The sequence below is a fragment of the Actinomycetospora sp. 2LY8.5 genome (assembly GCF_057180585.1).
In genome coordinates this window covers 1-109,602 of the sequence record NZ_JBXUHE010000010.1, presented here as the reverse complement: position 1 = coordinate 109,602, position 109,602 = coordinate 1, and the positions used below count along the sequence as shown (strand labels likewise).

Below are 109,602 nucleotides of genomic sequence, written 5' to 3'. Positions count from 1 at the left end.
ACAACGACTTCCTCGCGCTGCTCGACGTGCCCGGCCGCCCCGGACGCGCGCTGCTCGTCGCCAACCACGAGTACTCGACCGAGCCGTTCATGATCCCGGGCTACGACCCGGACGCACCGACGCCCGAGCAGGTCGCGATCGGCATGGCGGCGCACGGGATGTCGGTCGTCGCCGTCGACCGCGACCCCGCGTCGGGGCGGCTGACCCCGGTGATGGACCCGGTCAACCGGCGGATCACCGCGAGCACCCCGATGACGCTCACCGGCCCGGCCGCCGGCGACGCGCTCGTGCGCACCACCGCCGACCCCGAGGGCCGCACCGTCCTGGGCACGCTGAACAACTGCGCGGGCGGCGTCACGCCCTGGCGCACGGTGCTCACCGGCGAGGAGAACGTCGACCAGTACTTCGCGAACGGCGAGACGGTGAACGACCCCGTCGTCCGAGCACAGCTCGCCCGCTACGGCATGGACGGCGGCGCCACCGAGCGGAGGTGGGAGGGCGTCGACGGGCGCTTCGACCTGGCCCGCGAGCCGAACGAGGCCCACCGCTTCGGCTGGGTCGTCGAGGTCGACCCCTTCGACCCGGCCTCCACCCCGCGCAAGCGCACCGCGCTCGGCCGGTTCAAGCACGAGGGCGCCAACGTGCACGTCGGCCCGACGGGCACGGTCGCGGCGTACATGGGTGACGACGAGCGGTTCGAGTACCTCTACAAGTTCGTCTCGTCACGCACCCACCGGGCGGGCGACACCCCGATCGATCGCGAGTCGAACGCTCGGCTGCTCGACGAGGGCACGCTGTTCGTCGCCCGCTTCGCCCCCGACGCGCCCGGCGGTGACCCCGGTGAACCCGGTGGCCCCGACGGCAGCGGCGAGTGGCTGCCGCTCGTGGAGTCGCTCGCCGACGGCACCGGGCGCTCGTTCGTCCCGTCGATGACCGCGGCGCAGGTGCTCGTCCACACCCGACTGGCCGCGGACACGGTCGGCGCGACCCCGATGGACCGGCCCGAGGACGTCGAGCCCCACCCGCGCACAGGCCGCGTGTACGCCGCGCTGACCAACAACGACGAGCGCGGGACGCCGGGCAAGCCGGGGGTCGACGGCGTCAACCCCCGGCCCGAGAACACCAACGGCCAGGTCCTCGAGCTCGCCGAGAGCGGCGACGACCCCGGCGCCCGGACCTTCGCCTGGTCGCTGCTGCTGGTGTGCGGCGACCCGGCCGCCGCCGACACCTACTTCGGCGGCTTCCCGAAGGACCAGGTCTCGCCGATCTCCTGCCCCGACAACGTCGCGTTCGACGCCGTCGGCAACCTGTGGATCTCGACCGACGGGAACGCGCTGGGCTCCAACGACGGGCTGTTCGCGGTGCCGCTGGAGGGCCCGCAGCGTGGCCGCGTGCAGCAGTTCCTGACGGTGCCGCGCGGGGCGGAGACGTGCGGGCCGGTGGTCGAGGACCGGCTGGCGCTGGTGGCGGTGCAGCACCCGGGCGAGTCGGACGACGGGAGCCTCGCCAACCCGATCTCGCACTGGCCCGACGGCGGGACGAGCATCGCCCGCCCCGCCGTCGTGTCGGTGTGGCGCGCCGACGGGGGCGCGCTCGTGCTGCCGGAGAGGCGCTGAAGGCTATGTGAGCACTTTCCCGGGCCATAGGCCCGGAAAGTGCTCACATGCACGTCGACAGCTTGACGATCATCTTCCCGGTGTTCTCGCCGCGGAGCATGCCGCGGAAGGCCTCGACGGCGTTGTCGATGCCCTCCGCGGTCGTCTCCGAGAACTTGACCTCGCCCTCGGCCACCCAGGGCGTGACCTCCTCGAGGAACGCGCCCATGCGGTCCCACGAGTCGGTGACGAGGAAGCCCTGGATCGACAGGCGCTTCTTGACGATCTGGAAGAGGTTCGACGGTCCGGGCGTCGGGTCGTCCGCCGTGTCGTTGTAGTGCGCGATCGCCCCGCAGGCGGCGACGCGGGCGTGGTCGTTGGCGCAGGCGATCGCGGCCTCGAGGTGGTCGGCGCCGACGTTGTCGAAATAGCAGTCCACGCCATCGGGCAGTGCCGCGCGCAGCTGGTCGACCACGGGCCCGTCCTTGTAGTTGAAGGCCGCGTCGTAGCCGAGCTCGTCGGTCAGCCAGCGGACCTTGTCGGCGCTGCCCGCGCTGCCGACGACGCGCGAGGCGCCCTTGAGCTTCGCGAGCTGCCCGACGAGGCTGCCGACCGCGCCGGCGGCACCGGAGACGAACACGGCGTCGCCCGCGCGGAACGCGGCCTTGTCGAGCAGGCCGACCCAGGCGGTGAGCCCGGGCATGCCGAGCACGCCGAGGTAGGCCGACGGGTCGACGCCCTCGGGTGCGGCGACCTTCTGGACCTGCTCGGCCGGCACCACGCCGTGGGTGCGCCAGGCGAGGTTGGCCACGACGAGGTCGCCGGCGGACAGGTCGTTGCTGGTGCTCGCGACGACCTCGCCGACCGCTCGCCCGTCCATGGGCTCGTCGAGCTGGAAGGGCGGGACGTAGCTCGGCACGTCGTTCATGCGCCCGCGCATGTAGGGGTCGACGGAGAAGTACCGGTTCGCGACGAGCACCTCGCCCTCGCCGGGGTCGGGGAGGTCGCGGTCGACCAGGGCGAAGTCGTCGGGGACGGGCATGCCCCGCGGGCGGCGGGCGAGGTGGACCTCACGGGCGACGGTGCTCATGTCCTTCGCGTGCCCGCGTGCGGGCGTGGTCATGCCGTGACGTGGGTAGCCCACCGTCCTGAGTGGGGCCGACTCATGGCCTGCGTCACGACTTGAGCCGCTCCCGCTCAGGAATGAATGATCCTCCTCCGTTGCTGACCAGGTCAGTGCCGGCACGACCAGCCGGCTCGAACTCTCGCTAGACCCACTGAGGAGCTACATGACCAGCGCCTTCGGGCCCGGTGGTCCCGGGTCCGGCCCGTTCGACGACTTCCTCGCCAGCTTCCTGGGCGGAGCGTCCCCGCGAGGCGTCCAGCGCATCGACATCACCCAGCTCATGACCGAGCCGGCTCGCCAGCTCGTCGGTGCCGCGGCCCAGCAGGCCGCCGAGCGGGGCAACAGCGACCTCGACGCGTGGCACCTGCTGCTCGTCGTCACGCAGGTGCCGCCGCTGCGCCAGCTCCTGGCCGGCGCGGGCGCCGACGTCGACGCGCTGCAACGGACCGCCGACGAGCAGCTGCCCCGGGGCGAGGCCCGCACCGAGCCGCCGTCCCTGACCCCGACGGCCAAGCGCACGCTGCTCGACGCGCACCAGATCTCCCGAGCCCTCGGCTCGAGCTACATCGGCCCCGAGCACATCGTGCTCGCGCTGGCCGCCAACAACGACAGCCCCGTCGGCCGCGCGCTCGGCCAGCAGGGCGTCAGCCCGCAGTCGCTGCAGCGCTCCGCGGCCTCCGGTGGGCAGAGTGCCCCCGGCGGCGGTCAGGGTGGCTCCGGCGGCGACAGCGACACCCCCACGGTCGACCAGTTCGGCGTCGACCTGACCGCGAAGGCCCAGGGCGGCGAGCTCGACCCGGTCGTCGGACGTGAGGACGAGGTCGACCAGACCATCGAGGTCCTCTCGCGTCGCACCAAGAACAACCCGGTCCTGATCGGCGAGGCGGGCGTCGGCAAGACCGCGGTGGTCGAGGGCATCGCCCAGCGCATCGTGTCCGGCGACGTCCCCGAGCAGCTCGAGGGCAAGCGCATCGTCCAGCTCGACCTGTCGGGCATGGTCGCGGGCACCCGCTACCGCGGTGACTTCGAGGATCGGATGACCAAGCTGGTCGCCGAGGTCCGCGAGCACTCCGACGAGCTGATCGTCTTCATCGACGAGCTGCACACCATGGTCGGCGCGGGCGGGTCGTCCGAGGGCGGCATGGACGCCGGCAACATCCTCAAGCCGGCCCTGGCCCGCGGCGAGCTGCACATCGTCGGCGCGACCACGCTCGACGAGTACCGCCAGTCGATCGAGAAGGACGCCGCCCTCGAGCGGCGCTTCCAGCCGGTGATGGTGCCGGAGCCCTCGATCGCCGACACGGTCGCGATCCTGCACGGACTGCGCGACCGTTACGAAGCGCACCACCAGGTGCGGTTCACCGACGAGGCGCTCACGGCGGCCGCCGAGCTGTCCGAGCGCTACGTCACCGACCGGTTCCTGCCCGACAAGGCCATCGACCTCGTCGACCAGGCCGGCGCGCGCAAGCGGCTGCAGGCCAAGGGCCCGCACACCGACTCGCGCGAGCTGGAGCGCAAGCTCGAGTCGCTGACCCGCGACAAGGACCAGGCCGTCGCCGACGAGGACTACGAGCGGGCCGGCGCCCTGCGTGACGAGATCGCGCAGACGCAGGCCCGGCTCGAGCAGGCCCGATCCGACCGGCGGTCGGGGCAGTCGGGCGTCCTCGAGGTGACCGTCGACGACATCGCCGAGATCGTCGCCCGCTCGACCGGCATCCCGGTCAGCCAGCTCACCGAGACCGAGCGGGACCGCCTGCTCAAGCTCGAGGAGCAGCTGCACGAGCGGGTCGTCGGCCAGGACGACGCGGTCACCGCGATCGCCGAGGCCGTCCGCCGCTCGCGGGCCGGCCTGGACGACCCGAACCGGCCGATCGGCAGCTTCCTGTTCCTCGGCCCGACCGGCGTCGGCAAGACCGAGCTGGCCAAGGCCCTCGCGGCGACGATGTTCGGCGACGAGGACCGCATGGTCCGCGTCGACATGAGCGAGTACTCCGAGCGGCACACCGTCTCGCGGCTCATCGGGTCGCCCCCCGGCTACGTCGGGTACGGCGAGGCCGGTCAGCTCACCGAGGAGATCCGCCGCCGTCCGTACTCGGTCGTCCTGCTCGACGAGATGGAGAAGGCCCACCCCGACGTCTTCAACACGCTGCTGCAGGTGCTGGACGACGGGCGGCTCACCGACTCGCAGGGCCGCACGGTCGACTTCCGGAACACGGTGCTGATCATGACCAGTAACGTGGGCTCGGAGCTGATCACCACGAACACCCAGGCGCTCGGCTTCGCCGGGGCCTCGACCGACCCGGACAAGTCCCTGCAGGAGCGGCTGATGCCCAAGCTGCGGGAGTCGTTCCGGCCCGAGTTCCTCAACCGGATCGACGAGGTGATCGTCTTCAAGCGGCTCGACGAGGAGCAGCTGCGGCGGATCACCGACCTGATCCTCGACGAGACGCGTGAGCGCCTCGATGCGCAGGACATCGGGTTCGCGATCACCGAGGCGGCCGTCGACCGCCTGGCCGCGCTGGGCTTCCAACCCGAGTTCGGGGCCCGACCGCTGCGCCGGACCATCCAGCGCCAGGTCGGCAACCGGCTGTCGTCGATGCTGCTCGCCGACGAGCTGCACGGCGGCCAGACCGTCACGGTCGACGTGACGGACGGCGAGCTGACGTTCGGGGTCGCGTCGACCCCGACGGAGGCCCCGGTCGCCGCCGGCTGACCCGGGCTCGCCTGAACTGACCGAAGGGCCCCGTCGATCGATCTACTCGATCGACGGGGCCCTTCGCTCGTTTCCGGGTACCTCGCGGGCGACACCGTCCGCGAAGGAGGACCCCGTGAGCGCGTCCGTCGGCGACCGCATCCGCATGCACTCCAACACCACCGACGTCCCCGATCGCACCGGGACCGTCGTGGCGATCCTCGGCGAGGACGGGCCGCCCTACCGCGTCCGGTTCGACTCCGGCGAGGAGACGATCGTGTCGCCGGGCCCCGACGCCACGATCGAGGCCGGGTCGGTCGGCGACAAGTTCGGCCTGGCCGCCGAGCAGGCGGGCGACAAGGCCGCGGAGGTCGCCGAGGCCGCCCGCGACAAAGCCGAGGAGGCCGCGGGCAGCGCGGCCCGCGTCGTCTCCGAGCTCGCCGACGACGTGGCGAAACGCTTCGAGCGCTGAACCGCGCGCCCACGCAACGACCGGCGACCGCTCCCTGGCGGGAAGGGGCGCCGGTCGCTGCCCTGTCGGCGTGTCGCTCGGCGAGCGTGTGGCGATCCTGGCTTCAGATGCCAGCGATGCCGCATCGCTCGCACGCCGGTCAGGAGCCGGAGTGGCTGGTGCTCGAGGACGAGGTGCCGGAGCCCGTCCCCGAACCCGAGCCCGACCGGGCCTGCGAGGTCGTCGGGGTCTGGGTCTGGGTCTGGGTCTCGGTCTCCGGCGCTTCCGATCTCGACGGGCCTCGGACGATCCGGACCTCCCTACGATTCGTGGGTGCGGCTCCTACCCTGCAGGAGCGATCACCCGTCTGCCACTCTCGCCTCCCGACGATTAGTCACATAGAGTAGTCGCACTGACGGAGACCGACCCGCGGAGGACGACGACCGTGACCGAGCCCTGGGGACAGCCGCCACCACCCGGCCCGCCGCCCGGTCCTCCTCCGCCGCCTCCGCCACCTCCGCCGCCGGGCCCCCCGGTCGTCGAGCAGCACGTCCACCATCATCACCACGAGGAGGAGGACGGGTTCTTCGAGGAGCTCCTCGACCGCGACGACCACCACCGCCACCGCAGCAGCAGCCACCGCCCCCGCCACGGAGGAGGCGGCGGTGACGTCCTGCACCAGCGGATCCGGACGCGTTACGGGCGCACGATGGACGTCGGCGACGTCCTCGCGTGGCTCGACTACCGCGTCAACGAGCTCCACGCCGCCGTGCTGGAGGGCGAGCGTCACCCGTCGCGGGTCCCCGGCTCGCCGGTCCGGATGTCGGGGCTCGACGCGCTGCTCAACACCGACGCGACCGCGTTCCGCACGCTCACCGAGCTCGGCGCGCGCCTGGACCGGATCGAGGAGAAGCTCGACCGGCTCCTGGAGAGGGACGCGACTCCGTAGCGCTCAGCCCTCGATGGCTCTGTCGCTGTCCCCGCCCTCGATCTCGGGGGGCCTGCGATGGACCGACACCCCGCCCATCAGCGCGAGGCCCGTCACGCGCAGGCGGGGGCCGTCGGCGCGCTGAGGCGCCCCGGACCCGTCCTCGAACGCGCCCATGAAGCCGAAGCCGTCCTCGACCACCGTGGTGTCCGGGTCGACGGTCACGTCGATCCCGCCCATGATCGCGACGGCCTGGATCGTCACCTCGACGCCCGCGGCGATGCCACGCAGATCGATGGTCACCCCGCCCATGATCGCGATCGCACCGATCACGAGACCGGCCCCGTCGAGGCGCGCGTCGCGGAAGTACAGTTCCGCGCCGCCCCAGAAGGCGATCACGCGGTGGGTGTGCCCGGGCGTCCAGTCGCCGCGCTTCGTCACCCCGGACAGCACGGCCACCGACGTCGTCGACGACGGGCGGTCGAGCGGGCCCGGTGGCCGGCGCACCGGGGCGGCCGGGGCGGCCGGGGGCGACGTGCCGTTCTCCGCCGGCTGCAGGTCGGCGGTGACGGGCACGAGGTCGCGGCGGTACACGGCCGCGTAGACGTCGCGCAGCCGCTCGTCGCCCTCGACGATCGTGAGGCGCCCGTCGGAGACGGCCTGGCGCACGACCTCGGCCACCTGCTCGCGCTCGGCGTCGGAGGCCCGCATCGGAGGCGGCGCCGGGTTCACTGCCGGGCTGCGGTCGGGGTCCGGTTGCTCCTGCCCGGGCTCGCTCATGGCCGGGAGGATAGGCCGACCCCCGGATCGGCGGGAGCGCGATCACCGGACGCCGGACCGGCCGGCAGGTCGACGGTGAACCGGGTCGCCCCCGGCACACTGGCGATCGAGAGCCGCCCGCCGTGCTCGGCGACGACCGCAGAGACGATCGACAGGCCCAGGCCCGTGCTGCCGGTCGTGCGGGCGCGCCCGGTGTCGCCGCGGGCGAAGCGCTCGGCGACGTGCGGCAGCAGGTCGGGCGGAATGCCGGGACCGTCGTCGGCGACGTCGAGCCGCACGACCGATCCGTCGTCCGCCGCGCGCAGCCCGACGGTCACGAGCGTGCCGGGCGGGGTGTGCGTGCGGGCGTTGGCGAGCAGGTTGGCGACGACCTGGTGCAACCGCTCCGGATCGCCCACGACCTCGAGCGCCGGTGGATCCTCCTCGTCGCCCCCGCCCGGCAGGTCCAGCGACCAGCGGTGCCCGGGCTCGGCGACGTGCGCGTCGGTGACGGCGTCGATCACGAGCCGGGTCAGGTCGACGGGCTCGCGGGCCAGTGGGCGCCCGGCGTCGAGGCGGGCGAGGAGCAGCAGGTCCTCCACCAGCGCGGTCATGCGCTGCGTCTGCGACCCCATGCGCTCGAGCAGCCCGGCGACCTCGGGCGGCAGGTCGTCGGTGCGCCGCGCGGCCAGCTCGTTGTAGCCGCGGATCGCGGCGAGCGGGGTGCGCAGCTCGTGGCTCGCGTCGGCGACGAACCGCCGCAGTCGGGTCTCGCTGTCCTGCCGGGCGGCCAGCGCGGCACCGACGTGCCCGAGCATCCGGTTGAGTGCGGCCCCGACCTGGCCGACCTCGGAGCGCGGGTCGGCGTCGGCGTCGGGCACCCGCTCGGCCAGCTCGACCTCGCCCGAGGACAGCGGCAGCTCCGAGACCCGGCGCGCGGTCGCCGACACGCGGTGCAGCGGGCGCAGCGTCAGGCGGGTGGTGAACGCGGCGGCGGCCCCGGCCAGCACGACGCCGATCCCGAAGATGATCGCCTCGCGGAGCACCAGCTCGCCGACGGTGTTCTCGAGGGCGTTCGTGGACAGGCCGACCACGGTCACCGTGCCGCCGTCGCCCTGCGCGGCCGCGAAGCGGAAGCTGCCCAGGCCGTCGAGGTGCAGCGTGTGGGGCGGCTGCCCCGGCGAGGTCGCGATCGCCGGCGCGGCCTGGTCGAAGGGCACCGGGGTGCTCGCCCCCGGGCGCCCGAGCAGCACCGCGCTGACGATGCGGCCGTCGTCGACGGTCACCTCGAGGGTGTTCGCGGGGCGGTCGGGGCCGCCGCCGACGAAGCCGCCGCCGGCGTCGGGGGGCGGCGGGCGGCGGTCGGGGTCGCCCTGCGGCGGGTTGCTGCGGAAGCGCGCGATCTCGGTGACCTGGCCGTCGAGCTGGCGGTAGAGGTAGCCGCGCAGCGAGAGCGCCGCCCCCGCCCCGACGACGAGGAACACCACCGTCAGGAGCAGGACCGTCGACACGACGAGCCGGTTCTGCAGCGACGGCACCCACGACCTCGCGGTGATCACTCCGCCGCCGGTTTGAGCACGTAGCCGGCCCCACGCACGGTGTGGATCATCGGCGCGCGGCCCGCGTCGATCTTCTTGCGCAAGTAGGAGATGTAGAGCTCGACGATGTTCGACTGCCCGCCGAAGTCGTAGTTCCAGACGCGGTCGAGGATCTGGGCCTTCGACAGCACGCGCCGCGGGTTGCGCAGGAGGAAGCGCAGCAGCTCGAACTCGGTCGCGGTCAGCTCGACCGGCTCGCCACCGCGGGTGACCTCGTGGCTGTCCTCGTCGAGGGTCAGGTCGCCCACGGCCAGTGTCGCGTCCCCGCGCACCGCCGTCGCCACCGCCGCGCGCCGCAGCAGACCGCGCAGACGTGCGACGACCTCCTCGAGACTGAACGGCTTGGTCACGTAGTCGTCGCCACCGGCGGTGATGCCCGCGACCCGGTCCTCGACCGCGTCGCGGGCGGTGAGGAACAGGACCGGGACCTCGGGGCTGTCGGCGCGCAGCCGACGCAGCACCTCGAAGCCGTCGATGTCGGGCAGCATCACGTCGAGCACGACCACGTCGGGACGGAAGTCGCGTCCCTGCTTCACCGCGCCCAGGCCGTCACCCGCGCTGCGCACGTCCCAGCCCTCGTAGCGCAGCGCCATCGAGAGCAGCTCGGCGAGCGTCGGCTCGTCGTCGACGACGAGCGCGCGCACCGGTGTGCCGTCGGGTCGGCGCAGGTCGGCGCGTGTCGCGGCGTTCATCGGTCGAGCTCCCCCATCGGCGTGCTCCCCCTGATGCTCCGTCTCCCGGCCTCCATGGCGCTCAGCCTCGCAGCCGACCGTCGGCCCCGGCTGGGTGGTTGCTGTGTGCGAGCTGTGCGCGCGACCCCGACCCGTCGGCAGCGTCCCCACCGCCCCGTGGTGGGGTCACACGACAGAAATCCGCGGTAGCTTGCCTACCATTTCGGCTACGCGCGGGGAGGCAGCCCCAGCGCGGCGCTCAGGTCGGCGACGGTGTGGTCGCGGTGCGCGTCCATGAGACCGACCACTGCCTCGGTGTCCCCACGGCGCAGCGCGCTGATCATCTTGCGGTGTTCGCGCACCACCCGGGCGCGGCCGCCGGAGTCGTAGAGGTGCACCGTCCGGTAGGGCTCGCTGCGCCGCCAGAGCCGGTCGATCTCGTCGACGACGAGGTCGAGACCCGAGAGCCGGAACAGGGCGAAGTGGAAGGCCTGGTTGGCCGCGACGATGCCGGCGACGTCGACCCTGTCGACCTGCTCGGCGATCGCCTCGTTGAGGGTCGTGAGCTCGCGTAGCTGAGCGGCGGTGAGCCGCGGGAGGGCGCGTACCAGCGATGCGGCATCGCTGGCACTGGACGCCAGGATCGCCACACGCTCGGATCCGCGACACGCCGTCGCCGTGGACGTGCTGAGAACGGAGAAGTGATGGGCAGCATCGGGCTCGAGATCACCGACGGCGTCGCCGTGCTGACCGTCGACGCGCCGGACGTCCGCAACGCGCTGACCCCCGCGATGGGCCGCGAGCTGGCCGACGCGTGCGACACCGTCGACGCCGACCGCTCCGTCGGCGCGGCCGTCGTCCGCGGCGCGGGCGGTACGTTCTGCTCGGGCGCCGACCGGCGGACCTGGAACCCCGGCGCCGACCAGGCCGAGGACGGCGCGTTCCGCGACACCGGCGCGGTCTACGGGGCGTTCCGGCGTGTCGGCACCCTCGCCGTCCCGACGATCGCGGCGGTCCGGGGCGCGGCGGTCGGCGCGGGCATCAACCTCATGCTCGCCACCGACCTGCGGGTCGTCGCCCGCGACGCGCGTCTGCTCGCCGGATTCCTCAAGATCGGCCTGCATCCCGGCGGCGGCTTCTTCACGATCGCCGCGCGCACCGCCGGGCGCGAGGCGACCGCGGCCATGGGCCTGTTCGGCGAGGAGATCGACGGCACCCGGGCCGCGGCGCTCGGCCTGGCGTGGCGCGCCGTCGCGGACGAGGACGTCGAGGACACCGCGGTGGCCGTCGCGGCCGTGCCGGCGCAGGATCCCGACCTGGCTCGCGAGGCCGCGCGCTCGTTCCGCATCGAGACCGGGCCGCCGGGCCTGCCCTGGGACGTCGCGGTGGAGTTCGAGCGCGCCACGCAGATGTGGAGCCAGCGCCGGAGGGGAACCCGGTGATCTTCGACCCGACCCCGCTCTCCGCCGACGAGGAGAAGCTGCGCACCGAGGTGCGGACGTTCCTCGCCGAGGCCCTCCCGGCGGACTTCCGGCCCGGTCTGGGGCTCGGCGGCCGCCACGACCCGGAGTTCACGCGCACGCTCGCCCGGCGCGGCTGGGTCGGCATGTCGATCCCCGCCGAGTACGGCGGCGCGGGCGCGAGCACGGTGCGTCGGTTCGTCGTGATCGAGGAGCTCCTGGCCGCGGGTGCCCCGATCGCCGCGCACTGGATCGCCGAGCGCCAGTCCGCGCCCGCCTTCCTGCGCTTCGGCACCGAGGAGCAGCGGCGGTGGTTCCTCCCGCGGATCGCGGCCGGCGAGTGCTGGTTCTCGCTCGGGATGAGCGAGCCCGACGCCGGCTCGGACCTCGCGTCGGTCTGCACCGCGGCGACCCCCGTCGAGGGCGGGTGGCGGGTCTCGGGCACCAAGATGTGGACCACCAACGCCCACCTCAACCACTTCGCCGCGATGCTGTGCCGCACCACGCCGCGGGCCGAGGCCGGCGACCGTCACGCCGGGCTCTCGCAGCTCATCGTCGACCTGTCCGACGAGAACGTGCACGTCTCCCCGATCCCGCTCATCGACGGCGAGGAGCACGTGAACGAGGTCGTGCTCGACGGCGTGTTCGTCCCCGACGAGCGCGTGCTCGGCGAGATCGGGCAGGGCTGGGCGCAGGTCACCGCCGAGCTCGCGCACGAGCGCTCGGGCCCCGACCGCTACCTCTCGATCCTCGGCCTCTACCGGGCATTCCTCGACGGGCACGGGCGCGCCCCCGACGACGTCCGCGCCGCCGCGATCGGGCGGATCGGCGCGCAGCTCTGGACGATCCGCCAGCTGTCCCTCGCCGTCGCGCGCTCGCTGGACCAGGGCGGGGTGCCGGCCGTGGAGGCGTCCCTGGTCAAGGACATCGGCACGACGTTCGAGCAACAGGTCGTCGAGACGCTCCGCGACGCGGCGGGCGGCGAGATCGACCCGGGAGGCCCGACGATGTTCCAGAAGCTCCTCGCGGAGAGCATGCTCAACGCCCCGACCTGGACGCTGCGCGGCGGCACCACCGAGGTGCTGCGCGGGATCGCGGCCAAGGCGCTGACGCGGAGTGCACGATGAGCGCCGCGTCGGATCTGAGCGAGGTCCGCGACGCCGTCGCCGATCTGCTCGCCGACCGCGTCACCCCCGCGGTCCTCGAGGCCGCCGAGCGCGACGGCTGGGCCGCCGGGGTGTGGGAGCCCCTGCACGCGGGCGGGTTCACGACGGTCGGTGTCCCCGAGGCCGCCAGGGGTGCCGGCGGCTCGGTCGCCGAGGCGTGTGCGGTGCTCGAGGCCGCCGGCGCCGGCAGTGCGCCCGTCCCCGTCGCCGAGACCGGACTGCTCGCCGGCCGCCTGCTCGCGTCGGCGAGCCTCGAGCTGCCCGACGGCCCGCTGAGCACCGCCGCGAGCACCGTCGCACTGCGCCGCGGCACGCTCGTCGGGCGGCTGGAGCGGGTCGCCTGGGCGTCGGCCACGTCCCGCCTCGTCGTCCTCGCCGACGACCCGACCCACGGCGCCGCCGGCGGCACTGCTGTCGCCGTCGTCGATCCCGCGGCCTGCACGATCACGCCGGGCCACAACCTCGCCGGCGAGCCGCGGGAGACGGTCGTCCTCGAGGGGGTGGTCCCCGAGGCGTTGGGTCCGGCCCCGGCCGACGCCCGCGAGACGCTCGCCCGGCGCGGGGCCCTCGCCCGTGCCGCGCAGATCGCGGGCGCCGCGCGTCGGGTCCTCGAGGTGACCGTCGCCTACACCGGCGAGCGCGTGCAGTTCGGGCGCCCGGTGTCGCGGTTCCCGGCCGTCGCCGACCACCTCGTCCGCATCGCCGAGCAGGCCGAGATGGCGGCGATGGCGTCGCGCTCGGCGGCCGTCGGCGCGGGCCCGGACGGCGAGCCGGCCGAGCTCGACGTCGCCGCCGCGGCCGCGGTCGCATCGGAGGCGGCCGGCCTCGTCGCGGCCGCCGCGCACCAGGCCTGCGGCGCGATGGGCGTGACCCGCGAGTTCGCGCTCGGCGTGCTGACCCGGCGGCTCTGGTCGTGGCGCGACGAGTGGGGCGGCGAGCGGGCGTGGTCGACGCGCCTGGGCCACACTCTCGCGGCGGGCGGCCCGGAGGAGCTGTGGCCGACGCTGTCGCGAGGGCGGCGGCCCGCAGCGGAGCGGAGCTGACGCCGCTGACGAGGAGGAGCTGACGGTGCGCACGGAGAACGGACTCGTCGTCGAGGTCGCCGATCGGGTCGCCACGGTGACCCTGGACCGGCCCGAGCGGCTCAACGCCCTGTCGACCGGGCTCCAGCGCGACATCGTCGCCGCGTTCGACGGTTTCGTCGACGACCCGGACGTCTGGGTCGTCGTGCTCACCGGCGCCGGCGAGAAGGCGTTCTGCGCCGGCGTGGACCTGCGCGAGATCCGCGAGAACGACGGCGCGAGCGACAAGGGTCTGCGTCCCATGGGCGGGGCGTCCCGCAACGTCTTCGAGACCGTGCTCGAGTGCACGAAGCCGACGATCGCCGCGATCAACGGCTGGGCCCTCGGCGGTGGCTTCGAGCTCGCGCTGGCCTGCGACGTGCGCCTGGCCGCCGACCACGCCCGCGTCGGCCTCCCCGAGGCCAAGCGGGGCATGGGCGCGAACTTCGGCGCCCACCTCGTCGCCCGCATGCTCCCGCCCGGTATCGCCTACGAACTGCTCTACACGGGCGACGACCTCCCCGCCGCGGATGCCGCCCGCTGGGGCCTGGTCAACCGGGTGGTGCCCGCCGTCGAGCTCGCGAGCGATGCGGCATCGCTGGCATCGCGGATCGCCGCCAACGCCCCGCTGACCGTGCGCCGGTACAAGGCCGCGCTGGGCAAGGGGAGCTCGCTGCCGCTGTCGGCGGCGCTGCGCCTCGACGTCGGCCCGGATCCCTACACGAGCGAGGACCGCGTCGAGGGCGTCGCGGCGTTCGTCGAGAAGCGCGACCCGGTCTGGCGAGCCCGCTGACCCCTGTGACGCGTGCGACGGACACGTCAGCGTCCCCGACCCGCGCGCCCGCCCGAGCCTGCTCGACCGCCTCGTCCCGGTCGGTATCGGCCTGCTCATCCCCGGCGCGCTGAAGGAGGTCCAGGGGCTCAGCGGGATCGTCGCGACCTCGGGTCTCGACGGGACGCTCGCGCGGATGACCGCGCCCGTCGACATCCCCTCGCACGGCACGCAACGCGCCGGGTTCCTCGGCCGCGACGACGTCGGGACGCCGATGGCGCGCACCGACGTGGCGGCGTTCCTCGTGGGCCAGCTCACCGACGAGCGCTTCGTCGGTGCCGCGCCGGCAATCAGCAACTGACCGCCACCCAGCCCCGCGTTCCGAGCGGAGGGCACCTCCGGTCGCATAGACGAGCGAGGGGCGCCCCTCGCCGGAATACGGCCCCGTCCGAACCGCGAACGCTCCGATCACCGCGGCGTGCTCAGCGCGCTCAGACCTCCGCGCCCGTGTAGAACGCGACCGTGCGGTCGGCGCGGGCCTCGGCGTCGCCGCGGTCCTCCAGGCCGGACGCGACGCTCGCCTCCGCCCACGCCCGCCCGGCCGCGGCCATGAACACCCGTCCCTCGTCGGACGCCGACCACTCCTCGGCCCGGTCGGGCGTGATCCCGGAGCCGGTGAGGTGCGCCGCGAGCCCCAGCAGGCCCAGGTCCCACCCGATGCCGGCGGCGCCGGGGCCGTAGGTGCGCCAGTGGTCGTCGTCGACGTGTGCGATGTGGGTGAGCGTGAACCGGGCGCCGTCGGCACCGTCCGGGTCGACGCGCACCTCGATCCAGCTCACCCCGCCGCCGAACTCCCAGGTCGCGTCGAACCCGCGAGGCGGGTCGCAGGCGGTGACGGTGCCGCCGGCGTTGCCCTCGAGCTGGTAGCGCCCGCCGAGACGCAGCTCGCCGGTGATCGGCAGGAACCAGCGGGCGATCCGGTCGGGCTCGGTGCACGCGGACCAGAGGTCGGCGACGTCGGTGGGGAACGCGCGGCTCACGGTGACGACCGCCGCCTCCCCGGCCTCGAGGGTGCGGGAGCCGACGGTGCGGCGCGCGGCGGTGATCGCGTGCTGGATGTCCACGAATATCAGTATTCAATGATATAAGTCGGAACTCAAGAATGCTTCCAGGATGCGGTCGGACGCCAGGGCCGGGGTGAGCTCGCCGGCCTCGACCTCGCGCTCCAGCTCGGCGCGCAGGTCCTTGACCTTCGGATGGTCCTTCAACCGGCCCAGCAGGCGGTCGCGCACCATCTGCCAGGTCCAGTCGACCTGCTGGCGGGCGCGCTTCTCGGCCAGCCCGCCCTCGGACTCGAGGTGCCCCTGGTGGCGCACGAGCGCCGACCACACGTCGTCGAGCCCGGTCTTCTCGGCGGCGCTGCAGGTCAGCACCGGCACCTTCCAGGTCTCCCGCTCCCCCCGCAGCATCGCGAGCGCCTGCTCCAGCTCCCGGGCCGCGCGCTTGGCCTCGCGCGCGTGCGGCCCGTCCGCCTTGTTCACCGCGATCACGTCGGCGATCTCGAGAATGCCGCGCTTGATGCCCTGCAGGGAGTCGCCGGTGCGCGCCAGCGTCAGGAAGAGGAACGAGTCGACCATCTGCGCGACGGTCGTCTCGGACTGCCCGACACCGACGGTCTCGACGATGACGACGTCGTAGCCCGCCGCCTCCATCACGACCATCGTCTCGCGGGTGGCCTTGGCGACCCCGCCGAGCGTCCCAGCCGTCGGCGAGGGCCGGATGAACGCGCCGTCGTCGGTGGCGAGCTCGTTCATGCGGGTCTTGTCGCCCAGGATGGAACCGCCCGATCGCGTGGACGAAGGGTCCACGGCGAGCACGGCCACCGTCGAGCCGGCGGCGGTCAGCGTCGACCCGAGCGCGCCGATGAAGGTCGACTTCCCGACCCCGGGCACCCCCGAGATCCCGATCCGCCGCGCCCCGCCCGCGTGCGGGAGCAGTTCGACGAGCAGCTCCTGGGCGGCCTCGCGGTGGTCGGGACGCGTGGACTCGACGAGCGTGATCGCGCGCCCGATCCAGAGCCGCGAGCCCGACCGGACGCCCTCGACGTACTTCGGCAGGTCGATGTCGCTCATCGCCGCGCTCCTCTCACCGCGTCAGGAATCGGCACGCAGCACCGCCACGGAGTAGGCCTCGAGGCGTCGATCGGCCGTCACCAGCGTCAACCCCTCGTGCCGCGCCTGCGCCACCAGCATCCGGTCGAACGGGTCCCGGTGCAGGAGAGGTAGCTCCCGGATGGCCCGCGCGTGCTCCGGCCGGACGGGGAGGAGGTCGAATCCTCGTTCGGCCGCAGCATCGCCGAGATCCTCGCCGAGGACGAGCTTGCCCGTCGCTTCCTTGACCGCGGCCTCCCACAGCGACACGGCGGAGACGACGACGGTGTTCGCCGGGTCGACGATGCGGACTCTCGCGGCAGGGGCCAGCTCATCGGAGTCGCCGACGGACCAGATGAGGGCGTGGGTGTCGAGCAGGAGCCTCACCGCTCGAGCCCGGCGGGGTCGTCCGCGCCGTAGAACAGATCGGCGATCTCCTCGTCGCCGTCGGACCAGTGACCGGTGTAGTAGATCGTGCCTTCGTATCCACCGAGTCTGCGTGGCTCAGACTCCGCCCCCCTCTGCGACGGCACCAGCCGCGCGACCGGCCGCCCGTTGCGGGCGATGACGATCTCCTCGCCCGCCTCGACGCGTTCGAGCAGCCTCGAGAGCTGCGTCTTCGCCTCGTAGACGTTCACCTGATCGGCCACGACGACAGCGTACCTGGTCAGACCTGGTCAAGTCAGGACGGCGCGTGTCCCCGGCGCTCGGTCAGCGTCCCGAGCAGTTGGGTCGCGGCCTCGGCGATCACGGTGCCGGGCCCGAAGATCGCGGCGGCGCCGTTGTCGAGGAGCTCCTGGTGGTCGCCGGGCGGGATGACGCCGCCGGCGACGATGAGGATCTCCTCCGCGCCGGCCTCCTTCAGCTCGTCGCGCAGCGCCGGGACCAGCGACAGGTGCCCGGCCGCCAGCGACGAGACGCCGACGACGTGCACGTCGGCCTCGACGGCCTGGCGCGCGACCTCGCCGGGCGTCTGGAACAGCGGGCCCACGTCGACGTCGAAGCCCAGGTCGGCGAACGCGGTCGCGATGACCTTCTGCCCGCGGTCGTGCCCGTCCTGGCCCATCTTCGCGACGAGGATGCGGGGCCGGCGGCCCTCGGCCTCCTCGAACCTCTGAGCCGCCTGACGCGCGGTCTCCACGGCCGAGTTCTCACCCACCTCGTCACGGTAGACCCCGGAGATCGTCCGGACGTCCGAGCGGTGCCGACCGTAGACCTCCTCGAGCGCGTCGGAGATCTCCCCGACGCTGGCCTTGACCCGCGCGGCGTCGATGGCGAGCTTGAGCAGGTTGCCGTCGAGGCCCCCCATCCCGGTGTCGCTGTCACGGGTTCCCTCGTCGGCGGCGCGCGCGGCGTTCGTCAGCTGCTGCAGCGCCGAGCGGACGGCCTCGTCGTCGCGGTCGGACCGCAGCTCGCGGAGCCGCTCGACCTGCTGGCGCAGGACGTCCTTGTTGTCGACCTTGAGGACGTCGACCTCCTCGCCGGAGGTCAGCGGGTACTTGTTGACGCCGATCAGCGGCTGGCGCCCGGAGTCGATACGCGCCTGGGTGCGCGCGGCGGCCTCCTCGATGCGCATCTTCGGCAGGCCCTCGTCGATCGCCTGGGCCATGCCGCCGGCGGACTCGACCTCACCGATGTGCGCCCAGGCGCGTCCGGCGAGCTCGCGGGTCAGCCGCTCGACGTAGGCCGAGCCGCCCCAGGGGTCGACCGTGCGCGTCGTGCCCGACTCCTGCTGCAGCAGCAGCTGGGTGTTGCGCGCGATGCGGGCGGAGAAGTCGGTGGGCAGCGCCAGCGCCTCGTCGAGCGCGTTGGTGTGCAGCGACTGGGTGTGGCCCTGGGTCGCGGCCATCGCCTCGACGCAGGTGCGCACGACGTTGTTGTAGACGTCCTGGGCGGTCAGCGACCAGCCGGACGTCTGGCTGTGCGTGCGCAGCGACAGCGACTTCGGGTTCGTCGCGCCGAACGCGTGGACGAGCTTGGCCCACAGCAGCCGCGCGGCCCGCAGCTTGGCGATCTCCATGAAGTAGTTCATGCCGATGCCCCAGAAGAACGAGAGGCGCGGCGCGAACGTGTCCACGTCGAGGCCGGCGTTGCTGCCGGCCCGCAGGTACTCCACCCCGTCGGCCAGCGTGTAGGCCAGCTCCAGGTCGGCCGACGCGCCGGCCTCCTGGATGTGGTAGCCGGAGATGGAGATCGAGTTGAACTTCGGCATCGTCGCCGACGTGTAGCTGAAGATGTCCGAGATGATCTGCATCGACGGCTTCGGCGGGTAGATGTAGGTGTTGCGGACCATGAACTCCTTGAGGATGTCGTTCTGGATGGTCCCGGCCAGCTGCTCCGGCGACACCCCCTGCTCCTCGGCGGCGGCGACGTAGAGCGCCATCACCGGCAGCACGGCCCCGTTCATGGTCATCGACACCGACATGCGGTCCAGCGGGATGCCGTCGAAGAGCTGGCGCATGTCGAGGATCGAGTCGATCGACACCCCGGCCATGCCGACGTCACCGGACACCCGGGGGTTGTCGGAGTCGTAGCCGCGGTGGGTGGGCAGGTCGAACGCGACCGACAGGCCCTTCTGCCCGGCGGCGAGGTTGCGCCGGTAGAACGCGTTCGACTCCGCCGCGGTCGAGAACCCGGCGTACTGGCGCACGGTCCAGGGCTGGGTGACGTACATCGTCGGGTACGGCCCGCGCAGGTACGGCGTGACGCCCGGGTACGTGTGCAGGAAGTCGAGGCCCTCGAGGTCGGCGTCGGTGTAGAGCGGCTTGACCCCGATGCCCTCGGGGGTCTCCCAGACGAGGTCCTCGGCGCCCTTGCCGGTGGCCTCCTCGAGCACGGACTCCCAGTCGCGCGAGGGGGACCCGGGCGTGCCGAGCTCGACGTCGCCGAAGTTCGGGATGCTCATCGGACCTCCAGAGCCTCGAGGGTGTCGCGGAGGACGGCGGCGGCGTCTCCTCCGGCGTGGAGCGTGGAGTCGACGCCCTCGACGTCCTTCTTCCCCGCCAGCAGGATGCGCGTCGCCCCGGCCTCGCGCAGGGCGGCCGCGACGTCCGCGGCGTGCTGGTCGTAGACCTTGTCCGACGAGGCGATCACGGCCACCGCGGTGCCGGCCTCCCGGAACGCGGACGCGATCTCCTGCAGGTCGGTGCCGCCGGGACCGTCGGTGGTGGCGATCCCGCCGGCGCCCAGCAGGTTGGTGGTGAACGACGCGCGGGCGGTGTACTCGGCGAGCTTGCCGACCGTCGCGAGGAAGACGGTGGGACGATCGCCGGCGGCGTCGGCGCGGTCGCGCAGCTCCTCGAAGAGCTGCGCGTAGCGGCGCCGGGGCAGTCCGCCGTCGTGCTCTGTGATCGGCTGCGGGGGGCGCTGCGGGAGCTCCTCGGCCAGGTTGGGGAACTCGCTGACGCCGGTGATCGGGTCCTGGCGCCGGGCGATGCGCGTGGCGCGCTGCTCCCAGGTCGCGTCGAGGCGGGCGAGCAAGGTGCCGTCGTCCAGGACGGCCTCGATGCCGCCGTCGCGCTCGATGCGCGTGAACTCCTCCCACCCGGCGTGGGCCAGCGCGTCGGTCAGCGACTCGACGTACCAGGAGCCGCCCGCCGGGTCGATGACGTGCGCGAGGTGCGACTCCTCGAGCAGGAGCGCCTGCGTGTTGCGGGCGAGCCGCCGGGCGGCCTCGTCGGGGCGGCCCAGCTCGCTGTCGAAGGGCAGCACGGTGACCGCGCCGGCCCCGCCGAGCCCGGCGCCGACGGCCGCGACGGTGGTGCGCAGCATGTTCACCCACGGGTCGCGGCGGGTGACCATCGCCGGCGAGGTGACGGCGTGCTGCTCCATGGCCCGCGCGCTCTCGGAGGCCTCGCTGACCTGGCCGATGCGATCCCAGCAGCGGCGCGCCGCGCGGAGCTTGGCGAGCGTGGCGAACTGGTCGGCGGTGGCGGCGAAGCGGAACTCGATGCGGGCGAACGCCTCGTCGGTGCTCAGGCCGGCATCGGTGAGGATCCGCAGCGCATGCACCCCGGCGGCCAGGGCGGCGCCGAGCTCCTGGGCGTCGCTGCCGCCCGCGCGGTGATAGGGCAGCGCGTCGGCGACGACGGTGCGCAGCTCGGGGTGGCTTCGGGCGGCGGTCCTGGCGTGCTCGAGGAGGGCGTCGGCGTACTGCTGCTCCAGCGCCGGTCCGCCCTGCGTGCGGTCGAGCAGCGGGTCGTAGCCCAGCGAGCCGCCGATCTGGCCCGCGCCCGCCTGCTCGGCGAGGCGCAGCAGGGCGTCGGCGGCGCCCGGGGTGTCGCGCCCGGCCTCGAGCGCAATCGGCGCGAGGTCGACGAACACGCCCTCGAGCAGCGTCGACAGCGCCTCGACGGGCGGGCCGCCGGCGTCGCCGAGCACGAGCCAGAGCGAGGAGACGCCGTTCTCCAGCTCGGCCATGAGGACGTCGTGGGCCTCGGCGAGGTCGCCGTCGACCGCGAACGCGTGGCGCTGACGGACCTGCCAGCCCTCCGCGACCTGCCCCTCCGGACGCGCGCCGCGCACGAACGGCGGCAGCCCCGGCACCCCGGTGTCGACGCCCGGCGCGTCCTCGGCGGCGTAGAGCCCGGCGATCGTGATGTCGTCGTCGGTGACCGTCGCGAGCGCCGCCTCGGCCTCCTCCGGCGAGACCTCACGGCCCGACTTCGCCAGCACCCCGGCGACCAGCTCGCGCCACTGCTCGCGCGTCGCGGCGGCGAACTCCCCGGCCAGCGTGAGCTCCTCCGGGGCCTCGTCGTCCAGCTGAGCAGAAGGATCCGGCTCCACTGCGCTCCGTGTCCCGCCCGATGTCATGCGCGGATCGTAGAACGGTCAGAACTCGCTGTTTCTCCACCGTGCGGCAGGCCACCGGTGCCAGGGAGCGGAATCGTTCGAGACGGCACCGTGCGAACCCGATCGGTGTGGTCGGCGAAGCATGCGAAGGTCACCACGCCCGACCGCCCCTCGCCCCAGAAGAACGAACCGGACGTGCTGTGCACGGTGACGCCCCAGCCCATCGTCGAGAGGCGCCGCTGCAGGTCGGCGACGGTGTGCGGGACCTCGACCAGCCGGTGCCGCGTCCCGTCGGCGACCCGTCGTTGCACGGTCACGGAGGCGCGGCCCTCGACGAGCTCCTCCGGCGTGCGGTGCGCGTCGTCGACGAACAGGACCCGACCGCCCGGCGCCAGGGCGGCGTCGTCGTCCACGTCAGGCCCCTCGCCCTCGCATGTGCACGCGCTCGCCCTGGCGTCCGAACAGCGCGAGGACCTCGACCGGCCCCTCGCCCGTGCTGCCCAGCCAGTGCCGGCGGCGGGTCTCGATCTCGGTGGCCTCGCCGGTGCGAAGCACGAGGTCGTCGTCGCCGTTGATCACTCGCAGGTGGCCGGCGAGCACGTAGACCCATTCCCAGCCCTGGTGCGTCGGGAGCTCGGCGGGCGGGGTGTCCCGGGCCGGCGAGAACACGAACTTGTAGGCCGCGGGCTGGCCGGGGCTGCGGGACAGCCGGTACACGACGGTGTCCTCGCTGCGCGAGACCGGCTCGTCGCGGGCCGGCCCGGCCTCCCGGACCCCGATCAGCTCGTCGATCCCGGTGCCGTAGACCGTGGCGAGCGGGAGCAGCAGCTCGAGGGTGGCGCGCCGACCCCCGTTCTCGAGCCGCGAGAGCGTGCTCGCGGAGATCCCGGTGCGCTCGGAGAGCTCGGCGAGACCCAGCCCCTCGCGGCGGCGCCGGGTCGCGAGACGGGCACCCAGCTCGTCCAGCACGTCTCCGGCCATGTTGCCATTCTGGCAAGAATTCTCGTCGAGCGAGCGCCGCCGGCGCAGGCTGGTCCCGTGATCGACGAACCTCTCGACGCCCTGGTCCTCGGGGGCGGCGCGGCCGGGCTGTCCGGCGCGCTGACCCTCGCCCGCTCCCGCCGCTCGGTACTCGTGCTCGACGCCGGCGAGCCCCGCAACGCCCCGGCCGACGGGGTGCACGCCTTCCTCACCCGCGACGGCCTGCCGCCCGGCGAGCTCGTGCGCCTCGGGCGCGCCGAGGTCTCCTCCTACGGTGGCGAGATCCGCTCGGGCACCGCCGTGGCCGCCCGCCGCGTCGACGAGCTCTTCGCCGTCGACACCGCCGACGGCGACACGCTGCACGCGCGCCGGCTGCTCCTCGCCACCGGTCTGGTCGACGAGCTGCCCGACATCCCCGGTGTCCGCGAGCTCTGGGGCCACGACGTGCTGCACTGCCCGTACTGCCACGGCTGGGAGGTCCGTGACGAGGCGGTCGCCGTGCTCGGCACCGGGCCGAACGCTCTCCACCAGGTGAAGCTGTTCTCCCAGCTCACCGACGACCTCGTCTACCTGCGCCACCACGCGCCCGCGCTCACCGCGGAGGAGGCCGAGCAGCTCGCGGCGCTGGGCGTCGCCGTGATCGACGAGGAGGTGACGGGGCTCGAGATCTCCGACGGTCGGCTGGTCGGCGCACGTCTGGCCGACGGCCGGATGGTCGCTCGCCGGGCGCTCGTCGTCGGACCGCGCTTCGTCGCGCGCAGCGGGGTGCTCTCCGACCTCGGTGTCGAGGTCCTCGACCATCCCGTCGGGGGCCGCCACGTCGCCACCGTCGACGCCACCGGCCGCACGGCCGTGCCCGGGGTGTGGGTCGCGGGCAACGTCGGCAACCTGTCCGCCCAGGTCGTGGCGGCGGCCGCCGAGGGCACTCTCGCCGGGGCGCGCATCAACGCCGACCTCGTCGAGGAGGACATCGCACGGGCCGTCGCCGGCTACCGGGAAGGAGCCGCATGAGCACGCACGACCAGTTCAGCGCCGCGTTCTGGGACGAGCGCTACGGCAGCTCCGAGAGGATCTGGAGTGGCGAGCCGAACGCCGTCCTGGTGCAGGAGGTCGCCGACGTCGCACCCGGCACCGCGCTCGACATCGGCAGCGGCGAGGGCGGCGACGCCGTCTGGCTCGCCGCCCGCGGCTGGACGGTCACGGCGATCGACGTGTCGACGGTCGGGCTGGAGAGGGTCGCGGCGCGGGCCGCGGAGCAGGGCGTGGCCGACCGGGTGACGACGACGCTCGTCGACCTCCTCGCCGACCCGGTCGCCGGCACCCACGACCTCGTCACCGCGCACTTCATGCAGCTGTGGACCGACGTCCGCCCGCGGATCTTCTCGGGGCTCGCCGGCGCCGTCGCGCCGAGCGGGCGGCTGCTGCTCGTCGGGCACGACCCGGAAGGCATGCCCGAGGAGTTCGCGCATCACCACCCGCCGGAGTTCTTCGCCACCGCCGAGCAGCTGGTTTCCGAGCTCGGTGACGCGCTGACCGGCTGGACGATCGAGGTCGCCGAGCGCCGCGCGCGCACCGGCGTCCAGCCCGACGGGCGCCCCGGGTTCCTCTACGACGCGGTGCTCCGGGCTCGCCGTCCTCCGGTATGTGAGCACTTTCCGGGCCTATAGGCCCGGAAAGTGCTCACATACCTACAGGCGGGCCTTCTGGACCTTGCCCATCGCGTTGCGGGGCAGGGCGTCGACGACGCGGACCTCGCGGGGGCGCTTGTGGGCCGCGAGGCGGTCGGCGACGAAGGCGATGACCTCCTCGGGGTCGACCGGGTCGCCGGTGACGACGACGTGGGCGACGATCCGCTGGCCCAGGTCGTCGTCGGGCTCGCCGACCACCGCCGCCTCGCTGATGCCGACGTGCTCGAGGAGCGCGGTCTCGATCTCGCCGGCGCCGACGCGGTAGCCGCCGGTCTTGATCAGGTCGACCGAGTGCCGACCGACGATCCGGTGGTAGCCGCCCGCGTCGATCACGGCGGCGTCGCCGGTGCGGAACCAGCCGTCCGCGGTCCAGGTCTCGGCGGTCGCCTCGGGCCGGCCGAGGTAGCCGTCGAAGAGGCCTGGCCCTCGGAGCTGCAGCTCGCCGATCGACTCGCCGTCGTGCGGGAGCAGCACGCCCTCGTTCCCCTCATCGGTGGAGACCAGGCGCGTCGACACCCCGGCGACGGGCTCGCCGACCCATCCCGGCCGGCGCTCGCCGTCCGCCCGGACCGACAGGGTGATCATGGTTTCGCTCATCCCGTAACGCTCGACGGGCGCCTGGCCGGTCAGCTCGCGCAGGCGCTCGAACACGGGCACGGGCAGCGGCGCGCTGCCGGAGACGAGCAGGCGCGCCGAACGCAGCGCTGCGGCGGACTCCGGGTCGTTCGCGATGCGCGACCAGATCGTCGGGACCCCGAACAGCAGGCCGGCGCCGTGGTCGCGAACGGCGGCGGCGTAGAGCTCCGGCGTGGGCCGCCCGACGTGCACGAGGCGCGACCCGATCCGCAGCGCGCCGAACACGCCGAGCCCGAGCCCGTGCACGTGGAACAGGGGCAGGCCGTGGGCGAGCGTGTCGTGCCCGGTCCACTCCCAGGCGTCGGCGAGACCGTCGAGGCCGGCGGCCATCGCCGCCCGGGAGAGCAGCACGCCCTTGGGCGCGCCGGTGGTGCCGGAGGTGTAGAGGATCAACGCCGGACCGTCGTTCGGAGCCTCGCGGGCGAGGTCGCCGCTGCGCCGGTTGATGTCGACCTGGCGCACCGGCAGCGTGACCTCCGGCGGCCGACGTCCGATCCAGAGCGAGGCGCCCGAGTCCGTGAGTACGTGGCCGCGCTCGCCCGGTCCGGTGTCGGGCGGGACCGGCACGACGGGCACGCCGGCGAGCAGGGCACCGACCGTCGCCACGACGGTCTGCGCCGTCGGCTCGGCGAGCACCGCGACGGGGCCCTCGTCGGGCCGGTCGACGATCTGGTCGGCGACGACGGCGGCGGCACCGAGCAGCTCGGGTCCCGACATCATGACGTCGCCGACCCGGATCGCCTCGGGGTCGTCGAGGCCCCCGTCGAGCAGCGCAGCGAGCAGCGTCGTCATGGCGCCCATCATGGGCACCGCCGTCCGGGCCCGCGCGACTACCCCTGCGCCAGCAGCCCGTCGACGATGACCCGCAGCTTCCACGCGTCGCGCTCGTCGCCGCCACCGGAGGTCAACAGGGGGCGCAGGGCGGTGATGGTCGGGAAGGCGGCCGGATCGAGCTCGGCGTAGACGGCGTCGATGCGCCCGGCGAAGTCCGCACCCATCGCCTCCTCGGTGGCCTGCGCGGGATCGGCGATCTCGCGCTGGGCGCGGTGCCACGCCGCCTGCTCGAGGGCCGAGGAGGCGATGTACTGCACGACGAGGTCGATCGCCCAGGCGCAGGCGGCGTCGTCGACCCCGCCCTCGCGCAGCAACCGGAGCATCTCCTCGGTAATGCGCAGGAAGTGCGGCCCGAACGGGACCGCCGCGATCGCCGCCATCGCGATGTCGCCGTGCGCGGACAGCGCGCGCGAGGTCCGGGTGACGAGCCGCTCGAGGCGGGCCCGCCAGTCGCCCTCGGTGGGCAGCTCGACCTCGGCGAGCGCCAGGTCGTGTGCGGCCGCCATGAGCTCGCGCCGGTCGGCGACGTAGACGTAGAGCGACGCCGGCCCGGTCTCCAGCGCGGCGGCCACCCGCCGCATGCTCGCCGCCTCGAACCCGACCTCGTCCACGGCGGCGAGCGCCGCGGCCACGACGGCCTCGCGGCTCAGCGCGGCCTTGGCGGGACGGGTACGGGAGCTCGCCGGCATGGCCCGATCGTAGTTGACGAACGCCGTTCGCCGCGTACGGTGTTCGCTACGAACATTGTTCGTGAACGGAGGTGCCCCGCATGATCCTCGTGACCGGAGCCCGCGGCCGGGTCGGCCGCGCCGTCCTCGACGGCCTGCTCGCCGCCGGCGTCCCGACTGGTGAGCTGCGCGCATCGGGTCGCGACCCGTCCCTGCTCGACCTGCCCGCCGGCGTCACCGGCGTGACCCTCGACCTCGGTGACCCCGGCGCCCTCGCCGCGGCCCTCGACGGCGTCGACCAGGTCTTCCTGTACGCCCAGGCCGGACCGGAGGCCGCCGACGTCGCGCGCACCGCCGGGGTGGGGCACGTCGTGCTGCTGTCCTCGCTCTCCTCCCTGGAGGCCGATCCGCAGGACCGGATCGGCGCGATGCACCGCGCGGCCGAGGCGCCCTGGGCCGACGCCGGCGTCGAGGTCACGTTCCTGCGGCCCGGCGCGTTCGCGGCCAACACGCTCGACTGGGCCGACGGCGTGCGCGCCGGGCTCGTCGAGCTCCCGCGACCCGACAGCCACGTCACCCCGATCCACGAGGACGACATCGCCGACGTCGCGGTCAGCGCGCTGACCGGCGGCAGCGCCCGCGGCACCGCGCGACCACTCAGCGGCCCGGCGTCACTGTCGTTCCGCGAGCAGGTCGCGGTCCTCGCCGCCGAGGTGGGGCGCGAGGTCGGGGTGCGGGCGCTGTCCGACCAGGAGTACCGGGACCGGATGCGCCGGGCGCCGTCCTGGGTCGCCGACTCGTTGCTGCACCTGTGGTCGGCGTCCGACGGCGTGCCCCAGCCGGTCCACGACGTCGAGCCGCTGCTCGGCCGGCCCGGCCGCACCTTCGCGCGGTGGGCGCACGAGCACCGGGCCGCCTTCCTCTGAGCTACCCGTCCCGGCGCCGCATCCGCCAGACCGTGACGGCGACGCCGAGGACGAGGTAGGCCAGCGCCCGCAGGCTGCTCGCGGCGAGACCGTCGAGCGGGAGCGGGTCGCGCAGCGCGTCGGCGCCCGCGCCCCAGCCCGAGGTCAGCAGCAGGGGCTGAAGCCACTCGAGCGACGGGATCGCCGCCAGCACCCCGAAGACGATCAGACCGCCGAGCACGGCCGCGAGCACCACGAGCGGGTGCTCGGTGAACGACGAGATCGCGAGGGCGATCGCGGCGACGGCGAGGAGCTGGACGACGGTCCAGGCCGCGACGAGCGCGACCCGCCCGAGTGCCTCGCCGAGACCGAGCGTCGTCCCGGACAGGGTGATCAGGGTGCCGCTCGGGCCACCGACGACGACCATCCCGGTGATCACGCCGACGACGGCGATGATCGCGACGGCCAGGACCGCGACCGCGAGCACGCCGACGGCCTTCATGACCACCAGCCGGCCCCGACCGACGGGCGCCAGCAGGAGCCCTCGCAGCGTGCCGTGGGCGGCCTCGCCGGCCAGGGCGTCGGCGGCGGCGGTGGCCACCGTGAGCGGCAGGAGCAGCGCGAGCGCGAGCCCCAGGGCCGCGATCGGCAGCACCAGACCGTTGCCGGCCACCGCCGCCACCAGGCCCGGCCCGTCGCCGTCTCCCCCGCCTGGCCCACCGGTGAGCGCGATGCCCACCCCGAGCGCGATCGGGATCAGCCCCAGCAGCACGAGCAGCACGAGCGTGCGCGGCCGGCGCAGGACCCAGCGGACCTCGGCGGTCGCGAGCCTGCTCAGCGGGGCCGTCGTGCGTGTGGCCACCGGGGTCGCGACGGACGTCACGCGTCCTCCTCGGTCAGGCGGGCGAAGAGCTCCTCGAGATGGGCGCGCCGGCGGTGGACCTCCCACACCGCGACCCCGGCCCCGACGAGCGCGGCCACGATCTCGGGCGCCTCGAGCGATCCCGGCGGCACCGCGACGCCGCCCTCCGCGCGGTAGGACGGGGCCCCCGCCTCCCGCAGCGCGAGGATCGCGTCGTCGACGTCCGGGGTGGCGACGACCAGGCCGCCGGCGTCCGCGTCGAGCAGCGCGCGCAGCTCGCCCGACACGAGCAGCGTCCCGGTCTGCAGCACCGCGACGTGGGTGCACACCGCCTCGACCTCGGCGAGCAGGTGTGACGACAGCAGCACCGTCGTGCCCGCGTCCCGCAGGTCGGCGACGACCCGGCGCACGTCGCGGGTACCGGCCGGGTCGAGCCCGTTGGTGGGCTCGTCGAGCACCACGAGCTTGCGCGGCACGAGCAGCGCCGCCGCGAGCCCGAGACGCTGCTTCATGCCCAGCGAGTAGCCGCGGTAGCGCCGGCGGGCCGCGTCGGCGAGCCCGACCCGCTCGAGCGCGGCGTCGACCGGCCCGCGCAGATCGCCGTCGAGGCGGGGCTCGCCGGCGGCGCAGCGCAGCAGGTTGTCGCGCCCGGTCAGGAACGGGTGGAAGCCGGGCCCTTCGACGAGCGCCCCGACGTCGGGCAGCGCCGCCGCGAGGTCGCCGCCGCCGTGCCCGAGGAGCTCCACCGTGCCGGCGGTCGGGCGCGTGAGCCCGAGCAGCATCCGGATCAGGGTGGTCTTGCCCGACCCGTTGGGCCCGAGCATCCCGAGCACGGCGCCGGCGGGGACGTCGAGGTCGACGTCGTCGATCGCCACCGTCGACCCGAACGTCTTGCGCAGCCCGCGGACCCTGGCGGCGAGCGCGTCGGTGGGTGACGCGGTCTCCTCTGCCGGCGGGGTGGAGGTGCTGGCCGCCGTCACCGGGTCAGGGCCTCGGTGAGCACCTGCTGCGGCACCGCGCCCGCGGCGATCCGGCCGTCGTCGGTGATGATCACGGTCGCGACCGCGGTGGTGATCACGCGCCCGCTGCCCCACGGGCCGTTGACCGGGGTACCGAGCGCCGTGAGATCGGGCGCGCCCTCGGGCCGCTGCCGATCCCCGCCCTCGCGGGCCGGGGCCTGCCCCACGATCACGGTGTCCCAGCCGTCGCCGACGGTCCGACGCTGACCCTCGGGGCGGTCCTGCCGTCCCTCCGGGCGCTCACGGTCCTGAGCGTCGCGCACGGTGGTGCCGGGCGGCGGGGTGAAGGTGAACAGGGACGGGTCCTGCGGGCCATAGGTGATCTCGGAGAAGCCGACCTGCAGCGCGGGCTCGCCCGATCCCTGGGCGAGCACGGTGAGCTGCAGCGGCAGGCGCGTCTCGGCGTCGACCGCGACCCGCACCTCGCGCAGCAGCGTGCGCTCGGTGGGCTGCGGGGTCAGGACCAGCTGGTACGCCGCCCGCCCCGCGACCTCCGCGGTGCCATCGACCGCGACGGTGCTCGTCTGGCGCAGGGTGGCGATGGCGTCGGTGGCCGCGGTGGTCGGGTCCTGCCGGCCCTGGCCTTCCGGCGGACCACGGTGATCACCGACCGGCGAGCGCGTCGCGGTGCGGTCCTGCGAGTCGTACGCCCAGCGCGTCGTGCCGTCGGACACCAGCGTCCGCTCGCCGTCGGGCGACGGGACCGCGACCCGGCCGCGGTCCTCGCCTCCGGACCACACGCGGATCGTCGAGGTGCCGTTGGCGAGCTGCGGCACGCCGGGGACGGCGGGCAGCCCGAGGGCGTTGTCGACCTCGACCTCCCCGGCGAACGGGCCGCGCTGCGCGGTCATCACCGAGGACACGAGTTCCTCCGGGCTCACCGGCGGCAGCGGCGGCGCCGCGGCCGCACCGGCCGGCGCGACCACGAGCCCGATGCCGACCGCGGCCACCAGCCCGGCTCCGAGCCCTGCCCCGATCCAGCTCCTGCGTCCCATGACCCCATGGTGGCGAGCGCTCGCTGAGACGCTCTCAGCGTCCGATGTCGGGGGAGGCCCTACCGTCGGTGTCGTGCCCAGGGTGCTGGTGGTCGACGACGAGCCCGGGGTGCGCGACGCCCTCACCCGGGGGCTCGGCGCCGAGGGCATGGACGTGCACGCGGTCGCCGACGGCGACGCCGGCCTGCGCGAGGCGGTGACCGGGGCCTACGACGCCGTCGTCCTCGACATCATGCTGCCGGGGCTCTCGGGCTACCGGGTGCTCGAGGCGCTGCGCGGCGAGGGCATCGCGACGCCGGTGCTGCTGCTCTCGGCCAAGGACGGCGAGGTCGACCAGGCCGACGGGCTCGACCTCGGCGCGGACGGCTACCTCGTCAAGCCGTTCTCGTTCGTCGTGCTCGTCGCCCAGCTGCGCGCGATGCTGCGCCGCTCGGGCCCTGCGACGGCCCGGGTGGAGCGCGGCGGCCTGCGTCTCGACCCGGTGACCCGGTCGACCACGTGGCGGGGCCGCGACGTCGAGCTCTCGGAGCGCGAGTTCGCCGTGCTCCACGCGCTGGCCGTCCACCCCGACGGCGTGCTCACCAAGGACGAGCTGCTGGCCGCGGTGTGGGGCGCCGGCGGGTCGGCGAGCCGCAACGTCGTCGAGGTGTACGTCGGCTACCTGCGCCGCAAGCTCGCCGCCGTGGGCGCCGGCGATCTCGTCCGGACCGAGCGTGGGCGCGGGTACCGGCTCGGCCCGTCGTGAGGGATCGGTGGGCGCGTCTCTCGGTGCCGACGCGGATCACCCTCGTCGTCGGCGTGTTCGCCGTCGTCGCGCTGCTGGCGCTGGGCCGGGTGGCCGGCGGGCTGCTGTTCTCGGCCGCCGAGACCAGCGGTGACGACGCGCTGCGGGAGCGCGCCGCCGCCGCGACCGGGGCGGTCGCCTCGGGCGCGGCGCCGCCGCCGGGGGTCCGGGTGGTGGACGTCGCGGGGGCGCCCGTGGACGGGCACGGGTCACGCCCGGTGGACGCCGACGCCGTCCGTGAGCTCGGCGCGGGCCGGCCGGTGACGGTGCACGGCGGACCGGACGGGCCCCAGCGCTGGGTCGCCGTGCCGGTGCCCGCGCCGGACGGGTCGCCGCGGCTGGTCCTCGCCTCCCGCGACCAGGTCGGCGTCGCGGAGCTGTTCGCCGACGGCGCCGGGGGGCTGGTGGGCACCGCCCTGCTCGGTGCCGTCGCCGTGGTCGCCGGGACGTGGTCGGTGACGCGGCTGGCGCTGCGCCCGGTCGGCCGGATGCGTGCCGCGGCCGCCGCGCTGCCCCCCGGCGAGCGTCTGCCCGTGCCGCCGTCGCGGGACGAGCTCGCCGCCCTCGCCGTCGAGATCAACGAGCTGCTGGCCCGCCGGGACGACGCCGTCGCGCGCCTCGAGCGCTTCACCAGCGAGGCCGCGCACGAGCTGCGCTCGCCGATCGCCGCCCTGCGCGCCCAGGCCGACGTCGCCGTCGCGCACCCGGAGCGGACACCGCCCGACGAGACGTGGCGGTCGGTGGCGCGGGAGGCCGAGCGGCTGTCGGGGCTGGTCGCGGACCTGCTGGCGCTCGCGCGCGCCGACGCGGGCGAGCGGATGCCCGCGCGGCCGGTCGACCTCGTCGACGCGGTGGGCGACGCCTTCGCCCGCCTGCCCGAGGAGCCGATGGTCGCGATGACGCTGTGGGCGCCGATGCCCGTGGCGGTCGCGGCGACGCCGGCCGAGGTGGCGATCGTGCTCGACAACGTCCTCGCCAACGCCCGTCGGCACGCCGCGACCGTCGTGCATGTGTCGGTGGTGCCGGCCGGGCGGTGGGTGCGGTTGCTCGTCGACGACGACGGCCCCGGGATCCCGGCCGACGAGCGCGCACGGGTCTTCGACCGCTTCACCCGCCTCCAACCCGACGCGGGCGAGGGCAGCGGGCTCGGGCTGGCGCTCGTGGGGCGCCTCGTCGCCGGACGTCACGGGACGACGCGGGCCACGACCTCGCCGGACGGCGGGACGCGCCTGGTGGTGCGCTGGCCGGCGGCATAGCGGTTCGGGGAAGGCGGTTGTCGGGGGTCGCGGGCACACTGGTCGGCGTCGCGCTTCCCCCGCGGCGCCGCCGATCCGGTCGTGCCTGCCCGAGGGAGCCCGCCATGTCCTCCGTCGACCACCGCCGCGCCCGCGCGCGCCTCGACGCCGAGACCATCGACCGTGCCGCCGCCGTGCTCCGGCGCCGCGTGGCCATCGCCCGCTACGCCGGCCTCGCCGGCGACTACGCCGGGTTCGAGGTGTGCGCGCTGCTCGAGGCCGTCGCGCACTCCTCGGCCGAGGACCCGCGCTCGTCGCGCATCCGTGACGCGGCGCTGCGGGTGGCGCGAGCAGTGCTCGCCGACGAGCCGGGCCCGTCCTGACGGGCGATGTGACGGGCGACGTGACGGGCGACATGATCGTGGGGGCTTTCCCGACCCTGTCGGCGTGCTGTGTCGGATTCGTCGGCGTGGCCGCCGCGCCGAACCACCTCGCCGGCCCAACCAGTTTCGTCCGCGCGGGCCTCGCGACGCTCCCGGTGCCCGTCGGTCACCACCGCGAGGGCGACGCCGGCCACGAGGGCCACCTCGCCGAGCAGGGCCACCGGGCCGGGCACGGAGCCGGCGAGCAGGGCGGCGAACAGGAAGCCCCAGGCGGTCTCGAGCGCCATGAGCTGGCTGACCAGCACGGGCGAGAGCCGGGCCGCGGCGGCGTGCCACGCCCGCACCGCCAGCCACGAGGACACCAGGCCGAGGAAGAGCACCACGAGCAGCGCCCGCACCGGCTCCGCGGGCACGCCCTGGGTCGCGAGCAGCCAGATCGCCGCGGGCAGGGCGAGCACGCCGGCGGCCAGGCCCTGCGCACCGGCCAGCACCGGGCCGAGGTCCGGACGCGCGGCGATCAGGCGGTGCGAGTCGATGCCGTACCAGCTCCAGGAGGCGACGGCGACCAGCGCGAGCACGGTCCCGACCACCGCGGACCACCCGCCGGGCCCGGGCACCGGGGTGAGGTGCACGAGCACCTGCCCGACGCCGACCAGCGCCAGCGCCGGCAGCAGCGCCCACACGCCCGCGACCCCCCGCCGGTTGGACAGCAACGCCATCACCACCGGGACGAGCCCGATGGTCGCGACGGCGATAGTCGGGCCGGCGAGGCGCACGGACAGCGCGACGAGGGCGTAGTAGAGCAGCGAGCCGGTGACGGCGTGGGCGATCACGCGGCCCCACGGGATGCCGGCGCGCAGCACCGCGCGCGCCTGGGGCAGCGACACCGCCCCGAACGCCACGAACCGGCCCATCGCCAGCAGCAGCGCGGGGGCGAGCGGCGCCAGCTCCGGCGCCACGAACACCGCTCCCCACCCCGCGCCGGCCAGGGTCATCGCAGCCAATGCGGTCCGTCTCGACATGCCTCCCGTCATGACTCCACGATGCGCCCGCGGGTGCGGGTGATGTCGGGCTATCTGTGGGTCGGTGTCCGTCTTCGGTGCACGATGTACCCATGACTGCGCCAGGACGTGCACGATCCGCCCAGCCGGCTCTCGACCGCGTCGACCGGCGGATCCTCGATCACCTCGCCGATCACGGAAGATCGAGCATCGCCGACCTCGCCGAGGCCGTGTCGATCTCGGCGTCGTCGGCGCAACGCCGTCTGCGGCGCCTCGAGAACGAGGAGGTCGTGCGCGGCTACCGGGCGGTGCTCGACCCGGAGGCGGTCGACCGCGCGCTCGTCGTGCACCTGGCGGTGACGCTCGTCGACCACACGGCCACCACCGTGGGGCGGTTCGAGCGGCACATCGTCGACCTCGCGGGCCTCGTGAGCTGCCACCACGTCACCGGCGACATCGACTACCTCATCCGGGTCGACGTGCAGGACGTCGAGGCACTCGACGTCCTGCTGCGCCGGACGCTCGCGCGCGTGCCGGGCGTCGCGCGGTTCACGACGATGGTGGCGACCTCGGCGCTCGTCGACCGGGTCACGCAGGTCTGAGCAGGACGTCAGCCCGCGGTCAGCCGGTCGACCTCGGCCAGCAGGTCCGAGACCTGCTTGACGACGCTGAACCCGTCGCGGGCGTAGCGCGCCGCCACCGGGCCCTTGGTGTGCTTCCAGTCCTGGGCGAGCGAGCGCTCGACGGCGGCGGCCAGCGAGTCGGCCAGCGCCTGTCGGTCGTCGGTCTCGGGCACGAGCACGCCGACCTCGTCGGTGACGAAGTCCCGCGGCCCCCCGGAGTCAGCGCCGATCACCGGCGTCCCGCACGCCATGCACTCGAGGAACACCAGGCCGAAGGGCTCGCGGTAGGACGGGAAGACGCCGACGTCGGCGCAGGCGAAGATCGTCGCGAGCTCGGGCTGCGGGCGCGGACCGAGGAAGTAGGTCCGCTCGAGGCCGAGCTCGGCGGCGAGCTCGTGCATCTTGACCTGCTCCTCGACGGGTCCCGAACCCGCGACGAGCGTCAGCACGCGCCGCCCGCCGCGCTCGTAGCTCGCGGCGGCGCGCAGCAGCGCGTCGAGGCGCTTCCAGTCGGCGAACTTGCCGACGAACGCCACGACGGCGTCGAACCCGCCCTCGGGCGCGACGGCCTGCGGCACGAAGCGCAGCGGAGCCGCCGCGCGGGACGCGGGCGACGGCTCCCGGCCGTTCCCGTCCGGCGGCTGCGTCGTGAACCCGGCGAGCACCCGCGCGCGGTCGGCGTAGATCTCCGGCGCGAGGTGGAAGGCCTGCTGGTTGTAGCCGTTGTGCGAGAGCACGATGCGCTCGCGCGGGAACTCCGGGAAGACCGAGGAGAAGGCGTCGACCTGTTCGGAGGAGATGGCGGCGACGACGTCGACGCCGCGCTCCGGGCCCGCCGACCAGTCGAAGATCTTCTCTTCCTGGATGAACGGCAGGAATCGCCACGGGAACTCGGCGGGGTTCTCGCCGCGCTGCTCCTGGACGTACATCTTGAGCTCGGTGCCGTGGGCGAAGTCGAGTAGCGGGATGCGCGGCCGGCCCGCGGCGACGCGCGCGCGGACGACGTCGCGCATCACCACCGCGTTCATGAAGGCGTGGTGGGCGATGAACAGCGAGAACTCGTCGCCCGTGGTGGCCTCGACGTCGTCGATGAACGCCGTGACCTCGGCGGTCAGGCGCGCCCGGTAGGCCGCCACCTCCTCGGGAGGCATGGCGTGCCACCGGTAGCTGCTGACCGGCGAGATCGACTCGCAGATCGGGATGTCGTGCTCGAGCGCGAACACCCGCACGTCGTCCTCGCCCGCGCGGGTGCGCTGGACCCGTGACGGATAGATCGAGTAGCAGCGCACACCGGGCAGCTCGTCGTAGGCGCGGTGATGCGCCTCGTGGAGGATCCCCGACCCGGGGGCGAACTCGCCGTCGCGCTGCCAGTTGTTGGTACCCAACTGGAAGATCAGCCGGTCGCCCATGTGGTCGTCTCCCCGCGTGAGTGATCGTCGCGGCGAGCCTAGGCCGCGCTACACATCGCCCAGCGCCAGGCCCCGGTAGTTCTCCGCCAGCGCACGACGAGCCGACTCCGAGGTCTCGATGTGGTGCAGGTGGGACAGGGCGAGCTGCTCGTCGAACGGGTCGCCGTCGGGGTTCACGTGCAGCATCGTCGTCATCGTCCAGGAGAAGTGCGACGCCCTCCAGACGCGGCGCAGCGCCGTGTCGGAGTAGGCGTCGACGAGGCGCTCGTCCTTGGTCGCGAACCAATCGCCCAACGCCTCGGCCAGCACCCGCACGTCGGCCACGGCGAGGTTGAGGCCCTTGGCGCCGGTCGGCGGCACGATGTGCGCCGCGTCGCCGGCGAGGAAGAGCCGCCCGTGGCGCATCGGCTCGGTGACCAGGCTGCGCATGGGCGTCACCGACTTGTCGGTGATCGGCCCGCGGGCCAGCGTGAACGACCTGTCGTCGAGCGCGAAGCGGGCGGCGAGCTCGTCCCAGATCGCCTCGTCATCCCACGACAGGGGGTCGGTGCCGTTCGGCACCTGGATGTAGGCGCGGGTCACCGACGGCGAGCGCATCGACGCCAGCGCGAATCCGGTGCGCCCGCGGGCGTAGATCAGCTCGTGCGACGACGGCGCGACGTCGGCGAGGATCCCCAGCCACGAGTACGGGTAGATCCGCTCGAAGCGGCGCACCAGGCGTTGGGGGACCGCGCGCCGCGACGGCCCGTAGGACCCGTCGGCGCCGACGACGACGTCGGCCTGCAGCACGTGCTCGGCGCCGTCGTGGCGGTAGCGCACGCTCGGCGAGTCCGTCTCCACGTCGTCCACCGAGAGCACCTCGGCGTCGAACAGCAGCGGCTCGCCCTGCTCCAGGCGCAGCGCGACGAGGTCCTTCGTGACCTCGGTCTGTGCCCAGATCATGACGTGGCGGCCGGTGAGCTCCTGCATGTCGACCCGGACGCCGCGCCCGGCGAAGCGCAGCTCGAAGCCGTCGTGCGGCATGCCGATCTCGTCCATCCGCGCGTCGGCGCCGACCTCGCGCAGGGCGTCGACGGTGCCGTGCTCGAGGATGCCCGCGCGCTGGCGGGTCTCGACGCGTTCGCGCGGCCGGGCCTCGAGCACGACCGCGTCGACCCCGCGCCGCCGCAGCAGGTGCGACAGCATCAGGCCGGCCGGACCGGCGCCGACGATCGCGACCTGGGTGCGTGCGGGCGCCGGGGTGCTCACGCCGGCGTCGCGGTCGTCGTGGCCGGCGGCTGGGCAGGGCCATGCGTGGACAGGTCGAGGAAGACCGTCTCGCCGGCGCCCTGCATGCGCACGTCGAAGCGGTAGCCGGGGCCGGTCGGGCCGCCGTCGGGCACCGCGACCAGCGTGGCGCGGCGCGCCTCGTCCAGGGACGCGAGCAGCGGGTCGGCGGCATTCGCGTCCGCGTGGTTCGGGAAGTAGACGCGGGTGAACAGGTGGTGCAGCAGCCCGCGCGCGAACACCGCGACCGCCAGGTGCGGCGCGTGCGGCGAGCCGGCCGGGGCGGCGGGGCGCAGCGTGCGCAGGTGGTAGTCGCCGGCGCGGTCGGTCGGGACGCGGGCGAACCCGGTGAAGCCGCGGCCGTCGCGGTGCAGGGACCCGGGCCGGGTGGGCAGGCGCCCGTCGGGGCCGGCCTGCCAGAACTCCAGCAGCGCGTCGGGCACCGGGGCGCCCGCGCCGTCGCGGACGGTGCCGTACAGGGTGATCGCGCCGGGCGTGCCGGCCGGGACGACGTCGCCGCCGCCGTCGAAGGGCAGGCCGAACGCGAAGAACGGCCCCACGGTCTGGGAGGGCGTGAGGTCGAGCATCAGACTCCGTCCGGGTCCTGGGGCGTCGCGTGCGCGCCGTCGAGCACGATGTCCCAGGTGTAGCCCAGGGCCCACTCGGGCCGGGTGACGTCGTGGTCGTACGCCGCGATCAGACGCTGCTGGGCCTTCTCGTCGGTCACCGACTGGAAGATCGGGTCGAGGCCGAAGAGCGGGTCGCCGGGGAAGTACATCTGCGTCACCAGACGCTGGGTGAACGCCGTGCCGAACAGCGAGAAGTGGATGTGCGCGGGGCGCCAGGCGTTGGTGTGGTTGCGCCACGGGTACGCGCCCGGCTTGATCGTCACGAAGCGGTAGCGGCCGTCGTCGTCGGTCAGCGCGCGTCCGCCGCCGGTGAAGTTCGGGTCGAGCGGCGCCGGGTGCTGGTCACCGTCGTGGCGGTAGCGCCCGGAGGCGTTGGCCTGCCAGATCTCGAGGAGCTGACGGCGGACCGGGCGGCCGTCGCCGTCGAGCACGCGACCGGTGACGATGATCCGCTCGCCGAGCGGCTCGCCGGTGTGGTGGCTCGTCAGGTCGGACTCAATCGGCGCGACGTCGCGGGCGCCGAACACCGGCGCCGCGAGCTCGGTCAGGCTCGGCGGCGAGACCACCAGCGGCTGGTGCGGAGCTCGCAGCGCGGTGCTGCGGTACGGCCCGTAGGCGCGGTCGGGGTGGCCGGCGGGGAGCGAGGGTGCGCCGGCAGCGGCGGCGATCTCGGCCGAGACCTCCTGCTGCGTCGCAGGCTCCTGTGGTGCGCTCACCCTGGTCAGGGTGCCCGCTCCGCCCGCCGTGCCAGAATCGAGCTTCCGGTCAGCAGAAGGAGCCACGGTGAGCCCAGCGCAGGGCGGCCAGAGCGGGCCGTCGGTCACCGAGCGCGTGCTCGGGATCCTGTCCGCGTTCGGTCCCGACTCCGAGGCGCTGACGCTCTCGGGCATCGCCCGCGCCGCCGGGCTGCCGCTCTCGACCGCGCACCGACTCGTCGGCGAGCTGGCCGCCTGGGGCGCGCTCGAGCGCGACGAGGACGGGCGCTACCGGATCGGCCTGCGGCTCTGGGAGGTCGGCGCGCTCGCCCCGCGCAGCCTGGGCCTGCGGGAACGCGCCATGCCCTACCTCGAGGACCTCTACGAGGCCACGAGGCAGAACGTGCAGCTCGCGGTCCGCGACGGCCACGAGGTCGTCTACGTCGAACGGCTCGCGCACCCGGAGGCCGTCCGGATCTTCAGCCGCGTCGGCGGCCGGATGCCGCTGCACGCCACCGGCGTCGGGCAGGTCCTGCTCGCCTTCTCCCCACCGGCGGTGCAGGAGGACGTGCTCGCCGGACCGCTCCCCGCGCTCACCCCGCGCACGATCACCGACGCCGCCGACCTGCGCCGCGCGCTCGCTGCCGTGCGCCGCGAGGGCGTGGCGGTCTGCGACGGGATGGTCGACCTGCTGTCGCTGTCGGTCGCCGCCCCGGTGCGAGGCGAGGACGAGCAGGTCGTCGCGTCGTTGTCGGTCGTCGTGCCGAGCGCGGGCGCCGAGCCGCGCTCGATCGTCCCGGCCGTGCGCGCGGCCGCCCGCGGCATCTCTCGGACCCTCGGCGCCCCGTCGGCCCGGCAGCGGCCGCTCAGCGTGGTCAGGCCGGTCGCCGACGGCGCATGACGACCTGCTTCGCGTGGGCCACGCCGTCGCGCCCCGTCGGGCGGCCTTCGCCCCGGGCAGCAGCGCGGTGACGGTGATGCCGTCCTCGCGCAGTTCCTCGCGGATCGACTCGGCGAAGGAGCACCCGAACGCCGTGGTGGGCCCGTGGACGGGCTCGGAGGGGGTCGTGGCCGACACCGCCCTGGGTGCCCACCAGGGTTTGACCGGACCTCGTGACCGGCGACACCTCGGGTCCACCACGACCCGGAGGTCACCCGTGCGCCCGTTCGACGACATCGACCGCCTCGCCACGTCGCCCGCCCTCGACAAGGTCGCCGCGCCCCTGCGCGACGCGGTCCACCAGGTCCTGCGCCGCCAGGACGTCAAGGACGCGTTGCACGGGGTGTGGATGGGCCATCCGCTGCACCCGATGCTCGCGCAGCTCTCGCTGGGCAGCTTCGTGTCCGCCGGGGTGCTCGACGTCCTGCCCCGGACCCGCCGCCCGGCGACCGCGCTGATCGCCCTCGGGCTCGTCTCGGCGGTGCCCACCGCGGCGGCGGGCTGGGCCGACTACGCCGACGGTCACGAGGAGCAGCAGCGCGTCGGCGTCGTCCACGCGGCGGCGAACGCCACGATGCTCGCCGGCTATGCCGCATCGCTGGCGGCGCGCGTCCGGGGCCGCGGCACGCGCGGCGCGCTGTGGGGCTGGGCGGCGCTCGCCGTCGGGTCCGCGGGCGCCGCGCTGGGCGGGCACATGGCGTATCACCAGGCGATGGGCGCCAACCACGCCCAGGGCTACCCGCACATCGGCCCCGGCGGCTGGACCGACGCCGGCACCGTCGCCGACCTGCCCGACGGCGCGCCGGCCCGGCGGATCGTCGGTGACGTCGGCGTGCTCGTCGTGCGCCGCGGCGAGCAGGTCCACGCCCTCGCCGACCGCTGCGCCCACGCCTCGGCGCCCCTGCACGAGGGCGAGGTCACGAACGGCGACGGCCCGCCGTGCGTGGTGTGCCCCTGGCACGGCAGCGTCTTCCGCCTCGACACCGGCTCGGTGGTGCACGGCCCGGCCACCGCGCCGCAGCCGACCTTCCGCACCCGGGTGCGTGACGGGCGTCTCGAGCTCGCCGTCACCGGCTACGAGGGCGTGCCGGCGAGCTGAGTCACGAGTGGGCGTACGCGCTCGTCGGGCACCCTCGACCGTTCCCGATCCGGAGGTGCCCGATGACCGCGCACGCCCTCGCCGACTTCCCCACCGAGGGGTTCGACCACTTCCGCCAGGCGTTCATCGACGCCGACGCGGCCCGCGAGTGCCGCAGCGCCCGCGTCTTCCACGGGGACGGCGACCGCGTCCTCGTCCTGCTCGCGTTCGACGACGCGGACGCCCGGGCCCGCTGCCGCGCCGAGATCGAGAAGGACATGGCCTCGGGCGGCGACATGGCCCCGCCGGTGATCACCGAACTGCGCGAGGACGACGATCTCGTCCCGGCGGCGCGCGCGTGAGGCGGCCTACCTGCGACGTCCGGGTGAGCGCCCGGCGACCGTCGGGCGAACCCGACCCGGCGGTCGTCCGACTGCCCGGGGCCTCGCGACTCGGCCTCCCGCACGCCGTGCCAGGGTGGAGCCGCACACTTTTCAACCTCCGATGGTCCAGCTCCGCTTCGCTTCGTGTCCGTCCCCATGGTCCAGCTCCGCTTCGCTTCGTGTCCGCCTCCGGCCGACGAGCCCGTCGCCGAGGACCGCCCGCCCCCTCGGGAGCATCCCCGCATGACGTCCGGTCCGGCTTCCCCGCCCGCCGAGCGGCCCGCCGAGCCGCCCGCCGACCCACCCTCCTCCAAGCAGGGGTACCTCTCCGATCACGAGCGCCACATCGCCCCGCACGTGATGGTCTACGTGTTCGCGTTCGTGCCGTTCATCGCCTTGATCGCGGCCGTCCCGCTCGCGTGGGGGTGGGGCCTGAGCTGGCTCGACGTGGGGCTGACCGCCGGCTTCTACGTGGTCACGATGCTGGGCGTCACCGTCGGGTTCCACCGCTACTTCACCCACGGCGCCTTCCGCGCCCGACGTGGCCTGCGGCTCGCGCTGGGGATCGCCGGCAGCATGGCCGTTCAGGGCCCGATCCGACACTGGGTGGCCGACCACCGCCGCCACCACCTGTTCGCCGACAAGGAGGGCGACCCGCACTCGCCGTGGGCGTTCGGCACCTCTCCGGCGGCGCTCGTGCGCGGCTTCTGGCACGCTCACATGGGCTGGATCTTCGAGCGCTCACTGACCAACCAGAAGCGCTTCACCCCCGACCTCCTCGCCGACCCGGACATGCGCTTCGTGCACCGCGCCTTCACGTGGCTGACGGTGTTCAGCCTCGCCGCGCCACCGATCATCGGGGGCCTCGTGACGTGGTCGTGGTGGGGCGCGGTCACGGCGTTCTTCTGGGCGAGCCTCGTACGCGTCGGCCTGACCCACCACGTCGCATGGTCCACGAACTCGATCTGCCACCTCGTCGGCGAGCGGCCGTGGGGCGCGCGTGACCGGTCGACCAACGTGTGGCTGCTCGCCATCCCCAGCATGGGCGAGTCGTGGCACAACCTGCACCACGCCGACCCGACCTCGGCGCGCCACGGCGTCGGCCGCGGCCAACTCGACATCTCCGCGCGCACGATCTGGCTCTTCGAGAAGCTCGGTTGGGTCTCCCACGTCAAGTGGCCCACGGACCGGCGCCTCGAGCGACTCGCCGCCCGCGCCGCTCAGTAGGCCCGGCGGTAGCGGGCGTCGAGCACGCAGTAGAGGCCGAACGCCGCGAGTCCGACCGAGATCGCGACGAGGGGCGTGACGCCCTGCCAGCGCCCGACCAGCTCGCGCAGCGCCTCGTCGAGGCCGCCGACGCGCTCGGGATCGGCGCGCAGGGCGCCGACGGCGAACAGGGCGCCCACCGCCCCGAACGCGAGGGCGCGCGCGACGTTGCCGACCGCACCGAGCACGACGCCGGCGCGGCGCGCCCAGGTCGGCAGGTCGTCGACGAGGTCGCCCATGAAGGTGCGCGCGACGCCGGTGTAGATCATCGTGCCCGCGATGACGATGATCGCGAGCGCGACCGCGCCCACGAGCAGGTTGCCGGCGGGCAGGTCGAGCAGGGAGGCGACGAGCCACTGGGGCCCGGCGCGGCCACTGGCGGCGTCGCCGAGGACGGTCCGCGCGGACACCACCGCGACCGCGAGCACCGCGATCGCCTTGGACGCCGCGCCCACCCGCTTGCGGACGCGCTCCCCGCCGGTCACCCACCGGAAGCCGGCGACGCTGGCGCTGACCTGCCAGACCGCGAACGCCACGAGACCGGCGACGAACACCACGAGCAGCACCACGCCGGCCGGCCCGACCGCGGCCACCGCGGAGACCGCGCCCTGCTGGTCGACCTCGGACGGGGCGTCCCCGAACGCCAGGCGCAGCCCGAGCGCGGCGACGAGCAGGTGCACCGCGCCGTAGGCGACCAACCCCACCCGCCCCAGGATCTCCATGAGACGGCTGGGCGCGTCGCCGCCGCCGTGGACGGTGCGGTCGGCGGCCTCGTGGACGGCGTGCTCGGCGGCCTCCTCGACCGCCTCCACGCCGCCCTGATCGGTGGTCATCGGCGAGGCATCACCCGCCGCGGCGGTCGGCGAAACCTCAGAAGTCGGGCCCGTAGTCGGTCGGCACGGCCTCGGCCATCGGCACCCGCTGCAGGTGCACCCGCCGGGCGAAGCGGATGACCGGCCGGACCAGCAGCTCGACGCTGCCGATGACGAAGAACCAGGTGCCCACGTAGGTCGTCTCCTCGGAGAAGAACAGGATGCTCCCGACGAGGAACCACAGACCGACGAGGATGTCGTTGACGATCGACAGCACCTCGTAGCGCCGCCGGATCACGAGCTCCTCGCGACCCAGCTTGTAGATCAGCGGCGGGGCGTGCCCGCTCGGGGTCTCCCCGCTGGTGCCGCCCGTCGGTGCGCTCATGGTGCGGAGCTTGCCCGCCACCCGTGGCGCGCGTCAGGTGCGGGCGCCGAGCGTGTGCACGTGCCGCTCGGCCGTGTCGGCGTCCTCGCGGGCGCGGTCGGCCTCGCGGCGGCGGGTGTCGCGCTCGCGGCCGGCGGTGTCGGCCCGGTCCCAGGCGGCGCGGCGGGCCTCCTCGGCGGCGTCGAGGCGGGCCCGCAGGTCGCTCACGGTGGCGTCGGCCTCCGCGGCCTCCTCCGTGGCGGCGTCGGCGGCCTCGGAGGCCTCGCGGGCCTGCTCGGCCAGGTCGTCGGCCCGCTCGCGGGCCTCCCGGGCGGCCCGCTCGGCCCGCTCGCGCTCCTCGCGCTCCCGGCGCTCCCGGTCGGCGCGCTCGCGTTCCTCCTGCTCCGCGCGCTCGCGGTCCTCCTGCTCGCGGGTCTGCTGGTCGTCGCGGATGTCGTCGGTCTCGTCGTCGTCCTCGTCCGGCTCGTCGGGGGGCGCGGGGCGGGCCGTCCGGCGGTCCGGGCGGAGGTGCGACGGGCGGGTGGGCCGGTCGCACCGGGCCGAGCGCGCGCCGGAGGCGGGGCCGCCCAGTGCCGCGCTGATCCCGCCGTCGCCGAGCCCGGGCCCCGCCTCCATGCCCCCGGCGAGCTGCCCGCCCGCCAGGGCACGGGCCGCAGCCGGGTCGGCCAGTGCGGCGCCGATGGTGCGCTCGAGCTCGCGGACCGCGGGATCGCCGAGGCGGACGGCCTCCTCGCGGGCGATGCGCCGACCCCGCTCGACCAGCGCGTTGATCAGGCCGTGGCGCTGGCGGGAGAGCTGGCGCAGCGCGTCGCCCTCGAGCCTCTCCTGCGCCTCGCGCAGCGACCCGCCGAGCTCCTCGAGCCCCTCGATCTCCTCGGGGTACTCGCGCGCCAGCCGGTTGGCGACCCACGCGGCCACCGACGGCTTGCGCAGCGCGCCGATCTCCTTGGCGAGCTCGCGGTCCCCGGCCTTGCGGACGTCCTTGACCATGGCGTCGCGGACCGGGATGAACTCCTCGCGCCCGATGCCGTAGAGCAGGTCGGCCGCGTCCTCGAGTGAGGTGGGGAGATCCTCCTGGGTCCCGGGCCCGCTGCTCATCTGTGCACCTCGCCGCTCTCGTTCACGCCGGCGGCGTGGGTGGGAACACCGTGCCCCATGGCGCCTTCTCCGCGCACGCTCGCTCGCCGGGCACGCCGTCAGGTCCTGCGCCCGGTGTGGTTCCTCGCCCGCGCCGGGCGGTCGAGCGGTCCCGAACGCGAGGCCGTCGTCCAGGCGGCGAAGGCCGCCGCCGCCGCGGGGGCGGCGTGGCTGCTCGCGCACTGGGTGCTGCAGGCGCCGCAGCCGTTCCTCGCGCCCTACGCGGCGGTGTTCCTCGTCGTGCAGGTGACGGTGTACCGGTCGGTGCGCGACGCCGGGCAGCAGCTCGCGGTGGTCACGACAGGCGTCCTGCTCGCGCTCGGGGTCACGCTGCTCACGGGCTCGGTGGTCGTCGGGCTGGTGCTCGTGGTGCTCGTGGGGTTGCTGCTCGGGCGGTTGCGGGTGTTCGGCGAGCACGGGCAGTGGGTGGCGGTGACCGCGCTGATCCTGGTCGGCCAGGCCGGACCGGCGGCGAGCTCGCCGGTCGAGGCGGTCGTGCGTCTCGCCGAGACCGCGGTGGGCGCCGCGGTGGGCGTCGTCGTCAACATGCTGGTGCTGCCGCCGGTCTACCAGCGCGACGCGGCCGCGGCGCTCACCGGCGTGACCGCCCGGCTCGCCGAGCTGCTGCGGGGCATGGCGTCGACGTTGCGGGAAGATCAGGAGGCGCGCTCGGACCTCGCCCACGACTGGCGTCACCGCGCCCGCGCGCTCGACGGGGAGGCGCGCCGCGCGCGGGACAGCGTCGCCTGGGCGCGCGAGAGCCTGCGGCTCAACCCGCTGCGCCGCCGCCTGCGGACCCCGTCGCCGACCGCGGTGCTGGTGCCCGCCGCCGACGCGGTGGTGGAGGTCGCCGCGCACGTGCACGACCTGTGCGAGGCGGTGGTCGACGCGGCGGAGGAGGCGGGGGACGGCGAGGACGCCGACATGGACCCGCTGTTCGTCGGGTCGTTCGCGGACCTGCTGGATCACCTGGCCGAGGCGCTCGAGGAGATCCGCGACGATCCGGGCGCGCTGTCGCCGCGCTCCGACCGGAACCCGCCGGGGTCGAGGGCGCTGGAACTGATGACCGCGGTGCACCGCGACGCCGCCCAGCGCCTCCCCGGCGCCTCGGGCCAGGTGCGCGCCGGCTGGAGCGTCGAGGGCGCCCTGCTCAACGCCGCCCAACGCGCCGTCGTCGACCTGACCGGACGCCGCCCGACCCGAGGCCCGGCGGCGGACTCCGAGGACTCGGGGTGATGGTGGCCGTGCGAGCGATGCGGCATCGCTGGCGTCTGACGCCAGGCTCGCCACATCGTCGCTCGCGCGACACGCCGAGGTAGGTGGGGTGTGGGGTGCTCCAGCGTGGCGGCCACGCCGACATGTCCATCACAGCACGCCGAGGACGGGAGTTTTCCCCCGACGACCCGGTGGTTCTCCCCATCCCCCCTCGTCTCGGCGCTCCGTAGCGTCCTGAGTCATCACGACCAGCAACCATGGGACCGCGAGGAGGTGCAGCTGTGCGTCGCTGGTGGACACGACGAGCGCGGGCGGAGGACTCCTCGACGGAGCCGCCCGAGGGGCCGCACCGACCGGAGGACGCCGACGATCCCGACCCGCAGCCCGCACAGGACCTGGGCGCGACGCCGCCCCGACGGCGTCCCCTCCCCGAGGCGAGGCTTCTCCGCGAGCAGCGCCCGCGGCGGTCCACACCGCGCAGCGGCCGGAGCGCGCCGCCCGACTAGATCGTGGGGGCTTTTCTGATCCTCTCGGCGTGCCGAGTCGGAGTCGTCGGCGTGGCCGCCACGCCGGAACAGCCCCGCACCGCGCCGGCTTCGGCGTGTCCCGATGGCGAGGATGTGGCTCTCCTGGTGTGAGACGCCAGCGATGCCGCATCGCTCGCACCGGCAGGGGCGTCAGGCGCGGCGGGTGACGACACGGGCGAGGCCGGGCGGATCCGCCATGGCGGCGGTGGCGGGGCCTTCGAGCACCGCGCCGTCGGGGGCGAAGCGCGAGCCGTGCAGCGGGCAGTCCCAGCTCTCCGCGGCGTCGTTCCACACCACGATCCCGCCCAGGTGCGGGCACACGGCGCCGAGCTCGTGCTCGACGCCGGCGACGCGGCAGCGCGCGATCTTCCCGCGCGAGGTGGTCTCCACACGCCCTTCACCCTCGGCGAGCGAAGCGCCGGAGGGCAGATGCGGCCGCGCCCAGCCCGTCGCCAGGTACCGCCCCACCTCGCCGTTCGCCTTCGCCAGGCCCGGCAGCGCCGAGGCGGTGGGGGCCCGGTCGGCGCGCAGGGCGTGCGACCAGGGGTTAGCCCGCCCGACGACGTGGTCGCGCAGGGCCAGCGCGGCCGCGGTGCCGCCCGTCATCCCCCACTTCGCGAACCCCGTCGCCACGAGGATCCGCGGCTGCCAGCGCATCGGGCCGACGAACGGCAGCCCGTCCTCGGGCAGGTAGTCCTGCGCCGACCACCGGTGCGTGATCTCGCGGACCCGGAAGCGCCGTGCGGTCCAGTCGGCGAGAGCGCGCTCGTGCGACGACGTCGGCGAGCTCGCCCCGACGCGGTGGCCGAAGCCGCCGGTGAGCAGGCGCCGGTCGCCCTCGATCACCGCGGTGCGCAGCGAGATCGTCGGGTCGTCGGCGGAGAGGTACATCGCGTCGGGCAGCTCCCCGTCGACGCGCACGGCCTGCGCGTACGAGCGGCTCGGCTCGACGCGCGCGAAGTACAGCCCGCGGTCGAGCACCGGCACCCCGGTGGCGAGCACGACCTGCTCGGCGCGCATCTCGCCGTGGTCGGTGCGCACACGCGGTGCGCCGAGCAGCGAGACGCTGCGCACGCGCGTGTTCTCGCAGACGAGCTGGCCGCCCTCGTGCAGCTCCTGGGCGAGGTCGGCGAGGTAGGGCATGGGGTCGAACTGCGCCTGGTCGGCCAGCGTCACGGCCTCCGACACCCCGAACGGCAGCCCGACGTCGGTCCCCAGCTCGGCGGGCAGCCCGGCGCGCCTCAGCACCGCCGCCTCCCGCCGCACGGCCTCCGCCCCCGCCGACGCGCGCCCCGCCGTCGAGAACGTCACCGAGCAGCGGCGCTCGAGGTCGCAGTCGGCGCGCCGGGCGCGGTCGAGCAGCCAGTCGAAGCCCGCGCGGTGGCCCCTGAGGTAGGCCTCGACGGTCTCGGGGCGGTGGAGCCGGTCGAGCGTCGCGGTCCGCGTGCCCTGCAACAGCGAGACCTTGGCGGTCGTGTTGCCGGTGGCGACGGACCCGATCCGGCGCGCCTCGATCACCGCGACGTGCAGCCCCTCGCGCGCCAGCAGGACCGCCGTCGTCAGCCCGGTGATCCCGGCGCCGACGACCGCGACGTCGACCCGACGGTCACCGCGCAGTGCCGGGTAGGTGTCGGGCTCCTCGGCGTGCTCGGGGTCGTGCCACGGCGAGAGCTCGTGGTCGGGCAGTGGTGGCGCCATGTCCGGGAGTTGTCCGGCCCATGGGGCAGGCAATCCCGTTGTGAGCACTTTCCGGGCCTACTGGGCCCGGAAAGTACTCACGTGCGGCCGGGGCGGGGCGAGCTCGTCGGCGATCTCATGGATCGGGCCCGGGCTGCCCGAGCAGGTGCTGGCCCAGCACCCCCAGGCGACGGTGGCCGTGACGGCCGCCAGCGCGATCCGCCAGGCGCCGTCACGCAGGCGTGCGCCGGCGTGGGACGCCCCGGCCACCACTCCTCGCCGGGGCACGCACCGGCATCGCGATCACCCGTCACGTCTACCCGTGCCGGGCGAAGATCAGACCGCGACCAGCTGCTCGGCACCGGTCTCGCGCTCGATCTGCTCACGCAGCGCCGCGAGCGTGCGCGACAGCAGCCGCGAGACGTGCATCTGCGAGATGCACAGCACCGCGGCGATCTCGGCCTGGGTCTTCTCGTGGACGAACCGCAGCGCGAGCATCGTGCGCTCGCGCTCGGGCAGGTCGCGGACCAGGTTGCCGACGAGCGCGCGGACCTCGACGCGGTCGAGCTCGGCGTCGAGGACGCCGAGGATGTCGACGAGCGCGGAGTCGTCGCCATCGCCGAGCGACTCGTCGAGCGACGCCGGCTGGTAGGAGCCGTGCGCGGCGACCGCCTCGGCCACCTCGTCACGGCTCATCCCCAGGTGCTCGGCGAGCTCGCCGGCTGTCGGGGCCCGCCCGAGCTTCTGCGACAGCGTCGCGGTCGCCGACCCGACAGCGACGTAGCGGTCCTTGACGCTGCGCGGCGTGCGGACCGACCAGGCCGAGTCGCGGAAGTGGCGCCGCACCTCGCCCATGATCGTCGGGACGGCGTAGGACAGGAAGTCGCGCTCGCGGCTCGGGTCGAACCGGTCGAGCGCGTGGAGCAGGCCCAGGGACGCGACCTGCTCGAGATCGTCGGTGGGCTCGCCGCGCCGGGCGAACCGGCGGGCGATGTTGCGTGCCACGGGCAGGAAGCCGTGGACGAGCTTCTCGCGCACCGTCTCGCGGCGCGGGTCGTCCTCGGACAGATCCGCGAACTCCTGGAGGAGCGGCACGTACTCGTCGTAATCGCTGCTGCGGCCGGCCATCGGTCACCCCCGAAAACGGGGCCCCGGGCACTAGACCGTCTCGGCGGACCAGGCAGGGGGCTCGTGATGTGTGAGCTGACCCGGCTGGTGTCTGAACCGGACGTCGTTCCTTCTCCGCCTGTGCCCCGTACGCCGGGATGTCACACCTCAGCGGTGGCGCAGTCCGTCCACGAGGTCGAGCAGCGCGGCGTCCACCACCTCGTGGTGGGTCTGGTTGACCGCGTGCCCGGCGTCCTCGACCAGCACGAGCCGCGCCCGCGGCCCGAGCGCGTCGGCGATGCGCTGCCCGTGGGTGGCCGGGGTGAGGCGGTCGCCGGTGGCCGCGACCACCGTCGTCGGCACCCGCGTCAGCACCGGCAGCGACTCGGACTCGTCGCACGCGAGCAGCGCCGAGGAGAACGCCGAGGTCACCGACAGCGGCAAGCTCTCGGTGACCGCCTGCAGACGGCGCACCTCCTCGTCGCTGGCGTCCGGCGTGAACGCCATGCGGCGCACCAGCCACCGCCCGACCGTCGAGTCGCGCCACGGCAGGCTGTCGGCGAACGGCGCGGCCCGCCGCGCGCCCTCGAGCACCACGGGCAGCACGCCGGCCCGCCGCGCGGCGGTGTGCAGGGCGCCCACGAGTCCCTCGGAGACGAGGTCGCCGGCCGAGGTGGCGACGAGGAACACGCCCGCGACACGGGTGCCGAACCACTCCGGGTGCTGGCGGGCCAGCGACAGGACGGTCATCCCGCCCATCGAGTGCCCGCCGAGCACGACACGCCCGCACGGGGACACGGCGTCGACGACGGTCGCGAGGTCCCGCCCCAGCTGGTCGATCGTGGCGTTGGCGGGGTCACCCCATCCGGAGCGCCCGTGGCCGCGCTGGTCCCAGCTCACGACCCGTGCGCGATGCGCGAGCGCCGCGATCTGGGGCGCCCACTCCTGCGAGTCCACGGTGAACCCGTGGCTGAGCACCACGACCGGGCCCTGGTGACCCCGGATCTCGACGTGCAGCGGCACGCCGTCGGTGGTGCGCACGCCGTGCACGGGACGCGGGCGCGCAGCGGCGCTCGACGCCGCGGAGGGCGACGCCGGGGGGTGAGGAGCGGGCGCGGGCTTCCGGCCTGACCGGGGGCCAGGCGCCGCGCCGACCCGCTCGGAGGGCAGGACGGCCATGGCTCCAGGATCGGCGAGGACGTCGCGGACTCCACCGCGAGCGGGAGTGATGTCGACCAAGGGCCGCCGGGGCCCGACGGGCGGTGTGACCCACCTGGCAGGTCACCCTCATGGACCAACCGGTCGGCCGCTCAGCGAGCCGACGAGTCTCCGTGCCGTGGCTCCACCGCCAGCGTGACGGCCGTCGGGTGCGCGGCGTCGTGGAGCACCTCGCGGGGCTGGCGCACGAGCGTCGTCGCCTCGCCGAGCGGTTCGCCGGTGCCGGGGTGGCGGGCGAACCGCGGGTGCGCACCGCCGCTGACCTGCAGGCGCAGCCGGTGCCCGGCGGCGAAGCGGTGCCCCGTGGGCCAGAGCTCGACGGTCGCCGTGCGGGTGCCGTCGGGCGCCGCGGCCGGCGCGCCGGGGGCCAGGCGGACGAGGCCGTCGGTGACGTTGACCGACCGGCCCCGGGGATCGACGTCACACACCCGGACGAACACGTCGAGGTGCTCGGTCGCCGCGCGCAGGTGCACGGTCGCCGACGCGGGCCCGAGGGCGACGACGTCCTCGGCGAGCACGTCCGAGGTGAACACCGCGACGTCGGGCCGGGCCTCGAGGTCGGCCTGGTCGCGGGGCCCCGACTTCCCGGTGAGGATCGGGCCGCCGACCGCGGGCGTGGGGTCGGCGGGGTCGTAGTCGACCTGGGTGCCGGGCCAGCGGACGGCGCCGACGGTGCGGTCGGGCGGCGGCTGCACCGACAGCGAGTGGTCGGCGCGCAGGTACCAGGTTCGGTCCGCGGCGTCGGGCGGCGGCCAGTCGGTGAGGTGCCGGGTGCCGCCGTCGCCGGACAGTGTGACCGTGACGGGCGCCTCCTCGGTGGTCGCCGCGGCCACGCCGCCGCTGCCGTGGGTGCCGTCGAAGGCGCGCTCGAACGCGGCGAGCGCCTCGCGCAGGCCCGCCGCCATGCCCGGCGCGGACGCGTGCACCCAGGGGCCGACGACCAGGCGCGGCCGGGCCCCGGCGGCGCGCAGCGCGGCGTGGTCGGCGAGCTGCCAGGGCAGGAAGATGTCCTGCCAGCCGCCGAGCATCGTCACCGCGACGTCGGCGCGGGCGACGTCGGCGACGCCGCGCGTGTAGTCGCGGCGCGCCCAGTAGGCCGAGCCGGGGGCGGTCTCGCGCAGCCAGTCCTGGTACCAGTCGACGTGGCCGCCGGTCGCATGGTGGTCGCCGCTGCGCAGGGGCAGGACGTCGAGGGCGTCGGTGAGGATCCGCCGACCGCGCAGCAGCCGCCCCACCCGATCGGCGGGCCCGGCGGCGAGCGTGCGCATCGTCGACGTCCACGACAGGGCGTTGTCCAGGGAGAACGCCCCGCCGGCGTAGGTCTGGTCGCGGAACGAGGACGCGGTCACCATCGTGCCCATCGCGCGCAGCGATCGGCCCGCGGCCGGGGCGAGCGCCCACTGGGTCAGGCCCAGGTAGCTGGGTCCGAGGGTGCCGAGACGGCTGTCGCACCAGGGCTGGTCGAGCACCCAGGCGACGGTGGCGGCGCCGTCCTCGGCCTCGTCGAACGGCGAGAGCTCGCCCTGCGAGTCGGCGGTGCCGCGCACCGACTGCACGACGACCTGCAGGCCGCGCTCCGCGACGAGGCGCCCGAACACGACGCCCACCCAGCCCGCGCGCCCGTAGGGGGTGCGCACGATGACGACCGGGCCGCGGTGCACGCCGGCGGGCCGGTAGAGGTCGTGGCGCAGCACGACGCCGTCGGGCATCGGGACCGCGACGTCGCGGTCGACCGCCACCCGGGGCGTGCGCGGCGCGGGCAGGCGCAGCGCCCGCCGCAGGATCCCGGTCGCGAGGCTCACGCCCGCAGTCTCGCCGATCAGGCCGCGGTCCCGTCCCGGGGCGACCAGTCGCCCCGGTCTCTCACGCGGTGTCGTGGCGACCGCGCCGGCGGTGGCGAGGGTGGTGCTGGAGCGCACCTGGCCCGTTCGGTGCAGCGCTGCGTGAAGACGGCATGATGCCGGGGGTGCGCGCCCACCCGGTCATCGACGTCCTCGCGGCCCGGCGCGCCGAGGGCACGCGCCCGAGCACCCGCACCGACCCCTACCGCGTCGCCCTCGCGGTCGAGGGCGGCGGCAGCCGGGCCACCTACTCCAGCGGCATGGTGCTCGCGCTCGAGGAGCTCGGGCTCGCCGAGTGCTTCGACGCCATCTACGGCTCCTCGGCGGGCGCGCTCGCGGGCAGCTGGCTGGCCGGTGCACAGGCCGCACACTGCTGCGCCGGCTGGTACCGCCCCGGGCTCATGGAGCGCGTCACCAGGCCCGGGCGCGGGCTGCGCGGCCAGCCGGTGGTCGACGTCGAGTACCTCATCAACACCGTCGGCGAGAAGGTCGTGCCGTTCGACTGGCAGGCCGTGCTCGACGCCGACATCCCCCTGCACCCCATCGCCACGGACGTCGAGACCGGCGAGGCGGTCGACCTCCACGACACCCTCGTCGACAAGGCGAGCCTGCAGCTCGCGCTGCGCGCCAGCGCGGCGGTGCCGGTGCTCGCCGGGCTGCCCATCGAGATCGACGGGCGCCGCTACGTCGACGCCGCCGTCGCCGAGCCGATCCCGTTCCGGACCGCCCTCGTCCAGGGCGCCACGCACGTGCTCGTGCTGCGCACGCGGCGTGCCGACCAGACCGCCATCGACGTGACGCGCCTGGAGCGCGCGCTGGTCTCGCGGCTGGGGGCGGTCAACGTGCCGGGGCTCGTGCACGTCATCGGCACCCGGCTCGAGAACCGCCGCGCCGACGACGCCCGCCTGGCCCACGCCACCGCGTCGCCGGGCGAGGAGCCGTACCTGTTCGAGGTCCGCCCGCCGACGGGAGCGGACACGATCAACCCGCTCGAGACCGACCCGGACGTGCTGCGCCGCGGCATCGAGACCGGGCAGGACGCCCTGCGCACGGCGCTCGACGATCAGGACGCGGTGCGCTCGAGCGCCTGACCGGGAGTGGTTCAGTCCTCGGCAGTCGTCACGCTCCGCAGCGGCAGGCCCGCGACGATCCGCGCCGCGTCGCCGCCGAGCACGCGCAGCGCCGACGGCGACGACCCGCCCTCCAGCGCCACGACGGCGTCGGGGACGAGCGCGTGCCGGACCACGACGGCGCCGTCGGCACCGACGCCCACACCGACCTCGAGCCGGGACTCGGACGCGGCGTGGCGCCCGGCGGCGTCGGCCACCGGGGCCGTGGAGCCGAGCAGCGCGGTCGGGATGCCCTGCTCCTCCGCGCCGGCGCAGACCTCGCGCACCACGGCGTCCGGGGCGTAGTCGTGGACCGCGACGAGCACGGCGGGCGGCAGCGCGGGGTCGGCCGGATCACGGTTCGAGGGGGCGCGGTCGAGGCGCCCGTGACAGCCGGGGCCGCCGGAGGCGTTCACCCCGGAGAGCCGGCTGGTCACGAGGCCGCCACCCGAGCCGGAGCCGGCCCGGCCGCGGTGCCCGCGTGAGCGTCCACCAGCCCGGCCGCGACGGCGTTGCGCGGGCCCTCGGTGCCGTGCACGTTGCCGATGCCGCACACGACCCCGTAGGGCGCGAGCGCGTCGGCGACCATGCCGGGGATCTCGAAGTCCAGCGCCGACCCGCCCAGCAGCACCACCGAGCCGAGCAGGCGCAGCGAACCCTGCGGCGCCACCTGGGCCAGCGCCCGCAGCGCGTTGACCACGAACACCCGCCGCTTGGCCTCGCGCCGGACCCGGCGGACCTCCTCCAGCGCGCCGCGCACGGGCACCGCGGCGAGCCCCTCGGGGGTGACGGTGACGACCTTCGCGAACACGTGCGGCGGCAGCGGCTCGGTGAAGAACTGCACCGTGCCGTCCTCGTGGCGCACGTGGAAGAAGCTCTCGACCTTCGCCAGCGGGTGGCGCTTGACCGACTCGGCGGCCTCGCGGTCCGCCAGGCCCAGCTCGGAGTCGATCAGCTTGGTGACCAGCTCGCCCGCACCCGCGACGTGCACCGCGGACACCGCGCCGTCGCGGTCGAGCAGCGCCGCGTCGGTGGAGCCGCCGCCCATGTCGATGATCGCGATCGGCACCGCGCTGCCCGGTGTCGTGAGGGCGCCGCGCACGGCGACCTCGCCCTCGACGCCACCGATGATCGTCTCGCATCCGACCTCGGTGGACAGCGCGTCGGCCACCGCCTGCATGCGGCTGCGGCTGGTGCGCACCATCGCCGCCAGCGCGACGGCGTTCTCCTTCGACACCTCGCCCGCGAGCCCGCCGCGCACGGTGGCCGGGACGAGGGTGTCGACCGCGAGCACGTCGCGGATGCGGATCTCCGAGGCCGGCTGCCCGGTCACGTCGGTCATCGTGTCCCGGACGGTCGCGAGCATCCCGCCGACGTGCGTGCCGGCCTCGCCGTGCACGTCGTTCAGCGGCGCGACCCGCCCGATCGCCTCCATGATCGCGTCGGCGCCCTGGTCGACCCCGACGTCGAGCGTGCGCCCGGACCCGGACAGCGTCAGAGTGCCCACCGGGATCCGCCGGTCGGTGACGTCGCCGGCGGGCGTGCGCACGACGACCGCGGACCGGTTGCCCGAGAGTGCCCGGGCCACCGGGGAGACCTGGCGGGTCTGCTCGGCGTCCAGGTCGAACGTCGACGCCAGCCCGTAGGAGTCCGAGAGCGTGCGGATGGTGCGCCCGGGCGGGGCCACCTCCACCGCCGCGAGCATGCCCAGCGGCACCCGGTCGACGGCCGACACCTCGTCGACCACCGGGATGCGCCGGGAGAGCCGGTTGACGACGAGCACGGCGTCGTCGCCGTGCATCACCGCCGCGACGACGTCGACGCCGCGCTGGAGGGCCCGGTCGAGCACGTGCGCGACGTCGTCGAAGTCCGCGCCGGCGCCGACCACCACGACGACCGGTGTCCCCGCCTCGACCTCGCCGGTCTCGGCGAGGGTCACGGTCATCCCGACGCCGAGGCCCTCGCCGCCCGGGGTGTCGGGGTTGTGCCCGATCATCGTGGACTCGGTGATGATCGTTTCGGTGATCGTCTCCATCGCGAGGCCGCTGATCACGGGCGTCGCCTCGTTGAGGAGCACGGTCGCGAGGGCGTCAGAGGGCCGCCCGGCGGCCTCGAGGGCACGCCGGACGGCCGTGACGGCCCCGGCGGTGTTCGCCGGGGTGCCCTTCACGCCCGTCGTCGAGGTGAGCGAGGACGCCAGGCGCACCACTCTCGATGGTCCGGCTCCGCGGCGCTCCGTGTCCGGTCCGGAGCCCTCGACCTCCGCGATGCACGCCTCGGTGGTGGAGTTGCCGATGTCGACACCGATGACGAGGGACACGCCGGGCCTTCCTCCTGCTCAGTAACGGCTGGTGACGAGCAGCGAGGGTCACCCTCGCTGCGTCCCACGCAACGGAGGTGACCCTCGCTCCCCAACCCAGGCCCTAGTCGACCTTGGTGATGACCGGCTCGACCTCGACCGCGGCGCGGTCCTTGTCGATGCAGTCGAACTCCTTGAGGTGCAGCAGCGCCGCCTTGGCCTGCCAGCGCGGGCGGGCCATCTGGTCGTTGCGCGTCGGCACCGGCTTGGGCGACTGCCCCTGGGCGTACTGCGCGGCGTTCGCCCCGATCATGCGGAACACCTCGGCGTCGAGCAACGGCGCCTGCGGGAAGAGCTCCAGGTTCGAGAGCCGGGCCAGGTCGCGCTGGTGGAGTACCGAGGTGCCCCGTGACAGCACGCCCACCGCGATCCCGGAGCCGGAGAGCTTGGCCCCGAAGTGCGCGATCGCCGCCAGGTCCGCGGTCCTGTAGACCTTGATGACGCGCGCCGAGCCGCCGCGCTCCTCGATGCCGGCGAGCAGCTGCCGGATCACCTCGGCGTGCGGCACGTCCACGATCGTCTTGGTGAACGGGTCGCCGAACGCCGGCGAGAGCGCGATGACGACCTCGTCGGGACGGGTGCCGCGCTCGGCGGGCCCGACCTCCTGGAGGGACAGGGTGCGGACCGATTCGACCGCAGCCGGATGCGATGTGGCGGTCATACGACCTCCTCCTCGGGGTTCTCGGCGGAGGTCACGTGGCGGAGCTTCTTGAGCTCTTCCCACCGCTCGCCGGTCAGGCGGTAACCGGTGCCGGGACCGGCGTAGTCGTTGGCGTCGTTGATCGCCGCCCGAGGGACGAAGTCGCCGTCGAGCACGGCGGCGGTCTGCAGCAGGTCGCCGGAGACGCGCTGGCGCAGGACCTTGAGGTAGTTCTCGGCGACGTCGCCGAAGCCGGCGTGCTCGAGGACCTTGACCAGGTCGATGCCCGTGATGCCGCGCTCCATGACGCTGCGGGCGCCCTCGAGGTCGGCGAGCACGTCGCGGTCGGGGTAGTCGTCGCTGGAGTTGGCGTAGGTCGCCGCCTCCACCTCCTCGTCGGTGATCGCCGGGAGGTCGAGCTCCGCGAAGAGGGCCTGCATGGCGCGGGCGGCCTTGTTGCGGACCTGCAGGATCACGTCCTCGCGCACGTGACGCAGGCCGCCGTCGACCTGCATGTCGCGCTGGATGACGTTCCAGTCGTCGTAGTCGTCGGTGTCGAGGTTCGACCCGGCGAACATGTTGTCCTTGTTCGGCACGGCCGAGTAGCCGGAGCAGACGAAGTCGGTGCCCGGCAGCATCTGTGGCAGCAGACGGCTGGTGCGGCGCATCGCGGAGTGCGAGAACGACTGGTCGTTGCCCGAGGCGCACTCGAGGTCCATCCAGCTGGCGACGAGGTTCTCCGCCGCCACCGCGCGGATGCCGCCGGGGACGGCCCCGGGGACGCCGATGCAGCTGATCGAGCCGTTCTGCAGGCCCTGCACCCCGGCGCCCTTGGCCATGAGGATGCAGCGGATCTCCAGGTACAGCATGGAGCGGCCCTCGGCGTTGCCCATCTGCACCTCGGAGCCGGTGCCCGAGGTGAAGCGCATCTTGATGCCGCGGGAGGCGTAGGCCGAGGCGAGGAAGGCCTTCGACCAGGGGGTGTCGTCGCCGTCGACGAACACCGACTCGGTGCCGTAGATCGAGATCGTCTCGGCGTAGGCGGTGATGCCGCGCATGCCGAGGTCGAGCTCGGTGGCCTCCTCCAGCGCGCACTGGGTGAGCGTGCCGCCGCGGCCCACCTGGCCGCCGACCTGCAGACCGATCGCCACCAGCGGCGCGTAGCGCACGACGCCGAGGGTGGTCTCGAGCTCGGCGAAGCCGCGCACGGCGCCCTCGGCGGCGTCGGCCGCGACCTGGATCGGGTTGTCCTTCGCGCTCGTCGAGTGGGCCTGGTTGGCCGGCGTGCGCCGCGAGCGGGTCTTCTGGATGCCCATCATGATCTCGACGACGTTCATCAGCTTGACGACGTCGAGGATCTTCGCCGGCGTGAGGCCGCGGCCCAGGGCGACGACCTCGGCGCGCGAGGTGCGCGGGTCGACCAGCGCCCGCGCGATCTCGATCGACGGGGTCGCGAGCGCAGCCTCACAGGTGTCGACGTCGATCGCGTGGTCGGCGATGAACGTGTCCATGAAGTCGAACTCGTCGCGGGTGCGGCCGTCGAGCTCGACGATCACGCCGTTCTCGACGCGCACGCTCGGCCGCGGGTCGAAGTCGGACTCCATCGCGACGAGGCCCTTCTCGGGCCACTCCTCGACGAAACCGTCCAGGTTCACCGGACGGGCCTCGAGGACCTCGGTGCGCCGGGACGCCTTGACCGTCGCGCCGGTGTCTCCGGCGCGGGGGGCTACCGCCGTCATGTCAGTCCTCCTGAGGGGCGAGCGGAGCGACGGGGGATTCTTCACGGGCGAGCGGAGCGACGGGGGATTCTTCACGGGCGAGCGGAGCGACGGGGGATTCTTCGTCGGCGAGCAGGTTGCGGGCCGCGTAGACCTGCGCGGCCTCGCGGACGAGGGCGGCGCACGTGGTCGCGGAGAAGGTGTTCTCCAGCCGGGAGGCGAGCTCCTCGAGCTGAGCCGCGGTCGAGGCGTTCGGGCGCAGCGCGTTGTACATCGACAGCACCTCGGCGTCGGGGATGGCGGTCATCTCCGAGGCGCGGGTGAAGTTCTCGGCGAGCTGGCGCCGGCCGGCCGCGGCGGCCAGCTGGCCCTGCAGCGCGAGGGTGTCCGGGCTGATGCGCAGGTCGTCGGCCGTGATGTCCCCGGCGACGACCGCCGACATCGTCAGGTCGTCGAGGGTCTTGCCGGTGGGCGTGCGCAGCAGGTCCGGCCGGGTGACCGAGAGCGGGTAGTCGGCGGCGGTGAGCTCGGTGCTCGTCACGGGGTCTTCTCCTTGGCCGAGGTGTCGGCGGACGGCACGACGACGTCGGCCGCGGTGGCGGGGTGGCGGGGGTCGGCGTTGGCGCCGGCCTCCGCGGACTCGGGCGTCGGGGCGGGCGCCGGCGAGTCGAGCTCGGCGGGCACCTCGAGGCGCTCGATGATCAGGACGTAGAGGCCGCCACCGATGAGGGCGCCGATGATCGGCGCGACGATGGGCAGCCACCAGTAGGGCGTGCCGTCGGCCGTGGCCCACGCGCCGTCGTAGCCGGTGAGCCACTGGGCCAGGCGCGGGCCGAAGTCGCGGGCGGGGTTGATCGCGTAGCCGGCGTTCGTGCCCCAGGCGAAACCGATGCCCAGCAGCAGGAAGCCGACCATGAGCGGCAGGAGCTGACCCGCCGCGCCCTGCAGGGTCGCGATCAGCGCGAACAGCACGAACACGAGCAGGGCGGTGCCGACGACCTGGTCGAAGAACGCCGTGCCGACGCCGTGGCTCGGCAGCGTCGAGAAGATCGTCTGCGAGTCGGCGGTCAGGCCCGGGTCGACCGCGACGATGCCCGAGTCGTAGACCCCGCGCGTGACCAGCGCGGCGAGGAACGCCCCGAGGGTCTGCGCGACGATGTAGGGCGGGACGCTGCGCCACGGCAGGTTGCGGTAGACGGCCATGGCGATCGTGACCGCCGGGTTGAGGTGGCCCGCGCCGAGGCGGCCGGCCACGTAGATACCCATGATCAGGCCGGCGACCCAGCCCCACGTCAGGGTCGCCCAGTCGCCGGCGTCGCCGCCGGACACGACCATCTGCGCCACCGAGGCGGTGCCGAAGATGATCAGGATGAAGGTGCCGGCGAACTCGCCGACGAGCTCTCGGGCCAGCGGTGAGACGGACTGCCCTGCGGGACGGGACACGACGGGGCTCCTGGCGGGATCGGCGGCGATGCCGGGACGAGGGGTGTCAGGCCTTGATGGCGGCGGCCGCGGCCTCGGCGACCTGCACGTCCTGCGCAGCGGAGCCGGCGCTGACGCCGACGGCGCCCACCAGCTCGCCGTCGCGGTACACGGGGACGCCCCCACCGAAGACGACCAGGCCGCCGGCGGTCTGCTCGAGGCCGTAGAGCTCGGCGCCCGGCTGGACCAGCTCCATGAGGGCCGCCGTCGGGGCCTCCATGAGGATCGAGGTGTGGGCCTTGCGCTGGGCGATGTCGATACTCGCCCGGATGGCACCGTCCTGGCGGGCGAAGACCACCAGGTGGCCGCCGGCGTCGAGGATCGCGACGTTCATCGGCTGGCCGATCTCGTCGGCCTCGGCGAGCCCGGCGTCGAGCATCCGGCGAGCGTCGGCGAGGGTCAGTCCGGGCATGCGGGAACCTCCGACCGGTTCGGGGAAAGCCTGGTCGCCCCGCACCCGGCCGATCCCCGGTGAGGACCGGTCGGGCGGGGCGGTCGGGCATCACAGCCCGGCGACGCAGGACGCTAGGTACCCCGAACGGGCGTGGCCACGGGGACTGTCCCCACCCTCGGTCATAGGGGATCTCCCCTACACCCACGAGCCGCCCCGCGAATGGCGCAGCGTCGTGTCAGCGACGTGGCGTCGCTGACACCCAGTGTCCGTAGCGCCACGCGCTCGCCGGGCCATGTGCTGGCGTTCGGGCTAGCGCCCCAACACCGAGACGCGGGTCGCGTCCAGGTGCACGCGCAGCCGGACGCGCGCCTGGTCCGCGTCGCCCACGCCGAGCGCGTCGACGATCGCCTCGTGCTGGGTGAGGATCGCCCGCGGGCGCGTCGGCCCCTTCTCGAGCGAGCCGAGGTTCATGCGCAGCTGTCGGTCGCGCAGCGAGGCGTAGAGCTCGAGAAGGATCGGGTTGTGCGCGCTCTCGACGAGCGTGATGTGGAAGCGGCGGTCGGCCTCGGCGAACGCCTGCTCGTCCTCGGCGGCGAGGGCGGCACGCTGGATGTCGAGCACCGCGTGCAGGGCGCCGCTCACGATCGCGCGGTCCTCCTCGGGCGCCGCGCACAGCTTCGTGAGGGCGTGCCCCTCGACCAGCTCCCGGGCCTCGAGGACGGCCTCCACCTCACTGGGGGACACCGCGACGACAAGTGCGCCGCGCTTGGGGAACAGTCGGAGCAGCCCCTCGGCCTCCAGCCGGAGGAACGCCTCGCGCACCGGCGTCCGGCTCATCGCGAGGGTGTCCGCGACCTGCCCCTCGGTGATCAGATCGCCACCCGGCAGCGAGCCGTCCAGGATGCGGGCCTTCGTGTCGCGGTACGCGCGTTCCTTCGCGGACAGGCCGCTGATCCCCGTCACCGCACCGCCCTTGCCGTCGAGTCCGCGCGACCCTACTCTCACCACATCGATGCATCTTGTATGCATCATGTGTTCGACGTCGAGGAGGGCGACACGTGACCGCAGTGGCCGCGCGGAACCCGCTCCCGGTAATGCCGGGTGCTGCCGCGCCACCGCGGTCCGTCCTGTCCCGCTCGGTGGAGACCGATCCCCTGCTGCGCCGCCTCGCCGACCACCTCGGCACCCTCACCGGCGGCACCGGGTGGGTGGTGCGCGTCGACCAGGCCGCCGGGTCCTGGGTGGTGGCCGCCGGTGACGGCACGGTGAACGACGACGTCGTCGCCCGGCTGCTCGCGTCCGGCGACCCGGTGCTCGACGGGTCGGTCCTCGCGGTGCCCGTGCGCCGCGGCCCTCGGATCGTCGGCGCGTGCGTCGCCACCGCGGGACGCGACGGCGGCTTCTCGGACGCCGACGTGCACCTCGCCGAGCTCTTCGCCGACTACGCCGCCCTGACCCTCGCCGACAGCGGCGTCCTCGCCGGCCGCACCCTCGAGCAGGCCGTGCGCCAGGAGCTCGACTGGGTCGAGGCCCACGCGCCCACGCGCGCGGACCTCGTCACCGTCGGCGCCGGGAGCATCCCCGGCGAGATCGCCGACGAGGTCTTCCGGATGACCCAGGAGGCACTGCTCAACGCCGCGGTCCACGCCGGCGCCGCGTGCGTACGGGTCGGCGTGGTGCACGGCCCCGGGACGCTGACGGTGCTCGTCGAGGACGACGGGCGCGGGTTCGACACCGCCGCGAACGCCCAGCGCCCGGGCGCCACGGCCGGCGCGCGCCTCGGGCTGCGCGCCATGGCCGCTCGCGCGCGGCGTCTCGACGGCGAACTCGAGATCGACAGCGCGCCCGGTCGGGGCACCCGACTGCGCATCACGCTGCCCTGCTCGTCCGCTCCCCCGCCCGTCCCCGGCCGCACGCGCACCGGCGTGCTCGTCGCCGCGGTCCGCCCGGTGGTGCGCGCGGGCGTCGTGCGCCTGCTGCAGCTCGGGGCGCCCGGGCTGGGGATGGTCTCGGAGGTCGACGGCGCCGACGACCTCGTCGGCACCTGCCGCCTGCTGGGTCCCGACGTGCTCGTCGTCGAGCACGAGCTGCTCGGCGACGACCTGCTCGTCATGCTCGACCGCCTCGCCGCCCTGCCCGATCCGCCCGCTGTCGTGCTCCTCGCGGGCGACTGCCCCGACGCGCGGCTGCGCACCGCGGTCGGCGCGGGCGTGAAGGGCTGCGTCGACCCCGACGGCGACGACACCCGGCTCGTCGCCGTCGTCAGCGCCGCCGGTCGCGGCGAGACCCTGCTCGCCGACGACCAGCTCGAGCACCTCGCCGCCCCGGCCCGCACCGCGGGGGCGTCGGCGATCACCCCGCGCGAGCGCGAGGTCCGCACGCTCGTCGCCCAGGGCTTCACCGACCGCCAGATCGCCCGTGCCCTCGAGATCTCGGCCAAGACCGTCGAGAAGCACGTCGGCTCGCTCCTGCGCAAGACCGGCACACGCAACCGGACGATGCTCGCGCAGCTGTAGCGCACCGATGCCGCAGCGAACGTGGCGTTCGCTGCTTCTCGGCGCGCGAAGTCCCCGGTCGTTAGCGGCTGGCGATCTGCGCCCGGGCGATGCCCGCGAGCGCCGCGATCCCCGACACCGGCCGAAACGACTCGGCGGCCGCGGTGAGGGCGGTGTACTCGTCCTCGGCGAGGGTGATCTCGGCGGCGGCGCAGTTGCTCTCGAGCTGGGCGACGCTGGACGCACCGGGGATGGCGACGACCACCGGGTGGTGGATCGTCCAGGCCAGCGCGATCTGCGAGGGCGTCGCGTCGTGCGCGTCGGCCACGGCGCGCAGGGTCTCGATCAGCGGGGTGATCCGGCGCAGGCTCTCCGGCAGGAACACCGGACGCAACGAACGGACCACGTTCTCCGGGCGGTGGTCGGCGTCGTACTTCCCGGAGAGCAGGCCCTGGGCGAGCGGGCTGTAGGCCAGGATCCCGCGGCCGGCCGTGCGGGCGTAGGGCAGCAGGTCGGCGTCGGGCTGGCGGGCGACGAGGCTGTACTCGACCTGGTTGGAGATCACCTGGGTGCCGAGCGCGGTCTCGGCGCCCTGCCAGCGGTCGAGGGAGTAGTTGCTGACGCCGACCTCGTCGACGACGCCGGCGGCCTGCAGCGTCCGCATCCCGGCCATGGTCGTGCCGTCGCCGATCACCGGGTTCGGCTGGTGCACCTGATACAGGTCGATCTTGCGACGCAGCCGCGCCGCGCTGGACGTCCCGCGCTGCACGACGACCTGGTCGACCGGCAGCACCGGGAAGATCTTGGTGGCGACGACGGTCGTCTGCGGGTCGGCGTCGGCGCGGTCGAGGGCCTCGCCGAGGATGCGCTCGCTGCGCCCGAAGCCGTAGGCCTCGGCGGTGTCGAACACCGTGACGCCCAGCTCGAGGGCGCGGGCGACGATCCGGGACGCCTCGCTGTCGGGACCCTGCGCGTAGTCGGCGCCGTAGCCCCACTCGCGGGACCCGAACTGCCAGGTGCCCAGCCCGATGGCGGACCACTTCTTGGCCGTGGGGAGGTCGAGGTAGCGCATGTCCTCGTTTCTACCCGCCGGCGAGGACCCGCTCGCGCACCCCGTCGACGGGGAGATCGAGCAGACACGCGGGTTCGGACGCGAGCGGGCACCGCGCGTCCCACCAGCAGACCTGCTCGGTGATCGCGGTGGGCTCTCGGTACGGGCACTCGGGCAGGCCCTGCAGGTTGGTGCCCTCCTCCAGGCCGTAGCGCGACGCGACGGTCGGGCCGAACAGCGCGACGGTGCGCGCGCCCACCGCGGCGGCCAGGCGCACCGGGCCGGTGTCGGGTCCGACGACGACGCCGCCGGCCTCGCCGACCGCCGCGAACCGGGCGGCGAGGCCGCGCAGATCGGTGGGCGGGAGCTCGACGGCGCCGTCGACCGGACCGATCGAGAGCACCGGGCCGGGGAGGCTCGCGGCGAGCGCCGCCCACCGGCGAGAGGGCCAGCGCTTGACCGCCATGCCGGCCTCGGGGACGAGGAGCGTCGGCGTGTCGCGCGAGCGAGCATGTGGCGATCCTGGCGTCACATGCCAGCGATGCCGCATCGCTCGAACCAGTGCGTCGCGGCCCCACCCGCGCTCGTCGTCCGAGAGCACCACGCGGGGCGGCCGGACGCGGTCGGCGATGACGCCCTCGGCGGCGAGGATGCGCTGGTAGCGCTCGCCCACCCGTTCGTCGGCAGGCGGGCGCCGCCACAGGTCCGCGACGGCGCGGGCGCCCCGGGCCCGGGCGTCGGCCTCCACGACGTCACCGATGCCGTCGAAGCGTGTCGTGGCGACCGTGAGGTCGGGCGTGAGGTCGGCGAGGGCCTGCTCGGCGGCGGCGCGCTCGTCGTGCTTCGCGGCCGTGCGCACGGCGGTGACCGCGGCGTCGCGGGCGAGCAGCGGCGCGCCGGGGGCGTGGGTGAGCACGGTGAGCTCGGCACCCGGGTGCGCGTCGGCGAGGGCGTGGACGCCGGGCAGCACCATGATCAGGTCCCCGAGCCCGCCGAGCAGGTCGATCACGAGGATGCGCACCGGAGCACCTCGTCGTAGGTCGCCACGTGCGACGCCGCGAGCGCGTCCCAGTCGTGGCCCCGGACCAGCGCGTGCCCGCCGGCCGCGACCCGCCCGCGCAGGTCGTCGTCGTCGAGCAGCCGCCGCAGCGCGACCTCGAGCACCTCGACGTCCCGCACCTCCGGGGCGACGACGACCGTCTCCCCGTCGACGAGATCCGGGTCCGCGGGGGCGTCGGAGCGGCGGGTGATCAGGGTCGGCAGCCCGTGGTCGAGCGCCGCGAGCAGGGCGCCGCTCTTCGGCGTCGCGCCGGCCGTGAAGGGGAACGCGGCGACGTCGGCGGCCTGCAGGGCGGCGGAGACCTCGCCGGCCGGGCGGTGCCCGGTGATCGTCACACGCTCGCCCGCCCCGGCCGCGACGACGTGTTCGGTCAGCTCCTCGCGGAACGCCCCCGCCTCGTCGGAGGGCAGCGCGAGCGACGTGAACCCGCCGAGCACCAGCAGGTGCAGCGCCGGGTGCTCGGCGGCCAGGCGCGCGAGGGCGTCGACGAGGTAGCGCAGCCCCTTCACCGGGTGCACGAAGCCGAAGAACACGACCAGCTCCGCGTCGGCGGGCACGCCGAGCCGGCGACGGGTGGTCGCGCGGTCGGGTGCGGCGGGGTCGACCTCGATGTTCGGCGGCAGCGGAGTGCGCCGGGCCTCGACGCCGCAGCGGTCCCGCAGCAACGCGGCGTGATCGGCGTTCGTGGTCAGCACCGCGGCACTGCGCGGGACGAGCCGCCCGGTCTCGCGGTCGGCGAGGCCGCCGTGTTCCAGGAACGACCACACCGCGTCCGGCATCCGCGGGGCCCACGACCACCACCCGTACTCGTGCACCGTGGTCACCAGCGGCATCCCGGCGAGGTCGCCGAGCAGCCCCGGTGCCCCGGAGAAGCCGAACGCCGACGGGGCGAACTGCACGTGGGCGACGTCGGCCCGGCTCGCCCGCAGGTAGCGCGCCGCGCGCAGCAGCCCGAGCGGGCCCGGATCGACGGGGACGTCGACGACGTCGACGCCCTGGCGGTCGAGCGCGTCGGCGAGGTGCACCGTGTAGTCGGCGACCCCGTCGTGGGCGGGGTCGGCGCGCCCGTGCACGAGCGCGACGCGGAGGCGTGTCACCGGGCACCGTTACCCGATCCGCTCCTCCGCGGAACAGTCCTCCGCCGGCACGTAGATCGAGCAGGCGTCGAACACCGCCTCGCGCACGGGGTCCTCGACGCAGTCGCGCGCCGGGCGCATCTCCGTGTCCCCGGCCTGCACGCGGGCGAAGGCGTCGGCGACGTCGCGCAGGTAGTGACCCTCGGCGACCCCGCGGCCGAAGTGCGCCATCAGGACGAGGCGGACCGGCAGCTCGGCCAGGCGCGCGGTGGAGGCCGCGAACGCCGCGAGGTCGGACTCCGGCGCCTGCGCGTAGATCGGGCCGGTGTTGATCGTGTCGCCGGCGACCAGCAGCCCGTCGCGCTCGTCGAGGAAGCAGACCGAGTCCGGGGTGTGGCCCGGGGTGTGCAGGACGCGCAGGGTGCGCCCGCCGAGGTCGACGACGTCGCCGTCGTGCAGCAGCGCCGGCTCCGGCGCCGGAGCGGGCGCCCAGGTCTCGTCGACGTCCGGCGGCAGCGGGCGCGGGTCGGAGTCGGCGGAGAGCAGGTGGAAGAACTCGTGGTCCAGCGCCCGGTACTGCTCGGCGGCGGCGAGCATCCGCCGGGTGTGGCGCAGGTAGCGCGCGCGTTCGGCGGGGTCGGCGCCCGCGCGGAGCTCCGCGACGCCGGCGGGGTGGATCGCGACGCGGTCGAACTCGGCGTCGCCGCCGACGTGGTCGAAGTGCGCGTGGGTGTGGAGGACGTCGACCGGCAGGTCGGTGAGCGCTTCCACGACCGGGCGGATCGGGGCGATACCGAGCCCCGTGTCGACGAGCACCGCACGGTCGCGCCCGGCGACCAGCCACGCGTTGACGTGGCTCGGCTCGGCGACCAGCCAGAGGTCCCGGGCGACGGGCCGCGCACGGAACCAGGAGGACCAGGACACGGGCGTGAGCCTGCCAGCGGCTGCGGGTACTCGCCGCCGTGCCGGAACCCGACCTGCGCCACCCCGCCGCCCACCGTCCCGGGCGCGGCGACCCCGACTGGTCCGCGATGCGTCGGATCCTCGTCGTGCGCCCCGACAACGTCGGCGACGTCCTCATGACCGGGCCGGTGTTCCGGGCCCTGCGCGCCGCAGCGCCCGCCGCCGCCCTCGACCTGCTCGCCTCCCCCGCCGGGGCGGCCGCCGCCGCGCTGCTCCCCGAGGTCGACGGCGTCGTCCCCGCGTCGGTGTCGTGGCAGCAGCTCGACCTGGTCCCGGGCGATGACCCCGACGCGCCCCTGGTCGCCGAGCTCGCCGGGCGCGGCTACGACGCCGCGGTCGTGCTGACCTCGTTCTCGCAGTCCCCGTGGCCCGCCGCCGAGGTGGCGCGCCGGGCCGGGATGCCGGTGCGCGCCGGTCTGTCGAAGGAGTTCGGCGGCGGGCTGCTCACGCACTGGGTGCCGTCGCCGCCGGACCAGGAGCACCAGGTCGACCGCATGCTGGGGCTGCTCGCGGCGCTCGGGGTGCCGTCGCGGGGACGGTCGCTGCAGGTCCGGATCCCCGACGACGCCGCGACGCCGGCGCAGGCGCGCTACGTCGTGGTGGCGCCGGGGGCGAGCTGCCCGTCGCGGCGCTGGCCCGCGGAGCGGTTCGCCGCGGTGGTCCGGGAGCTCGCCGCGGACGGGCTGACGGTGGTGGTCAGCGGCACCGAGCGCGAGGCGGACCTCGTCGACGCCGTCGCCGGTGACGTGGGCGTGCCGCTCGCGGGCGGGCTCGGACTCGGCGACCTCGCTGCGCTGTTCGCGGGCGCCGAGGTCGTCGTCGCCAACAACTCCGGCGGCGTGCACCTCGCCGACGCGGTCGGCGCGCCCGTCGTCGAGCTGTTCGCCGGCACCGAGACCGTCGACCAGTACCGACCGCGCTCCACCCGCGCCGAGGTGCTCACGCGACCGGTGTCGTGCGCGCCGTGCCGCCAGCTCGTGTGCCCGTTCGGCCAGGAGTGCCTGGCGATCGGGCCCGAGGAGGTCGTCGCGGCGGCGCGGCGGTTGCGGGCGGCGCCGGTCGAGGTGGCGAGGTCGGTGGTCGAGCACACCGGGGACGGGCGCGACATCGTGGTCGACGGGCGGCGCCGGGGTTTGGCCGGGCGGGGTGAACGGGTGACCGTGGCCCATGACGACACCGCCGATCCAGGGTGACGAGAACCCGAACGACCCGAACCCTGCGAACTCCAGCCAGACGCTGGCCGCGTTCAGCGGCCAGGTGCAGCGGCGCCTCGGGCTCGACACGCCGTCCGAGGCCGAGGTCCTCGTGCGCAGCACGCTCAACGAGTTCGGCAAGGTCGTCAGCAGCGGCCTCGCGCAGGAGCTGACGATCAGCCTGCCGCCGGAGTTGTCGGCGGAGCTGCGCGCCCAGCGACCGAAGGACGACGCGGCCCGTTCGGTGAGCAAGGACGCCTTCGTCGACGCGGTCAGCGGAGCGGTCACGTCCGTGGACGAGGAGAAGGTCGAGCGTCAGGTCGAGGAGGTCCTGCGCCTGCTGCGCCAGTGGCTCCCCGAGGACCAGGTCGACCGTACCCTCGAGCAGCTCCCGGGCGACCTCGTGGCCCTCATGCGCTGAGTCCCATGTGAGTGGTTTCCGGCGCTATAGCGCCGGAAACCACTCACGTTGACGGTGCCGGGGGAGCGCGGTGGTCCGGTCGCCGACGCCCCTGAGACACGAGGTGCCCGCTCAGCCGCCGCTCGGGCTGGTCACGCCGACGCGGGGCTCGGCGCCGCCCCCGCCGGTCCCGCCTCCTCCGCCGCCGGTGCCGTCACCGTCGCCACCCCCGCCGACCTCGCCACCCCCGCCGGCACCGTCGTCGCCGCCTCCGCCGCTGGTCGGCGGGTCGGCCGGCGGGGCGGGCGCGGGTTCGGGGGCCGGTTCCGGCGCGACCACCGGTGGCCGGGGCACCGTGCGTGACGTGCGCCGGGTGGTCGTCTCCTCGGCCGTGGTGGTCCGACGCGCGGTCCGGCTGGTGGTCCGCGTCGTCGTCTCCGTCGTCTCCGACACCTCCGAGGTGGTCGTCACCGGCGGCGGGCCGAGCGCCGGCACGACCGGGGGCGGCGCCACGGTCAGCGCCGCCGGGGGTCCGGCGAGGGACGACAGCATCGGTGCCGTCCCGGTGGCGACGCCGGCGCCCAGGACGCCGGCCACCACGGTCGACACGCCGAGCGCCGACCGCGCGGCCAGCACGGGCCACCGCCGCCGGGCGGGCGGCGGCGTGCGCATCGCCGCCGTCGGGCCCGCGACCGTGATGGCCTCGTCCGTGTTGGTCACGTCGGGGTAACGACGCCACCCGTCCGGGGGTCACGCCGAGGCACTCACCGTCAGCGCACTACGGCAACGGGGACCAGTGGACCACCTTCGTGGTGGTCATCTCGTCGAGGAGCTCCGGGCCGTAGCCGAACCCGGTTCCCGACGTCCCGCGCGGCTGGGCCGCCCCGCCCGGCGCGCCGCCGAACACCGAATTGATCTTCACGCTCCCGACGGGGAGCTCGCGCCACGCCTGCTGCGCGTTGCCCATGTTCCCGGTGAGCACGGTGGCGGCGAGACCGTGCGGGTCGTCGACCGCCTCGGCGAGTCCCTGCGCGAAGTCCTCGACCACGCGGACCGCGGCCACCGGGCCGAACGTCTCCTCGCGCAGGATCGGCATCGCCGGGGTCAGCCCGGACAGCACGGTGGCCGAGTAGAACGCACCGTCGCCCTCGGGGACGAACCCGCCCGCGTGCACGGTGGCGCCGTCGGCGATCGCGGCGGCGACGTGGCTGTGCACGTGCTCGCGGTGGCGGCGGTCGACCAGCGGGCCGAGCGCCTTCTCCCCCGCCGCCGACGGCCGGTACACCCAACGCGCGGCCTCCTCGGCCAGCGCGTCGAGGAACGGCTCCGCGACCGCGGCCGCGCAGTAGATCCGCTCGACGGACACGCAGACCTGCCCGCCGTTGGCGTAGGACCCGAGCGCCGCCTGCTCCGCGGCCCACCGCGGGTCGACGTCGGCGTCGATCACGAGCGGGTCGTTGCCGCCGTTCTCGAGCAGCACGTGGGCGCCGGTGCCCGCCGCGGCCTGGCGGATGGCCTGCCCCGCCGAGATCGAGCCGACGTGGGCGATCAGGTCGACGTCGGTGTGGCCGGCCAGCGCCGCGCCGGTGGGCCCGGCCCCGTCGACGATCTCGAGGACGCCGTCGGGGAGGAAGGACGCGACGAGATCGGCGAAACGGCGCCCGAGGTGCGGGCAGCGCTCGCTGGGCTTGTGCACGACCGTGTTGCCGGTGACCAGGGCCGCGCCGAGGAGACCGGCGGCGACGGCGACCGGGTCGTTCCACGGCGTGATCACCGCGGCGATCCCGCGGGGCTCGGGGACCATGAGGTCGGTCGCCGACCACGAGCCCTGCAGCGAGCGGCCGCGGTGCACCGGCCCGAGCTCGGCGTACTGCTCGAGCGTCCCGGCGGCCGCGAGCACGCCGCCCAGCCCGTCGTCGTAGGGCCGGCCGGTCTCGGTCTCGTTGCGACGGGCGAGATCCTCGGCGACCGCACGCACGGCGCCCGCGGCGTCCCGGACCAGGCCGGCGCGCTCGGCGGCCGGGGTGCGCGCCCAGCCGTCGCGAGCGGCGCGCGCCCGGGCGACGGCGTCGTCGACCTCGGCGGGCCCGGCGGGGCGGACACGACCCACGAGCTCGCCCGTGGCCGGGTCGTGGACCTCGATGTCGGTGTCGGAGTCGACGGCGGTGGCTGTGCTCATGGGACCGGGTTCCACCTCGCGCTCCCGGGTACGCCTCGGGCGCGCTCCGCGCGTTCACATGCCGCAGGCACCCCGGTCCCCGTGACCGGACGACTGAACGGGACCACCGCGATCGTGACCGGGGCGTCGCGCGGGATCGGCGCCGCCACCGCCCGTGCGCTGGCCGCCGAGGGCGCCGGCGTGGCGCTCTTCGCCCGGCGGCACGACAAGCTCGGGGTCGCCGACGTCGTGACGGTCTCCTCGGTCGCCGGGCGCAGCATCACCGGTCCCGGCAGCAACGTCGACGCCGTCACCAAGGCCGCCACCAAGCACGCCGTCGGCGCGTTCTCCGAGGCGCTGCGCCAGGAGCTCGCCGAGCAGCACGTGCGCGTCGGGCTCGTCGAACCGGGTCTCGTCGCGACACCGAACTGACGAACACCGGAGACGACAACAAGCCCCAACGCCTCGCAGGCCTGGCAGGCCTGGCAGGCCTCGCAGGCCTCGCAGCTGGGTCGGCTCCACGCCGACGACATCGCCGACGCCGTCGTCCACATCGTGACCCGACCGGCCCGTACGGCGGTGAACGAGGTGCTCGTACGGCCGACCGAGCAGAAGAGGTGACCGGTCAGGTCGGCCCGCCCACCGCCAGCACGAGCACGAAGGAGATCAGGTTGAACGTCGCGTGCGCGGCCACCGGCGGCCAGATCGAGCCCGTGCGCTCGTAGAGCAGGGCGTTCACGACACCGAGGACGAACGCCGCGGCGAACACGACGTTGAGCCCGTGGGCCAGCGCGAAGACGGCCGCGGTGACGAGCACCGCGAGCACGCGCCCGACCCGCCGCAGCACCCCGTAGGCCAGCCCGCGGAACAGCAGCTCCTCGCCGAGCGGCACCAGCAGCCCGCCGATGGCGACGACGAGCGCCGCCGCGACCGGGCCGCTGAACAGCGTCAGCGCCTCCTGCGGGTCGGACCGATCACCGGTCAGCGCGACGTAGACGACGATCAGGACCCGCGACGCGAGCCACACGAGCACGCCCAGACCCACGCCGAGCGCGAGCCCGCGCAGGGTCGGGCGGACGAGCCCGACGGCCGCCGCGGAGCGCACCCGCGGCGCCAGGGCGATCGCCACGGCGCCGAACGCCGACGCCGCCGAGACGCCGACGAGCACCGGCGCGGGCGGCACGCCCTCGGACAGCACCGCGATCGCGACCGCCAGTGCGAGCTGCAAGGCGACGTACGCGACGGCCCCGACGGCCAGCTCGACCCAGCCGAGCGTCGGGCGCGGGGACGGAGGCGCGAGAACGGGCTGCTCAGTCACCCCGCGCCCTGCGGGTCTCCCGGTCGCTCTCCTTCTGCAGGGCGTCGACGAGCTGGTCCTTCGTCATGTCGGATCGGCCCTCGATGCCGAGCTGCTGGGCGCGCTCGTAGAGGTGCTCCTTGCTGGCGTTGGCGTCCACGCCGCCGGCGCTCGCCCCGCTCGGGTTCGGGCCGCCACTGCGCGCCTGGGAGTCCGACGGGCCCTTCTCCTCCTTCGGCTCCCAGTGGTCGCCCACCTTCTCGTGCGTGTGCTTCAGCGCCGCGTACGCCGTGCGGCTGGCCCGCTCGCCGGCGCCGTAGGTCTCCTCCGCGGATTCCTTCGCCTCGGCGAACGTCTTCCGCGCGCTCTCGGGCGAGCGCTGCAGGGTGGACGGCAGGTCCTGGAAATTCTCGGGCATGTCGAGCAGGTACCCGGTCACCCCCGCACGCCTACCTCGAGCTCGGCGACGCTCGCCACCACCTGCTGCGGGCGATAGGGATACCGGTCCATCTCGCTCGGGTCGGTGACCCCCGAGAGCACCAGGATCGTGTGCAGTCCGGCCTCCATGCCCGCGACCATGTCGGTGTCCATCCGGTCGCCGATCATCGCCGTGGTCTCGGAGTGCGCGCCGATGGTGTTGAGACCCGCCCTGATCATGAGCGGGTTGGGCTTGCCGACGAAGTACGGGTTCCGCCGCGTGGCGTGCGTGATCAGCGCGGCGACGGAACCGGCGGCGGGCAGCGTGCCCTCCGGCGACGGTCCGGTCGCGTCGGGATTGGTGACGATGTAGCGCGCGCCGTTCCCGATCAGCCGGATGGCGCGGGTGATCGCCTCGAACGAGTAGGTGCGGGTCTCGCCGATGACGACGTAGTCGGGACTCCGGTCGGTGAGGATGTAGCCGACGTCGTGGAGTGCGGTCGTCAGCCCTGCCTCGCCGACGACGAACGCGCTGCCGCCGGGGCGTTGGCTGTCCAGGAACTGCGCGGTGGCCAGCGCGGAGGTCCACAGGTTCCCGGCGGGGATGTCGATGCCGCTCGCGTGCAGGCGCGCCTGCAGGTCGCGCGGCGTGTAGATGGAGTTGTTGGTCAGCACGAGGAAACGCTTGCCCGCCTCGCCGAGCCGGCGGATGAACTCGTCGGCACCGGGGAGCGCGTTCTCCTCGTGGACGAGCACCCCGTCCATGTCGATGAGGTAGCTCTCCAGCGGCTCGCTCACGCAGCCTCCTCACGCAGATGGCTGTCGAAGAACCGGAGGATGCGGCCCCACGCGTCCTCCGCGGACTCCCGGTGCAGACCGAGCCCGAACAAGGCGAGCGGGGCCGGCATCGGCTCGAGGAAGCTGTGGTTCGCGTCCGGGTAGGTGTGCACGTCGTGCTCCACGCCGAGCGCGGTCAGCGCCGCCTCGAGGCGCTCGGGGTGCCCGCGCAGCGACGGGTCCTTGCCGCCGAAGCTCGCGACCACCGGGCAGATGCCGGCGAGCTCGCGCTCGGCGTCGTCGGGCACCCGTCCGTAGTTCGGGGCCGCGGCGGCGTAGTCGTGGCGGGCCGCCGAGATCAGCGCGAAGCCGCCGCCCTGGCAGAAGCCGATGACGCCGACCCGCCCGGTGCAGTCCTCCCGGCCGGCGAGCCAGGTGCGCGCGGCCTCGATGTCGTCGAAGACCGGGCCGGTGTAGCTCGTCATCGACCTCATCGTGGCGGCGACGCACCGGGGCCCGCCGCCGCGCGCCGTGTAGAGGGCCGGCGCCACCGACAGGAAGCCCGCGGCGGCCAGGCGCTCGGTGTGCTCGCGCAGGGTCTCGGTGAGCCCGAAGGCATCCTGGAGGACGACCACGCCCGGGAACGGACCGTCGCCGAGCGGCGGGACCGCGAGGAACGCGGACTGGTGGCTGCCCGCGGACGCGGGGATGTGCAGGTCGGGCACGGCGACCTCTCGATGATCTCGGCCGGTGCTGGCTGGCCCGAGCGTGGCACCATCCCTGCGACCGTGCGCGGTCCGGGGTGGGCGCGAGCGACGCGAAACACCCACGTGGGGGCCGCCGGTCGCGGGTACGCCCGGCCGTATGGACATCGAGTACACCGCTGTGGCCGTCTCGTCGGGGGACGCCCGCAACGGGCACGTGCGCAGCTCCGACGGCGTCATCGACCAGGCCATGACCATGCCCGCGGAGCTCGGCGGGCCGGGCGGGGGCACCAACCCCGAGCAGCTGTTCGCCGCCGGGTACGCGGCCTGCTTCCACCAGGCGCTCAAGGTCGCGGGCGGGCAGTCGGACGTCGAGGTGAACTCGACGACCGTCGAGGCGCGCGTCGGGATCGGGCCGGACTCCGGAAGCTTCGGGCTCCAGGTCTGGCTCACCGCGACGATCCCGGGCACCGATCAGGACACCGCCGACCGGCTCGTCGCCCGCGCGCACGAGCTCTGCCCGTACTCGAAGGCGACCCGTGGCAACATCGAGGTGGACGTGACCGCCAAGGTGTGACCTCGTGCGCCCTCCTCTCGGTCTCCGTGTCGTGGGCACCGCCCGTCGATGGCTCGGCGGGTCGGTCGCCCACCTCGATCCCGCCGACGTCCCCGCCGCCCGGGCGACCGTGCTGCGCCTGCAGCACGGCCCGCTCGGCCGCGCGGTGATCGGCACCCCGCCCCGCGACGTCGTCGTCGAGGCGACGACGCTGACGACGGACGCCGTCCCCGGCGGTCTCGGGGTCCGCGTGTACCGGCCGCCGTCGTGCGCGGCGCCGGCGCCGGCCGTCGTCAACTTCCACGGCGGCGGGTTCGTGCAGGGCGACCTCGACCAGTCCGAGTGGTTCTGCGCCCACGTGGCGCGCGAGACGGCGGCGGTCGTCGTCTCGGTCGACTACCGGCTCGCCCCCGAGCACCGCTTCCCCGTCCCCGCCCAGGACTGCTACGACGCCGTCGCCGCGCTCGCCGCCGACCCCGGCCGGTTCGGCATCGACCCCACCCGGCTCGCGGTCATGGGCGACAGCGCGGGCGGCAACCTCGCGACCGTCGTGTGTCTCAAGGCCCGCGACCGCCGGCTCGAAGGCCTCGCCGCCCCCGCGATCGCCGCGCAGGTGCTCGTCTACCCGGGCGTGGAGATGGTCGACGTGCTGCCCTCGGAGCGTGAGATCCCGGTCGCGCCGATCCTCTCGGCCGCCGACATCCGGGGCTTCCACGCGCTGTACCTCGGCGACGCCGACGGCCGCCACCCCTACGCCTCGCCCTTGCGCGCCGACCTGAGCGGCCTCCCGCCGGCGCTCGTCCAGACCGCCGACCACGACCCGCTGCGCGACCACGGCGAGCGCTACGTCGAGGCGCTCGACGCCGCCGACGTCCCGGTGCGCCACACCCGCTACCTCGGCGCCGCCCACGGCTACGTCGCCACCGGCGGCCTGACCCCGCGCACCTCGCGGCAGGCGGTCGCGGAGATCGCGGCGTTCCTCCGCAGCATGTGACCGGCCGGGCACCGCACGCGCAGGGCTACCGTGAAGGCCCGTGACTCCCGACCGAGCGGCGCCGGCGCGCGCCGTGCTGCTCGGTGTGTGTGCCGCGGTCCTCGGTGTCGCGGCACACGGGGAGGCCGGCGGGGCGGTCGCGGCCACCCCCGCCGCGCTCGTGGTCGGTGTCGGGGTCGTCGCCGCCACGGCGCTGCTCGGCGCGCGCCCACGGTCCGTGGCGGGCCTCGCCGCCGTCCTCGCCGCCGGGCAGCTCGCCCTCCACCTCGCGCTGCCGGCCGGCGGCCACGACCACCACGGGATGCACGCGGCGCCGCACGACGCGGGCATGCTCGTCGCCCACCTCGCCGTGGCCGTCCTCGTCGCCGGCGGCCTCGCCCACGCCGACCGTGCCCTCGCGCACGCCGCACGACGCCGCGTCGGCACCTGGACCCGTCGCCTCGCCGGCCCGGCGCCGACGCCGCGACGTCCGCGGCCGATGCCCCCGCGGCGCCCGGCGTGCGCCACCCGTGAGCGCCGTGCCGCCGTCACCCTCCATCCGCGTCGGGGTCCCCCGCCGCCGCGCCCCACCGCGACGGCATCTCGACACGGAAGGACTCCCCCATGCCCTCATCGCGGACCCCGTCCGCCCGCACACGCCACCGAGGCCCGCTCGCCGCAGTCCTGACGGGCCTGCTCGCCCTCTCGGCCCTGCTGCTCACGGCCGGCACGGCGAGCGCGCACGACGTCGTCACCGGCAGCGACCCGGCCGACGGCTCGACCGTCGCGACGGCACCGACCCAGGTGTCGGTGACCTTCAGCGACAACCCGCAGGGCCAGCTGTCCACCCTCACGGTTCTCGGCCCCGACGGTGTCCACCACGAGCGGGGCCAGGCCACGACACAGGGCAGCGTGGTCTCGGTGCCCGTCGGGCCGCTGGGCCCGGCCGGCAACTACGAGATCGGCTACCGGATCATCTCGAGCGACGGCCACCCGACGACCGGGTCGGTCTCGTTCACCCTGACGACCCCGTCGGGTCACGCCGGCCACGAGGCCGCGCCTGCGCCGCCGTCACCGGCCGCCGCGGCCGATCCCGACAGGACCACTGGCGGCGTGCCCGCCTGGGTGTTCGTCGTGATCGCGATCGTGGTCGTCGGCGGAGCGGTCGCGCTCGTGCTGCGCCGCCGCGCCTGAAGAGGAGCCGGACGGGCGAGGGGCACCCCCCTCGGATGCCCCTCGCCCGCCGCGCCCGGCCACGATCACGTCGGGCCCGAGCCCCTCACTCGACGATCTGAACCCGGTCATTCGGGTTGAGGTGCTCGAAGAACCGCTTCGCGTCGTCCGGGCCGAGCCGCACGCAGCCCGCCGACTGGCGGTCGGTGCTGCCCCCGTGGAACGCCCGACCGTTGTTGTCGAAGAACACGGCGTACGGCATCGGCGAGCCCTCGTACTCCTGGCTCACGTGGTGGCGTTCCTTGCGCTGGATGATGAAGTCACCGGTGGGGGTCTCGTAGCCCTCGGCGCCGTGGCTGTTCTTCACGGGGCCGTAGACGACGTTGCCCTCGCCGTCGAGCAGCCAGGCCCGGTTCTCCGAGAGGTCGACGCACGCCTTGATGCGGGCGTCCGTGCACGGCGTGCCGTCGACCCCGCCGCCGGTCCCCGCCGGTGCCGCGAGCGCAACCCCGCCCAGCTGGAGCGCGCCGAGACCGATCGTGGCCATCGAGACCCCGATCCGGCCGGCGGACGCCCCCCGCTGCGCCCCCCTGCGATGCCTACCCGCCATCGGCGTCCTGCCCCTCGCTCGCGTGCGCGGCTTCCACACCGCGCGATCGACCGACCCAACGAGGCAGTGACGGGTAGGTCACGCACCGTCTCGGGTGCTCAGGGGCACGTCACCCGAACCGGTTCGGAGCACAACCGCTGTGGGTCTGGGGCGTCCCGGACACGGCGCGTGCCGTCAGTGCGCCGTCTCACCCACTCGATCCGGCCGCCCGGACGAAGGCGTCGTGGACTTGATCGCTGAAGAGGATGAACTGCGCCTCGCGCACCGCACTCTCCGTGTTCTGCACGGTCGACACGGCAATTCTCGCCGCGTCGTCGAGCGGCCATCCGTACACGCCGGCCGACACGGCGGGGAACGCCACGGTGCGCGCGCCGAGCTCGTCGGCGACCCGCAGCGACTCGCGATACGCGGACGCGAGGAGCTCCGAGCGGTCCTCGGACTTCGCGTACACCGGGCCGACGGTGTGGATCACCCACTGCGCCGGCAGGACGCCCGCCGTCGTCGCGACCGCCTGGCCGGTCGGCAGGCCGTCGGGCAACCTCGTGCGCCGCAGCTCGCGGCAGGCCTCGAGGATCGCCGGCCCGCCCGCGCGATGGATGGCACCGTCGACGCCCCCACCGCCGAGGAGCCCGGAGTTCGCGGCGTTGACGACCGCGTCGACCTCGGCCTTCGTGATGTCGCCCCGGTGCAGGGTGATCTCCGTCGAACCCATGTCGCGGGAGTACCCCGCGCGCGGGCCGGCCACGACCGCTCCTGGGACGATCGCTCGGTGAGCGACACGCGCATCTCGGTGACCGACACCCTCGACGCCCCCGTCGAGCGGGTCTTCGCCCTCCTCGCCGACCCCGACCGTCACCCCGACCTCGACGGCAGCGGCACGATCCACGCCTCGCACACCCACCTGGCGATCATGGAGGTCGGCGACGTGTTCGTCATGGAGATGGACCACCCGGATCGAGGCCGCTACCGGGTCGAGAACCACGTGGTGCGCTACGAGCCCGACCGCGCGCTCGCCTGGGCGCCCGCGAAGCCCGGCGCCCAGCCCTCGGGCCACGTGTGGGGCTGGGAGCTCGAACCCGACGGCGACGACCGGACCGTCGCCACCCACTACCACGACTGGGCGGACCTCACGGACCTCGTGATCCTCGAGCGCGTCCGCGAGGTCACGCCCGACGAGATGCGCACGACGATCGGCAACCTCGCGGAGGCGCTGGCCTGAGCCACGGTCGTGAGCACTTTCCGGGCCTATAGCGCAGGAAAGTGCTCACATGGCGGGGCCGAGGCCCTCGAAGTCCTCGCGGGGCGGGGCCTCGAGGTCGTGGCGGACGCCGTCGGGGCCGGTGAAGGCGAGGCGCCAGGCGTGCAGACCCGTGCGCGTCTCCGGGTGCTTCGTGAACAGCGGGTCGCCGACGAGCGCGTGGCCGATCCAGGCGAGGTGCACGCGGATCTGGTGGCGGCGCCCCGTCGTCGGCGTCACCGCCAGCAGCGTCCGGTCCTCGCCGCGGCGCACGACCTCGAACCTCGTCGTCGAGGGGTAGGTGTCGCCGGGCAGGACGGCGTCGTCGGGCACCGACCAGGTCCCCCCTTCAGGCCCGGAAGCGCACGTGATCGCCTCCCGCGGGGCGGCGATGCGGACGCGGTTCTTGCGGCCGACCGACAGCGGGAGCTCGATCGTGCCCCGCTCGGGCAGCCCGGTGCCGGACGCGACGGCGAGGTAGGTCTTGGCGACGGTGCGCTCGGCGAACTGGCGGGTGAGATCGCCGTGCGCCTCGAGACGGCGCGCGAAGAGCACGATCCCCGAGGTCACCTTGTCGATGCGGTGCGCGGGCCAGAGCTTCTCCCCGGCGTCGGCGGCGAGGCGGACGAGGTCGGTGTCGTGGCGCTCGCCCATCACCGACCAGCCCGCCGGCTTGTCGAGGACGAGCACGGCGTCGTCGCGCAGCAGCTCGCGATCGGCGCGGACCTCGTCCCAGGTGCTCACGTCTCGTCGAGCCCCAGCGCGTCGAGCAGCGTGCGCAGCTTGACCGCGGTCTCGGCGAGCTCGTCGGCCGGGCGCGACGCGGGGACGATGCCGGCACCCGCCCACAGCCGAACCCGGTCGCCCTGGACCTCGCCGCAGCGCAGCGCCATGACCCACTCGCCGTCGCCGCGGGCGTCGGTCCACCCCACGGCGCCGGTGTAGAAACCGCGGTCGAACGGCTCGATCTCGGTGATCGCGGCGTGCGCGGCCGGGCGAGGCACCCCGCAGACCGCCGGCGTCGGGTGCAGGGCCTGGGCGAGGTGCAGCGCCGACGCGTCGGGATCCGCCGCTCGCGCGCGCACCGTCGTCGACAGGTGCCACAGGGTCGGGGTCCGCACCAGCGACGGTCCGTCGGGCACCTCGAGGTCGTCGACGAGGGGGCGCAGCCGCTCGGCGACGTCGGCGACGACGAGCGCGTGCTCGTGACGGTCCTTGGCGGACGCGAGCAGGTCCTCGCCGCGCCGGCGGTCGACGTCCGGGTCGGGCGAGCGCGCGGCCGAGCCGGCCAGCGGATTCGCGGTGACGGTGGTGCCGCGCCGGGAGAGCAGCAGTTCCGGGCTGGCGCCGAGCAGCGTGCGCGCCGTGCCCGGCCGCTCGCGGGGCAGGTCGACGGCGAACAGGTAGCTGCGCGGGTCGCGGCGGGCGAGCTCGCGCAGCATCGGCACCGGGTCGACCGGCCCGACGGCGACGACCTCGAGCGCGCGGGCGAGCACGACCTTGTCCAGCGCGCCGGTCTCCAGGCGGGCGAGCGCCTCGGCGACCATCGACTCGTAGACCGCGGGCGCGGGGATCGCACGGGCGGTGCCGGACACCGGCGCGCTACCCGGGCCGGCGACGAGGACGGCGCCGAGGGGGTCGGCGCGCTCGACGTCCTCGGGCACGACGAGGTGGGCGGGCGCGGCGGGGTCGAAGGGCAGCGCGCCGACCGCGAGGGCCGACCCACCGATCTCCCGCAGGCGTCGCAGCACCGCGTCGGCGTCACCCGAGGGCAGCCGGGTGCGGGTGCCACGGGTCAACAGCGCGCCCCGGGGGCCCGAGAACCAGGAGCCGTCGCCGGGTGTCCAGGACCGCAACAGGCGCGCCGGGTCGGCGACGGTGCCGAGCGGCGCGCGTGCCGCCGGGCTGGTGCTCGTCACGGTCCCCGTTCCCCCTGCCGTCGTGCCGCGTCCGTGGCCATCGTGGTGCACAGGATCGGCGCACGCCGCCCGGCCCTCCACCCTCCGCGCCGGGTGACGCCCGGTCCAGCGGTGGGGGCGTGACTCGCCGCACCGTCATACTCTGGGTATGTGACGACGGATCAGGCGGGCCCCCGCACGGCGCCGACACCCCTGCCGCGGTGGCGGTCGGACCTTCGCCTCGGCACGCGGATCGCGATGATGCGCGCCGGCGGCCTGGTCCTGGCCCTGCGCGGCGACCCGGTCGCGCGGCTCATGCACCGCCCCTGGCGCCTCGACCCGTACCCCACCTACGCACGGATCCGTGCCGACGCCGCCGCCGAGGGCGGCGTCGCCCGCAGCCGGACGGGCATCCGCGCGGTGGCCTCGCACGAGGCCGCGACGGCGGTGCTGCGCGATCGCCGCTTCGGCGTCCGGCTCGCCGACGGGCGGATGCCCTTCGACCCGCGCGACGCGGAGCGATCAGGGGAGCACGCCGAGAGGGGAGGTGGCGCCTCAGGGTCCGACGACGCGAGCGGGGCGTCGGGGAGCGACCCGACGGACCCCGAAGCCGCGCTCCTCGAGCCGATCGACCTCTCGCTGCTCGGTCTCGACGCGCCGGACCACACCCGGTTGCGGCGCCTCGCGCAGCCGACGTTCGCGCCGAAGCGCCTCGCGCAGTACCGCGACACGGCCCGGACCGTCACCGGGAAGCTCCTCGACGCCGCCCCGACGCAGAGCCCGTTCGACCTCGTCAGCACGCTCGCCGCGCCGCTGCCGATCAGCGTGATCTCCGGGCTGCTCGCGATCCCCGAGGTCGACACCCCGCGCTTCGCGGCGTGGGGCCGGGTCGTGGGCGCGGCGCTCGACGGCGTCCACTCGGTGCGCCACGCCCACGCGCTGTCGCGCGCCACCGCCGACCTGCGCGCGCTGTTCGCCGACCTCGTCGAGCGCCGCCGCACCGACCCCGGCGAGGACGTCATCTCCCAGCTCGTGCACGCGCTCGACGAGGGCACGCTGACCCTCGACGAGCTCGTCTCGCTGGCCCAGTTGCTGCTGATCGCGGGGTTCGAGACGACGACGAACCTCGTCGGCAACGCCGTCCGCGCCCTGCACGCGAGCGGGACGTGGGACGACCTCGCCGCCGACCCGGGCCTCGCCGCCGGCGTCGTCGAGGAGACCCTGCGCTTCGATCCGCCGGTGCAGCTCACGGCCCGGTTCGCGCACTCCGACGTCGAGCTCGGCGGCCGGACGCTGCGCCGCGACACCGGCGTGCTCGTCCTGCTGGCGAGCGCGGGCCGCGACCCGGCCGCGCACCCCGACCCCGACCGCTTCGACCCACGACGCGAGCAGACCACCGCGCACCTCGCGTTCTCCGGCGGCGCGCACTACTGCCTCGGGGCGGCCCTGGCGCGCATGGAGGGCGAGGTCGCGCTCGAGATGCTCGCGGAACGGATGCCGCGCCTGCGCCCGGCCGGACGCCCCGTGCCGCGCATCGCGACGGTCCTGCGCGGTCCCCGACGCTTCCCGGTCCGCGCGGACTGAACCCCGCGCGCCGTCGCAACGAACGGGTATCTCGTGCGCATAGAAGCAGCGAACGCCACGTTCGCCGCGTCCTGACCCGAGCTCCTCACCCCGACGGAGGCCCCGATGCCCGAGCTGCCCTCGATCTCCCACGTCGCGTTGTCGGTGACCGACCTCGCGACCAGCCAGCCCTGGTACGAGCGGCTCTTCGGCGTCGAGCCGGCGATGACGCTGTCCGACGGTCCGTTCGAGCGGAAGGTGTTCGCGCTGGCCGGCGGGCAGCTGTTCGGCCTGACCGCGCACGACAGCGCACGCTCGGGCGACCGGTTCGACGTCGTCTCCCCCGGGCTCGACCACGTCGGCTTCGCGTGCGTCGACCGGCCCGCCGTCGCCGCGTGGCAGACCCATCTCGACCAGATCGGCGTCGCGCACAGCGGCGTCGTCGAGGCCGACTACGGCTGGGCGCTGTCCTTCACCGACCCGGACGGGAACGCGCTGGAGTTCTTCGCGCTCGCGGGCTGACCTCCGCCCATGCACACGTCGAGCGCTGCCGTGCCCTCGGACGAGCCCGCCGGGGAATCGGGCGTTCACGACCGCGCCGCGGCCACACCCTCTCTTCGGCCAGATTTCGGTTGTCGCAGGAATAGTGCGACAGGGAACGTCCTGCGACACACTGGTCGCCGCCACCCGTCCGGGTGCCGAACCCACCACGTGGGGGTGACTCGTGGAACCGCACACCGACCTCGTCGCCATGCACATGAGCGACGGCATCGTGAACGCGCCGACCTCGGTGATCTTCGGCGTCGTCGCGGTGCTCGGCCTCGCCGTGTGCGTGGCCCGCGCCCGGCGCGACCTCGACGACCGCACCGCACCGATGGCCGGGCTGGTCGCCGCGTTCGTGTTCGCCGTCCAGATGCTGAACTTCCCGATCCTGCCCGGGGTCAGCGGCCATCTGCTCGGCGGCGCGCTCTGCGCGATCCTCGTCGGTCCGTACGTCGGCGCGATGTGCGTGTCGATCGTCCTGCTGCTCCAGGCGCTGCTCTTCGCCGACGGCGGGCTCTCCGCGCTCGGCACCAACATCACGAACATGGCGTTGATCGGCACTTTCGTCGGCTACGGCGTCGCCGTCGCCCTGCGGAGGATCGCCCTGCGCAGCCGCGGCGGCCTGATCGCCACGGCGTTCGTCGCGGCCTGGGTGAACACGGTGGTCGCGTCCCTGGGCTTCGTGCTCGAGTACGCGATCGGCGGCCAGGGCCTCGCACTCGGCACCGTCTTCGGCCTCATGGTCGGGCTCCACGCCCTGATCGGGATCGGCGAGGGGATCATCACCGCCCTCACCGTCGGCGCCGTCGCCGCGGTGCGCCCCGACCTCCTCCACCTGACGCGCTCGGCCGCACCGTCGCTGACGATCAAGACTTCCGGAGCACGGTCATGACGAAGCTCCCGATCGCCTTCTACGCCGGCTTCCTCGTCGTCGCCCTGCTGCTGGCCGGCGTCGTCTCCTACGCCGCGAGCAGCAGCCCCGACGGGCTCGACACGGTGACGCAGACCGGGTGCCGGCTCGACGAGGCCGGCGAGCCGGTCGGCGGGCAGTGCATCGCCCAGAACGCCGGCGAGCACGCCACCGCGGGCAGCCCGCTCGCCGACTACACCGTCGGCGGTGGCGAGGGCAGCACGGGCATCGCGGGGGTCATCGGCGTGCTGGCCACGCTGGTCGTCGCGGGCGGGCTGTTCTGGCTGCTCCGCCACCGGGGGTCGCGCGACGACGCCACGAGCCGGGTCGAGTAGTGAGCGCCGGGCACGCGCACCCGCTCTACCGCGCCGGCGACTCGGTGGTCCACCGGCTGCCGGCGCATGTGAAGATCGTCGTCGCCTTCGTCTTCGTGCTCGCGGTGGTGGCGACGCCGCGCGAGGCGTTCGCGGTGTTCGGGTTGCAGTTCCTGCTGCTCGTGGGCGTCTGGATCACCGCCCGGATCCCGCCCGGCTGGCTCGCCACGCGCGCGCTCATCGAGGCCCCGTTCGTCGTGCTCGCGGTGCTGCTGCCGTTCTTCGCCACCGGCCCGCGGGTCGAGTGGTGGGGCATGTCGCTGTCGGTCGACGGGCTGCTCGCGGGCTGGAACATCCTGATCAAGGGCACGCTCGGCGTCCTCGTCTCGGTGACGCTCGCCGCCACCACCCCCCTGCGCGACCTCGTCTCCGGGCTCTCGCGACTGCGCGTGCCGTCGATGGTGTGCGTGATCGCGACGCTGATGCTGCGCTATCTCGAGGTCATCGCCGCCGAGGCACGACGGATGCGCCTGGCCCGCGTGTCACGGGGTCACGACCCGCGCTTCGTCTGGCAGCTCGGCGCGACCGTGCGGTCGGTCGGCGCGCTGTTCCTGCGGAGCTACGAGCGCGGCGAGCGCGTGCACCTGGCGATGCTGTCCCGCGGCTACACGGGCGCCATGCCCGCGTTCACCACGGCGCCCGCGTCGGCGGTGACGTGGTCGGTCGCCCTGGTGCCCGCCGTGGCGGCGGTGCTGCTGGCGGGGTCCGGATACTGGGCCCGGTGACCGCTTCGTTGGACGTCTCGGGCCTGGCCTTCGCCTACCCGGACGGCCACCAGGCGCTCTTCGGCGTCGACCTGCGCATCGAGCGGGGCGAGCGCGTGGCGCTGCTGGGCCCGAACGGGGCGGGCAAGACGACCCTCGTGCTGCATCTCAACGGCGTGCACCGGGCCGGGGCGGGGACGGTGCACGTCGGCGGGCTCGAGGTGACCCGCGAGAACGTGCAGGAGATCCGCCGGCGGGTCGGGATCGTCTTCCAGGATCCCGACGACCAGCTGTTCATGCCGACCGTCGCCGACGACGTCGCCTTCGGGCCGGCCAACTTCGGGGTCACCGAGCCGGAGCTGTCGCTGCGGGTCTCCGATGCGCTCGACGCCGTCGGGGTCGCCGAGCTCGCCGACCGCTCTCCCATGCACCTCTCCGGCGGTCAGCGACGCCGGGCGGCGCTCGCGACCGTCCTGGCCTGCGACCCCGAGATCCTCGTGCTCGACGAGCCGTCGACCCACCTCGACCCGGTCGCCCGCCGCGAGCTCGCCGACGTGCTGCTCGGCCTCGACCGGACGATGCTCATGGTCACCCACGACCTGCCCTACGCCCTGCAGCTCTGCCCGCGCTCGGTGGTGATCGACGGCGGCGTGGTCGTCGCCGACGCCCCGACGCGCGACCTGCTCGCCGACGCCGACTTCCTCGCCGCGCACCGCCTCGAGCTGCCGTTCGGGTTCGCCCTGGACTGAGTGCGTGCCAGGCTCACGGCATGGACCTCGACCACTTCCGGGAGCGGGCGGCCGGTGAGCACTTCCTCGTCGTCGTGTCGGCCGCCCGGGCCGACGGCTCGATCCAGTCGTCCGTCGTCAACGCGGGCGTGATGGACCACCCCGTGCACGGAACGCCGGTCGTGGCGCTCGTCGCGGCGGGCGGATCGGCCAAGCTCGCCCACCTGCGCGTCCGGCCGTGGACGACGGTCACGGTGCGCGCCGGCTGGCGCTGGACGAGCGTCGAGGGAACCACCGAGATCGCCGGGCCGGACGACCCGCTCGTCGGGGTCGGCGACGTCCCCGCCCTGCTGCGCGAGATCTTCGTCGCCGCCGGCGGCACGCACGACGACTGGGCGGAGTACGACGCGACGATGGCACGCGAGCGCCGGGCGGCCGTGCTCGTGACGCCGACGAGGATCTACGGCGTCTGAGGGTCCTGCGGCGCGCCGGAGAGCATGGACAGCGTCCGGACGACCTGGCCCTCGACGGCCTCGCGCCCCAGCCCCAGCCCGGTGAGGGTGCCCGCGCCGTCCTCCTGCTCGAGCAGCGCGAGCAGGATGTGCTCGGTGCCGACGTAGTTGTGGCCCAGCCTCAGGGCCTGGCGGAACGTCAGCTCGAGGACCTTCTTGGCGGTGCCGTCGAACGGGATCAGCGCGCCGACCTCGTCGGAGCGCGCCGACAGGGTACCGACGAGCGTGCGGCGCACCGTCTCCGGGGAGACGCCGAGCTCCTTCATGGTCAGCACGGCCAGCGACTCGGGCTCGTGGAGCAGGCCGAGCGCGAGGTGCGCCGGGGTGATCTCGGCGTGGCCGGCCGACCGGGCCTCCTCCTGGGCCTTCACCACCACGTTCCGGGCGCGCGGGGTGAAGCGACCGAAGCCCTCCTCGAAGTCGATCTCCTCGCCCGGGCCCTTGGGTACGAAGCGTTTCTGGGCGGCCTGCTTGGTGACGCCCATGCGCTTGCCGATGTCGGTCCACGACGCCCCGGAGCGGCGGGCCTGGTCGACGAAGTGGCCGATGAGGTGGTCGGCCACCTCACCGAGGTGCTCGGCGGCGAGCACGGCGTCCTGGAGCTGCTCGAGGGTGTCGGAGTGGACCGAGGTGATCGCGTTGATGAGGTCGTCGAGGCGGACCGAGGCCGCGGGTTTCTCTGCCATGCGTCCACTCTAGGTTGACGATAGCGGTATTCGTCAACCCTAGGTGGACGCTTGCTCCTCTCACGATGTGAGGTCCTAGTGTGCTCGCCATGACACCCGGGCGGACGGTCGGAGAGCTCGCCGAGGCCACCGGCCTGTCGGTGCGCGTCCTGCGACACTGGGACGAGCGCGGCGTCGTCTCGCCATCGCGCACGCCGGCGGGGCACCGCCTGTACTCGGCCGCCGACGTCGTCCGGCTCCACCGCGCGATCACGCTGCGCGCGCTCGGGCTGCGCCTCGAGCAGGTCGCGGCCCTGCTCGACGGCGCCGACCCCGACCCGGGCGCGACCCTGCGATCCCACCTCGCCGGGATCGACGCCGACCTGCGCCGGCGACGCGTGGTGCGCGACCGGCTCGCCGAGACGCTCGCCGGCCCCGGCGACGACGTCCTGTCCACCGTGCTCCGGGAGATGACCATGGTCGGGTCCTACGTCCACGGCTATCACGAGACCGAGGCGACGCGGCTACGCGATCAGGCCGCGACCCTCGCCGACCTGCTCCACGACGGCGTCGCGTTCCCCGACGGCGCCCACGTCCTCGAGCCGGGCTGCGGGGTCGGTGCCCAGACCGTCGTGCTCGCCGCGCGCAGCCCGGGCGCGCGGTTCACGGCGATCGACCTCGAGGCCGGCCAGGTCGCCGCCACCCGCGCTCGCGTCGAGGCCGCCGGGCTGGCCGACCGCGTCGCCGTGCGCGCCGGTGACGTCCACGACCCGCCCGGCCCCGTCGACCACGTCGTCGTGTTCTTCCTGCTCGAGCACCTCCCCCGGCCCGACGAGGCCCTGCGCGCGCTGCGCGGCGTGCTGCGGCCCGGCGGGACGATCACCGTCGTCGAGGGCGACCACGGCTCGACGTCGTTCCACCCCGACAGCGCCGACGCCCGCGCGGTGATCCGGTGCCAGGAGGTGCTCCAGCGCCAGGCCGGCGGCGACGCCGGGATCGGCCGGCGCCTGCATCCGCTGCTCGCCGGGGCCGGGTTCGACGACGTCACGGTCGTGCCGCGCACCGCCCACGCGCACGCCGGGCGCCCCGACCTCGCCGACAGCCTCGTGCGCCGGACCTTCACCGCGATGGTCGCCGGGGTGCGCGAGCCCGCCGTCGCCGCCGGTCTGATCACCCCGGAGCGCTTCGACGCCGGCGTGCGCGACCTCGTGCGCACCACCGAGCCCGGCGGCACGTTCAGCTACACGTTCTTCCGCGCGACCGGCGTCAACCTCGCGTCCACGATGTCGGCGACGCCGACGAAGCCGAGCCGCGCGTAGAGCGCGTTGCTCGTCGCGTTGCCGAGGTCGGTGAACAGCAGAATCTCCTCGGCGCCGCGCTCCTGCGCGTGCTGCGCCGCCGCGGCGGTGACCGCCGCCCCGTGGCCGTTCCCCCGGTGCTCGGGGCGCGTGTAGACCGGGCCGATCCGGGCGGTCCCGAGCATCACCGGCGACGCCGACGCGTAGGCGACCGGCTCGTCCCCGGCGAGCGCGACGACGACCCGCCCCTCGGCGACGGCCGCATCGATCGCGGCCCGCGGCGGCATCGGGTCGTCCGGTGTCGCCTCGTCGTGGAACTCCAGCAGCCAGGACCAGAGGAGGTCCGCGTCGTCGGTGTCGGCGTTCCGCGTCGGCGGCGGGTCGGCCGGCGGCCGGAGCCGCTCGAGGCGGTGCAGCCGTTCGGTCACGACGACGTCGGTGGTGGCGCCCCACCCCTGTGCGAGCTGCTCGACGGTCACGACCGGGCCGAGCACTCTGCCCGGACACGCCTGCCCGGCGGCCCACGCCGCGGCGGCCGCCGCCGGCATCGCGGTCACCACCGGCCGGTAGGGCGGGGTCCGGGCGACGACCGCCCCCTCGTCGCCGTCCCACCAGGCCAGCTCCGGCGGCCCGTCGCCGGCGGCGGTGCCGTCCGTGCGCAGCCGCTCGACGATCGAGAGGACGACCGTGCACACGACGCGGTGCGCGCGGAGGTAGTCCGCGGTCGCACGCCGGAACACCTCGACGTCGTCGGTGACCGTCCATCCCATGGGACCAGTGTCCCGAGGGCGTGGAGGGAGATGCCGACCCGTGTCCCCGGGACACGGGTTCGCGGCATCGCTCCCGGGCGCGGGCTCAGGACGGCGGGATCCAGAACCGCAGGGTCGGGGCGACGTGGTCGCCGTAGGGGCGGGACGACGGCCAGCCGGCGTCGAGGACGCCGCCGCAGCGGCGGATGACCTCCAGCGAGCCGGGGTTGTCCTCGCGACAGGTCACGAGGACGGGCCCGACACCGCGGGCGCGGAGGAGCTCGACGCTGCGGCGCAGGATCGCGGTGGCGTAGCCACGCCGCCGCTCGGCGGGCAGGACGGCGTAGCCGACGTGCCCGCCCTCGACGCACAGGGTGTCGATGAGCGTGTGTCGGATCGAGGCCCGGCCGACGACCCGGCCGCCGACATCGGCGTAGAGGAACGTGCTCGGCACGCGCCCCGGCGGCAGGCCCTCGCCGCGGTGCTCACGGTCGAGCCGGTCGAGGTAGGCCAGCCACGGCTCGTCGACCGGCCGGAGCCCGAAGTCGAACCCGTCGGCGGTCAGCGCGGCCTGCGCCTCGCGGGCCATCGGCTCGTCGCTGGGCAGGGGCGCACGGAGGACCAGGGCGGCGGACACGGTCTCCAGCCTGCCCGCCCGAGGTGAAGTCGCCCACGACCGGCCGAGGAGGAGCCGGGGTCGGGGCACCATGGAGGTCCCAGCCGAAGGAGACCCGCGGTGCCGGCCACGCACACGGATCGATCCGCCCCCGACCTGGTCGCCCCCCACCACCCCCCGCTGTCGAACCTGCGCGACGTCGGCGGGATGCGGACGCTCGACGGCGGCACCACGCGCCGCGGTGTCCTGTGGCGCTCCGACGCCCCCCTCGCCGGCGACGACACCCGCGGCCCCGGCGGCCTGCCCTGGCCGCCCGGCAGCGTCGTCGACCTGCGCAACCCCACCGAGCTGCCCGCGGTGCACCCGCTGCCCGCGCTCGGGTCGGAGCTGACGACGCTGCCGCTGCTCCAGTCGCTGGCCCCCGCCGAGCAGGCGCGCGGCCGCAGCGGCGAGCTCGACGCCGGCGAGCTCTACCTCCTGCTGGTCGAGACGATCGGCACGGCCTGGCTGCCCCAGCTGGTGGGGATCGCTGCGTACGGCCCCGGCCCGCTGCTCGTGCACTGCGCGGCCGGCAAGGACCGCACCGGCGTCGCCGTGGCGCTGCTGTTGCGCGCCGCCGGCGTCGACCGCGCCACCGTGGCCGCCGACTTCGCCGCCACCAACCAGCACCGTGCCGCGCTGCGAGACCGGCTGGTCGTCCAGGGTGCGATCGACCCGTCGGTCGAGGCGAGCCGGATCGGCGTGACGCCGGCGCACATCGAGCCGGTGCTCGACCTGCTCGACGACGATCCCCGCGCCCCGCTGCGAGACGCCGGTGTCCCCGACGCCGATCTCGACGCGTGGCGCGCTCGCCTCGTCGAGGGTGCCTGACTGCGGCCGTCCGGGGGAACCGCCGGCCGACCCTGTGCCACGCCACAACGGTGCCGTCGTGATCTCTGTGGGCGGGCACAGTGCCCGGCCGGGGTCCCTCCCCGAAGACTGGTCGGTAGGCGGGTCCACCAGGCCCGCGAGGCGCCGATCGACTTCGAGGTGACCCGGATGAACGCCCCGACGACGTGCCCCTGTTGCGGTGTCGTGGTCATGCCCCGCGAGATGTCCTACGACTTCGACGGCGAGACCGTCGCGTCGTTGACCCGCGAGGTGGCCTACCTGCGCGCCACCGTGGCCCGCCTGCGCGGCGCCCCGGTCGCACCGGTCCTCCCGACCCCGCGCGCGGTCGAGCGGCCGATCGAGCGAACCGTCGAGCGGCCGATCCAGGCCGTCAGCGCCTGACGCTCGCCCCGCCGGCTCCGTCGGCGGCGGCGCGCAGTCGGGTCACGGCGGTCGTCGGGTCGAGGCCCGGCACGGCCGACCCCGGCCAGCGCACGACGACGCCCTCGACCAGCGCGGCGGCGTGGCCGACCAGCTCCGCCGCCAGCGAGAGCCCGGTCCGCGCCGCGTCGGGACCGTCGCCGGCCCGGCGCATCGGCTCGACCACCGCGTCGGGCACGACGATGTCGGGCACCTCGTGGCGCAGGTGCTCGGCCTGGGCGTAGCCGGTGAGCGCGCCCACCGACGCCAGCACCGGCACCCGTCGGCCGGCGGCCTCGAGGGCGTCGAGGACCGTCCGCAGCCGCTCGAGCTCGAACACCGGCCGTGAGACCAGGAACTCCGCCCCCGCCTCGACCTTCGCCACCGCCCGCGCGGCCTCGTGGTCGAGGTCGTCGGCACCGGGCGTGATGCGTGCGCCGAGCCGGAACGCCGTCGCCGTGCCGAGCTCCTGGCCGTCCGCGTCGACGCCATGGTTGAGGTCGGCGGCCAGGCGCATCAGCTCGAGCCCGTCGACCTCCCACACGCCGTCGCCCACGGCCTGCTCGGCGTGCACCGGCGGGTTGCCCGTCTCGCACACGAGCGTCCGGACGCCCAGCGCGTGCAGCCCGAGCAGGTCGGCCTGGAGAGCGAGCAGGCTCGTCTGCCAGCTCGTCACCGTGAGCGCGGTGTCGACGTCGATGCGGTCGTGCAGGTGCACGGCGAGGCCCGTGGTGCTCGTGGTGGCGCGCCGGGCGCGCGACCGGCTGACCCACAGCACCGACGCGCCGCCCGAGACCGCGCGCCGGGCACGGGCGAGGTGCTCGTCGGGGCCGCCGGCGCCGGCGACCTCGGCGGCGATCAGGAAGTCCCGCGGCCCCGGGCGTCCGCGCAGCCAGCGCTCCACCGCGCCACGCCCCGGGCCCGGCTCGTCGATCTCCTCGTCGGGCGCGGGCGTGGGGTCGGGCACCGCCCGGGGTGCGGGGACGACGCGTTCGGCGCGGGGTGTCGTCGGCGGGGACCACGCGTCGTGCGTGGTCAGCGCCCGGGCGGCGGCCGCCGTGTGCTCGGGCGTCGTGCCGCAGCACCCGCCGACCAGCCGCGCGCCGGCCTCGACGTAGCGCAGCACGTAGCGCGCGAAGTGCTCGGCGTCGCCCGCGAAGCGGACGCTGCGGTCGGCGACGACGTGGGGCAGGCCGGCGTTCGGCTGCGCGGAGAGCGCGGGCCCACCGGTCGGGCCCATGCGGCGCACGACGTCGAGCAGCCCCTGCGGCCCGAGCGTGCAGTTGGTGCCGACGGCGACGGCCCCCGCGTCGGCGAGGCGGGCGACGACCTCGGCGGGCGACTCCCCCGCGGCGGTCAGCAGGTCGCCGTCCTCGTCGACGAAGGTCGCCTGCGCGACGATCGGGAGGTCGGTGACCTCCTGCACCGCCGTGATCGCGGCGAGCAGCTCGCCGGCGCGGCTGAACGTCTCGAGCACGACGAGGTCGACGCCGCCCTCGACGAGCGCCTCGACCTGCTCCCGGATCGCGATCGCCGCCCGCGCCTCCTCGATCGGGAGGGCGAGGCCCGGCGGGGTCGCGGGCGACACCGACCCCGCGACCCAGGCCGGGCGCCCGGCGGTGTCGCGGACGCCGACCGCGAGGCGGGCGCCGGCGAGGTTGATCTCGCGGACGCGCCGGGCCAGCCCGTGGCGCTCGAGGCGGGGGCGCGAGGCGGCGAAGGTGTGGGTCTGCAGGACGTCGGCGCCCGCGGCCAGGTAGCGCTCGTGCAGCGCCGAGACCAGCTCGGGGGCGATCACGCACAGCTCGGCGCCGTGGCCCTCGACGAGCCCGCCGCTGGCCCGGGCGAGGGTGCCCATTGCGCCGTCGCCCAGCAGCACGCGGCGCCCGAGGGCCTCGGTGAACGACTCGGTCACGCCTCCATCTCCCCGAGGATCTCCAGCGCCATCTGCGCGGCGAGCCGGTCGCGGTAGGCGTCGAGGTCGAGGCCGGCCAGCTCCTCGGCGCGCCGCAGCCGGTAGCCGACGGTGTTCGGGTGGACGTTGAGCACGCGGGCGACGCGCTGCGGGCTGCCGTCCTCACGGAAGTAGCGCGCGAGCGTGCGCAGCAGCTCGACGGTGCGCTCGGAGCGGTCGGTGGCGAGGCGGCCGAGCACCTCGCGGGCGAAGGTGCGGGCAGCCTCGGGGTCGGGGATCTGCAGCAGGAGGCGGTGCACGCCGAGGTCGTCGAAGCGCAGCACGCGCCCGGCGCGCCCGAGCCGGCGGGCGGCGACGAGGGTGCGGCGGGCCTGGTCGTAGGAGGTCGCGATCTCGCTCGGGTCGCGGACGGGGCCGCCGACGGCGACGGTGACCGGCCACTGGGCGTCCGGGTCGGGCACGCGGCCGCGCGCCAGGCGGCGCGCGCAGGCGGCGCCGACGGTGGCCGGGTCGTCGGTCTCGGGCACGACGGCGACCGTCTCGGTGTCGCGCACGACGGTCAGCGCGGACGGGGCGGCGGCGAGCAGGTGCTCCTCGGCCTCCCCCAGCAGGCTCGCCGGCCCCGCGCCGTAGGCGCCGTCGTCGTCCGGGGACACGACGACGACGCGGTGGTCGACGCCCTGGTCGTAACCGACGTGCTCGGCCCACTGGGCGGCCTGGTCGGGGCCGCGGGCGCGGTCGAGCAGCAGCCCGCTGACGAGGTCGCCGCGCACCTGGCCCGCGGCGGTGGCGAGTACCCGGTCGCGCCCGGCGATGACGCCGACGACCGTGGCGGCGTGCTCGGCGACGAGCAGCAGGACGTCGTCACCCGCGAGGGCCTCGGGCCGGTCGCGGGCCGCGGTGTCCTCCTCGGCCAGGAGGAACGCGGGCACCTCGCGACCGAACAGCACCGGCGCGATCACCTGCACGCGCCGTCCGGAGCCCGGCACCCGCAGGGCGCGCCCGGCGGTCGCCGCCACCTCGAGGGTCCGGGGCCACACGGCGCTGCGTGCGTCGGCGCGCACGAGGGCGGACGCCTCGGCGACGCCCATACCGGGCGCGGCGGCGGCGAGCACCTCGCGCCCGGGCCCGACGACGGCGGCGAGCACCCCGAGCTCACCGGTCATCACCGACGCGACGGCCTGCGCGTCGACCGAGGGCGCGGCGACGAGACCCGAGAGCCGGCGGTAGAGCGCGACGAGACCGCGCGCGCTCGGGGCGTCGGCGCCCGGGGTGTCCGCGGGTGTCGCGCGCACCTCCCTCGTCGTCACGGCCGCATTCTCCCCTGTCACGGCCGTTCGCGGGGATCGTGCGGCGATCAGAACCGAGTCGGCACCGACAGCGCGCCCCCGACCCCTCTCAGCCCCGCATCGTCCGGACGGGTCATGATCGAGGCTCCACACCGACCCGGGAGGACACCGTGCCTGATCGCGCTCCCCGCATCGCCGTCGTCTTCTACTCGGCGACCGGCAACGTGGCCGCGCTCGCCGAGGCCTTGGCCGAGGGGGCCCGTGAGGCGGGCGCCGAGACCCGCGTGCGGCCGGTCACCGAGCGCGCCCCGGCCGAGGCGATCGAGGCGAACCGTCGTTGGAAGGCCTGGGTCGCGGACAACCCGTACGACACCGTCGCCTCGCTGGACGATCTGGAGTGGGCCGACGGCATCGCGCTGGGCAGCCCGACCCGGTTCGGCGCGGCCGCCGAGCAGCTCAAGGCGTTCCTCGACACCACCGGCGGGCTCTGGGCGCAGGGCACGCTCGCGGACAAGGTGGGCACCGCGTTCACCAGCGCCTCCACCGGCCACGGCGGGCTCGAGTCGACGATCCTGGCGATGAACAACGTGCTCTACCACTGGGGCACGATCGTGATGCCGCTCGGCTACGCGGCCGACCCGGCGCTGATGTCGTTCGGCAACCCGTACGGCGCGTCGTGGGTGTCGCGGAAGTCGGCGGCGCCCGACGACGAGACGCTGCACGCCGCCCGCGTCCAGGGCCGGCGGCTGGCGCAGGTGGCCGACAAGCTGAAGGACTGACCGTCGTCAGGGAGCGGTTCTCCCGCCGATGACCGGGAGAATCGCTCGCATGCTGGAGGGGTACGCCGAGGCGGCGCAGGCGGTCAGCGGGCTGGTCGGGCGGATTCCCGACGGCGCGTGGGACGCCCCCGCGCTCGGCGAGTGGGATCTGCGCGCGCTGGTCGGGCACACCAGCCGGTCGTTCGTCACCGTGCTGACCTACCTGGGGCGGCCGGCGGACACCGAGGACATCGACTCGCCCGAGGGCTACTACGCGCTCCTGCCGTCGATGACCGGCGAGGGTCTCGACCAGGCGGCGGTCGCCCAGCGCGGGCGCGACGCGGGCGAGGCGCTCGGTGACGACCCCGCGGCGACGTTCACCGCGCTCGCCGGCCGGGCCGTCGCGGCCGCCCGCGCCGCCGACCCGGACGCGCTGATCAGCTCGATCGCCGGCGGGCTGCGCGTCGCGTCCTACGTGCCGACGCGGACCGTCGAGCTCGTCGTGCACGGCCACGACATCGCCGCCGCGACCGGCCTCGACGTCGCGTTCACCGAGCACACGATCACCCAGGTGGCGACGGTGCTGGCACGGACCGGCGTGCGCCTCGGGCACGGACGCACGCTGCTCGACGCGCTCACCGGTCGCGGCCCGCTGCCCCCGGGCTTCTCGGTGGTCTGATGGGTCAGGCCGCGGAACCGACCGCGGCGACGAGGTCGTCGAAGCGGGCGGCGAGGTCGAGGTCGCCGGCGGTGACGACCCCCTGGCGCTCGGTCCGCGCGCGCACCGTCAGCGAGGTGGGCGTGCGGTCGAGGATGCGCAGGCGCGTGCCGGTCTCGCTCTCGACGACGCGCAGGCGCTCGAGCAGCAGGTCGAGGTGCTCGGACGGGAGCGAGACGGTGCGCTGGATGCCGGCGCGGTCGCCGGACCAGTCGGCGAGCTCGCGCGCCAGCCTGCGGTCGAGCTCGTCGGCGTCGACCGGCTGCGGGCGGCCCTGCGCCCCCTCGGACGCGGCGTCGGGTGGCAGCGTCGGCCCGGTGCCGAGCAGCGCGGGCGGCAGGACGCGGGTGATCCGGTCGCCGAGGTCGCCGTCCTCCGCCCGGAGCTGCCCGGTGACCGCGGTCAGCGCGTAGCGGGCCCGCTCGACGGGCCATCCGGTACGGCTCGCCACGTCGTCGACGAGGCCGGTCTCCGTGGACGCCTCTCCGCCGCCCCCACGGTCGACGCCGGACTCCTGCTCGAGCAGATTCGGCAGCGCCGACGCGAGCGCGTCTCGGTCGTCGGCGGGCAGGTGCGCGGCCACGGACGCCAGCACGGCGTCGGCGGCGTGGCGGGCCTCGTCGGTCGAGGCGAAGCCACCCCGGGTGGCGACGCCCGCGAGGAACTCCTGGTGTCGCATGATCGGGGCCTACCCGACGCGCCGTCCCCCGTACCCCTCAGCAGAACGCGGACGACGTCCTCACCTCACCGGTCCACACGTAGACCATCAGCGCCGCGCGGTCGTCGGTCTCCATCCCGTGCGGCTGCCAGGGTGCGTGGTGGATCCAGGTCCCCGCCGGCTGCGGTGTCATGGCGTCGGCGAGCCCGTGCGTCCAGCGGATCGTCGCCGTGGGCAGGTAGCGCTCGGCGGCGGGGTGGCGGTGCGGCGGATAGCGCACGCCGGGCCCGAGCAGCAGGAGTCCGGCCACGACATCCGGCGCCTCGGCGAGGGTCGCGTGCGCGTAGCCCGCGAGGAACGACGCGTCGGGCGGGTCGGCGACGTACGCCGCGGTCCGACGCCACGGCACACCCGTCGCCAGCGGGCGCAGGATGTCGGCGAGCTCGTCGTCGACCTCCTCGCCCGCCCGGGCGAGCGCGTCGTCGAGGTGCACCAGCACCGGGAGCGATCCGGGCTCCGCGCGCCGTGGTCCCGCGGGGAGCCCGTCGAGAACCGGCGCGAGGCGTTGCCGCAGCGCCTCCCAGGCCGACACCTCAGTCCAGCGCCCGCCGGACGAACCCCTGGATGCCGATCGCCCCGAACAACGCGCACGAGCCGACGAGCGCCAGCAGACACACCCAGCCGGCCAGATGCGGCACCGACGGCGTCAGCGCCGCGCGCAGCCCCTCGGAGATGTAGGTGATCGGGTTGAGCGCGCAGACCACCTGGAACCAGCGCAGGTTCTCCAGCTGCAGGAACGGGAACTGCGTCGAGCCGGTGAACAGCAGCGGCGTGATCACCAGCGCGAACACGACATTGATCTTCCGCGGCGACACCAGCGTGCCGATGCACAGCCCGGCGGCCCCGCCGGCCAGCGAGCCCAGCACGAGCAGCAGCGCCGAGAACGGCAGCCCCGAGAGCTGCCAGTCGACGTCGCCGAGCACCAGGTAGCCGACCGGGATCATCACCAGCGACCCGAACAGGCCTCGCGACGCCCCGAACACGATCTTCTCGACCGCGACCAGGCGGGTCGACAGCGGCGCGAGCAGGCGGTCCTCGATCTCCTTGGTGTACGAGAAGTCGATCACCAGCGGGATCGCGGTGGCCTGCACGGCGACGAAGAACGCGTTGAGCGCGAGCAGCCCGGGCAGGAGCAGCTGGGCGTAGCCGGGCGTGACGTAGCCGAGCTGGCCCAGCACCACGCCGAACACGAACAGCAGGAAGAACGGCTGCATCAGCACCTGGCTGATGAAGGTGCCGAACTCCTTGCCGGTGACCGCGATGTCGCGGCCCAGCACCCCGAGGAACGCCCGGCCCTGGCCCGGCCCCGCCATCGTCGGCGCGCTCACCGCAAGCCCCTCCCCGTCAGATCGATGAACACGTCCTCCAGCGTCGGCTCGCCGAGCTCGACCTGGGACACGGTGCCGCCGCCGTCGGCCACCGCGCCGAGCACCGGGGCGAGCGCGGCGCCGGCCTCGCCCTCCGCGCGCACCCGGAGCCGCGTGTCGGTCTCGTCGGACCGGTCCTCCACCCCGGCCACTCCGCGGACCTCCTTGATGCGCCCCTGCAGCGCGCCCACGTCGGCCCCGGTGAGCACCACGTCGATGGTCGCCTCGCCGGGCAGGCTCGCGACCAGCGCGGACGGCGTGTCGAGCGCGAGCAGCCTGCCGTGGTCGACGATGCCGACCCGGTCGGAGAGCTTGGCTGCCTCGTCCATGTCGTGGGTGGTCAGCACGACCGTGACACCCGACGCCGCCAGCTCCTCGACGCGGTCGTGCACGAACAGGCGCGCCTGCGGGTCGAGCCCCGTGGAGGGCTCGTCGAGGAACAGGACCTGCGGCGCGTGCATCAGGCCGCGGGCGATGATCAGGCGCTGGGCCTGGCCCCCGGAGAGCTCGTCGGGGTTGGTGGTCGCCTTCTCCGACAGGCCCATGCGCTCGAGCAGCTCGTCGGCCAGCGCACGGCGCCGCGAGCGCGGCACCCCGTGGTACGCGGCGTGCCAGACGAGGTTGCCGCGGGCGTCGAGCGAGCGGTCGAGGTTGGGCCGCTGCGGCACGACCCCCAGCACGGCGCGCGCCGACACCGGATCGGAGGTGACGTCGATGCCCGCGACCGTGGCACGCCCCGCGGTCTTGGTGACGCGCGTGGTGAGGACGCCGACCGTCGTCGTCTTGCCCGCGCCGTTGGGACCGAGCAGCCCGAACACCTCGCCGCGCCGGACCGCGAAGCTCAGCCCGTCGACCGCGTGTGTGGTGCTGCGCCCGTAGCGCTTCACCAGATCGGCCACCTCGACCGCCGGCGCGGCCTCGTCGGCCTCGCTCCCGGCCGACGGTCGCGTCGTCGTCTGCGTGCTCACCGGCGGTCCTCCCCCGTGCGCCGAACCCTTCGGCGAACGCCGTCGCGACGCTACGCCGGGGATCCGACACGCTTCTTGTCGATTTCGGTGGTGCCCGTCAGGGTGAGACCTGAACGATGGTCAAGGTCAAGACGACGTCGGCACCGGCACGTGCACCAGCCGCGGCCCCGGACCCGCGCCCAACCGCCTCGCGCAACTCCTCGACGGTGTCGACGGTCTCGGCCGGCACCCCGTAGGCCTGGGCGAGCGCGAGGTGGTCGATCGCGGGCAGGTCCAGCCCGAGCACCTTCGACGTCTGCTCGCGCGAGGCGAACCACTCGAGGATCGCGTACTCGCGGTTGTCGAGGACGAGCACGGTGACCGGGACCTGCAGCGACGCGGCCGACGCCAGCGCCTGCACCGCGTCCTCCGGCCGCCCCTCGGCGATGGTGGCGAAGACCTCCCCGGCGGTGAGCCGCCCCTCGCCCGCGGTGCGGGGCGCCTCGAGGGCGGCGTGCTCCGGCGCCGCGGCCTCCTGCAGGCCCAGCACGTAGCGGAAGTCGTCGGGGAGCTCGGCGAGCATCGGTAGCTCGGTGGACCCCGGGTTGCCGAACACCGTCGTCATGCCGTGGGCCCGGAACACCTCGAACGAGGCCTCCCGGACGGTGGGTCCCTGCGCCGTCCGCGTGCTCTCCCCTCCGTCGACACCGTTGCCCGAGGACGTGTACCCCTCAGCGGGGACTGTGGAGCCGGGAGATGCGAATGACCACGTCCGGCAGGCCGTCGCCGTCGAACTCGCGCCGCATCTCCTCCGCACGGAGGGTCGCCTCGACACCCTCGTACGGCCCGTGCGCGTCGAGCTCGCCGGTCTCCGGGTCGAACACCAGGACGACGTACCCGTCGCACTCGTCCAGGTCCGCCGCCGCCGCGAGCAGAGCCGCCGATCGATCGTTCAGCACGCTGATCACCTCCACCTCGTGCATCGCCACCATGGGGCCCGGTGTGACACCTCGACGCGAAGTTGGCTCGTTCGGGTCACGAACTCCAGCCGTCGGCGTGTCGAGTCGCCACGCGTTCGGACCTGTTGATCGGGATCGTTCGGCGGGCCCGCCCGCGGATGGATACGGTGCGGTGTCGTGGCCGCTGACGCACCCGTTCCCGCCGGGAATCCGTCGAACGAGGTCGTGCCGTTCGTCCTCGACGTCCCAGAGGAGCAGCTCGCTGACCTGCAAGAACGACTCCGCCGCGTCCGTCTGCCGGAACCGGCGACCGACCCCGGCCAGGGCATCGGTCTGGACGCGGTCACCGAGCTGTGCCGCGCGTGGCTCGAGGAGCACGACTGGCGCCGGGTCGAGGACGAGCTCAACCGGCGCGGCCAGTTCCGGACCGCGATCGATGGTCTCGGAATCCACTTCTTGCACGTTCGGTCACCACGCCGTGACGCAGAGCCACTGCTCGTCACCCACGGGTGGCCCGGCTCGGTCGTGGAGTTCCTCGATGTCCTCGACGCCCTGACCGACCCCGGCGACGACTCGCTGCCCGCCTTCCACGTGGTCGCGCCGTCACTGCCCGGCTACGGGTTCAGCGACAAGCCGACCGAGGCGGGCTGGGGCGTCGACCGCATCGCCGACGCCTGGGCCGGGCTCATGACGCGCCTCGGCTACGACCGCTTCCTCGCCCAGGGCGGCGACTGGGGCGCGATGGTGACGACCCAGCTCGCGGTCCGTCACCCCGACCGCATCGCGATGATGCACACGACGATGCCGCGGGCCCGGCGACCGGAGGGCTTCGACGACGCCCGGATCGACGCACAGCTCGACGAGACCGAGCGGCGCTGGCTCGCCGAGGGCGAGGAGTTCCGCAAGATCGGCTCGGGCTACTCCGCCCAGCAGCGCACCCGCCCCCAGACGCTGGGCTACGGGCTCGTCGACTCCCCGGCCGGCCAGCTCGCCTGGATCGCCGAGAAGTTCGTCGCCTGGACCGACGGCGACGGCTTCGGCGGCGTCCCCCGCGACCGCGTCCTGGACAACGCGACGATTTACTGGCTGACCGGCTCCGGGGCGTCGTCCGCGCGCCTGTACTGGGAGAGCTTCGGTGGCGTCGACCTCGCCAGCCCGGTCACCGTGCCCAGCGCCGTCTCGTACTTCCCCGCCGAGATGGTCAAGCTGCCCCGCGCGTGGGTCGAGGCGCGCTACACCGACCTGCGCTACTGGAACGTGCTGCCCGCGGGCGGCCACTTCGCCTCGCTGGAGGTCCCCCGCGACTTCGTCGACGAGCTGCGGGCGGCGTTCGCGCTCGCCTGATCCGCAGCGAACGTGGTGTTCGCTGCTTCTATGCGCGCAAGGTCCCCGTTGATCACGGCAGGACGACGATCTTGCCGACGTGCGCGGCGCGGGCGAACTCCTCCTGCGCGGCGTGGATGTCGGCGAGGGCGTAGCGGCCGGCGATCCGCGGGCGGACGCGCCCGGCGAGGGCGTCGGCGACGAGGTCGGCGAAGTGCGTCGGCGTGTGCATCGACGAGCCGACGAGGCTCACGTTGTGCAGGTAGAGCCGACGCAGGTCGAGGTCGACGGTGTGCCCGCCGATCGCCCCGGCGATCACCCACCGGCCACCGTCACGGATGCGGTCGAGCAGCGCGGGTAGCAGCGGGCCGCCGACGACGTCGACGACGGCGTCGAGGGGACCGCCGGCCGCCTCGGTCGCGGCGTCGGCGACCGCGTCCGGAGCCGGTCCGCGCAGGACGACCCCCGCCGCGCCGGCCTCGCGCAGCGCCTCTTCCTTGCCCGGTGCGGTGAGCGCCACGACGCGCGCGCCCCGGGCCGCCGCGAGCTGCACGGCCGCGAGGCCCACGCCGCCCGAGGCGCCGGTGACGAACACCGTCTCGCCCGCGGCGACCCGACCACGCGCGAGCATCCCTGCGGCCGTCCCGTAGGCGGTCGGGAGGCAGGCGATCTCCTCGTCGGTCAGCGGTGAGGCGCCGACCTCGTGGGCTCGCGCGTCGCCGCAGACGACGTACCCGGCGAAGCCGCCGTCGGCCTCGCTGCCGAGCAGCCCGATCGGTCCCGCGTCCGGACCGTCGCCGTCGTAGAACGCCGGGTCGACGACCACCCGCTCCCCGACCCGCGCCGCGTCCACGCCGTCGCCGACCGCGGCGATCTCGCCGGCGATGTCGGCGCCCTGGATGCGCGGGAAGGTCACGGGGCCCCGCCAGCCGGCGAGCGCGTCCGGGTCTCCGGGCAGGCCGTAGGCGCCGCGCCGGGTCCAGAGGTCGGTGTTGTTGACCGCCGCCGCCGTCACGCGGACCAGCACCTCGCCCGGGCCGGGCGTCGGCACCGCGACGCTCCGGACCTCGAGCACGTCCGGTCCGCCGTGCCGCGTCAGCACCGCGGCGCTCATCTTCTCCGGGATCATGCCCACCTCCGACTACACTGGTCTGTGAAGTTCACAGTACACAGATCTGTGAAGGAGGCAGATGACGACCATGACCCCCGGCGCCCGGCGCATCCTCGACGTCGCCTCGGAGCTCTTCTACGCGCACGGGATCCACGCGGTCGGGGTGGACACGATCGCGGCGGAGTCCGGCGTCACGAAGCGCACGCTCTACGACCGCTTCGGCTCCAAGGACGTGCTCGTCGCGACCTACCTGCGCGAACGCGACGAGCGCTGGCGCGCGCAGGTGCGCGCCGCGGTCGAGGCGGAGAGCGAGCCGGCGCGCCGCGTGCTGGCCCCGTTCCCGGTGCTGGCGGACTGGGTCGCGGAGGGCACGAGCCGGGGGTGCGCGTTCGTCAACGCCTTCGCCGAGCTCGACGACGCCGACCACCCCGCGCGGGCCGTCATCGACGACGAGAAGCGGTGGCTCCGGGAGCTGTTCGCCACCGAGCTCGCCGAGGCGGGGGTCCACGACCCCGATGCCCTCGCCCTGCAGCTCCTCCTGCTGCACGAGGGCGCGCTCGTGACGCGCGCGGTCGCCGCGGAGCCCGGGGCGCCCGGCGCCGCCGGGGCGGCGGCGCGGCTCCTGGTGGACACGGCGACACCCTGAGCGCCGGCGGCCCGGGCGCGCCGCGACCTATCGCAGCGTGCAGGCCGACACGGTCAGCGGCGGGGCACCGGCGACCGAGGTCCGGCGCACGGGCAGGACCGCGGACGACCCACCCGCGGCCCCGAGCGTGAGCCTCCCGGAGGCCACCGTGGCGCCCGACGCCCCGACGATCTGCGCAGCCACGCCGCTGCCCGACGGGCAGGGCATGGCCGCCACGGCCGGACGGGCACCGGACCCCTCGGGCTGGGCCGTTGCGCTGAGCGCCAGCGACACCGACGACACGGGCGGCGTGACCTCGCAGCGGTCACCGATGCAGACCCGGAGCGGCCCCTCGGGGACGACGACGGGGCCGAGCGAGACCTGGGCGCTGGGGGCCGCCGATGCGCCCGCTGCCAGCAGCAGGACCGCCAGGAAGGCCACCGTGATGCCTCCGAGAATCGTGCGCAACTGCATGTCGTCCTCCCGAGGATTCGAGCTGGTGTGGCGTGGGCTGATCGAGCAGGCGGAGTCGCTCCGGCGTGCTCGCCGGTTCACTTCCGGCCGTGCGGTGGACGCCGCCGGTCGGCGGGGTCCGCCTCACGGGGCGCTGAGCATCGGCGAGCCGCCGAGCGGGGCCGCGGTCAGGGGCGTGTCCGAGGACGGCACCCGCGAGGCCGTCGACGGCGTGACGGGCTGCGCGCCGCCCGTCGCGGTGAGCCCCGGAGCGGCCCCGGCCGACGGCTCGCCGAGCCGGCCCGGAGCGATCGCGGGGCCCGCCGGTTCGGACCGGGACTCGCCGGGATTGCCCGGGACGAGGCTCAATCGGTAGGCGGCGTAGCCGCCCCCGCCCTCCGCGATGTTGACGCGGCTGATCGGGCTCACCGAGCGGTACGGGAGGCACTTCAGGGCGGGCGGTGTGAACTGAGGATTGTCGAGCAGCTCGAACGACACGGCGTCCCGGGGACGCTCCATGACGCACTCCGCCTCCCGCCGGGTGTTCGTCCACGCCAGCGGCCGGAGGCTCTCGCTCCAGAGCTGGTAGTCGCCGGTGCCGCCGCGCTTGAAGGCGACCGAGGTCATGTAGTCCGTCTCCCGTGGGGCCGACGGCACGCAGATCCCCGTGGTCGCCCCACCACGTCCGGGGCAGATGACGACCCGCACGTAGTCCCCGGGCGCGACCTGCGGCCCCTCGGTGGACGCGCCGGTACCGTTCGTGAACTGTTGGAACAGGTTGTACCGCGAATTCGTCCCCTCGCAGACGACCTGGACGCCGGCCTGGACCAACGATTTCTCGACCAGGCCGCCGAAACCCGCCCAGATCGACAGGGCCTGCCGGTCGCGGGCGCAGGTGACCGACGGCACGGAGAATTCGAGAACCACGGCGTCCATCAACGGTCCCCGAACGGCATAGCCGGCCCAGTTGTAGGAACTGATATCCCGCGCCGCGGCGGACGCGGCGCTGCCGTGAAACAAGCCGGACATGACGATGAACAACGTCAGGAGAATGACGCCGAGGACAGCTCGACGACGCATGGCATGACTCCGATGAATGGGACGCGCACTCCGGAACTCGAGCAGAGGAGCCGCTGTCGATGGTCGACGATGGCGAGGTTCAGCCGTGCTGCGGGACGTCTCGCGCAGGGACGGCGGTGAGATCGTGGACCCGGAGCAGACCCGACCCCTCGTCGTGACGGCCGCGATCGGACGGGTTCCCGTCACGTGCGTCGCGTGCGTCGCGAGGACCGCACGCGCACGCCGCCGAGCCCGGCGCGACCCCGGAGACCGGGGCGGCCGTCGAGGGCACACCGCATCCACCGCCGCACCCCATCGGAGCGCCGGGGTAGGGGCCGGGACCGGCCGAGCCGCCGCAGCCCGGGGCGCACCCGCCCGGGACGGGCGCACCGTAGCCCGGCATCGCCGGGTACGCGGGCACGTAGCCCGGCCCCGGTCCGGCGTACCCGGGGCCGGGATAACCGTAGGCGACGCCGGGCGGCGCCGCGGGCATCGTCGGGTAGCCGGGCGCCGCCGCGACGGGCCAGGGCTGGTACCCGCCGGTCGGCGCGTACGGGTAGGACGGAGGCGCGCACGCGCACCCGGCTCCGGTCGGTGTCGTCCCCCCGGTCCCGGCACCGGGCAGCGGTGCGGTCCCGACCGCTCCGCCTGGCGTCATGGACCCGCCGACCGTGCCGGGCGCTGGGCCGGGCGCTGGGCCGGGCGCTGGGCCGGGCGCTGTGCCGGGCGCGGTGCCCACCGGGATGTCGGGGGTGGTGCCTGCCACGCCGCCGGGATCGGCGGCGTCATCCACCTCCTCGTCGAGGAGCTCGCTCAGCGCGCTCAAGCCGTTGAGGAGCTGCAGGGGCGCCGAGGGGGCGGTCCCGGAATCGACCGGAGCCGGCTCGGGTGTCGTTCCTGACGCCGGAGGCGCGCCGACAGCGGCGCCGTCCGGGGCCGTGGCCGGATCGTCCGGAGCCAGCAGGACGGGGCTGTTGCCGACGTCGGACTCGCTCGAGCCCCCGATCTGGCCCGGAGGTGTCTCGGGAGCCACCGGTCCGGGCTCGAAGGGTCCGGGGACCACCACCGGACCCCCGGACCCGGCACTGACGACGTCGCCGGGAGCGACCTGGATGGCGTCCGACGTGCCCGAGCCGGGCTGATCGCCGGCCCCGGCGGCGTCAGGGTCGCCCGGGATCGCCCCGACGTCCTGCGAGACGCCGTCGGTTTCGGCGTCCTCGTCGAGCAGCACGGTGAGCGCGCTCAGCCCGTTGAGCACCGTGAGCGGGGCGGACTGCCCTCCCAGGGGCTCGCCGGCGGAGAGGTCGTCGGAGGCGACACCCGTGTCACCCGCAGCAGCGTCGTCACCGCCGGCACCCGCCGCACCAGCATCGCCTGCGGTGCCCGCACCACCCGCGGTCCCCGCACCGCCCACGGCACCGTCGTCACCTGCGGCGCCCGACCCGCCCGCGGCAGCGTCATCACTCGCGGCACCCGCCGCACCAGCATCGCCTGGCGTGGTCGCACCGCCCGCGGCAGCGTCATCACCTCCGGCACCCGCCGCACCAGCATCGCCTGGCGTGGTCGCACCGCCCGCGGCAGCGTCGTCACCTCCGGCACCCGCCGCACCAGCATCGCCTGGCGTGGTCGCACCGCCCGCGGCAGCGTCGTCACCTGCGGCGCCCGACCCGCCCGCGGCAGCGTCATCACCTCCGGCACCCGCCGCACCAGCATCGCCTGGCGTGGTCGCCCCGCCCGCGGCAGCGTCGTCACCTCCGGCACCCGCCGCACCAGCATCGCTCGCGGTGCCCGCACCGCCTGCGGCACCGTCGTCGCTGCCGGCACCCGCACCGCCCGCATCCGGGCCACTCGGGCCCTGGAGCTCCGGCGGAAGGTCGGTGATCGGGGAGGACGCGCCGCCAGCGGGTGGCGTCTCTTCGCCGCTCGGAGGTTTCGGCGCGGGACTCGAAGGATCAGGAACGGGCTCCGCGGGCGGAGCCACAGGATCTTCACCCGCATGAGCGAGCGGTGCACCCGCAGTGAGACCCCCGATCACGACGGCCAGACCGACCATCATGGCTCTGACGTTGCTCATGTTCCCCCCCCTGGCGCAAGATCTTGTCGATTCGACTCACCCCGCCGACCGCTCGGCGCACAAACTGAACAGTCGCCGAGAGTCCCGGGTCAACGCGTGACCGCTCTCCTCACCGAGGTGGGTGAGGTTGCATTCGAGTGAATGCGACTCGGTCTCACTCCTTGGAGTAATCACGGCCGTTCCGCCTGGAGAGGTCGACCGGCCCCACCCCACACTCGGGCACACCGAGGGATTCGTGCTCGCACTCGCGAGGCGGCTCGGCCGACGAGGGAGAACATGTGGGTCGTCATCACCTCTCCGGGCGTTCTCGCCGATTCCGAGTTTCACCGCGACGATTCCTGTTACAGGCCCTGATGCTCGCCGTCGTGCTCGCGATCTCGTTCTCCGCGCTGCCGTGGCTCGATCGAACCGGGAATCACTTCCTGGGCGAATCCGCGCCGTCGGCGGCCGCGGAACCCACCGCGTCACCGCCGTGCGCGCCGACGATCCGCGCGTGCGCTGACCTCAGCGCCCGGTATGCGTGGCTGCGGGACCGTGAGGGTCGTGTCATCTTCGGTCCCGTCCCTCTCACCGCAGGCTCGCCGCAGCACCCGAGCCCCACCGGCGACTACTCGGTCACGCGGAAGTCGATCGACCACGTGAGCGCGATCTACGACACCCCGATGCCCTTCGCCGTGTTCTTCGACGACGAGCGTGGATACGCCTTCCACGAGGGCGATCTCACCCGGCCCTCCGCGGGTTGCATTCGTCTCGACCGGGTGGCGGCCGAGAGGTTCTTCAACGAGCTGGAGGTCGGGGACTCCGTCCAGATCGTCCCGTGACCGGTCCCGGCCCGCGGGTCACGCGAGGCTGGCGACGGGATCGGCGCGGGTCAGCGCCGGGTCGTCGGCGGCGAACGTGCGGGCGCGCCCGGACCCGGTGGTCGCGGTCTCGAAGCGGGCGGTGACGCGCCCGTGCCCGCTGCCCTGCACCCAGCCGTGGCCGTGCTCGGGGTGGGCGAGATCGTCGCCGGTGCGCCACCCGCGGCCGGTTTCCGGCTCGGGCTCGATCTGCGGTTCGGGCTCCGGGTTCGGCGACCGGGTCGGCTCGGGCGTCGGCGTCCCCGGGAACAGCGCCCCCTGCACCGCCGTGGTGAGCCCGGAGAACGAGACGCCGACCAGCCGCACGCCGGCGTCGGGCAGCGCGGCGACAGCGAGGCGCTGGGCGGTGCCGGTGAGGGTCGCGAGGTCGGTGGTGGCGTCGGGGTGGGTCTCGGCTCGGCTGGTGGTGCCGAACGACGCGCTGCGGATCTTCACGCTGACCGTGCGGGCGGCCCGGTGGGAGGCCACCAGACGCCGGTGGGCGCCCTCGGCCAGCTCGGCGACCGCGGCGCGGACCGCGCCCAGGTCCGAGAGGTCCTCGTCGAACGTGGTCTCCGCGCTGACCTGCTTGGCCTCGCCGCGCTCGACCAGGGGGCGGTCGTCCAGCCCGCGGGCCAGCCGGTGCAGCCCGGTTCCGACGGCCGACCCGAGCAGCGCGGTGACGTCGGTGGCGTCCATGGCGGCGAGCGCGGCGACGGTCTCGATGCCACTGCGGTGCAGGGTGGCCTCGGCGACCGGGCCGATCCCCCACAGCGCGCGCACCGGCAGCGGGTCGAGCAGGGCCCGCTCGCCGCCCTGGGGCACGACGTGGACGCCGTCCGGCTTCGCGAGCCCGGACGCGATCTTGGCGACCTGCTTGCCCGACCCGGCGCCCACCGACACCGCGAGCCCCGTGACCGCGCGGACCTCCGCCCGCAGCTTCTCGGCGAAAGCGCGCACGTCGTCCGCGCCGGCGTCGGCGAGCGCCTCGGGTTCGGCGAAGGTCTCGTCGTACGCGATCTGCTCGAGCACCGGCGCCCACGCCCGCACGACACCGAAGAAGCGCTCGGAGAGCACGCGGTAGAGCGCGGTGCGCGGGGGCAGCGCCGTGGCGTGCGGGCACAGCCGCCGCGCCTGGCCCATCGGCATCGCCGAGCGCACCCCGAACACCTTCGCCTCGCCGCTGGCGCCCGCGACGATCCCGCGCGGCCCGAGGCCGCCGACGAGCACCGGACGCCCGCGCAGCGTGGGACGGGTCAGCTGCTCCGCGGACGCGAAGAACGAGTCGAGGTCGAGGTGCAGGACCCAGCGGGGCACGGGTTCAGGATGCCCCGAGCGACCACAGCTCGTCCGGGCGACGCAGCACCACCGTCGCCCCGGCGACCCACAGAGCCTCCTCCCGTGCGCCGTTCCAGCCCACGCCGACCGGCACGAGGTCGTGCGCGAGGGCCGCCTCGAGGTCGGCGGGGCTGTCGCCGACCATCGGGGTGCCGGGGGCGGCCTCGGTGATCCCGAGCCCGAGCAGCGCCTCGCCGACGACCGCCGCCTTGCCCGGGTAGCGCCCGTCGACCCCGCGCCCGGCGACGCTCGCGAAGCAGCGACGGAGGCCGAGGTCGTCGAGGACCCGGCGCGCTGTCGCCGTGCTCGCCGACGTCGCCACCGCGAGGCGCACCCCGCGCGCGTGCAAGGCCTCGACCAGCGCAGCGACCCCGGGCGCCGAGCGCGTCGTGCCCGGGACGGTGAGCGTGCCGTCGAGGTCGAACACGACGGCGGGGAACGGGGGCGTCGTCACGCCGGTGAGTGTCGCGGTTCGAGGGACGGACCGTCGGGGATCCGCCGGTCATGGGTTACGACGTCACGCAGGTGCAGAAGTCGCTCGCCGGGTTCGAGTACCCGGGTGGCCCCGACGACCTGGCGCAGCACGCCAGTTCGCAGGGCGCCGACCAGCGGCTCGTCGACACCATCAAGGGTCTCGACAAGGAGCAGTTCGACGGCCCGAACGCCGTCATGAAGAAGCTGAGCGCGGTGGGCGCGCTCGGCGGCTGAGCCCGACCCGGAACGAGCGAACGGCGCTCTCGCTGCCGCACACGTACCAGCGGGAGCGCCGCTCGTTCTCCAGGCGGGTCAGTGCGGCAGCGTCGGAAGGCCGCGCTTCACCATGTCCCGCGCGCCCTCGAGCGTCCCGTCGCCGAGCCAGGTGTTCGGGTCGAGCTGTGAGAGGTTCCAGCCGCCCGGGCGCACGCGGGTGCCGTAGAGGAACGTGTCCTTGTTCTCGACCCACTGGATCTCGTAGTCGATCGGGTCGGGTCCGCCGGAGCTCCATCGCCACGCCGCGCCCGACCCCCGCGACGTCTCGTGCAGCTCGACGCCGTCCACCTCGATGGCCATGCCCACCCCTTCCGGCCCGGTGGGCCGATCAGAGCAGCAATCTACCGGCCGTCCGGGCTGATGAGCACGTCCTCTCAGGCGGCTGAGCGGGGTGCCCACCCCTCTCGGGTGAGCGCACCGACGATGCGCACCGCCTCCCGGCGGTGCGCGTCGGCGCGGTGGCTGGTCCAGCTCCACTGCTCGCACTCGGCGTGCAGGAGGTGGCACACGACGGTGATCGCGTGTTCCCGGTCGCCGACCGGGACGTCCGCCTGTTGCGGGCGCGCTCCCGGTCGCATCAGCTGGGCGACGGGCGAGTGAGCGGGTACGACACTCATGGCGGACCTCCCCTGCGGCGGCCGGAGCTCCGGCCGACCCGGGTCGTGCGCAGCGGCGACCTCGACGCGTGGCCTGACCCCACCGAGAGTGGCCGTTGGGGGACCAGCGGGAAACCGCTGCGGGACCCAGGCCACAGCGGCGGGACGGGGACGTTCGCCACAGCAGCGGGCCCGCAGGTCCCGGCATGATGCTCCGCATGGCCACAGCAGAGCAGCCGACGGCCGGGTGGACCGTGGAGCTCGACACGACCCCGGGGCGCCGTCAGGCGCAGGAGGAGTTCCTGCTCCACCACGCCGACGGCACCGACGAGCGGATCACGCTGCACGACTACGCCCGCGTGTACGACGTTCCCGGGTTGTACGAGGAGGTCGTGCAGCGCCGCCTCGAGTGCGCGTCACCGGCGACCGTGGCCGCCGCGCTCGTCGAGGCCGCGGCCGACGAGGGACGCGACCCCGCCGACCTGCGGACCTTCGACCTCGGCGCCGGCAACGGCGTCGTCGGCGAGGAGCTGCGCGCCCGCGGCGTCACCGTCGTCGCGGGCGCCGACGGCATTCCGGAGGCCCGCGAGGCCGCGCACCGCGACCGGCCCGGGCTCTACCAGCACTACCTGGTGGGCGAGCGTCTCGACGTCGAGCAGGTGACGGCCCTGGTCGGCGCGGAGCGCCTCACCGCGCTCGTCGCGGCGGGTGCCGTCGGCGAGGGGCACGTGCCGGTGGACTCGCTGGCGCAGCTGTGGGACGCGTTCCCGCCCGGATCGTTCCTCGCGCTGACGCTGGCCGGCGGCGAGAAGGACCACGACATCACCGACGTCGAGGCGATGCTCGAGGCGACCAGCGCATCCGCGCACCGGACCCGCACCCTCGTGCGGCGCAGCTTCCGGCACCGCGTGAGCATGGCCGGCGACGATCTGACCTACCTGGTCCTGGTCGCGGTGAAGGACTGATCCGTCGCGCCGGGGCGACTGCCGCGAGAGTGCTAGCCCTCGCCACCACGCACGAGCACCAGGCGCGGCCGGGCCGCGGCCGGAGTCGTCGCCGGCCGGCTCGGCTGCGGTCCCGGGCGCGTGCCGGTGTGCGGTCCGCGCCGGGGGCGGCGGGTGCGCGCGCTGCTGCCGACGAGGCCGACGAGGTCGTTGACGAGGTCGTCGGCGAGCTCCTCGGAGAGCACGCCACCGCCCGCGTAGTCGTCGAGCACGTCGCGGCCGCGCCGCCACGGGGTCCCGGTCGTCGCGCCCGTCTCGTCGAGCGCGCCGAGCTCGTCTTCGATCATCGATGGGGACGTTAGTCCTGGTGACGCGGCGATCTCCCACTCGATGAGCCCATGGAGTGACCACTCGACCGAGGCGGGATCGAGCCACGCCCCGACTCGGGATCACCTGTCCGACGGCGTGTCGCGCTCGGCGTGGCGACCGACGACGCCGGAAACCGACGGGTGCGGCCCGCCGTGGGGTGGGCCACGATGATCCGGTGGAGAATCACGCGACGCGACCCCACCACGTCGCCGTCGTCGGTTCCGGGCCGTCGGGCTTCTACGCCGCGGCCGCGTTGCTCGACGCGGATCTGGACGTACGGGTGGACATGTTCGACCGGCTGGCCACCCCGTGGGGGCTGGTCCGCGCGGGGGTGGCCCC

General features: G+C 74.7%; 121 protein-coding genes (1 of these 121 only partly in view). 46 read left to right on the top strand and 75 right to left on the bottom strand.

What is annotated here, in order from left to right:
- On the top strand, nt 1–1,616 hold the 3' portion of the coding sequence (locus tag AC2A1K_RS14545; protein ID WP_483897013.1) for a PhoX family protein. Its footprint begins 439 nt before the window's first position; only the last 1,616 of its 2,055 coding nucleotides appear in the window; its start codon lies beyond the left edge, outside the window; it ends in the stop codon at nt 1,614–1,616.
- Nucleotides 1,617–1,659: 43 nt separating this feature from the next.
- Here AC2A1K_RS14545 and AC2A1K_RS14540 read toward each other — a convergent pair whose 3' ends face one another.
- Complete coding sequence (locus AC2A1K_RS14540; protein ID WP_483897012.1) at nt 1,660–2,718, bottom strand: NADP-dependent oxidoreductase; 1,059 nt, start codon at nt 2,716–2,718, stop codon at nt 1,660–1,662.
- A gap of 166 nt (nt 2,719–2,884) precedes the next feature.
- Here AC2A1K_RS14540 and AC2A1K_RS14535 point away from each other — a divergent pair, with 166 nt between their 5' ends.
- From AC2A1K_RS14535 to AC2A1K_RS14525, 3 genes are all read left to right on the top strand, one after another.
- Entirely contained in the window at nt 2,885–5,434 is a 2,550-nt protein-coding gene (locus tag AC2A1K_RS14535; RefSeq protein WP_483897011.1) for an ATP-dependent Clp protease ATP-binding subunit, read from the top strand.
- 115 nt (nt 5,435–5,549) lie between these two features.
- Nucleotides 5,550–5,885, top strand: coding sequence for a DUF1918 domain-containing protein (locus tag AC2A1K_RS14530; RefSeq protein WP_483897010.1), 336 nt, complete (start codon nt 5,550–5,552; stop codon nt 5,883–5,885).
- Nucleotides 5,886–6,309: 424 nt separating this feature from the next.
- Nucleotides 6,310–6,813 carry a hypothetical protein gene (locus AC2A1K_RS14525; RefSeq protein ID WP_483897009.1) on the top strand — a complete coding sequence of 168 codons (504 nt, stop codon included), beginning with the start codon at nt 6,310–6,312 and terminating at the stop codon, nt 6,811–6,813.
- A 3-nt stretch (nt 6,814–6,816) separates the two neighbouring features.
- On the opposite strand, the gene AC2A1K_RS14520 is transcribed toward AC2A1K_RS14525, so the two are convergent.
- From AC2A1K_RS14520 to AC2A1K_RS14505, 4 genes are all read right to left on the bottom strand, one after another.
- Complete coding sequence (locus AC2A1K_RS14520) at nt 6,817–7,572, bottom strand: DUF1707 SHOCT-like domain-containing protein (RefSeq protein WP_483897008.1); 756 nt, start codon at nt 7,570–7,572, stop codon at nt 6,817–6,819.
- The gene (locus AC2A1K_RS14515; protein ID WP_483897007.1) at nt 7,569–9,089 is read right to left on the bottom strand and encodes a sensor histidine kinase; all 1,521 of its coding nucleotides are present in this window, start codon (nt 9,087–9,089) and stop codon (nt 7,569–7,571) included. Before AC2A1K_RS14515 ends, AC2A1K_RS14520 begins: the two co-directional genes overlap by 4 nt.
- 17 nt (nt 9,090–9,106) lie before the next feature.
- Nucleotides 9,107–9,841, bottom strand: coding sequence for a response regulator transcription factor (locus AC2A1K_RS14510; protein WP_483897006.1), 735 nt, complete (start codon nt 9,839–9,841; stop codon nt 9,107–9,109).
- Nucleotides 9,842–10,047: 206 nt separating this feature from the next.
- Nucleotides 10,048–10,470, bottom strand: coding sequence for a GntR family transcriptional regulator (locus AC2A1K_RS14505; RefSeq protein ID WP_483897005.1), 423 nt, complete (start codon nt 10,468–10,470; stop codon nt 10,048–10,050).
- Between the two features lie 54 nt (nt 10,471–10,524).
- Between AC2A1K_RS14505 and AC2A1K_RS14500 the strand changes: the two genes are divergently transcribed.
- The 5 genes from AC2A1K_RS14500 to AC2A1K_RS14480 all read left to right on the top strand — a co-directional run bounded on the left by AC2A1K_RS14500 (nt 10,525) and on the right by AC2A1K_RS14480 (nt 14,640).
- Nucleotides 10,525–11,262: an enoyl-CoA hydratase-related protein gene (locus tag AC2A1K_RS14500; protein WP_483897004.1), complete on the top strand. Its 738-nt coding sequence runs from the start codon at nt 10,525–10,527 to the stop codon at nt 11,260–11,262.
- Nucleotides 11,259–12,407: an acyl-CoA dehydrogenase family protein gene (locus AC2A1K_RS14495; protein WP_483897003.1), complete on the top strand. Its 1,149-nt coding sequence runs from the start codon at nt 11,259–11,261 to the stop codon at nt 12,405–12,407. The genes AC2A1K_RS14500 and AC2A1K_RS14495 overlap by 4 nt, the downstream gene beginning before the upstream one ends.
- The gene (locus AC2A1K_RS14490; RefSeq protein ID WP_483897002.1) at nt 12,404–13,489 is read left to right on the top strand and encodes an acyl-CoA dehydrogenase family protein; all 1,086 of its coding nucleotides are present in this window, start codon (nt 12,404–12,406) and stop codon (nt 13,487–13,489) included. Before AC2A1K_RS14495 ends, AC2A1K_RS14490 begins: the two co-directional genes overlap by 4 nt.
- A gap of 25 nt (nt 13,490–13,514) precedes the next feature.
- Nucleotides 13,515–14,300 (top strand): enoyl-CoA hydratase/isomerase family protein, encoded by a 786-nt coding sequence (locus AC2A1K_RS14485; RefSeq protein WP_483897001.1) that lies wholly within the window; start codon nt 13,515–13,517, stop codon nt 14,298–14,300.
- A gap of 175 nt (nt 14,301–14,475) precedes the next feature.
- Complete coding sequence (locus AC2A1K_RS14480) at nt 14,476–14,640, top strand: hypothetical protein (RefSeq protein ID WP_483897000.1); 165 nt, start codon at nt 14,476–14,478, stop codon at nt 14,638–14,640.
- Nucleotides 14,641–14,770: 130 nt separating this feature from the next.
- On the opposite strand, the gene AC2A1K_RS14475 is transcribed toward AC2A1K_RS14480, so the two are convergent.
- The 8 genes from AC2A1K_RS14475 to AC2A1K_RS14440 are packed head-to-tail and all read right to left on the bottom strand — an operon-like array spanning nt 14,771 to nt 22,201.
- The gene (locus AC2A1K_RS14475) at nt 14,771–15,403 is read right to left on the bottom strand and encodes an SRPBCC family protein (RefSeq protein ID WP_483896999.1); all 633 of its coding nucleotides are present in this window, start codon (nt 15,401–15,403) and stop codon (nt 14,771–14,773) included.
- A gap of 12 nt (nt 15,404–15,415) precedes the next feature.
- Nucleotides 15,416–16,411 carry a methylmalonyl Co-A mutase-associated GTPase MeaB gene (gene meaB, locus AC2A1K_RS14470; protein WP_483896998.1) on the bottom strand — a complete coding sequence of 332 codons (996 nt, stop codon included), beginning with the start codon at nt 16,409–16,411 and terminating at the stop codon, nt 15,416–15,418.
- A gap of 21 nt (nt 16,412–16,432) precedes the next feature.
- Entirely contained in the window at nt 16,433–16,816 is a 384-nt protein-coding gene (locus AC2A1K_RS14465; protein WP_483896997.1) for a type II toxin-antitoxin system VapC family toxin, read from the bottom strand.
- Nucleotides 16,813–17,079, bottom strand: coding sequence for a type II toxin-antitoxin system Phd/YefM family antitoxin (locus AC2A1K_RS14460; RefSeq protein ID WP_483896996.1), 267 nt, complete (start codon nt 17,077–17,079; stop codon nt 16,813–16,815). Before AC2A1K_RS14460 ends, AC2A1K_RS14465 begins: the two co-directional genes overlap by 4 nt.
- Nucleotides 17,080–17,111: 32 nt before the next feature.
- Nucleotides 17,112–19,334, bottom strand: coding sequence for a methylmalonyl-CoA mutase (gene scpA / locus AC2A1K_RS14455; RefSeq protein ID WP_483896995.1), 2,223 nt, complete (start codon nt 19,332–19,334; stop codon nt 17,112–17,114).
- Nucleotides 19,331–21,241, bottom strand: coding sequence for a methylmalonyl-CoA mutase family protein (locus tag AC2A1K_RS14450; protein ID WP_483896994.1), 1,911 nt, complete (start codon nt 21,239–21,241; stop codon nt 19,331–19,333). The genes scpA and AC2A1K_RS14450 overlap by 4 nt, the downstream gene beginning before the upstream one ends.
- A complete protein-coding gene (locus tag AC2A1K_RS14445; protein ID WP_483896993.1) occupies nt 21,238–21,633 on the bottom strand; it encodes a hypothetical protein in 396 nt (131 codons plus the stop codon). Before AC2A1K_RS14445 ends, AC2A1K_RS14450 begins: the two co-directional genes overlap by 4 nt.
- 1 nt (nt 21,634) lies before the next feature.
- Nucleotides 21,635–22,201: an XRE family transcriptional regulator gene (locus AC2A1K_RS14440; protein ID WP_483896992.1), complete on the bottom strand. Its 567-nt coding sequence runs from the start codon at nt 22,199–22,201 to the stop codon at nt 21,635–21,637.
- Nucleotides 22,202–22,258: 57 nt separating this feature from the next.
- On the opposite strand from AC2A1K_RS14440, the gene AC2A1K_RS14435 reads away from it, so the two are divergent.
- Nucleotides 22,259–23,212 carry an NAD(P)/FAD-dependent oxidoreductase gene (locus AC2A1K_RS14435; RefSeq protein ID WP_483896991.1) on the top strand — a complete coding sequence of 318 codons (954 nt, stop codon included), beginning with the start codon at nt 22,259–22,261 and terminating at the stop codon, nt 23,210–23,212.
- Entirely contained in the window at nt 23,209–23,868 is a 660-nt protein-coding gene (locus AC2A1K_RS14430; RefSeq protein WP_483896990.1) for an SAM-dependent methyltransferase, read from the top strand. The genes AC2A1K_RS14435 and AC2A1K_RS14430 overlap by 4 nt, the downstream gene beginning before the upstream one ends.
- A gap of 21 nt (nt 23,869–23,889) precedes the next feature.
- Here the strand turns inward: AC2A1K_RS14430 and AC2A1K_RS14425 are convergent, their stop codons facing one another.
- Nucleotides 23,890–25,317, bottom strand: coding sequence for an acyl-CoA synthetase (locus AC2A1K_RS14425; protein ID WP_483896989.1), 1,428 nt, complete (start codon nt 25,315–25,317; stop codon nt 23,890–23,892).
- 38 nt (nt 25,318–25,355) lie between these two features.
- Nucleotides 25,356–26,048, bottom strand: a complete 693-nt coding sequence (locus AC2A1K_RS14420) for a TetR/AcrR family transcriptional regulator C-terminal domain-containing protein (RefSeq protein WP_483896988.1) — start codon at nt 26,046–26,048, stop codon at nt 25,356–25,358.
- Between the two features lie 80 nt (nt 26,049–26,128).
- Here AC2A1K_RS14420 and AC2A1K_RS14415 point away from each other — a divergent pair, with 80 nt between their 5' ends.
- Nucleotides 26,129–26,953: an NAD(P)H-binding protein gene (locus tag AC2A1K_RS14415; RefSeq protein WP_483896987.1), complete on the top strand. Its 825-nt coding sequence runs from the start codon at nt 26,129–26,131 to the stop codon at nt 26,951–26,953.
- Nucleotide 26,954: 1 nt separating this feature from the next.
- Here AC2A1K_RS14415 and AC2A1K_RS14410 read toward each other — a convergent pair whose 3' ends face one another.
- The 3 genes from AC2A1K_RS14410 to AC2A1K_RS14400 are packed head-to-tail and all read right to left on the bottom strand — an operon-like array spanning nt 26,955 to nt 29,808.
- Nucleotides 26,955–27,815 (bottom strand): ABC transporter permease subunit, encoded by an 861-nt coding sequence (locus AC2A1K_RS14410; protein WP_483896986.1) that lies wholly within the window; start codon nt 27,813–27,815, stop codon nt 26,955–26,957.
- Nucleotides 27,812–28,774 carry an ABC transporter ATP-binding protein gene (locus tag AC2A1K_RS14405; RefSeq protein ID WP_483896985.1) on the bottom strand — a complete coding sequence of 321 codons (963 nt, stop codon included), beginning with the start codon at nt 28,772–28,774 and terminating at the stop codon, nt 27,812–27,814. The genes AC2A1K_RS14410 and AC2A1K_RS14405 overlap by 4 nt, the downstream gene beginning before the upstream one ends.
- Nucleotides 28,771–29,808 carry a LolA family protein gene (locus AC2A1K_RS14400; protein WP_483896984.1) on the bottom strand — a complete coding sequence of 346 codons (1,038 nt, stop codon included), beginning with the start codon at nt 29,806–29,808 and terminating at the stop codon, nt 28,771–28,773. Before AC2A1K_RS14400 ends, AC2A1K_RS14405 begins: the two co-directional genes overlap by 4 nt.
- Nucleotides 29,809–29,890: 82 nt before the next feature.
- Between AC2A1K_RS14400 and AC2A1K_RS14395 the strand changes: the two genes are divergently transcribed.
- Nucleotides 29,891–30,553 (top strand): response regulator transcription factor, encoded by a 663-nt coding sequence (locus AC2A1K_RS14395; RefSeq protein ID WP_483897075.1) that lies wholly within the window; start codon nt 29,891–29,893, stop codon nt 30,551–30,553.
- Between the two features lie 23 nt (nt 30,554–30,576).
- Nucleotides 30,577–31,848 carry a sensor histidine kinase gene (locus AC2A1K_RS14390; protein WP_483896983.1) on the top strand — a complete coding sequence of 424 codons (1,272 nt, stop codon included), beginning with the start codon at nt 30,577–30,579 and terminating at the stop codon, nt 31,846–31,848.
- A gap of 223 nt (nt 31,849–32,071) precedes the next feature.
- Here the strand turns inward: AC2A1K_RS14390 and AC2A1K_RS14385 are convergent, their stop codons facing one another.
- Complete coding sequence (locus AC2A1K_RS14385) at nt 32,072–33,244, bottom strand: DMT family transporter (RefSeq protein WP_483896982.1); 1,173 nt, start codon at nt 33,242–33,244, stop codon at nt 32,072–32,074.
- An 80-nt stretch (nt 33,245–33,324) separates the two neighbouring features.
- On the opposite strand from AC2A1K_RS14385, the gene AC2A1K_RS14380 reads away from it, so the two are divergent.
- Nucleotides 33,325–33,813: an Lrp/AsnC family transcriptional regulator gene (locus AC2A1K_RS14380; RefSeq protein ID WP_483896981.1), complete on the top strand. Its 489-nt coding sequence runs from the start codon at nt 33,325–33,327 to the stop codon at nt 33,811–33,813.
- Nucleotides 33,814–33,821: 8 nt separating this feature from the next.
- On the opposite strand, the gene AC2A1K_RS14375 is transcribed toward AC2A1K_RS14380, so the two are convergent.
- From AC2A1K_RS14375 to pcaH, 4 genes are read right to left on the bottom strand one after another with little or no spacing between them, the layout of a single operon-like run.
- Nucleotides 33,822–35,243, bottom strand: a complete 1,422-nt coding sequence (locus AC2A1K_RS14375) for a glycosyltransferase (RefSeq protein WP_483896980.1) — start codon at nt 35,241–35,243, stop codon at nt 33,822–33,824.
- Between the two features lie 48 nt (nt 35,244–35,291).
- Nucleotides 35,292–36,491, bottom strand: a complete 1,200-nt coding sequence (locus AC2A1K_RS14370; protein ID WP_483896979.1) for a 4-hydroxybenzoate 3-monooxygenase — start codon at nt 36,489–36,491, stop codon at nt 35,292–35,294.
- A complete protein-coding gene (pcaG, locus tag AC2A1K_RS14365; protein WP_483896978.1) occupies nt 36,488–37,096 on the bottom strand; it encodes a protocatechuate 3,4-dioxygenase subunit alpha in 609 nt (202 codons plus the stop codon). The genes AC2A1K_RS14370 and pcaG overlap by 4 nt, the downstream gene beginning before the upstream one ends.
- Nucleotides 37,096–37,806 (bottom strand): protocatechuate 3,4-dioxygenase subunit beta, encoded by a 711-nt coding sequence (pcaH, locus tag AC2A1K_RS14360; protein ID WP_483897074.1) that lies wholly within the window; start codon nt 37,804–37,806, stop codon nt 37,096–37,098. Before pcaH ends, pcaG begins: the two co-directional genes overlap by 1 nt.
- A gap of 115 nt (nt 37,807–37,921) precedes the next feature.
- Here pcaH and AC2A1K_RS14355 point away from each other — a divergent pair, with 115 nt between their 5' ends.
- The 4 genes from AC2A1K_RS14355 (at nt 37,922) to AC2A1K_RS14340 (ending at nt 41,461) form a co-directional block, all read left to right on the top strand.
- On the top strand, nt 37,922–38,734 hold the full coding sequence (locus tag AC2A1K_RS14355; protein ID WP_483896977.1) for an IclR family transcriptional regulator: 813 nt from the start codon (nt 37,922–37,924) through the stop codon (nt 38,732–38,734).
- Nucleotides 38,735–38,747: 13 nt separating this feature from the next.
- Nucleotides 38,748–39,872, top strand: a complete 1,125-nt coding sequence (locus tag AC2A1K_RS14350) for a Rieske (2Fe-2S) protein (protein WP_483896976.1) — start codon at nt 38,748–38,750, stop codon at nt 39,870–39,872.
- A gap of 62 nt (nt 39,873–39,934) precedes the next feature.
- The gene (locus AC2A1K_RS14345) at nt 39,935–40,213 is read left to right on the top strand and encodes a hypothetical protein (protein WP_483896975.1); all 279 of its coding nucleotides are present in this window, start codon (nt 39,935–39,937) and stop codon (nt 40,211–40,213) included.
- 381 nt (nt 40,214–40,594) lie between these two features.
- Nucleotides 40,595–41,461 carry an acyl-CoA desaturase gene (locus tag AC2A1K_RS14340; RefSeq protein ID WP_483897073.1) on the top strand — a complete coding sequence of 289 codons (867 nt, stop codon included), beginning with the start codon at nt 40,595–40,597 and terminating at the stop codon, nt 41,459–41,461.
- On the opposite strand, the gene AC2A1K_RS14335 is transcribed toward AC2A1K_RS14340, so the two are convergent.
- The 3 genes from AC2A1K_RS14335 to AC2A1K_RS14325 are packed head-to-tail and all read right to left on the bottom strand — an operon-like array spanning nt 41,455 to nt 43,795.
- Complete coding sequence (locus AC2A1K_RS14335) at nt 41,455–42,333, bottom strand: DUF1206 domain-containing protein (RefSeq protein ID WP_483896974.1); 879 nt, start codon at nt 42,331–42,333, stop codon at nt 41,455–41,457. The genes AC2A1K_RS14340 and AC2A1K_RS14335 overlap by 7 nt on opposite strands.
- A gap of 37 nt (nt 42,334–42,370) precedes the next feature.
- Nucleotides 42,371–42,697: a YrhK family protein gene (locus tag AC2A1K_RS14330; RefSeq protein ID WP_483896973.1), complete on the bottom strand. Its 327-nt coding sequence runs from the start codon at nt 42,695–42,697 to the stop codon at nt 42,371–42,373.
- Between the two features lie 33 nt (nt 42,698–42,730).
- Entirely contained in the window at nt 42,731–43,795 is a 1,065-nt protein-coding gene (locus tag AC2A1K_RS14325; RefSeq protein ID WP_483896972.1) for a hypothetical protein, read from the bottom strand.
- Between the two features lie 57 nt (nt 43,796–43,852).
- On the opposite strand from AC2A1K_RS14325, the gene AC2A1K_RS14320 reads away from it, so the two are divergent.
- Nucleotides 43,853–45,070 carry an FUSC family protein gene (locus AC2A1K_RS14320; RefSeq protein WP_483896971.1) on the top strand — a complete coding sequence of 406 codons (1,218 nt, stop codon included), beginning with the start codon at nt 43,853–43,855 and terminating at the stop codon, nt 45,068–45,070.
- Between the two features lie 656 nt (nt 45,071–45,726).
- On the opposite strand, the gene AC2A1K_RS14315 is transcribed toward AC2A1K_RS14320, so the two are convergent.
- From AC2A1K_RS14315 to AC2A1K_RS14295, 5 genes are all read right to left on the bottom strand, one after another.
- The gene (locus tag AC2A1K_RS14315) at nt 45,727–47,274 is read right to left on the bottom strand and encodes an FAD-dependent oxidoreductase (RefSeq protein WP_483896970.1); all 1,548 of its coding nucleotides are present in this window, start codon (nt 47,272–47,274) and stop codon (nt 45,727–45,729) included.
- A gap of 57 nt (nt 47,275–47,331) precedes the next feature.
- Nucleotides 47,332–47,523, bottom strand: a complete 192-nt coding sequence (locus AC2A1K_RS14310; protein WP_483896969.1) for a hypothetical protein — start codon at nt 47,521–47,523, stop codon at nt 47,332–47,334.
- 66 nt (nt 47,524–47,589) lie between these two features.
- Nucleotides 47,590–48,381 carry a SigB/SigF/SigG family RNA polymerase sigma factor gene (locus tag AC2A1K_RS14305; RefSeq protein WP_483896968.1) on the bottom strand — a complete coding sequence of 264 codons (792 nt, stop codon included), beginning with the start codon at nt 48,379–48,381 and terminating at the stop codon, nt 47,590–47,592.
- Nucleotides 48,382–48,528: 147 nt separating this feature from the next.
- The gene (locus tag AC2A1K_RS14300; protein WP_483896967.1) at nt 48,529–49,401 is read right to left on the bottom strand and encodes an alpha/beta fold hydrolase; all 873 of its coding nucleotides are present in this window, start codon (nt 49,399–49,401) and stop codon (nt 48,529–48,531) included.
- A gap of 269 nt (nt 49,402–49,670) precedes the next feature.
- Complete coding sequence (locus AC2A1K_RS14295) at nt 49,671–51,380, bottom strand: CocE/NonD family hydrolase (protein WP_483896966.1); 1,710 nt, start codon at nt 51,378–51,380, stop codon at nt 49,671–49,673.
- 164 nt (nt 51,381–51,544) lie between these two features.
- Between AC2A1K_RS14295 and AC2A1K_RS14290 the strand changes: the two genes are divergently transcribed.
- Complete coding sequence (locus AC2A1K_RS14290) at nt 51,545–52,510, top strand: patatin-like phospholipase family protein (protein WP_483896965.1); 966 nt, start codon at nt 51,545–51,547, stop codon at nt 52,508–52,510.
- 11 nt (nt 52,511–52,521) lie between these two features.
- On the opposite strand, the gene AC2A1K_RS14285 is transcribed toward AC2A1K_RS14290, so the two are convergent.
- The 8 genes from AC2A1K_RS14285 to AC2A1K_RS14250 all read right to left on the bottom strand — a co-directional run bounded on the left by AC2A1K_RS14285 (nt 52,522) and on the right by AC2A1K_RS14250 (nt 60,084).
- Nucleotides 52,522–52,965, bottom strand: coding sequence for a glycerol dehydratase reactivase beta/small subunit family protein (locus AC2A1K_RS14285; protein ID WP_483896964.1), 444 nt, complete (start codon nt 52,963–52,965; stop codon nt 52,522–52,524).
- On the bottom strand, nt 52,962–54,848 hold the full coding sequence (locus AC2A1K_RS14280) for a diol dehydratase reactivase subunit alpha (RefSeq protein WP_483896963.1): 1,887 nt from the start codon (nt 54,846–54,848) through the stop codon (nt 52,962–52,964). The genes AC2A1K_RS14285 and AC2A1K_RS14280 overlap by 4 nt, the downstream gene beginning before the upstream one ends.
- Nucleotides 54,849–54,951: 103 nt before the next feature.
- On the bottom strand, nt 54,952–55,548 hold the full coding sequence (locus AC2A1K_RS14275; protein ID WP_483896962.1) for a propanediol/glycerol family dehydratase medium subunit: 597 nt from the start codon (nt 55,546–55,548) through the stop codon (nt 54,952–54,954).
- Nucleotides 55,545–57,266, bottom strand: a complete 1,722-nt coding sequence (locus AC2A1K_RS14270; protein WP_483896961.1) for a propanediol/glycerol family dehydratase large subunit — start codon at nt 57,264–57,266, stop codon at nt 55,545–55,547. Before AC2A1K_RS14270 ends, AC2A1K_RS14275 begins: the two co-directional genes overlap by 4 nt.
- Before the next feature lies 1 nt (nt 57,267).
- Nucleotides 57,268–57,786 (bottom strand): diol dehydratase small subunit, encoded by a 519-nt coding sequence (locus tag AC2A1K_RS14265; RefSeq protein WP_483896960.1) that lies wholly within the window; start codon nt 57,784–57,786, stop codon nt 57,268–57,270.
- Nucleotides 57,783–58,688 carry an MIP/aquaporin family protein gene (locus AC2A1K_RS14260; protein ID WP_483896959.1) on the bottom strand — a complete coding sequence of 302 codons (906 nt, stop codon included), beginning with the start codon at nt 58,686–58,688 and terminating at the stop codon, nt 57,783–57,785. The genes AC2A1K_RS14265 and AC2A1K_RS14260 overlap by 4 nt, the downstream gene beginning before the upstream one ends.
- 46 nt (nt 58,689–58,734) lie before the next feature.
- Entirely contained in the window at nt 58,735–59,139 is a 405-nt protein-coding gene (locus AC2A1K_RS14255; RefSeq protein WP_483896958.1) for a GlcG/HbpS family heme-binding protein, read from the bottom strand.
- 291 nt (nt 59,140–59,430) lie between these two features.
- Entirely contained in the window at nt 59,431–60,084 is a 654-nt protein-coding gene (locus AC2A1K_RS14250; RefSeq protein WP_483896957.1) for a GntR family transcriptional regulator, read from the bottom strand.
- A 95-nt stretch (nt 60,085–60,179) separates the two neighbouring features.
- Here AC2A1K_RS14250 and AC2A1K_RS14245 point away from each other — a divergent pair, with 95 nt between their 5' ends.
- Nucleotides 60,180–61,637, top strand: a complete 1,458-nt coding sequence (locus tag AC2A1K_RS14245; protein WP_483896956.1) for a LuxR C-terminal-related transcriptional regulator — start codon at nt 60,180–60,182, stop codon at nt 61,635–61,637.
- A gap of 61 nt (nt 61,638–61,698) precedes the next feature.
- On the opposite strand, the gene AC2A1K_RS14240 is transcribed toward AC2A1K_RS14245, so the two are convergent.
- Genes AC2A1K_RS14240 through AC2A1K_RS14225 form a run of 4 tightly spaced genes read right to left on the bottom strand, consistent with a single transcriptional unit; the run spans nt 61,699 to nt 65,727 of the window.
- Entirely contained in the window at nt 61,699–62,688 is a 990-nt protein-coding gene (locus tag AC2A1K_RS14240; RefSeq protein ID WP_483896955.1) for an aldo/keto reductase, read from the bottom strand.
- 10 nt (nt 62,689–62,698) lie between these two features.
- Nucleotides 62,699–63,688: a glycosyltransferase family 9 protein gene (locus AC2A1K_RS14235; protein WP_483896954.1), complete on the bottom strand. Its 990-nt coding sequence runs from the start codon at nt 63,686–63,688 to the stop codon at nt 62,699–62,701.
- On the bottom strand, nt 63,673–64,824 hold the full coding sequence (locus AC2A1K_RS14230) for a glycosyltransferase family 4 protein (protein WP_483896953.1): 1,152 nt from the start codon (nt 64,822–64,824) through the stop codon (nt 63,673–63,675). Before AC2A1K_RS14230 ends, AC2A1K_RS14235 begins: the two co-directional genes overlap by 16 nt.
- 9 nt (nt 64,825–64,833) lie before the next feature.
- Nucleotides 64,834–65,727: an MBL fold metallo-hydrolase gene (locus tag AC2A1K_RS14225; protein WP_483896952.1), complete on the bottom strand. Its 894-nt coding sequence runs from the start codon at nt 65,725–65,727 to the stop codon at nt 64,834–64,836.
- Nucleotides 65,728–65,765: 38 nt separating this feature from the next.
- On the opposite strand from AC2A1K_RS14225, the gene AC2A1K_RS14220 reads away from it, so the two are divergent.
- On the top strand, nt 65,766–66,959 hold the full coding sequence (locus AC2A1K_RS14220) for a glycosyltransferase family 9 protein (RefSeq protein ID WP_483896951.1): 1,194 nt from the start codon (nt 65,766–65,768) through the stop codon (nt 66,957–66,959).
- The gene (locus AC2A1K_RS14215; protein ID WP_483896950.1) at nt 66,934–67,380 is read left to right on the top strand and encodes a DUF2267 domain-containing protein; all 447 of its coding nucleotides are present in this window, start codon (nt 66,934–66,936) and stop codon (nt 67,378–67,380) included. Before AC2A1K_RS14220 ends, AC2A1K_RS14215 begins: the two co-directional genes overlap by 26 nt.
- Nucleotides 67,381–67,491: 111 nt before the next feature.
- Here AC2A1K_RS14215 and AC2A1K_RS14210 read toward each other — a convergent pair whose 3' ends face one another.
- Nucleotides 67,492–68,079: a hypothetical protein gene (locus AC2A1K_RS14210; protein WP_483896949.1), complete on the bottom strand. Its 588-nt coding sequence runs from the start codon at nt 68,077–68,079 to the stop codon at nt 67,492–67,494.
- A 58-nt stretch (nt 68,080–68,137) separates the two neighbouring features.
- Nucleotides 68,138–69,538 carry an aldehyde dehydrogenase family protein gene (locus AC2A1K_RS14205; protein ID WP_483896948.1) on the bottom strand — a complete coding sequence of 467 codons (1,401 nt, stop codon included), beginning with the start codon at nt 69,536–69,538 and terminating at the stop codon, nt 68,138–68,140.
- An 81-nt stretch (nt 69,539–69,619) separates the two neighbouring features.
- Between AC2A1K_RS14205 and AC2A1K_RS14200 the strand changes: the two genes are divergently transcribed.
- Nucleotides 69,620–69,949, top strand: a complete 330-nt coding sequence (locus tag AC2A1K_RS14200; RefSeq protein ID WP_483896947.1) for an SDR family NAD(P)-dependent oxidoreductase — start codon at nt 69,620–69,622, stop codon at nt 69,947–69,949.
- Nucleotides 69,950–70,142: 193 nt separating this feature from the next.
- On the opposite strand, the gene AC2A1K_RS14195 is transcribed toward AC2A1K_RS14200, so the two are convergent.
- Genes AC2A1K_RS14195 through AC2A1K_RS14180 form a run of 4 tightly spaced genes read right to left on the bottom strand, consistent with a single transcriptional unit; the run spans nt 70,143 to nt 72,733 of the window.
- Nucleotides 70,143–70,835, bottom strand: a complete 693-nt coding sequence (locus tag AC2A1K_RS14195) for a lysostaphin resistance A-like protein (RefSeq protein ID WP_483896946.1) — start codon at nt 70,833–70,835, stop codon at nt 70,143–70,145.
- Nucleotides 70,828–71,232, bottom strand: coding sequence for a ChaB family protein (locus AC2A1K_RS14190; protein ID WP_483897072.1), 405 nt, complete (start codon nt 71,230–71,232; stop codon nt 70,828–70,830). Before AC2A1K_RS14190 ends, AC2A1K_RS14195 begins: the two co-directional genes overlap by 8 nt.
- A 17-nt stretch (nt 71,233–71,249) precedes the next feature.
- Complete coding sequence (locus AC2A1K_RS14185) at nt 71,250–71,996, bottom strand: HAD-IIA family hydrolase (RefSeq protein WP_483897071.1); 747 nt, start codon at nt 71,994–71,996, stop codon at nt 71,250–71,252.
- Between the two features lie 29 nt (nt 71,997–72,025).
- Nucleotides 72,026–72,733, bottom strand: coding sequence for a dienelactone hydrolase family protein (locus AC2A1K_RS14180; protein ID WP_483896945.1), 708 nt, complete (start codon nt 72,731–72,733; stop codon nt 72,026–72,028).
- A 139-nt stretch (nt 72,734–72,872) separates the two neighbouring features.
- On the opposite strand from AC2A1K_RS14180, the gene AC2A1K_RS14175 reads away from it, so the two are divergent.
- The gene (locus tag AC2A1K_RS14175) at nt 72,873–73,289 is read left to right on the top strand and encodes an organic hydroperoxide resistance protein (protein WP_483896944.1); all 417 of its coding nucleotides are present in this window, start codon (nt 72,873–72,875) and stop codon (nt 73,287–73,289) included.
- 4 nt (nt 73,290–73,293) lie between these two features.
- Nucleotides 73,294–74,262, top strand: a complete 969-nt coding sequence (locus AC2A1K_RS14170; protein ID WP_483896943.1) for an alpha/beta hydrolase — start codon at nt 73,294–73,296, stop codon at nt 74,260–74,262.
- Nucleotides 74,263–74,287: 25 nt separating this feature from the next.
- Here AC2A1K_RS14170 and AC2A1K_RS14165 read toward each other — a convergent pair whose 3' ends face one another.
- The gene (locus AC2A1K_RS14165; RefSeq protein ID WP_483896942.1) at nt 74,288–74,665 is read right to left on the bottom strand and encodes a hypothetical protein; all 378 of its coding nucleotides are present in this window, start codon (nt 74,663–74,665) and stop codon (nt 74,288–74,290) included.
- Nucleotides 74,666–74,865: 200 nt separating this feature from the next.
- On the opposite strand from AC2A1K_RS14165, the gene AC2A1K_RS14160 reads away from it, so the two are divergent.
- On the top strand, nt 74,866–75,435 hold the full coding sequence (locus AC2A1K_RS14160; RefSeq protein WP_483896941.1) for a copper resistance CopC family protein: 570 nt from the start codon (nt 74,866–74,868) through the stop codon (nt 75,433–75,435).
- 85 nt (nt 75,436–75,520) lie between these two features.
- Here the strand turns inward: AC2A1K_RS14160 and AC2A1K_RS14155 are convergent, their stop codons facing one another.
- A complete protein-coding gene (locus tag AC2A1K_RS14155; protein ID WP_483896940.1) occupies nt 75,521–75,961 on the bottom strand; it encodes a L,D-transpeptidase in 441 nt (146 codons plus the stop codon).
- Between the two features lie 250 nt (nt 75,962–76,211).
- The gene (locus tag AC2A1K_RS14150; protein ID WP_483897070.1) at nt 76,212–76,736 is read right to left on the bottom strand and encodes an O-acetyl-ADP-ribose deacetylase; all 525 of its coding nucleotides are present in this window, start codon (nt 76,734–76,736) and stop codon (nt 76,212–76,214) included.
- 57 nt (nt 76,737–76,793) lie between these two features.
- Here AC2A1K_RS14150 and AC2A1K_RS14145 point away from each other — a divergent pair, with 57 nt between their 5' ends.
- Complete coding sequence (locus tag AC2A1K_RS14145) at nt 76,794–77,243, top strand: SRPBCC family protein (protein ID WP_483896939.1); 450 nt, start codon at nt 76,794–76,796, stop codon at nt 77,241–77,243.
- 45 nt (nt 77,244–77,288) lie between these two features.
- Here the strand turns inward: AC2A1K_RS14145 and AC2A1K_RS14140 are convergent, their stop codons facing one another.
- Nucleotides 77,289–78,005, bottom strand: coding sequence for an RluA family pseudouridine synthase (locus tag AC2A1K_RS14140; protein WP_483896938.1), 717 nt, complete (start codon nt 78,003–78,005; stop codon nt 77,289–77,291).
- Nucleotides 78,002–79,180, bottom strand: coding sequence for an isochorismate synthase (locus AC2A1K_RS14135; RefSeq protein ID WP_483896937.1), 1,179 nt, complete (start codon nt 79,178–79,180; stop codon nt 78,002–78,004). The genes AC2A1K_RS14140 and AC2A1K_RS14135 overlap by 4 nt, the downstream gene beginning before the upstream one ends.
- A 150-nt stretch (nt 79,181–79,330) precedes the next feature.
- Here AC2A1K_RS14135 and AC2A1K_RS14130 point away from each other — a divergent pair, with 150 nt between their 5' ends.
- From AC2A1K_RS14130 to AC2A1K_RS14100, 7 genes are all read left to right on the top strand, one after another.
- Nucleotides 79,331–80,743 (top strand): cytochrome P450, encoded by a 1,413-nt coding sequence (locus tag AC2A1K_RS14130; RefSeq protein ID WP_483896936.1) that lies wholly within the window; start codon nt 79,331–79,333, stop codon nt 80,741–80,743.
- 105 nt (nt 80,744–80,848) lie between these two features.
- Nucleotides 80,849–81,244: a VOC family protein gene (locus AC2A1K_RS14125; RefSeq protein ID WP_483896935.1), complete on the top strand. Its 396-nt coding sequence runs from the start codon at nt 80,849–80,851 to the stop codon at nt 81,242–81,244.
- A gap of 229 nt (nt 81,245–81,473) precedes the next feature.
- The gene (locus AC2A1K_RS14120) at nt 81,474–82,157 is read left to right on the top strand and encodes an energy-coupling factor ABC transporter permease (RefSeq protein WP_483897069.1); all 684 of its coding nucleotides are present in this window, start codon (nt 81,474–81,476) and stop codon (nt 82,155–82,157) included.
- Nucleotides 82,154–82,510: a PDGLE domain-containing protein gene (locus AC2A1K_RS14115; RefSeq protein WP_483896934.1), complete on the top strand. Its 357-nt coding sequence runs from the start codon at nt 82,154–82,156 to the stop codon at nt 82,508–82,510. The genes AC2A1K_RS14120 and AC2A1K_RS14115 overlap by 4 nt, the downstream gene beginning before the upstream one ends.
- On the top strand, nt 82,510–83,274 hold the full coding sequence (gene cbiQ, locus AC2A1K_RS14110) for a cobalt ECF transporter T component CbiQ (protein WP_483896933.1): 765 nt from the start codon (nt 82,510–82,512) through the stop codon (nt 83,272–83,274). The genes AC2A1K_RS14115 and cbiQ overlap by 1 nt, the downstream gene beginning before the upstream one ends.
- A complete protein-coding gene (locus AC2A1K_RS14105; protein WP_483896932.1) occupies nt 83,271–84,002 on the top strand; it encodes an energy-coupling factor ABC transporter ATP-binding protein in 732 nt (243 codons plus the stop codon). The genes cbiQ and AC2A1K_RS14105 overlap by 4 nt, the downstream gene beginning before the upstream one ends.
- Before the next feature lie 20 nt (nt 84,003–84,022).
- On the top strand, nt 84,023–84,454 hold the full coding sequence (locus tag AC2A1K_RS14100; RefSeq protein ID WP_483896931.1) for a pyridoxamine 5'-phosphate oxidase family protein: 432 nt from the start codon (nt 84,023–84,025) through the stop codon (nt 84,452–84,454).
- Here AC2A1K_RS14100 and AC2A1K_RS14095 read toward each other — a convergent pair.
- Nucleotides 84,442–85,179 carry a Clp protease N-terminal domain-containing protein gene (locus AC2A1K_RS14095; protein ID WP_483896930.1) on the bottom strand — a complete coding sequence of 246 codons (738 nt, stop codon included), beginning with the start codon at nt 85,177–85,179 and terminating at the stop codon, nt 84,442–84,444. The two genes, AC2A1K_RS14100 and AC2A1K_RS14095, sit on opposite strands and share 13 nt — an antisense overlap.
- 89 nt (nt 85,180–85,268) lie before the next feature.
- On the opposite strand from AC2A1K_RS14095, the gene AC2A1K_RS14090 reads away from it, so the two are divergent.
- On the top strand, nt 85,269–86,477 hold the full coding sequence (locus tag AC2A1K_RS14090) for a MerR family transcriptional regulator (RefSeq protein WP_483896929.1): 1,209 nt from the start codon (nt 85,269–85,271) through the stop codon (nt 86,475–86,477).
- On the opposite strand, the gene AC2A1K_RS14085 is transcribed toward AC2A1K_RS14090, so the two are convergent.
- Nucleotides 86,399–87,226: a GNAT family N-acetyltransferase gene (locus AC2A1K_RS14085; protein ID WP_483896928.1), complete on the bottom strand. Its 828-nt coding sequence runs from the start codon at nt 87,224–87,226 to the stop codon at nt 86,399–86,401. The genes AC2A1K_RS14090 and AC2A1K_RS14085 overlap by 79 nt on opposite strands.
- A gap of 85 nt (nt 87,227–87,311) precedes the next feature.
- The gene (locus AC2A1K_RS14080; RefSeq protein ID WP_483896927.1) at nt 87,312–87,842 is read right to left on the bottom strand and encodes a GNAT family N-acetyltransferase; all 531 of its coding nucleotides are present in this window, start codon (nt 87,840–87,842) and stop codon (nt 87,312–87,314) included.
- Between the two features lie 99 nt (nt 87,843–87,941).
- Here AC2A1K_RS14080 and AC2A1K_RS14075 point away from each other — a divergent pair, with 99 nt between their 5' ends.
- Nucleotides 87,942–88,691 (top strand): tyrosine-protein phosphatase, encoded by a 750-nt coding sequence (locus tag AC2A1K_RS14075; RefSeq protein ID WP_483896926.1) that lies wholly within the window; start codon nt 87,942–87,944, stop codon nt 88,689–88,691.
- A gap of 168 nt (nt 88,692–88,859) precedes the next feature.
- The gene (locus AC2A1K_RS14070) at nt 88,860–89,093 is read left to right on the top strand and encodes a hypothetical protein (protein WP_483896925.1); all 234 of its coding nucleotides are present in this window, start codon (nt 88,860–88,862) and stop codon (nt 89,091–89,093) included.
- On the opposite strand, the gene AC2A1K_RS14065 is transcribed toward AC2A1K_RS14070, so the two are convergent.
- Both AC2A1K_RS14065 and AC2A1K_RS14060 read right to left on the bottom strand, forming a co-directional pair.
- A complete protein-coding gene (locus tag AC2A1K_RS14065) occupies nt 89,083–91,026 on the bottom strand; it encodes a homocysteine S-methyltransferase family protein (RefSeq protein WP_483896924.1) in 1,944 nt (647 codons plus the stop codon). The genes AC2A1K_RS14070 and AC2A1K_RS14065 overlap by 11 nt on opposite strands.
- Nucleotides 91,023–92,336, bottom strand: coding sequence for a PucR family transcriptional regulator (locus AC2A1K_RS14060; protein WP_483896923.1), 1,314 nt, complete (start codon nt 92,334–92,336; stop codon nt 91,023–91,025). The genes AC2A1K_RS14065 and AC2A1K_RS14060 overlap by 4 nt, the downstream gene beginning before the upstream one ends.
- A 149-nt stretch (nt 92,337–92,485) precedes the next feature.
- Between AC2A1K_RS14060 and wrbA the strand changes: the two genes are divergently transcribed.
- A complete protein-coding gene (gene wrbA / locus AC2A1K_RS14055; RefSeq protein WP_483896922.1) occupies nt 92,486–93,094 on the top strand; it encodes an NAD(P)H:quinone oxidoreductase in 609 nt (202 codons plus the stop codon).
- A gap of 49 nt (nt 93,095–93,143) precedes the next feature.
- Entirely contained in the window at nt 93,144–93,752 is a 609-nt protein-coding gene (locus AC2A1K_RS14050; RefSeq protein WP_483896921.1) for a maleylpyruvate isomerase N-terminal domain-containing protein, read from the top strand.
- Nucleotides 93,753–93,756: 4 nt separating this feature from the next.
- On the opposite strand, the gene AC2A1K_RS14045 is transcribed toward AC2A1K_RS14050, so the two are convergent.
- The 6 genes from AC2A1K_RS14045 to AC2A1K_RS14020 all read right to left on the bottom strand — a co-directional run bounded on the left by AC2A1K_RS14045 (nt 93,757) and on the right by AC2A1K_RS14020 (nt 97,806).
- Nucleotides 93,757–94,470: a DUF2267 domain-containing protein gene (locus AC2A1K_RS14045; RefSeq protein ID WP_483896920.1), complete on the bottom strand. Its 714-nt coding sequence runs from the start codon at nt 94,468–94,470 to the stop codon at nt 93,757–93,759.
- Between the two features lie 37 nt (nt 94,471–94,507).
- On the bottom strand, nt 94,508–95,041 hold the full coding sequence (locus AC2A1K_RS14040) for a dimethylsulfonioproprionate lyase family protein (RefSeq protein WP_483896919.1): 534 nt from the start codon (nt 95,039–95,041) through the stop codon (nt 94,508–94,510).
- Nucleotide 95,042: 1 nt separating this feature from the next.
- On the bottom strand, nt 95,043–95,822 hold the full coding sequence (locus AC2A1K_RS14035) for an ABC transporter permease (protein WP_483897068.1): 780 nt from the start codon (nt 95,820–95,822) through the stop codon (nt 95,043–95,045).
- 11 nt (nt 95,823–95,833) lie between these two features.
- Nucleotides 95,834–96,844, bottom strand: coding sequence for an ABC transporter ATP-binding protein (locus tag AC2A1K_RS14030; RefSeq protein ID WP_483896918.1), 1,011 nt, complete (start codon nt 96,842–96,844; stop codon nt 95,834–95,836).
- Nucleotides 96,845–96,941: 97 nt separating this feature from the next.
- Nucleotides 96,942–97,448, bottom strand: coding sequence for a thiamine pyrophosphate-dependent enzyme (locus tag AC2A1K_RS14025; protein WP_483896917.1), 507 nt, complete (start codon nt 97,446–97,448; stop codon nt 96,942–96,944).
- A gap of 106 nt (nt 97,449–97,554) precedes the next feature.
- Nucleotides 97,555–97,806, bottom strand: a complete 252-nt coding sequence (locus AC2A1K_RS14020) for a hypothetical protein (RefSeq protein WP_483896916.1) — start codon at nt 97,804–97,806, stop codon at nt 97,555–97,557.
- A gap of 153 nt (nt 97,807–97,959) precedes the next feature.
- Here AC2A1K_RS14020 and AC2A1K_RS14015 point away from each other — a divergent pair, with 153 nt between their 5' ends.
- On the top strand, nt 97,960–99,126 hold the full coding sequence (locus AC2A1K_RS14015; RefSeq protein ID WP_483896915.1) for an epoxide hydrolase family protein: 1,167 nt from the start codon (nt 97,960–97,962) through the stop codon (nt 99,124–99,126).
- 52 nt (nt 99,127–99,178) lie between these two features.
- Here the strand turns inward: AC2A1K_RS14015 and AC2A1K_RS14010 are convergent, their stop codons facing one another.
- Entirely contained in the window at nt 99,179–100,234 is a 1,056-nt protein-coding gene (locus AC2A1K_RS14010) for a zinc-binding dehydrogenase (protein ID WP_483896914.1), read from the bottom strand.
- A 61-nt stretch (nt 100,235–100,295) separates the two neighbouring features.
- Here AC2A1K_RS14010 and AC2A1K_RS14005 point away from each other — a divergent pair, with 61 nt between their 5' ends.
- The gene (locus AC2A1K_RS14005) at nt 100,296–100,862 is read left to right on the top strand and encodes a TetR/AcrR family transcriptional regulator (protein WP_483896913.1); all 567 of its coding nucleotides are present in this window, start codon (nt 100,296–100,298) and stop codon (nt 100,860–100,862) included.
- Nucleotides 100,863–100,889: 27 nt separating this feature from the next.
- On the opposite strand, the gene AC2A1K_RS14000 is transcribed toward AC2A1K_RS14005, so the two are convergent.
- The 4 genes from AC2A1K_RS14000 to AC2A1K_RS13985 form a co-directional block, all read right to left on the bottom strand.
- Nucleotides 100,890–101,315 carry a hypothetical protein gene (locus AC2A1K_RS14000; protein ID WP_483896912.1) on the bottom strand — a complete coding sequence of 142 codons (426 nt, stop codon included), beginning with the start codon at nt 101,313–101,315 and terminating at the stop codon, nt 100,890–100,892.
- A gap of 123 nt (nt 101,316–101,438) precedes the next feature.
- Nucleotides 101,439–102,323, bottom strand: coding sequence for a G1 family glutamic endopeptidase (locus AC2A1K_RS13995; RefSeq protein WP_483897067.1), 885 nt, complete (start codon nt 102,321–102,323; stop codon nt 101,439–101,441).
- A 130-nt stretch (nt 102,324–102,453) separates the two neighbouring features.
- A complete protein-coding gene (locus AC2A1K_RS13990) occupies nt 102,454–103,611 on the bottom strand; it encodes a hypothetical protein (protein ID WP_483896911.1) in 1,158 nt (385 codons plus the stop codon).
- Entirely contained in the window at nt 103,596–104,177 is a 582-nt protein-coding gene (locus tag AC2A1K_RS13985; RefSeq protein WP_483896910.1) for a hypothetical protein, read from the bottom strand. Before AC2A1K_RS13985 ends, AC2A1K_RS13990 begins: the two co-directional genes overlap by 16 nt.
- Before the next feature lie 528 nt (nt 104,178–104,705).
- Between AC2A1K_RS13985 and AC2A1K_RS13980 the strand changes: the two genes are divergently transcribed.
- Nucleotides 104,706–105,248, top strand: coding sequence for a L,D-transpeptidase (locus AC2A1K_RS13980; protein WP_483896909.1), 543 nt, complete (start codon nt 104,706–104,708; stop codon nt 105,246–105,248).
- Between the two features lie 18 nt (nt 105,249–105,266).
- Here AC2A1K_RS13980 and AC2A1K_RS13975 read toward each other — a convergent pair whose 3' ends face one another.
- Entirely contained in the window at nt 105,267–106,583 is a 1,317-nt protein-coding gene (locus tag AC2A1K_RS13975) for a DNA polymerase IV (protein WP_483896908.1), read from the bottom strand.
- A gap of 4 nt (nt 106,584–106,587) precedes the next feature.
- The gene (locus AC2A1K_RS13970; protein ID WP_483896907.1) at nt 106,588–107,058 is read right to left on the bottom strand and encodes an HAD family hydrolase; all 471 of its coding nucleotides are present in this window, start codon (nt 107,056–107,058) and stop codon (nt 106,588–106,590) included.
- A gap of 50 nt (nt 107,059–107,108) precedes the next feature.
- Between AC2A1K_RS13970 and AC2A1K_RS13965 the strand changes: the two genes are divergently transcribed.
- Nucleotides 107,109–107,312 carry a DUF2795 domain-containing protein gene (locus AC2A1K_RS13965; RefSeq protein WP_483896906.1) on the top strand — a complete coding sequence of 68 codons (204 nt, stop codon included), beginning with the start codon at nt 107,109–107,111 and terminating at the stop codon, nt 107,310–107,312.
- 78 nt (nt 107,313–107,390) lie between these two features.
- Here AC2A1K_RS13965 and AC2A1K_RS13960 read toward each other — a convergent pair whose 3' ends face one another.
- Together AC2A1K_RS13960 and AC2A1K_RS13955 are read right to left on the bottom strand one after the other, a co-directional pair.
- On the bottom strand, nt 107,391–107,654 hold the full coding sequence (locus tag AC2A1K_RS13960) for a hypothetical protein (RefSeq protein WP_337701041.1): 264 nt from the start codon (nt 107,652–107,654) through the stop codon (nt 107,391–107,393).
- Nucleotides 107,655–107,728: 74 nt separating this feature from the next.
- On the bottom strand, nt 107,729–107,971 hold the full coding sequence (locus AC2A1K_RS13955) for a hypothetical protein (RefSeq protein ID WP_483896905.1): 243 nt from the start codon (nt 107,969–107,971) through the stop codon (nt 107,729–107,731).
- A gap of 197 nt (nt 107,972–108,168) precedes the next feature.
- On the opposite strand from AC2A1K_RS13955, the gene AC2A1K_RS13950 reads away from it, so the two are divergent.
- Nucleotides 108,169–108,915, top strand: coding sequence for a class I SAM-dependent methyltransferase (locus AC2A1K_RS13950; protein WP_483896904.1), 747 nt, complete (start codon nt 108,169–108,171; stop codon nt 108,913–108,915).
- 32 nt (nt 108,916–108,947) lie between these two features.
- Here AC2A1K_RS13950 and AC2A1K_RS13945 read toward each other — a convergent pair whose 3' ends face one another.
- Entirely contained in the window at nt 108,948–109,241 is a 294-nt protein-coding gene (locus AC2A1K_RS13945) for a hypothetical protein (protein ID WP_483896903.1), read from the bottom strand.
- Nucleotides 109,242–109,602 lie beyond the last annotated feature (361 nt).

Excerpts from the sequence above, each read along its gene's own strand:
- AC2A1K_RS14325 (WP_483896972.1), bottom strand. The coding sequence starts at position 43,795 with ATGAGCAGCGGGCCCGGGACCCAGGAGGATCTCCCCACCTCACTCGAG.
- AC2A1K_RS13995 (WP_483897067.1), bottom strand. The coding sequence starts at position 102,323 with ATGTCCGGCTTGTTTCACGGCAGCGCCGCGTCCGCCGCGGCGCGGGAT.
- AC2A1K_RS14500 (WP_483897004.1), top strand. The coding sequence starts at position 10,525 with ATGGGCAGCATCGGGCTCGAGATCACCGACGGCGTCGCCGTGCTGACC.
- AC2A1K_RS14400 (WP_483896984.1), bottom strand. The coding sequence starts at position 29,808 with ATGGGACGCAGGAGCTGGATCGGGGCAGGGCTCGGAGCCGGGCTGGTG.
- AC2A1K_RS14045 (WP_483896920.1), bottom strand. The coding sequence starts at position 94,470 with ATGCGACACCAGGAGTTCCTCGCGGGCGTCGCCACCCGGGGTGGCTTC.
- AC2A1K_RS14185 (WP_483897071.1), bottom strand. The coding sequence starts at position 71,996 with ATGGACGGGGTGCTCGTCCACGAGGAGAACGCGCTCCCCGGTGCCGAC.
- AC2A1K_RS14085 (WP_483896928.1), bottom strand. The coding sequence starts at position 87,226 with ATGGGATGGACGGTCACCGACGACGTCGAGGTGTTCCGGCGTGCGACC.
- AC2A1K_RS14005 (WP_483896913.1), top strand. The coding sequence starts at position 100,296 with ATGACGACCATGACCCCCGGCGCCCGGCGCATCCTCGACGTCGCCTCG.
- AC2A1K_RS14270 (WP_483896961.1), bottom strand. The coding sequence starts at position 57,266 with ATGACGGCGGTAGCCCCCCGCGCCGGAGACACCGGCGCGACGGTCAAG.
- AC2A1K_RS14120 (WP_483897069.1), top strand. The coding sequence starts at position 81,474 with ATGCACATGAGCGACGGCATCGTGAACGCGCCGACCTCGGTGATCTTC.
- AC2A1K_RS14050 (WP_483896921.1), top strand. The coding sequence starts at position 93,144 with ATGCTGGAGGGGTACGCCGAGGCGGCGCAGGCGGTCAGCGGGCTGGTC.
- AC2A1K_RS13950 (WP_483896904.1), top strand. The coding sequence starts at position 108,169 with ATGGCCACAGCAGAGCAGCCGACGGCCGGGTGGACCGTGGAGCTCGAC.
- AC2A1K_RS14510 (WP_483897006.1), bottom strand. The coding sequence starts at position 9,841 with ATGAACGCCGCGACACGCGCCGACCTGCGCCGACCCGACGGCACACCG.
- AC2A1K_RS14540 (WP_483897012.1), bottom strand. The coding sequence starts at position 2,718 with ATGACCACGCCCGCACGCGGGCACGCGAAGGACATGAGCACCGTCGCC.
- AC2A1K_RS14070 (WP_483896925.1), top strand. The coding sequence starts at position 88,860 with ATGAACGCCCCGACGACGTGCCCCTGTTGCGGTGTCGTGGTCATGCCC.
- AC2A1K_RS14275 (WP_483896962.1), bottom strand. The coding sequence starts at position 55,548 with ATGACCGCCACATCGCATCCGGCTGCGGTCGAATCGGTCCGCACCCTG.
- AC2A1K_RS13960 (WP_337701041.1), bottom strand. The coding sequence starts at position 107,654 with ATGGCCATCGAGGTGGACGGCGTCGAGCTGCACGAGACGTCGCGGGGG.
- AC2A1K_RS14320 (WP_483896971.1), top strand. The coding sequence starts at position 43,853 with ATGGCGCCTTCTCCGCGCACGCTCGCTCGCCGGGCACGCCGTCAGGTC.
- AC2A1K_RS14215 (WP_483896950.1), top strand. The coding sequence starts at position 66,934 with ATGACGACACCGCCGATCCAGGGTGACGAGAACCCGAACGACCCGAAC.
- AC2A1K_RS14430 (WP_483896990.1), top strand. The coding sequence starts at position 23,209 with ATGAGCACGCACGACCAGTTCAGCGCCGCGTTCTGGGACGAGCGCTAC.
- AC2A1K_RS14380 (WP_483896981.1), top strand. The coding sequence starts at position 33,325 with ATGACTGCGCCAGGACGTGCACGATCCGCCCAGCCGGCTCTCGACCGC.
- AC2A1K_RS14420 (WP_483896988.1), bottom strand. The coding sequence starts at position 26,048 with ATGCCGGCGAGCTCCCGTACCCGTCCCGCCAAGGCCGCGCTGAGCCGC.
- AC2A1K_RS14125 (WP_483896935.1), top strand. The coding sequence starts at position 80,849 with ATGCCCGAGCTGCCCTCGATCTCCCACGTCGCGTTGTCGGTGACCGAC.
- AC2A1K_RS14305 (WP_483896968.1), bottom strand. The coding sequence starts at position 48,381 with ATGGCCGGCCGCAGCAGCGATTACGACGAGTACGTGCCGCTCCTCCAG.
- AC2A1K_RS14020 (WP_483896916.1), bottom strand. The coding sequence starts at position 97,806 with ATGCACGAGGTGGAGGTGATCAGCGTGCTGAACGATCGATCGGCGGCT.
- AC2A1K_RS14090 (WP_483896929.1), top strand. The coding sequence starts at position 85,269 with ATGACACCCGGGCGGACGGTCGGAGAGCTCGCCGAGGCCACCGGCCTG.
- AC2A1K_RS14095 (WP_483896930.1), bottom strand. The coding sequence starts at position 85,179 with ATGGCAGAGAAACCCGCGGCCTCGGTCCGCCTCGACGACCTCATCAAC.
- AC2A1K_RS13945 (WP_483896903.1), bottom strand. The coding sequence starts at position 109,241 with ATGATCGAAGACGAGCTCGGCGCGCTCGACGAGACGGGCGCGACGACC.
- AC2A1K_RS14315 (WP_483896970.1), bottom strand. The coding sequence starts at position 47,274 with ATGGCGCCACCACTGCCCGACCACGAGCTCTCGCCGTGGCACGACCCC.
- AC2A1K_RS14345 (WP_483896975.1), top strand. The coding sequence starts at position 39,935 with ATGACCGCGCACGCCCTCGCCGACTTCCCCACCGAGGGGTTCGACCAC.
- pcaG (WP_483896978.1), bottom strand. The coding sequence starts at position 37,096 with ATGCTCGACCTCACGCCCTCCCAGACCGTGGGGCCGTTCTTCGCGTTC.
- AC2A1K_RS14155 (WP_483896940.1), bottom strand. The coding sequence starts at position 75,961 with ATGGCCACGATCGGTCTCGGCGCGCTCCAGCTGGGCGGGGTTGCGCTC.
- AC2A1K_RS14520 (WP_483897008.1), bottom strand. The coding sequence starts at position 7,572 with ATGAGCGAGCCCGGGCAGGAGCAACCGGACCCCGACCGCAGCCCGGCA.
- AC2A1K_RS14415 (WP_483896987.1), top strand. The coding sequence starts at position 26,129 with ATGATCCTCGTGACCGGAGCCCGCGGCCGGGTCGGCCGCGCCGTCCTC.
- AC2A1K_RS14160 (WP_483896941.1), top strand. The coding sequence starts at position 74,866 with ATGCCCTCATCGCGGACCCCGTCCGCCCGCACACGCCACCGAGGCCCG.
- AC2A1K_RS14330 (WP_483896973.1), bottom strand. The coding sequence starts at position 42,697 with ATGAGCGCACCGACGGGCGGCACCAGCGGGGAGACCCCGAGCGGGCAC.
- AC2A1K_RS14255 (WP_483896958.1), bottom strand. The coding sequence starts at position 59,139 with ATGCCCGGACTGACCCTCGCCGACGCTCGCCGGATGCTCGACGCCGGG.
- meaB (WP_483896998.1), bottom strand. The coding sequence starts at position 16,411 with ATGAGCGACATCGACCTGCCGAAGTACGTCGAGGGCGTCCGGTCGGGC.
- AC2A1K_RS14450 (WP_483896994.1), bottom strand. The coding sequence starts at position 21,241 with ATGACATCGGGCGGGACACGGAGCGCAGTGGAGCCGGATCCTTCTGCT.
- AC2A1K_RS13955 (WP_483896905.1), bottom strand. The coding sequence starts at position 107,971 with ATGAGTGTCGTACCCGCTCACTCGCCCGTCGCCCAGCTGATGCGACCG.
- AC2A1K_RS14025 (WP_483896917.1), bottom strand. The coding sequence starts at position 97,448 with ATGACGACGGTGTTCGGCAACCCGGGGTCCACCGAGCTACCGATGCTC.
- AC2A1K_RS14190 (WP_483897072.1), bottom strand. The coding sequence starts at position 71,232 with ATGCCCGAGAATTTCCAGGACCTGCCGTCCACCCTGCAGCGCTCGCCC.
- AC2A1K_RS14335 (WP_483896974.1), bottom strand. The coding sequence starts at position 42,333 with ATGACCACCGATCAGGGCGGCGTGGAGGCGGTCGAGGAGGCCGCCGAG.
- AC2A1K_RS13965 (WP_483896906.1), top strand. The coding sequence starts at position 107,109 with ATGGGTTACGACGTCACGCAGGTGCAGAAGTCGCTCGCCGGGTTCGAG.
- AC2A1K_RS14340 (WP_483897073.1), top strand. The coding sequence starts at position 40,595 with ATGGTCTACGTGTTCGCGTTCGTGCCGTTCATCGCCTTGATCGCGGCC.
- AC2A1K_RS14150 (WP_483897070.1), bottom strand. The coding sequence starts at position 76,736 with ATGGGTTCGACGGAGATCACCCTGCACCGGGGCGACATCACGAAGGCC.
- AC2A1K_RS14535 (WP_483897011.1), top strand. The coding sequence starts at position 2,885 with ATGACCAGCGCCTTCGGGCCCGGTGGTCCCGGGTCCGGCCCGTTCGAC.
- AC2A1K_RS14010 (WP_483896914.1), bottom strand. The coding sequence starts at position 100,234 with ATGATCCCGGAGAAGATGAGCGCCGCGGTGCTGACGCGGCACGGCGGA.
- AC2A1K_RS14175 (WP_483896944.1), top strand. The coding sequence starts at position 72,873 with ATGGACATCGAGTACACCGCTGTGGCCGTCTCGTCGGGGGACGCCCGC.
- AC2A1K_RS14375 (WP_483896980.1), bottom strand. The coding sequence starts at position 35,243 with ATGGGCGACCGGCTGATCTTCCAGTTGGGTACCAACAACTGGCAGCGC.
- AC2A1K_RS14205 (WP_483896948.1), bottom strand. The coding sequence starts at position 69,538 with ATGAGCACAGCCACCGCCGTCGACTCCGACACCGACATCGAGGTCCAC.
- AC2A1K_RS14100 (WP_483896931.1), top strand. The coding sequence starts at position 84,023 with ATGGACCTCGACCACTTCCGGGAGCGGGCGGCCGGTGAGCACTTCCTC.
- AC2A1K_RS14385 (WP_483896982.1), bottom strand. The coding sequence starts at position 33,244 with ATGACGGGAGGCATGTCGAGACGGACCGCATTGGCTGCGATGACCCTG.
- AC2A1K_RS14425 (WP_483896989.1), bottom strand. The coding sequence starts at position 25,317 with ATGACGACGCTGCTCGCTGCGCTGCTCGACGGGGGCCTCGACGACCCC.
- AC2A1K_RS14440 (WP_483896992.1), bottom strand. The coding sequence starts at position 22,201 with ATGGCCGGAGACGTGCTGGACGAGCTGGGTGCCCGTCTCGCGACCCGG.
- AC2A1K_RS14240 (WP_483896955.1), bottom strand. The coding sequence starts at position 62,688 with ATGCGCTACCTCGACCTCCCCACGGCCAAGAAGTGGTCCGCCATCGGG.
- AC2A1K_RS14115 (WP_483896934.1), top strand. The coding sequence starts at position 82,154 with ATGACGAAGCTCCCGATCGCCTTCTACGCCGGCTTCCTCGTCGTCGCC.
- AC2A1K_RS14490 (WP_483897002.1), top strand. The coding sequence starts at position 12,404 with ATGAGCGCCGCGTCGGATCTGAGCGAGGTCCGCGACGCCGTCGCCGAT.
- AC2A1K_RS14480 (WP_483897000.1), top strand. The coding sequence starts at position 14,476 with ATGACCGCGCCCGTCGACATCCCCTCGCACGGCACGCAACGCGCCGGG.
- AC2A1K_RS14000 (WP_483896912.1), bottom strand. The coding sequence starts at position 101,315 with ATGCAGTTGCGCACGATTCTCGGAGGCATCACGGTGGCCTTCCTGGCG.
- AC2A1K_RS14035 (WP_483897068.1), bottom strand. The coding sequence starts at position 95,822 with ATGGCGGGGCCGGGCCAGGGCCGGGCGTTCCTCGGGGTGCTGGGCCGC.
- scpA (WP_483896995.1), bottom strand. The coding sequence starts at position 19,334 with ATGAGCATCCCGAACTTCGGCGACGTCGAGCTCGGCACGCCCGGGTCC.